93 protein-coding genes and 3 tRNA genes (1 of these 96 cut by a window edge) are annotated in these 114,581 nt (G+C 53.1%); 38 read left to right on the top strand and 58 right to left on the bottom strand.

All coding sequences use genetic code 11. The features are described from left to right. Positions 1 to 2,656: two-component sensor histidine kinase BarA (barA, locus tag FDX22_RS23740; RefSeq protein ID WP_146717877.1), on the top strand; the 2,656-nt coding region annotated here is incomplete at its 5' end. Positions 2,657 to 2,698: 42 nt separating this feature from the next. On the opposite strand, the gene FDX22_RS23735 is transcribed toward barA, so the two are convergent. The 8 genes from FDX22_RS23735 to syd form a co-directional block, all read right to left on the bottom strand. Next, positions 2,699 to 3,841: a glycerate kinase gene (locus FDX22_RS23735; protein ID WP_117343138.1), complete on the bottom strand. Its 1,143-nt coding sequence runs from the start codon at positions 3,839 to 3,841 to the stop codon at positions 2,699 to 2,701. A gap of 78 nt (positions 3,842 to 3,919) precedes the next feature. Then, complete coding sequence (gudD, locus tag FDX22_RS23730) at positions 3,920 to 5,260, bottom strand: glucarate dehydratase (RefSeq protein ID WP_135911480.1); 1,341 nt, start codon at positions 5,258 to 5,260, stop codon at positions 3,920 to 3,922. 21 nt (positions 5,261 to 5,281) lie between these two features. Beyond that, complete coding sequence (locus tag FDX22_RS23725; protein ID WP_146717876.1) at positions 5,282 to 6,622, bottom strand: enolase C-terminal domain-like protein; 1,341 nt, start codon at positions 6,620 to 6,622, stop codon at positions 5,282 to 5,284. 2 nt (positions 6,623 to 6,624) lie between these two features. After that, complete coding sequence (gudP, locus tag FDX22_RS23720; protein WP_096755896.1) at positions 6,625 to 7,977, bottom strand: galactarate/glucarate/glycerate transporter GudP; 1,353 nt, start codon at positions 7,975 to 7,977, stop codon at positions 6,625 to 6,627. A 482-nt stretch (positions 7,978 to 8,459) separates the two neighbouring features. Continuing rightward, a complete protein-coding gene (locus FDX22_RS23715; RefSeq protein WP_096755895.1) occupies positions 8,460 to 8,909 on the bottom strand; it encodes a flavodoxin in 450 nt (149 codons plus the stop codon). 19 nt (positions 8,910 to 8,928) lie between these two features. Next, positions 8,929 to 9,711, bottom strand: a complete 783-nt coding sequence (gene truC, locus FDX22_RS23710; RefSeq protein ID WP_096755894.1) for a tRNA pseudouridine(65) synthase TruC — start codon at positions 9,709 to 9,711, stop codon at positions 8,929 to 8,931. Further along, a complete protein-coding gene (locus FDX22_RS23705; RefSeq protein WP_117343135.1) occupies positions 9,711 to 10,040 on the bottom strand; it encodes a YqcC family protein in 330 nt (109 codons plus the stop codon). Before FDX22_RS23705 ends, truC begins: the two co-directional genes overlap by 1 nt. Positions 10,041 to 10,672: 632 nt before the next feature. After that, complete coding sequence (gene syd, locus FDX22_RS23695) at positions 10,673 to 11,218, bottom strand: SecY-interacting protein (protein ID WP_115257591.1); 546 nt, start codon at positions 11,216 to 11,218, stop codon at positions 10,673 to 10,675. A 68-nt stretch (positions 11,219 to 11,286) separates the two neighbouring features. Between syd and queF the strand changes: the two genes are divergently transcribed. The 5 genes from queF (at position 11,287) to xni (ending at position 17,804) form a co-directional block, all read left to right on the top strand. Continuing rightward, entirely contained in the window at positions 11,287 to 12,135 is an 849-nt protein-coding gene (gene queF, locus FDX22_RS23690; RefSeq protein ID WP_137399896.1) for an NADPH-dependent 7-cyano-7-deazaguanine reductase QueF, read from the top strand. Between the two features lie 113 nt (positions 12,136 to 12,248). Continuing rightward, entirely contained in the window at positions 12,249 to 13,613 is a 1,365-nt protein-coding gene (gene ppnN, locus FDX22_RS23685; protein WP_096755891.1) for a nucleotide 5'-monophosphate nucleosidase PpnN, read from the top strand. Positions 13,614 to 14,174: 561 nt separating this feature from the next. Continuing rightward, the gene (locus tag FDX22_RS23680) at positions 14,175 to 15,464 is read left to right on the top strand and encodes an HAAAP family serine/threonine permease (RefSeq protein WP_096755890.1); all 1,290 of its coding nucleotides are present in this window, start codon (positions 14,175 to 14,177) and stop codon (positions 15,462 to 15,464) included. Positions 15,465 to 15,514: 50 nt separating this feature from the next. After that, a complete protein-coding gene (locus FDX22_RS23675; RefSeq protein WP_146717875.1) occupies positions 15,515 to 16,882 on the top strand; it encodes an L-serine ammonia-lyase in 1,368 nt (455 codons plus the stop codon). Positions 16,883 to 17,048: 166 nt separating this feature from the next. After that, positions 17,049 to 17,804: a flap endonuclease Xni gene (gene xni, locus FDX22_RS23670; RefSeq protein WP_146717874.1), complete on the top strand. Its 756-nt coding sequence runs from the start codon at positions 17,049 to 17,051 to the stop codon at positions 17,802 to 17,804. 91 nt (positions 17,805 to 17,895) lie between these two features. On the opposite strand, the gene fucO is transcribed toward xni, so the two are convergent. The 7 genes from fucO to FDX22_RS23635 form a co-directional block, all read right to left on the bottom strand. Then, positions 17,896 to 19,044: a lactaldehyde reductase gene (gene fucO, locus FDX22_RS23665; protein ID WP_146717873.1), complete on the bottom strand. Its 1,149-nt coding sequence runs from the start codon at positions 19,042 to 19,044 to the stop codon at positions 17,896 to 17,898. A gap of 27 nt (positions 19,045 to 19,071) precedes the next feature. Then, positions 19,072 to 19,719, bottom strand: coding sequence for an L-fuculose-phosphate aldolase (gene fucA, locus FDX22_RS23660; RefSeq protein WP_096755886.1), 648 nt, complete (start codon positions 19,717 to 19,719; stop codon positions 19,072 to 19,074). A gap of 139 nt (positions 19,720 to 19,858) precedes the next feature. Next, positions 19,859 to 20,857, bottom strand: a complete 999-nt coding sequence (locus FDX22_RS23655; RefSeq protein WP_146717872.1) for a LacI family DNA-binding transcriptional regulator — start codon at positions 20,855 to 20,857, stop codon at positions 19,859 to 19,861. 64 nt (positions 20,858 to 20,921) lie between these two features. Further along, on the bottom strand, positions 20,922 to 22,502 hold the full coding sequence (locus FDX22_RS23650; protein WP_146717871.1) for an FGGY-family carbohydrate kinase: 1,581 nt from the start codon (positions 22,500 to 22,502) through the stop codon (positions 20,922 to 20,924). 53 nt (positions 22,503 to 22,555) lie between these two features. Further along, entirely contained in the window at positions 22,556 to 23,506 is a 951-nt protein-coding gene (locus FDX22_RS23645) for an ABC transporter substrate-binding protein (RefSeq protein ID WP_115257587.1), read from the bottom strand. A 73-nt stretch (positions 23,507 to 23,579) separates the two neighbouring features. Then, entirely contained in the window at positions 23,580 to 24,563 is a 984-nt protein-coding gene (locus tag FDX22_RS23640; protein WP_096755882.1) for an ABC transporter permease, read from the bottom strand. A 3-nt stretch (positions 24,564 to 24,566) separates the two neighbouring features. Further along, positions 24,567 to 26,066, bottom strand: a complete 1,500-nt coding sequence (locus FDX22_RS23635; protein WP_115257586.1) for a sugar ABC transporter ATP-binding protein — start codon at positions 26,064 to 26,066, stop codon at positions 24,567 to 24,569. A 464-nt stretch (positions 26,067 to 26,530) separates the two neighbouring features. Between FDX22_RS23635 and fucI the strand changes: the two genes are divergently transcribed. The 4 genes from fucI (at position 26,531) to fucR (ending at position 31,038) form a co-directional block, all read left to right on the top strand. After that, entirely contained in the window at positions 26,531 to 28,306 is a 1,776-nt protein-coding gene (fucI, locus tag FDX22_RS23630; protein WP_115257585.1) for an L-fucose isomerase, read from the top strand. A gap of 97 nt (positions 28,307 to 28,403) precedes the next feature. Next, positions 28,404 to 29,822 carry an L-fuculokinase gene (gene fucK, locus FDX22_RS23625; protein WP_115257584.1) on the top strand — a complete coding sequence of 473 codons (1,419 nt, stop codon included), beginning with the start codon at positions 28,404 to 28,406 and terminating at the stop codon, positions 29,820 to 29,822. 1 nt (position 29,823) lies between these two features. Further along, positions 29,824 to 30,246 carry an L-fucose mutarotase gene (fucU, locus tag FDX22_RS23620; RefSeq protein WP_146717870.1) on the top strand — a complete coding sequence of 141 codons (423 nt, stop codon included), beginning with the start codon at positions 29,824 to 29,826 and terminating at the stop codon, positions 30,244 to 30,246. 57 nt (positions 30,247 to 30,303) lie between these two features. Beyond that, positions 30,304 to 31,038 carry an L-fucose operon activator gene (fucR, locus tag FDX22_RS23615; protein ID WP_096755877.1) on the top strand — a complete coding sequence of 245 codons (735 nt, stop codon included), beginning with the start codon at positions 30,304 to 30,306 and terminating at the stop codon, positions 31,036 to 31,038. Positions 31,039 to 31,065: 27 nt separating this feature from the next. On the opposite strand, the gene rlmM is transcribed toward fucR, so the two are convergent. From rlmM to FDX22_RS23595, 4 genes are all read right to left on the bottom strand, one after another. Then, complete coding sequence (rlmM, locus tag FDX22_RS23610) at positions 31,066 to 32,166, bottom strand: 23S rRNA (cytidine(2498)-2'-O)-methyltransferase RlmM (RefSeq protein WP_096755876.1); 1,101 nt, start codon at positions 32,164 to 32,166, stop codon at positions 31,066 to 31,068. After that, the gene (locus FDX22_RS23605; protein ID WP_096755875.1) at positions 32,159 to 32,554 is read right to left on the bottom strand and encodes a DUF423 domain-containing protein; all 396 of its coding nucleotides are present in this window, start codon (positions 32,552 to 32,554) and stop codon (positions 32,159 to 32,161) included. Before FDX22_RS23605 ends, rlmM begins: the two co-directional genes overlap by 8 nt. Positions 32,555 to 32,572: 18 nt before the next feature. Continuing rightward, positions 32,573 to 33,490: a glycine cleavage system transcriptional regulator GcvA gene (gcvA, locus tag FDX22_RS23600; RefSeq protein ID WP_096755874.1), complete on the bottom strand. Its 918-nt coding sequence runs from the start codon at positions 33,488 to 33,490 to the stop codon at positions 32,573 to 32,575. Between the two features lie 362 nt (positions 33,491 to 33,852). Continuing rightward, a complete protein-coding gene (locus FDX22_RS23595; RefSeq protein ID WP_096755873.1) occupies positions 33,853 to 34,080 on the bottom strand; it encodes a YgdI/YgdR family lipoprotein in 228 nt (75 codons plus the stop codon). Positions 34,081 to 34,272: 192 nt separating this feature from the next. On the opposite strand from FDX22_RS23595, the gene csdA reads away from it, so the two are divergent. Next, entirely contained in the window at positions 34,273 to 35,478 is a 1,206-nt protein-coding gene (csdA, locus tag FDX22_RS23590; protein WP_117343125.1) for a cysteine desulfurase CsdA, read from the top strand. Continuing rightward, the gene (gene csdE / locus FDX22_RS23585; RefSeq protein ID WP_096755871.1) at positions 35,478 to 35,921 is read left to right on the top strand and encodes a cysteine desulfurase sulfur acceptor subunit CsdE; all 444 of its coding nucleotides are present in this window, start codon (positions 35,478 to 35,480) and stop codon (positions 35,919 to 35,921) included. Before csdA ends, csdE begins: the two co-directional genes overlap by 1 nt. Positions 35,922 to 35,989: 68 nt before the next feature. On the opposite strand, the gene tcdA is transcribed toward csdE, so the two are convergent. Together tcdA and mltA are read right to left on the bottom strand one after the other, a co-directional pair. Beyond that, a complete protein-coding gene (gene tcdA, locus FDX22_RS23580; RefSeq protein ID WP_146717869.1) occupies positions 35,990 to 36,796 on the bottom strand; it encodes a tRNA cyclic N6-threonylcarbamoyladenosine(37) synthase TcdA in 807 nt (268 codons plus the stop codon). 130 nt (positions 36,797 to 36,926) lie between these two features. Next, positions 36,927 to 37,997 (bottom strand): murein transglycosylase A, encoded by a 1,071-nt coding sequence (gene mltA / locus FDX22_RS23575; protein WP_255433046.1) that lies wholly within the window; start codon positions 37,995 to 37,997, stop codon positions 36,927 to 36,929. Positions 37,998 to 38,508: 511 nt separating this feature from the next. Between mltA and FDX22_RS23565 the strand changes: the two genes are divergently transcribed. The 3 genes from FDX22_RS23565 to FDX22_RS23555 all read left to right on the top strand — a co-directional run bounded on the left by FDX22_RS23565 (position 38,509) and on the right by FDX22_RS23555 (position 38,838). Then, positions 38,509 to 38,585, top strand: a tRNA-Met gene (locus tag FDX22_RS23565). A gap of 65 nt (positions 38,586 to 38,650) precedes the next feature. Beyond that, positions 38,651 to 38,727 (top strand) — tRNA-Met (locus tag FDX22_RS23560). A 34-nt stretch (positions 38,728 to 38,761) separates the two neighbouring features. Continuing rightward, a tRNA-Met gene (locus tag FDX22_RS23555) sits at positions 38,762 to 38,838 on the top strand. 74 nt (positions 38,839 to 38,912) lie between these two features. On the opposite strand, the gene amiC is transcribed toward FDX22_RS23555, so the two are convergent. Further along, entirely contained in the window at positions 38,913 to 40,166 is a 1,254-nt protein-coding gene (gene amiC, locus FDX22_RS23550) for an N-acetylmuramoyl-L-alanine amidase AmiC (protein WP_096755860.1), read from the bottom strand. 235 nt (positions 40,167 to 40,401) lie between these two features. On the opposite strand from amiC, the gene argA reads away from it, so the two are divergent. Next, entirely contained in the window at positions 40,402 to 41,733 is a 1,332-nt protein-coding gene (gene argA, locus FDX22_RS23545) for an amino-acid N-acetyltransferase (protein ID WP_096755859.1), read from the top strand. 47 nt (positions 41,734 to 41,780) lie between these two features. On the opposite strand, the gene recD is transcribed toward argA, so the two are convergent. The 12 genes from recD to rppH all read right to left on the bottom strand — a co-directional run bounded on the left by recD (position 41,781) and on the right by rppH (position 60,190). After that, positions 41,781 to 43,616 (bottom strand): exodeoxyribonuclease V subunit alpha, encoded by a 1,836-nt coding sequence (gene recD / locus FDX22_RS23540; protein WP_146717867.1) that lies wholly within the window; start codon positions 43,614 to 43,616, stop codon positions 41,781 to 41,783. Next, a complete protein-coding gene (gene recB / locus FDX22_RS23535) occupies positions 43,613 to 47,158 on the bottom strand; it encodes an exodeoxyribonuclease V subunit beta (protein WP_146717866.1) in 3,546 nt (1,181 codons plus the stop codon). Before recB ends, recD begins: the two co-directional genes overlap by 4 nt. After that, positions 47,151 to 50,039: a pitrilysin gene (gene ptrA, locus FDX22_RS23530; protein ID WP_146717865.1), complete on the bottom strand. Its 2,889-nt coding sequence runs from the start codon at positions 50,037 to 50,039 to the stop codon at positions 47,151 to 47,153. The genes recB and ptrA overlap by 8 nt, the downstream gene beginning before the upstream one ends. A gap of 177 nt (positions 50,040 to 50,216) precedes the next feature. Beyond that, complete coding sequence (recC, locus tag FDX22_RS23525; protein WP_146717864.1) at positions 50,217 to 53,585, bottom strand: exodeoxyribonuclease V subunit gamma; 3,369 nt, start codon at positions 53,583 to 53,585, stop codon at positions 50,217 to 50,219. Positions 53,586 to 53,597: 12 nt separating this feature from the next. After that, a complete protein-coding gene (locus FDX22_RS23520; protein ID WP_096755854.1) occupies positions 53,598 to 53,921 on the bottom strand; it encodes a prepilin-type N-terminal cleavage/methylation domain-containing protein in 324 nt (107 codons plus the stop codon). Then, the gene (locus FDX22_RS23515; RefSeq protein WP_146717863.1) at positions 53,906 to 54,313 is read right to left on the bottom strand and encodes a DUF2509 family protein; all 408 of its coding nucleotides are present in this window, start codon (positions 54,311 to 54,313) and stop codon (positions 53,906 to 53,908) included. Before FDX22_RS23515 ends, FDX22_RS23520 begins: the two co-directional genes overlap by 16 nt. Continuing rightward, a complete protein-coding gene (locus tag FDX22_RS23510; RefSeq protein ID WP_146717862.1) occupies positions 54,310 to 54,873 on the bottom strand; it encodes a prepilin peptidase-dependent protein in 564 nt (187 codons plus the stop codon). Before FDX22_RS23510 ends, FDX22_RS23515 begins: the two co-directional genes overlap by 4 nt. Continuing rightward, the gene (locus tag FDX22_RS23505) at positions 54,864 to 55,334 is read right to left on the bottom strand and encodes a prepilin peptidase-dependent protein (protein ID WP_117343821.1); all 471 of its coding nucleotides are present in this window, start codon (positions 55,332 to 55,334) and stop codon (positions 54,864 to 54,866) included. Before FDX22_RS23505 ends, FDX22_RS23510 begins: the two co-directional genes overlap by 10 nt. Positions 55,335 to 55,518: 184 nt before the next feature. Then, a complete protein-coding gene (gene thyA / locus FDX22_RS23500; RefSeq protein ID WP_096755850.1) occupies positions 55,519 to 56,313 on the bottom strand; it encodes a thymidylate synthase in 795 nt (264 codons plus the stop codon). Positions 56,314 to 56,319: 6 nt separating this feature from the next. Continuing rightward, positions 56,320 to 57,195, bottom strand: a complete 876-nt coding sequence (gene lgt, locus FDX22_RS23495) for a prolipoprotein diacylglyceryl transferase (protein WP_115257571.1) — start codon at positions 57,193 to 57,195, stop codon at positions 56,320 to 56,322. Positions 57,196 to 57,400: 205 nt separating this feature from the next. Continuing rightward, the gene (gene ptsP / locus FDX22_RS23490) at positions 57,401 to 59,647 is read right to left on the bottom strand and encodes a phosphoenolpyruvate--protein phosphotransferase (protein ID WP_115257570.1); all 2,247 of its coding nucleotides are present in this window, start codon (positions 59,645 to 59,647) and stop codon (positions 57,401 to 57,403) included. Positions 59,648 to 59,659: 12 nt separating this feature from the next. Further along, a complete protein-coding gene (gene rppH, locus FDX22_RS23485) occupies positions 59,660 to 60,190 on the bottom strand; it encodes an RNA pyrophosphohydrolase (RefSeq protein ID WP_003825602.1) in 531 nt (176 codons plus the stop codon). Positions 60,191 to 60,874: 684 nt separating this feature from the next. Between rppH and mutH the strand changes: the two genes are divergently transcribed. The 4 genes from mutH to FDX22_RS23465 all read left to right on the top strand — a co-directional run bounded on the left by mutH (position 60,875) and on the right by FDX22_RS23465 (position 63,870). Continuing rightward, positions 60,875 to 61,567 (top strand): DNA mismatch repair endonuclease MutH, encoded by a 693-nt coding sequence (gene mutH, locus FDX22_RS23480; protein ID WP_137399912.1) that lies wholly within the window; start codon positions 60,875 to 60,877, stop codon positions 61,565 to 61,567. Between the two features lie 78 nt (positions 61,568 to 61,645). Continuing rightward, on the top strand, positions 61,646 to 62,359 hold the full coding sequence (locus tag FDX22_RS23475) for a TerC family protein (RefSeq protein WP_096755846.1): 714 nt from the start codon (positions 61,646 to 61,648) through the stop codon (positions 62,357 to 62,359). A 144-nt stretch (positions 62,360 to 62,503) separates the two neighbouring features. Continuing rightward, positions 62,504 to 62,722, top strand: coding sequence for a lipoprotein YgdR (gene ygdR, locus FDX22_RS23470; protein WP_000758660.1), 219 nt, complete (start codon positions 62,504 to 62,506; stop codon positions 62,720 to 62,722). A 107-nt stretch (positions 62,723 to 62,829) separates the two neighbouring features. Beyond that, on the top strand, positions 62,830 to 63,870 hold the full coding sequence (locus FDX22_RS23465) for an NADP(H)-dependent aldo-keto reductase (RefSeq protein ID WP_096755845.1): 1,041 nt from the start codon (positions 62,830 to 62,832) through the stop codon (positions 63,868 to 63,870). A gap of 102 nt (positions 63,871 to 63,972) precedes the next feature. Here the strand turns inward: FDX22_RS23465 and lplT are convergent, their stop codons facing one another. After that, positions 63,973 to 65,166, bottom strand: a complete 1,194-nt coding sequence (lplT, locus tag FDX22_RS23460; RefSeq protein WP_096755844.1) for a lysophospholipid transporter LplT — start codon at positions 65,164 to 65,166, stop codon at positions 63,973 to 63,975. After that, on the bottom strand, positions 65,159 to 67,318 hold the full coding sequence (aas, locus tag FDX22_RS23455) for a bifunctional acyl-ACP--phospholipid O-acyltransferase/long-chain-fatty-acid--ACP ligase (protein ID WP_115257566.1): 2,160 nt from the start codon (positions 67,316 to 67,318) through the stop codon (positions 65,159 to 65,161). Before aas ends, lplT begins: the two co-directional genes overlap by 8 nt. A 602-nt stretch (positions 67,319 to 67,920) precedes the next feature. On the opposite strand from aas, the gene galR reads away from it, so the two are divergent. Both galR and FDX22_RS23440 read left to right on the top strand, forming a co-directional pair. After that, on the top strand, positions 67,921 to 68,949 hold the full coding sequence (galR, locus tag FDX22_RS23445) for an HTH-type transcriptional regulator GalR (protein ID WP_117343818.1): 1,029 nt from the start codon (positions 67,921 to 67,923) through the stop codon (positions 68,947 to 68,949). 13 nt (positions 68,950 to 68,962) lie between these two features. Continuing rightward, complete coding sequence (locus FDX22_RS23440; protein ID WP_146717861.1) at positions 68,963 to 69,973, top strand: LacI family DNA-binding transcriptional regulator; 1,011 nt, start codon at positions 68,963 to 68,965, stop codon at positions 69,971 to 69,973. Positions 69,974 to 70,113: 140 nt separating this feature from the next. Here FDX22_RS23440 and lysA read toward each other — a convergent pair whose 3' ends face one another. Further along, positions 70,114 to 71,370, bottom strand: a complete 1,257-nt coding sequence (gene lysA, locus FDX22_RS23435; RefSeq protein ID WP_146717860.1) for a diaminopimelate decarboxylase — start codon at positions 71,368 to 71,370, stop codon at positions 70,114 to 70,116. A gap of 117 nt (positions 71,371 to 71,487) precedes the next feature. Between lysA and FDX22_RS23430 the strand changes: the two genes are divergently transcribed. From FDX22_RS23430 to FDX22_RS23410, 5 genes are all read left to right on the top strand, one after another. Beyond that, the gene (locus tag FDX22_RS23430; RefSeq protein ID WP_146717859.1) at positions 71,488 to 72,411 is read left to right on the top strand and encodes a LysR family transcriptional regulator; all 924 of its coding nucleotides are present in this window, start codon (positions 71,488 to 71,490) and stop codon (positions 72,409 to 72,411) included. A gap of 289 nt (positions 72,412 to 72,700) precedes the next feature. Beyond that, a complete protein-coding gene (locus tag FDX22_RS23425) occupies positions 72,701 to 73,408 on the top strand; it encodes a fimbria/pilus periplasmic chaperone (RefSeq protein ID WP_115257561.1) in 708 nt (235 codons plus the stop codon). Positions 73,409 to 73,438: 30 nt separating this feature from the next. Continuing rightward, a complete protein-coding gene (locus FDX22_RS23420) occupies positions 73,439 to 73,948 on the top strand; it encodes a CS1 type fimbrial major subunit (protein WP_115257560.1) in 510 nt (169 codons plus the stop codon). A gap of 79 nt (positions 73,949 to 74,027) precedes the next feature. Next, on the top strand, positions 74,028 to 76,724 hold the full coding sequence (locus FDX22_RS23415; protein ID WP_146717858.1) for a TcfC E-set like domain-containing protein: 2,697 nt from the start codon (positions 74,028 to 74,030) through the stop codon (positions 76,722 to 76,724). Further along, entirely contained in the window at positions 76,721 to 77,830 is a 1,110-nt protein-coding gene (locus FDX22_RS23410; RefSeq protein WP_370317769.1) for a CfaE/CblD family pilus tip adhesin, read from the top strand. The genes FDX22_RS23415 and FDX22_RS23410 overlap by 4 nt, the downstream gene beginning before the upstream one ends. Positions 77,831 to 77,899: 69 nt before the next feature. Here FDX22_RS23410 and FDX22_RS23405 read toward each other — a convergent pair whose 3' ends face one another. Then, positions 77,900 to 78,592 carry an aspartate/glutamate racemase gene (locus tag FDX22_RS23405; protein WP_146717879.1) on the bottom strand — a complete coding sequence of 231 codons (693 nt, stop codon included), beginning with the start codon at positions 78,590 to 78,592 and terminating at the stop codon, positions 77,900 to 77,902. Positions 78,593 to 78,734: 142 nt separating this feature from the next. Between FDX22_RS23405 and FDX22_RS23400 the strand changes: the two genes are divergently transcribed. The 5 genes from FDX22_RS23400 (at position 78,735) to FDX22_RS23380 (ending at position 83,767) form a co-directional block, all read left to right on the top strand. Continuing rightward, positions 78,735 to 79,061 carry a cupin domain-containing protein gene (locus FDX22_RS23400; protein WP_096755837.1) on the top strand — a complete coding sequence of 109 codons (327 nt, stop codon included), beginning with the start codon at positions 78,735 to 78,737 and terminating at the stop codon, positions 79,059 to 79,061. 480 nt (positions 79,062 to 79,541) lie between these two features. Next, the gene (locus FDX22_RS23395; RefSeq protein ID WP_137363196.1) at positions 79,542 to 80,432 is read left to right on the top strand and encodes a carbohydrate ABC transporter permease; all 891 of its coding nucleotides are present in this window, start codon (positions 79,542 to 79,544) and stop codon (positions 80,430 to 80,432) included. After that, on the top strand, positions 80,425 to 81,327 hold the full coding sequence (locus FDX22_RS23390) for a carbohydrate ABC transporter permease (RefSeq protein ID WP_096755835.1): 903 nt from the start codon (positions 80,425 to 80,427) through the stop codon (positions 81,325 to 81,327). Before FDX22_RS23395 ends, FDX22_RS23390 begins: the two co-directional genes overlap by 8 nt. A 12-nt stretch (positions 81,328 to 81,339) precedes the next feature. Continuing rightward, positions 81,340 to 82,467 (top strand): ABC transporter ATP-binding protein, encoded by a 1,128-nt coding sequence (locus FDX22_RS23385; RefSeq protein WP_096755834.1) that lies wholly within the window; start codon positions 81,340 to 81,342, stop codon positions 82,465 to 82,467. Between the two features lie 13 nt (positions 82,468 to 82,480). Then, positions 82,481 to 83,767, top strand: a complete 1,287-nt coding sequence (locus FDX22_RS23380) for an ABC transporter substrate-binding protein (protein WP_096755833.1) — start codon at positions 82,481 to 82,483, stop codon at positions 83,765 to 83,767. An 86-nt stretch (positions 83,768 to 83,853) separates the two neighbouring features. On the opposite strand, the gene FDX22_RS23375 is transcribed toward FDX22_RS23380, so the two are convergent. From FDX22_RS23375 to kduI, 3 genes are all read right to left on the bottom strand, one after another. Beyond that, a complete protein-coding gene (locus FDX22_RS23375; RefSeq protein ID WP_115257557.1) occupies positions 83,854 to 85,272 on the bottom strand; it encodes a sugar porter family MFS transporter in 1,419 nt (472 codons plus the stop codon). A 314-nt stretch (positions 85,273 to 85,586) separates the two neighbouring features. After that, entirely contained in the window at positions 85,587 to 86,348 is a 762-nt protein-coding gene (gene kduD, locus FDX22_RS23370) for a 2-dehydro-3-deoxy-D-gluconate 5-dehydrogenase KduD (protein ID WP_096755831.1), read from the bottom strand. Positions 86,349 to 86,405: 57 nt separating this feature from the next. Continuing rightward, positions 86,406 to 87,242 (bottom strand): 5-dehydro-4-deoxy-D-glucuronate isomerase, encoded by an 837-nt coding sequence (gene kduI / locus FDX22_RS23365; protein ID WP_096755830.1) that lies wholly within the window; start codon positions 87,240 to 87,242, stop codon positions 86,406 to 86,408. Between the two features lie 459 nt (positions 87,243 to 87,701). On the opposite strand from kduI, the gene FDX22_RS23360 reads away from it, so the two are divergent. Beyond that, positions 87,702 to 88,877 (top strand): oligogalacturonate lyase family protein, encoded by a 1,176-nt coding sequence (locus FDX22_RS23360; protein WP_096755829.1) that lies wholly within the window; start codon positions 87,702 to 87,704, stop codon positions 88,875 to 88,877. 167 nt (positions 88,878 to 89,044) lie between these two features. Here FDX22_RS23360 and FDX22_RS23355 read toward each other — a convergent pair whose 3' ends face one another. The 3 genes from FDX22_RS23355 to FDX22_RS23345 form a co-directional block, all read right to left on the bottom strand. Continuing rightward, positions 89,045 to 89,728: an oligogalacturonate-specific porin KdgM family protein gene (locus FDX22_RS23355; protein ID WP_096755828.1), complete on the bottom strand. Its 684-nt coding sequence runs from the start codon at positions 89,726 to 89,728 to the stop codon at positions 89,045 to 89,047. 474 nt (positions 89,729 to 90,202) lie between these two features. Continuing rightward, positions 90,203 to 91,381 carry an acetyl-CoA C-acetyltransferase gene (locus FDX22_RS23350; protein ID WP_096755827.1) on the bottom strand — a complete coding sequence of 393 codons (1,179 nt, stop codon included), beginning with the start codon at positions 91,379 to 91,381 and terminating at the stop codon, positions 90,203 to 90,205. A gap of 103 nt (positions 91,382 to 91,484) precedes the next feature. Then, complete coding sequence (locus FDX22_RS23345) at positions 91,485 to 92,369, bottom strand: LysR family transcriptional regulator (RefSeq protein WP_117343813.1); 885 nt, start codon at positions 92,367 to 92,369, stop codon at positions 91,485 to 91,487. Between the two features lie 101 nt (positions 92,370 to 92,470). Between FDX22_RS23345 and FDX22_RS23340 the strand changes: the two genes are divergently transcribed. Together FDX22_RS23340 and FDX22_RS23335 are read left to right on the top strand one after the other, a co-directional pair. Further along, on the top strand, positions 92,471 to 92,926 hold the full coding sequence (locus tag FDX22_RS23340; protein ID WP_115257555.1) for a multidrug/biocide efflux PACE transporter: 456 nt from the start codon (positions 92,471 to 92,473) through the stop codon (positions 92,924 to 92,926). A gap of 142 nt (positions 92,927 to 93,068) precedes the next feature. Next, positions 93,069 to 94,298, top strand: a complete 1,230-nt coding sequence (locus FDX22_RS23335; protein ID WP_135911457.1) for an amino acid permease — start codon at positions 93,069 to 93,071, stop codon at positions 94,296 to 94,298. A gap of 52 nt (positions 94,299 to 94,350) precedes the next feature. Here the strand turns inward: FDX22_RS23335 and rcnR are convergent, their stop codons facing one another. Continuing rightward, on the bottom strand, positions 94,351 to 94,623 hold the full coding sequence (gene rcnR / locus FDX22_RS23330) for a Ni(II)/Co(II)-binding transcriptional repressor RcnR (RefSeq protein WP_016154292.1): 273 nt from the start codon (positions 94,621 to 94,623) through the stop codon (positions 94,351 to 94,353). 119 nt (positions 94,624 to 94,742) lie between these two features. Here rcnR and FDX22_RS23325 point away from each other — a divergent pair, with 119 nt between their 5' ends. Then, a complete protein-coding gene (locus FDX22_RS23325) occupies positions 94,743 to 95,642 on the top strand; it encodes a nickel/cobalt efflux protein RcnA (RefSeq protein WP_146717857.1) in 900 nt (299 codons plus the stop codon). Positions 95,643 to 95,693: 51 nt separating this feature from the next. Here FDX22_RS23325 and FDX22_RS23320 read toward each other — a convergent pair whose 3' ends face one another. From FDX22_RS23320 to FDX22_RS23290, 7 genes are all read right to left on the bottom strand, one after another. Then, complete coding sequence (locus FDX22_RS23320; protein WP_146717856.1) at positions 95,694 to 97,076, bottom strand: amidohydrolase family protein; 1,383 nt, start codon at positions 97,074 to 97,076, stop codon at positions 95,694 to 95,696. A 12-nt stretch (positions 97,077 to 97,088) separates the two neighbouring features. Then, positions 97,089 to 98,039, bottom strand: coding sequence for a carbamate kinase family protein (locus FDX22_RS23315; protein WP_115257552.1), 951 nt, complete (start codon positions 98,037 to 98,039; stop codon positions 97,089 to 97,091). Between the two features lie 26 nt (positions 98,040 to 98,065). Continuing rightward, on the bottom strand, positions 98,066 to 99,616 hold the full coding sequence (locus tag FDX22_RS23310) for a xanthine permease (RefSeq protein ID WP_096755820.1): 1,551 nt from the start codon (positions 99,614 to 99,616) through the stop codon (positions 98,066 to 98,068). 117 nt (positions 99,617 to 99,733) lie between these two features. Beyond that, on the bottom strand, positions 99,734 to 101,152 hold the full coding sequence (locus FDX22_RS23305; RefSeq protein WP_146717855.1) for a DUF1116 domain-containing protein: 1,419 nt from the start codon (positions 101,150 to 101,152) through the stop codon (positions 99,734 to 99,736). Then, positions 101,152 to 102,699, bottom strand: a complete 1,548-nt coding sequence (gene fdrA / locus FDX22_RS23300; protein ID WP_146717854.1) for an acyl-CoA synthetase FdrA — start codon at positions 102,697 to 102,699, stop codon at positions 101,152 to 101,154. Before fdrA ends, FDX22_RS23305 begins: the two co-directional genes overlap by 1 nt. Further along, positions 102,677 to 103,576: a DUF2877 domain-containing protein gene (locus tag FDX22_RS23295; RefSeq protein WP_135911452.1), complete on the bottom strand. Its 900-nt coding sequence runs from the start codon at positions 103,574 to 103,576 to the stop codon at positions 102,677 to 102,679. Before FDX22_RS23295 ends, fdrA begins: the two co-directional genes overlap by 23 nt. Positions 103,577 to 103,591: 15 nt before the next feature. Continuing rightward, entirely contained in the window at positions 103,592 to 104,275 is a 684-nt protein-coding gene (locus FDX22_RS23290; RefSeq protein WP_332068170.1) for an ankyrin repeat domain-containing protein, read from the bottom strand. Positions 104,276 to 104,588: 313 nt separating this feature from the next. Between FDX22_RS23290 and FDX22_RS23285 the strand changes: the two genes are divergently transcribed. Beyond that, positions 104,589 to 105,518: a LysR substrate-binding domain-containing protein gene (locus FDX22_RS23285; protein ID WP_096755815.1), complete on the top strand. Its 930-nt coding sequence runs from the start codon at positions 104,589 to 104,591 to the stop codon at positions 105,516 to 105,518. 45 nt (positions 105,519 to 105,563) lie between these two features. On the opposite strand, the gene FDX22_RS23280 is transcribed toward FDX22_RS23285, so the two are convergent. The 6 genes from FDX22_RS23280 to pgaA form a co-directional block, all read right to left on the bottom strand. After that, positions 105,564 to 105,836: a GNAT family N-acetyltransferase gene (locus FDX22_RS23280; RefSeq protein ID WP_096755814.1), complete on the bottom strand. Its 273-nt coding sequence runs from the start codon at positions 105,834 to 105,836 to the stop codon at positions 105,564 to 105,566. Positions 105,837 to 105,847: 11 nt separating this feature from the next. Then, positions 105,848 to 106,078 carry a 4Fe-4S mono-cluster protein YjdI gene (yjdI, locus tag FDX22_RS23275; protein WP_115257549.1) on the bottom strand — a complete coding sequence of 77 codons (231 nt, stop codon included), beginning with the start codon at positions 106,076 to 106,078 and terminating at the stop codon, positions 105,848 to 105,850. 105 nt (positions 106,079 to 106,183) lie between these two features. Beyond that, positions 106,184 to 106,684, bottom strand: a complete 501-nt coding sequence (gene pgaD, locus FDX22_RS23270) for a poly-beta-1,6-N-acetyl-D-glucosamine biosynthesis protein PgaD (protein WP_135911450.1) — start codon at positions 106,682 to 106,684, stop codon at positions 106,184 to 106,186. Further along, positions 106,681 to 108,015, bottom strand: a complete 1,335-nt coding sequence (gene pgaC / locus FDX22_RS23265) for a poly-beta-1,6-N-acetyl-D-glucosamine synthase (RefSeq protein WP_016246533.1) — start codon at positions 108,013 to 108,015, stop codon at positions 106,681 to 106,683. Before pgaC ends, pgaD begins: the two co-directional genes overlap by 4 nt. Then, positions 108,012 to 110,033, bottom strand: coding sequence for a poly-beta-1,6-N-acetyl-D-glucosamine N-deacetylase PgaB (gene pgaB, locus FDX22_RS23260; RefSeq protein ID WP_146717853.1), 2,022 nt, complete (start codon positions 110,031 to 110,033; stop codon positions 108,012 to 108,014). The genes pgaC and pgaB overlap by 4 nt, the downstream gene beginning before the upstream one ends. A gap of 9 nt (positions 110,034 to 110,042) precedes the next feature. Continuing rightward, positions 110,043 to 112,505: a poly-beta-1,6 N-acetyl-D-glucosamine export porin PgaA gene (gene pgaA, locus FDX22_RS23255; protein WP_117343806.1), complete on the bottom strand. Its 2,463-nt coding sequence runs from the start codon at positions 112,503 to 112,505 to the stop codon at positions 110,043 to 110,045. Positions 112,506 to 113,298: 793 nt separating this feature from the next. Here pgaA and FDX22_RS23250 point away from each other — a divergent pair. Next, on the top strand, positions 113,299 to 114,581 hold the start of the coding sequence (locus FDX22_RS23250; protein WP_146717852.1) for an inverse autotransporter beta domain-containing protein. The gene runs 2,260 nt beyond the window's last position; the window shows 1,283 of its 3,543 coding nt (coding positions 1-1,283); its start codon is at positions 113,299 to 113,301; its stop codon lies beyond the right edge, outside the window.

Here is a 114,581-nt window from a genome sequence, read left to right as displayed (position 1 = left end):
TAACGACTTGCAGCGTCAACTGGAAGATGCTGGTGCCAGCATCATTGAGCCACTCGCAGTCTCCAGCGAATATGGCATGAACCTACAAAATCGGGAGTCTATCGGCCAGCTTATTAGCGTGCTGCACCGTCGCCATTCCGAAATTGTGCGGGCGATTTCGGTCTATGATGAAAATAATCGGCTGTTCGTCACGTCAAATTTCCATCTCGATCCATCAGAAATGCAGCTGCCTGCCGGTGCGCCGTTTCCCCGAAAACTGAGCGTCATCCGCCAGGGGGATATCATGATCCTGCGCACCCCAATTATATCGGAAAGTTATTCTCCGGATGAGTCTGCGGTCAGCGACGCGAAAAACACAAAAAATATGCTGGGGTACGTGGCGCTTGAGTTAGATCTTAAATCGGTGCGGCTACAGCAGTACAAAGAAATCTTTATTTCAACCGTGATGATGCTGTTTTGCATCGGTATTGCGTTAATTTTTGGCTGGCGTCTGATGCGCGACGTGACCGGCCCTATCCGCAACATGGTGAATACCGTTGACCGGATACGACGAGGGCAGCTCGACAGTCGAGTAGAAGGCTTCATGCTGGGCGAGCTGGATATGCTGAAAAACGGCATCAACTCGATGGCGATGTCGCTGGCGGCCTACCATGAAGAGATGCAGCACAATATCGATCAGGCCACGTCTGACCTACGCGAAACGCTGGAGCAGATGGAGATCCAGAACGTTGAGCTGGATCTGGCGAAGAAACGCGCCCAGGAAGCGGCGCGTATCAAATCCGAGTTTCTGGCAAACATGTCGCATGAGCTGCGTACGCCGCTCAATGGCGTAATTGGCTTTACCCGCCTGACGCTAAAAACCGAGTTGAACACCACCCAGCGCGATCACCTGAATACCATTGAACGCTCCGCCAACAATTTGCTGGCCATCATCAACGACGTGCTCGACTTCTCCAAACTGGAAGCAGGCAAGTTGATTCTGGAAAGTATCCCATTCCCGCTACGCAGCACGCTGGACGATGTGGTGACGCTGTTGGCGCACTCCTCCCATGATAAAGGGCTGGAGCTAACGCTCAATATCAAGAACGACGTGCCAGACAATGTGATTGGCGATCCACTGCGTTTGCAGCAGGTCATCACCAATCTGGTCGGCAATGCCATCAAATTTACCGAGAGCGGCAATATCGATATTCTGGTGGAGAAACGCGCCCTCAGTAACACCAAAGTGCAGATTGAAGTGCAAATCCGCGATACCGGTATCGGCATTCCGGAACGCGATCAGTCGCGCCTGTTCCAGGCCTTCCGCCAGGCGGATGCCAGTATTTCGCGACGCCACGGCGGCACCGGGCTGGGCCTGGTGATTACGCAAAAACTGGTCAACGAAATGGGTGGGGATATCTCCTTCCACAGTCAGCCCAATCGTGGATCAACCTTCTGGTTCCACATCAGCCTTGACCTCAATCCTAACGTACTCAGTGAACGCTCACCTACCCGCTGTCTGGCCGGGAAACGACTGGCCTACGTAGAACCCAACGCCAATGCGGCACAATGTACGCTGGATATCCTGAGCGAAACGCCGCTGGAGGTGATTTATAGCCCGTCATTCTCCGCGTTGCCGGCAGAACACTACGATATTCTGCTGCTTGGCGTACCGGTGACGCTGCGCGAACCGCTCACCATGCAACATGAACGGCTGGCAAGCGCCCGGGCAATGACCGACTTCTTGTTACTGGCGCTGCCTTGCCATGCGCAGATTAACGCTGAGAAATTAAAACAAGGTGGCGCTGCGGCGTGTCTGTTAAAACCGCTCACGTCAACCCGCCTGCTGCCTGCCCTGACGGAGTATTGTCATCGGAACCAAAGCAACGAGCCGTTGCTGGTCGACGAGAGCAAAATTGCGATGACCGTCATGGCGGTAGATGACAACCCGGCGAATCTCAAACTGATCGGTGCATTACTGGAGGATAAGGTACGCCACGTCGAACTTTGCGACAGCGGGCATCAGGCGGTGGATCGCGCCAAACAGATGCAGTTTGATCTGATTTTGATGGATATTCAGATGCCGGATATGGACGGTATTCGCGCCTGTGAACTAATCCATCAACTCCCTCATCAACAGCAGACGCCGGTGATTGCGGTTACCGCGCACGCCATGGCCGGGCAAAAAGAGAAACTCCTCAGCGCCGGGATGACTGACTATCTGGCAAAACCGATTGAAGAAGAGAAGCTGCACAATCTGCTGCTGCGCTACAAACCTGGTACTGGTACAGCCATCCGGGCTATTGCCACAGAGCCTCTTGAGCCGGTGGTCAACCCGAACACGACGCTCGACTGGCAGCTGGCGTTGCGGCAAGCCGCCGGAAAAAATAATCTGGCGCGCGATATGCTGCAAATGCTGATCGATTTTCTGCCGGAGGTGCGTAATAAAATCGAGGAACAGCTGGTCGGTGAAAACCCGGAAGGGCTGGTCGATTTGATCCACAAACTGCACGGTAGTTGCGGCTACAGCGGCGTTCCACGCATGAAGAACCTGTGCCAGCTCATCGAACAACAACTGCGCAGTGGAACCCAGGAAGAAGATCTAGAGCCTGAGTTTTTAGAGCTGCTTGATGAGATGGACAACGTGGCACGCGAAGCGAAACGGATATTGGGGTGATGTTCGCCGGATGCGGCGTAAACGCCTCATCCGGCCTACAACTCAGCGTAACTGCAGCCCTGCATTGAGGGTTGCAGCCACGTTGCGTGCCGTCATGCGGACATTTTCTTTCGCATTCTTCAGCGCATCTTCCAGCGTACAGATGGTATAAATCACGCTAAAAACAGCATCAATACCGTGGTCATGCACAATGCCCACATCCGGGGTCAGGCTGCCGGCAATACCGATAACCGGTTTGTTATAACGCTTCGCAACGTTCGCTACGCCAACGGGGACTTTGCCATGTATGGTCTGGCTGTCGATACGCCCTTCACCGGTCACCACTAAATCGGCATCTGCGACCCAGGCATCAAGATGTAACGCATCGGTCACGATCTCAATACCGCTACGCAACTGCGCGCCGCAAAATGCATACAGTGCCGCGCCCATGCCCCCGGCGGCACCGCCGCCAGCCAGTTCCAGAACGTTAACGTCCAGATCGCGGGAGATCAGCTGAGCATAATGGGTTAACGCTCGATCCAAACGGGCAACCACTTCTGGCGTGGCCCCTTTTTGCGGGCCGAATACCGCCGACGCGCCCTCTTTACCGGTAAGCCGGTTCGTCACGTCGCAGGCTACTTCGATTTGACACGCGGCAAGGCGCGCATCTAACTGCGAGATATCAATCCTGGCAAGCGCTTCCAGCCCCGCACCACCATGGGCAATATCGTTATTCTGCGCATCCAGTAATCTTGCACCCAGTGCCTGCACCATCCCCGCGCCGCCATCGTTGGTTGCGCTACCGCCAATGCCAATGACGATATGCTCCACGCCCGCGTCCAGCGCGTGACGTATCAGCTCTCCGGTTCCCCTGGAGGTGGTTTTTAGCGGGTCACGTGAATCCACGGGTACCAGCGCCAGCCCGCTGGCTGCAGCCATCTCAATAAATGCCGAGCGCGCATCTCCCGATAAACCATAAAATGCCTGAACACTGCTCCCCAGAGGGCCTGTAACATCAACATGAACAAGGCGTCCTGCGGTTGCGGCAACCATCGCTTCAACCGTTCCCTCACCGCCATCGGCAACCGGGATCTTGACGTAATCCGCATCAGGCCAGATCTCACGAAAACCCTGCTCAATCGCAGTTGCTACCTCAAGCGCACTCAGACTCTCTTTGTAAGAGTCCGGAGCAATGACTATTTTCATAAGCCGTCCTTATGCATGTTGATTATGTTAATCATACACCTGAAGAAGTGCCGGTTCCTGTCAGAACCGGCATAACGCTTAGCGAACCATGCACGGGCGCTTGTTATCAAACGTCCAGTTCGGGATCAGGTATTGCATTCCCATGGCATCATCACGCGCACCCAAGCCGTGTTGCTGATACAGTTCGTGGGCTTTCATTACCTGATCCATATCGATCTCTACGCCCAGACCCGGTTTTGCCGGAACCTGTACCATGCCGCCTTTGATTTCAAACGGCTCCTTGGTCAGGCGCTGATTGCCTTCCTGCCAGATCCAGTGGGTATCGATGGCGGTGACCTTGCCCGGTGCCGCTGCCGCCACATGAGTGAACATCGCCAGCGAGATATCAAAGTGGTTGTTGGAGTGTGAGCCCCAGGTCAGACCGAACTCATGGCACATCTGCGCCACACGCACCGAACCCTGCATGGTCCAGAAATGCGGGTCCGCCAGCGGGATATCAACGGATTGCAGCGACAGCGTATGTCCCATCTGACGCCAGTCAGTAGCAATCATGTTGGTGGCCGTCGGCAGCCCGGTCGCGCGACGGAATTCCGCCATCACTTCACGCCCGGAGAAGCCCTGTTCGGCACCGCACGGATCTTCTGCATAGGCCAGAGAGCCTTTCAGATATTTACCGATGCTAATGGCTTCATTGAGCGACCACGCACCGTTAGGATCCAGCGTCACTCGTGCCTGTGGGAAGCGTTTCGCCAGCGCCACAATCGATTCCGCCTCTTCTTCCCCTGCCAGCACACCGCCTTTCAGTTTAAAGTCGTTGAAACCATATTTCTCATACGCTGCTTCCGCCAGGCGCACCACCGCATCCGGGGTCATTGCTTCTTCATGACGCAGGCGATACCAGTCACATTTTTCATCTGGCTGGCTCTGATACGGCAGCGGCGTCGCTTTACGGTTGCCGACGAAGAACAAATAGCCGAGCATTTCGACTTCGCTACGTTGCTGTCCATCACCCAGCAGAGACGCGACGTTGACGCCCAGATGCTGGCCCAGCAGATCAAGCATTGCCGCTTCAATACCGGTAACCACATGAATAGTGGTACGCAGATCGAAGGTCTGCAAACCGCGCCCGCCGGCATCGCGATCGGCAAACTGGTTACGTACCGCGTTCAGCACGTTTTTATATTCGCCGAGCGTTTTACCCACTACCAGCGGAATCGCATCTTCCAGGGTCTGGCGGATTTTCTCGCCGCCAGGGATTTCGCCGACACCAGTATGACCAGAGTTATCTTTGATAATCACAATATTACGTGTGAAGAACGGGGCATGTGCGCCGCTCAGGTTCATCAGCATACTGTCGTGGCCCGCAACCGGGATCACCTGCATGGCGGTAACAACGGGGGTCGTAAATTGTGTGCTCATAATAAAGTCCTTATTCAAAATCTAGTGGCGGCCGAAAACGGGGCGTTTACGGTCGAAGGTCCATCCAGGGATCAGGTACTGCATCGGACCCGCATCATTACGCGCGCCGCCGGGCAGTCTCTTGTAGGCTTCATGGGCCTTGTTAACCTGTTCCCAGTCCAGCTCCACGCCCAGCCCTGGGGCGTCCGGAACCGCAATTTTTCCGTGCTTAATCTCCAGCGGATTTTTGGTCAGGCGGCAATCGCCCTCCTGCCAGATCCAGTGGGTATCAATCGCCGTCGGCTTGCCGGGCGCAGCAGCGCCCACGTGGGTAAACATCGCCAGCGAAATATCGAAGTGGTTGTTCGAGTGACAGCCCCAGGTCAGCCCCCAGTCATCGCACAACTGTGCCACGCGCACCGCACCAGAAAGCGTCCAGAAGTGCGGATCGGCCAGCGGAATATCGACGGAGTTCAGCATCACCGCGTGGCCCATTTCGCGCCAGTTAGTGGCGATCATGTTGGTCGCCACAGGTAGACCAGTCGCGCGGCGGAATTCTGCCATCACTTCGCGACCCGAGAACCCTTGTTCCGCACCGCACGGATCTTCAGCGTAGGTCAGCACATCGTTCAGCCCTTTGCACAATGAGATAGCTTCATCCAGCAGCCAGGCGCCGTTAGGGTCGACCGTAATACGTGCATCCGGGAAACGTTTTTTCAGCGCACGGGCGGTCTCAATTTCCTGCTCACCGGGTAGCACGCCGCCCTTGAGTTTGAAATCTTTAAAACCGTAGCGGTCCTGCGAGGCCTCCGCCAGGCGCACAACCGCCTCGCTGTTCATCGCTTGCTGATGACGCAGGTGATACCAGTCATGGTTGCCCGGCGTCGTCTCCAGATACGGCAAATCTGTCTTCGTGCGATCGCCTACGTAGAACAGATAGCCCAGCACGGTTACCGCATCGCGCTGCTTGCCCGGCCCTAACAGTTCACAGACCGGCACGTTGAGCGCTTTGCCCAGCAGGTCGAGCAGCGCTGCTTCCAGCGCAGCTACCGCATTAACCCGCAGCTCAAAGGTCCAGGCGCCTTTACCGAAGGTGTCAAAGTCAGCGGCCTGGTTGCCTTTATGCACCTGCTGCACCACTTTGTTCAGACGGGCGACTTCCTGGCCTAATACCATCGGGATGGCGTCAAGGAGCGTCTGATAAATCACTTCACCGCCCGGCGCTTCACCGACGCCGGTATTCCCGGCGTTGTCGGTCAGTACCACGATATTGCGGGTAAAATACGCGTTATGCGCACCACCGATGTTGAGCAGCATGCTGTCATGACCGGCTACCGGAATAACCTTCATGTCGGTGATAACGGGACTCGATTGTGTTGTCATCGTCATTGCCCTGCCACAGGTTTCAGTTCGATACGCTTAATATCGCCCACCAGCACCAGATAGCTCAGCACCGCAATCAGCGCATGCACCCCAACGTAAATCAACGCACCGTTAAACGAACCGGTGGTGCCCACGATGTAGCCAATCGCAATCGGCGTGACGATACCGGAAATATTGCCGAACATGTTGAACAGACCGCCGCTCAGGCCGCTGATCTCTTTCGGCGCAGTATCTGCCATCACTGCCCAGCCGAGCGCACCGATGCCTTTCCCGAAGAAGGCCAGCGCCATAAAGCCAATAATCATCCATTCAACGTCGACGTAGTTACAGAACACCATCACCATCGACAACAGCATACCCATCACGATCGGCGTTTTACGCGCAATATTCAGCGATCCGGTACGACGCATCAGCCAGTCGGAAATAATCCCGCCGAGCACGCCGCCCACAAAGCCGCAGATAGCCGGAACCGACGCCACAAAACCGGCCTTCAGAATCGACATGCCGCGCGCCTGCACCAGGTAAACCGGAAACCAGGTGATAAAGAAGTAGGTCAGCGCGTTAATGCAATACTGGCCGATGTAGATCCCCACCATCATGCGCGAACCAATCAACTGCTTAATTTGTCCCCACTTCACGCTGAACGGGACTTTCGTTTTCGCTGCCGCCTGATCCATGTTGATCAGCGCGCCACCAGCGGCGATGTAATCCAGCTCTTTTTGGTTCACGCCCGGGTGCTGGTTAGGTTCGTGAATTACTTTCAGCCAGACGAAGCTGATAACGATCCCGAGGCCGCCCATAAAGAAGAACACGTGCGACCAGCCCACTTCGTGAGTCAGCCAACCCATGATCGGCGCGAAGATAACGGTGGCAAAGTACTGTGCGGAGTTAAAAATCGACACCGCCGTGCCCCTCTCCTGCGCCGGGAACCACGCCGCCACAATGCGACTATTGCCGGGGAAGGAAGGCGCTTCGGCTAAACCGACAAGGAATCGCAATGTAAACAGCGCGATGATAATGCCAAAGCCGCTGAAGATATCGACGAAGCCTTGTAGCAGGGTAAACAGGGACCAAATAAAGATGGACCAGAAGTAGACACGTTTAGAACCAAAGCGGTCGAGCAACCAGCCGCCGGGGATCTGGCCGATAACATAGGCCCATGAGAATGCAGAGAAAACGTAACCCATACCGACAGCATCGAGGCCAATATCTTTGGCCATCTCCGAACCGGCAATGGATAAGGTGGCGCGGTCGCCATAGTTGAAGGATGTGACGATAAACAGCATCACCACTATCCAGTAGCGAGCATTAGTGCGCTTTTCCGCGCCGCTCGCCGCCTGACTTAATGAACTCATTGTTGCACTCCTGAATTTTCGCGTTTTTATTCGCTCACTCTGAATTGCAAAACCGGTAGGGGTCAGAGGTAACGTTTGGTGTATAGGCAGCTTTTTTGGAGGTTGTTCGCCTTGCATGCTGCATTTTCTTATAACTGGCATGAGGAGTATAAAAAGCAGGCAGGAAACACTCACCGTGCAACAACACAGTATTTCGTCCACACACCAAGCCTGTTTGTGGCAAAAGCCCTGGTGACTGGAAGCAACTTCACGGAAATGAAAACCAGAGGGTTGAATAGGGAAATGTCAGGACGGAAAAGAAAGGAGTGTGAAACGGGTCGCTTGACCCTATGAAAACGCCTGTAAAACCACTTTCAAATGAAGGTTTTTACAGGCATTTGCCCGAAGCTAACACGATTCAGTTCTATTAGGATATGGCCAGGTCGTTCTTTTTGCTTGCTGGCACAAGCAGGACACCCTCCCGGTAGGGGGGAGGGGAAGCCTCAAGACAGGAGAGTTCCCCAATGTTCTACCCAGGGATTGGATTCACTTTCCGGCTCAGGGTGCTCGCTGGCATCAATCAACAACATCTCACCCACGCGCTGCGCGCTTTGTTCCTGCAACAACGCGTCGAACTGTTTTCCGCCGTTGCAGAAGTTAACGTAGCTGCTGTCGCCGAGTGCGATCACGCCATAATGCAGATTTGGCTGAAAACCAAGATTATCTTTGATCCCCTGAAACAGTGGCACAATGCTGTCCGGAAGATCGCCCTGCCCGGTCGTTGAGGTCACCACCAGGACGTATTTGTCTTGATACGCCTGCCAGTCAGCCAGCTCTGGATCTTCAAACACCGTAGCCTTATGGCCCTGTCCGGTAAGGATAGCTTCAGCCTCTTCGGCTACCAACAGCGAGTTTCCGTACATCGTGCCGACAAAAATACCAATTTCCGCCATAACCTTTTTCTCCAGGGACTTAAGAATCTATTTGCTCATCCTGACCTGACCGCTCGCTGAACTCAACCCTTTCATTCTCAGGGAGAAGTCCACGCCAGCCAAACTGCGATAGCGCCTGCATCCAGACGTCATCCAGACCCGCGCGAATCACCAACGGCTCGCCAGTGAACGGATGGGTAAGCGTAAGCTGGCTGGCATGCAACATTAAGCGCTGGCAACCGAAATGCTCCGCCGCACTGCGGTTTTGCCGCAAATCACCGTGCTTACTGTCGCCAATAATAGGATGGCGTAAATGGGACAGATGCCGCCGGAGCTGGTGTTTACGACCGGTTTTAGGCTCAAGCTCTACCAGTCCGTAGCGAGTCGTTGGATAACGCCCGGTGGCCACCGGCATTTCTACCGTTGCCAGTCCGCGATAGTGGGTGACCGCCGGTTGCGGATCTTTATCTTCACGGGAAAATTTGTCGGCAATTTTATCCAACTCTTCCACCAGCGGGTAATCCAGCACCGCGTCATCCATTAACCAACCACGCACAATCGCATGATAACGCTTTTGAATTTGATGCTGTTCAAACTGCTGCGACAGCAAACGCCCGGCTTCGCTGGACAATCCCATCAGCAGCACGCCGGATGTCGGTCGGTCGAGGCGATGCACGGTAAAAACATGCTGACCAATCTGGTCACGCACCGTTTGCATCACGACCACTTTCTCATCGCGGTCGAGCCAGCTGCGGTGAACCAGCCAGCCAGAAGGTTTGTTAACAGCAACCAGCCATTCGTCCTGATAGAGGATCTCAAGCATCAGGATTTATCGCTGGTAAACAGTGCATCCAGCTCCTGTAATGCAACGAGAAGCACTTCACGCTGTGGATGGTCGGCGGTCAGCGCCATTTCGTAATACGGAGCGATGGCAAACGCCTCTGGAAGCGGCTGCGCGTTATCAAGCAGAGCATGCATGCGGGGAATCAATACCCATTGCAGCCATTCAACCGGCTCCATGGTATCCATACAAAAAGGCTGCGTGCTGGTAAATAAATGCGCCTCAGGCTCATCCATTCGCCAGTGATTATGCTTACGCAACAGCGCTTCAAGCGCGTGGAGTTGCTGGCGCACACGGTCATGAGTCGTCATGAAATTAACCTCATTGATGAAAAATCTGGCGCGAAGAATAGCATTTGTGGGCAGGAAATAAAAAAAGGGAGCACTGTAAAAACAGTGCTCCCGGTTCGTTTCGCAGCATTCCAGCTACTTTTAGTGCTCCCTGCTCATCCATGACAACTTTTCCTGTGGTCTTGCGACCTGTTCATCCTGAACGTTTGCATCCTGCTCACATCACCCCGATGTGAAAACTTCATCCTGAAGTGTCCGTGGCCATCCTGACCCGCCGACCATCCTGCCCGGCTCTCATTCTCCTTCCTGGAGGTGTCCTTTAACGCATCCAGCGTTTTCCTCTTTGCTTCGTCCTGAAGCCTATCCTTGTAACACCATCCTGGTGTGTCCTGCAGAAGTGTCATCATCCTGATGTTCACTTCGTTGTGCGACTCCTTGTCGACGTAGATAGAATCGCCTGTTTCGCTTTGTCTTACAAGATACTTACAGACATTCCTTTAAGGTTTTTTTCATATGAAAGCAGAGAATAAAACATCAACTAACTGAATTACATACATTTACTATGAAGGCCCTGCATTAAGCTTTCACTTATTACCTGGCGATCTCCTACAGGGTTTGTAAGAGATCTCTCACACGTATGCGGGCAAAATGGATTACAGAACTGGCTTAAGTTGAGTCAGGAAATCCGCAAGAGAGGCCGCCAGCACCGTACGTTTACGAGTCCCCAGCGTTTCTTTGCACACTTCCCCGGACAGGTTACACACCGAAATGACATCCAGTTCATTTTCCTGTGTCGCAATAAACAGCGTCGGCGAGAGCTTGAGCCGCTTTTGCGTGACCAAATGGCCAATCAGGTTTTCCTGAACGCGCCTGAAGTCATCTTCGCTCCAGGTTTGCAGCAGCGTGAGCTTTTCATCGGCAAACTGCGCGTGCATGTCCCCGGCAAATTGGGTGGTATAAAAAGCGTGAACGGCGGGTTGTACCACAATATCAAAGGCGCGTTCAACCGCGTTTACATTCGTTTCGCCCACAAACGGCTGAGGCTGCCAGTACACGGCATCGCTGGTCGTGGAAATAATGCATGGGGAAGGTACGCCATATAATTCTTCGCTGAGAGGCCAGCTGTTATTTTTCTCATGCCATGCATCGCAATAGCGTGTCGTAAAGGCCGTTAACGCCTGCGCAGTCAATTCGTCCACTGATTTCTCTCTTCACAAAAGCCAGGATACACTTGACGCATAGTGTATCTGGTTTATGACGGTGAAACATGTCTTCTTATGAAAACCATCAGGCGCTTGACGGCCTGACCCTCGGTAAATCAACAGATTACCGGGACAATTACGATGCCAGTTTGCTGCAGGGCGTTCCGCGTAGCCTGAACCGCGACCCGCTGGATTTAAAGGCCGATAGTCTTCCTTTTCATGGCGCCGATATCTGGACGCTGTATGAACTGTCATGGCTAAATGCCAATGGCTTACCGCAGGTTGCCGTCGGGCATGTCGAATTAGACTACACCAGCGTGAATCTGATTGAATCAAAAAGCTTTAAGCTGTATCTGAACAGTTTTAACCAGACCCGCTTTGATTCATGGGATGCCGTTCGCCAAACGCTGGAACACGATTTGCGCGCCTGCGCCGAAGGCGATGTTCACGTGGCGCTGTACCGTATCGACGAGCTGGAAGGGCAGCCGATTGCTCATTTCAATGGCACCTGCATCGATGACCAGGATATTGTCATCGATAACTACCAGTTCACCACAGATTATCTGGAGAACGCCACAAGCGGCGAGAAAGCAGTGGAAGAAACGCTAGTCAGCCATCTGCTGAAATCTAACTGTTTGATCACCCACCAGCCCGACTGGGGTTCTATACAAATTCAGTATCGTGGACGAAAAATCGACAGGGAGCAGCTGCTGCGTTATCTGGTTTCCTTCCGCCATCATAATGAATTCCATGAACAGTGCGTGGAGCGCATTTTCAATGACATACTGCGCTTCTGCCAGCCGGAAAAGCTGAGCGTCTACGCCCGCTACACGCGACGCGGCGGTCTGGACATTAATCCATGGCGAACCAACACCGATTTTGTCCCTGCTATCGGCAGACTAGTGCGTCAGTAACTTTATTTCTCAATTTTGCGTGCCGGATTCCGCGCGCAAGGTTGTGAAAGGTCATAAGCCAGAGCTATTGTAATCAACAGGGAATGACGTGTTGCGTCCCATAAGGAGTTTACTTGATTACACATATTAGCCCGCTTGGCTCAATGGACATGTTGTCGCAGCTGGAAGTCGATATGCTTAAACGCACGGCCAGCAGCGACCTGTATCAACTGTTTCGTAACTGTTCGCTTGCCGTCCTGAACTCCGGCAGTTTGACCGACAACAGCAAAGAGCTGCTGTCTCGTTTTGAAAGTTTCGACATTAACGTGCTGCGCCGTGAACGTGGCGTTAAGCTGGAACTGATTAACCCGCCTGAAGACGCGTTTGTTGATGGACGCATTATTCGTGCGCTGCAGGCCAACCTGTTTGCCGTCCTGCGCGACATTCTTTTCGTTAACGGCCAGATCCATAACGCTGGTCGTTTTCAACGTCTGGATCTCGAAAGCTCGGTTCACATTACCAACCTCGTCTTCTCCATCTTGCGTAACGCCCGGGCACTGCACGTCGATGAAGCACCGAACATGGTCGTCTGCTGGGGCGGTCACTCCATCAACGAAAATGAGTACCTGTATGCTCGTCGCGTCGGTACCCAGTTGGGCCTGCGTGAGCTGAACATCTGTACCGGCTGCGGTCCTGGTGCGATGGAAGCCCCCATGAAAGGCGCGGCGGTGGGCCACGCCCAGCAGCGTTACAAAGACAGCCGTTTTATCGGCATGACTGAACCGTCAATCATTGCCGCCGAACCGCCTAACCCGCTGGTCAACGAACTGATCATCATGCCGGACATTGAAAAACGTCTGGAAGCATTTGTCCGTATTGCCCACGGCATTATCATTTTCCCTGGCGGCGTAGGAACGGCGGAAGAGCTGCTGTACCTGTTAGGTATATTGATGAACCCGGCGAACAAAGATCAGGTTCTGCCACTGATCTTGACGGGACCAAAAGAGAGTGCGGACTACTTCCGCGTGCTGGATGAATTTATCGTACACACGCTGGGTGAAGACGCACGTCGCCACTACCGCATTATCATTGACGATGCTTCAGAAGTCGCTCGCCTGATGAAAAAAGCGATGCCGCTGGTGAAAGAGAATCGCCGCGACACCGGTGATGCCTACAGCTTTAACTGGTCGATTCGCATTTCACCTGATTTGCAGATGCCGTTTGAACCGTCCCATGAAAACATGGCGAACCTGAAGCTGTACCCCGATCAACCGGTTGAAGTACTGGCTGCAGACCTGCGTCGCGCGTTTTCCGGCATCGTCGCGGGTAACGTCAAGGAAGTCGGTATTCACGCTATTGAAGAGTTTGGACCGTACAAGATCCACGGTGACCGAGAGATGATGCGCCGTATGGATGACCTGCTGCAGGGCTTTGTCGCACAGCACCGCATGAAGTTGCCGGGTTCGGCCTACATTCCTTGCTACGAAATCTGCGCCTGATGTTTAACGCCCGGTAGCTGCGGCTACCACGATGACAGATTTGTCCATATCCAAGCCGGTTTTGGCCTCGCAGCCAGCCGGCTTTTTTAGTGATACCAGTCACATAGCTCAACTCCTAACATAAACATCAATAATGTTTCGTCAGAAAACCCTCAATACGCAAACGTTTACCTTTCAAATTCGACCGTGACTTATCGTCATAAATTATCATTAATTGCAAGAATCCACTGAAAATGACAGTTTTTACAGCGCAACACTCGTATCTTCTCGCGTTCTCTTTCACGTCATATGTCGTTAATGCTAGCCTTCGCGCCCGTAAATCCGCTTTGGTTATTTTTTAATAGATTAATGGTCCAAATTTATCCACATAAAAAGTGGATTATTGCATTTGGGATCCCGATCACTGATACATTCATAACTTAAATGTATCTTTCCGCCCGAAAATTATTACGGCGAAAAATTATATAAAAAATCGCTAATCGGAATTCGTTTTACAGTCGGGTCTTTTTTCAGTGGATTGAACCCAAACCTGACTTTTTAAGCTTCCTCCAGGAGAAATAGATGGAAAACACGCAAACCAGCACTATCGTTACGGGCCAGACCCGCAGCGCATGGCGCAAGACTGACACCATGTGGATGCTGGGCCTTTACGGTACGGCAATTGGCGCGGGTGTCTTGTTCCTGCCAATTAACGCCGGTGTTGGCGGTCTAATCCCGCTGATCATCATGGCTATTCTTGCCTTCCCAATGACCTACTTTGCACACCGTGGTCTGACCCGTTTCGTGTTATCCGGTAAAAATCCGGGTGAAGACATCACCGAAGTGGTAGAAGAACACTTTGGTGTTGGCGCAGGTAAACTGATTACGCTGCTCTATTTCTTCGCTATCTACCCAATTCTGTTGGTTTACAGCGTAGCGATTACCAATACCGTCGAGAGCTTCCTGACTCACCAGTTGGCAATTACGCCTCCGCCGCGTGCCATCCTGTCGCTGATCCTGATTATCGGTATGATGACCATCGTGCGCTTCGGTGAGCAGATGATCGTGAAAGCGATGAGCATCCTGGTATTCCCGTTCGTTGCAGCGCTGATGCTGCTGGCGCTGTACCTGATCCCTCAGTGGAGCGGTGCGGTTCTGGAAACCCTGTCCTTTGACTCCGCAGCAACCACTGGCAATGGCCTGTTGTTGACCCTGTGGCTGGCAATTCCGGTAATGGTATTCTCCTTCAACCACTCACCGATCATCTCCTCCTTCGCCGTTGCGAAGCGTGAAGAGTACGGTGATGAAGCAGAGAAGAAATGCTCCAAGATTCTGGCATTCGCTCACATCATGATGGTGCTGACCGTTATGTTCTTCGTCTTCAGCTGCGTGTTTAGCCTGACCCCGGCGGATCTGGCTGCGGCAAAAGAGCAGAACATCTCCATCCTGTCTTACCTGGCGAACCACTTTAACGCACCGATCATTGCCTGGATGGCACCGATTATCGCGATGATCGCTATCACCAAATCCTTCCTCGGCCACTACCTGGGCGCACGTGAAGGCTTCAACGGTATGGTGATTAAGCACCTGCGTGGTAAAGGCAAATCCATCGAAGTCAACAAGCTGAACAAACTCACTGCACTGTTCATGCTGGTTACCACCTGGATCGTGGCAACGCTGAACCCGAGCATCCTCGGTATGATTGAAACCCTGGGTGGCCCAATCATCGCGATGATTCTGTTCCTGATGCCGATGTATGCGATTCAGAAAGTCCCGGCCATGCGTAAGTACAGCGGCCATATCAGCAACGTCTTCGTTGTGATTATGGGTCTGATTGCCATCTCCGCTATTTTCTACTCGCTGTTTAGTTAATCCCCTGCGCCGCCTACGGGCGGCGCATCTCGTTATACAATGGACGCCTCATGATTAGCGTATTCGATATCTTCAAAATCGGCATTGGTCCTTCCAGCTCCCACACTGTGGGTCCAATGAAAGCAGGCAAACAATTCACGGATGACCTGATTGCTCGCGGAATACTCACTGACGTAACCAGCGTCGTGGTTGATGTTTACGGCTCTCTGTCTCTGACGGGGAAAGGCCATCACACTGACATCGCGATTATTATGGGCCTGGCGGGTAATCTGCCTGACACCGTAGACATCGATGCCATCCCGTCCTTTATCCAGGATGTGAATACTCACGGACGTTTGCTGCTGGCAGACGGTCAGCATGAAGTGGAGTTCCCGGTCGATAAGTGCATGAATTTCCATGCGGACAATCTGTCCCTGCACGAAAACGGCATGCGCATTACCGCCCTGGCCGGCGAAAAAGTCCTCTACAGCCAGACTTACTATTCCATTGGCGGTGGTTTCATCGTTGATGAAGAACATTTCGGCCTGCCGAACAGCTCGCCGGTAAACGTGCCCTATCCGTACAAATCCGCCGCCGATCTGCAACGACATTGCCAGGAAACCGGCCTGTCGCTTTCTGGTCTGATGATGCAAAACGAACTGGCCCTGCACAGCAAAGAAGAGCTGGAACAGCACTTTGCTAACGTCTGGGAAGTGATGCGTAGCGGGATTGAACGCGGTATCACCACCGAAGGCGTCTTGCCGGGTAAACTGCGCGTGCCACGTCGTGCCGCAGCGCTGCGTCGCATGCTGGTCAGCAGTGACAAAACCACCACCGACCCAATGGCGGTCGTGGACTGGATTAACATGTTCGCGCTGGCGGTGAACGAAGAGAATGCGGCCGGTGGGCGTGTGGTTACCGCCCCGACCAACGGGGCGTGTGGGATCGTTCCTGCGGTACTGGCTTACTACGACAAGTTTATCCGCGAAGTGAACGCTAACTCGCTGGCACGCTACATGCTGGTCGCGAGTGCGATTGGTTCCCTGTACAAGATGAACGCCTCTATCTCGGGTGCCGAAGTGGGTTGCCAGGGTGAAGTTGGTGTGGCCTGCTCAATGGCGGCAGCGGGTCTGGCGGAACTGCTGGGCGGTAGCCCTACGCAGGTGTGCATCGCGGCAGAAATCGGTATGGAACACAACCTGGGGCTGACATGCGATCCGGTTGCGGGCCAGGTTCAGGTCCCATGTATCGAGCGTAACGCTATTGCCTCAGTCAAAGCGGTTAACGCCGCACGTATGGCGCTGCGCCGTACCAGCGAGCCGCGCGTGTGCCTCGATAAAGTGATCGAGACCATGTACGAGACCGGTAAAGACATGAATGCCAAGTACCGCGAAACCTCTCGTGGTGGCCTGGCGATGAAAGTTGTCACCTGCGATTAAGTCCCAACCCATTGCCGGATGGCGCAAGCTTATCCGGCCTACAGTGCCGTAGTCATTTGTAGGCCGGATAAGGCGTCAGCCGCCATCCGGCAAAATGTTGTTTCAGATCTTCGCCTCCACTCGCCGTGAATGTTACCCTACAGGCTGATTCGTAAGGGAGAACACCGTGGCCGTCCATCTGCTCATTGTCGATGCACTGAACCTCATCCGCCGTATTCACGCTGTTCAGGGATCGCCCTGCGTGGAGACCTGCCAGCACGCGCTCGATTTATTGCTCGTGCACAGCCAGCCTACGCACGCCGTGGCGGTGTTTGATGACGAAGCGCGTAACAGCGGCTGGCGTCACCAACGGCTGCCCGACTATAAAGCTGGTCGCCCACCGATGCCCGACGAACTCCATCAAGAAATGCCCGCCTTACGCGCGGCCTTTGAACAGCGCGGCGTCTGCTGCTGGGTTTCCAGCGGTAATGAGGCCGACGATCTAGCCGCAACGCTGGCGGTGAAAGTCACCCAGGCCGGGCATCAGGCCACCATCGTCTCAACCGATAAAGGTTACTGCCAGTTGCTCTCTCCTGCCCTGCGTATTCGCGACTATTTCCAGAAGCGCTGGCTGGATGCGCCGTTCATCGAAAAAGAGTTTGGCGTACAGCCTCAGCAACTGCCGGATTACTGGGGGCTAGCAGGAATAAGCAGTTCAAAAGTACCTGGTGTCGCCGGTATTGGCCCAAAAAGTGCGACCCAACTGCTCGTGCAGTTTCAGCATCTGGAAGGGATTTACGCCCGGCTTGATGACGTGCCGGAAAAGTGGCGCAAGAAGCTCGAGGCGCACAAAGAAATGGCATTTCTATGCCGCGATATTGCCCGGTTGCAAACGGCCTTACATATCGACGGGAACCTACAGCAGTTACGTCTGGCGCGGTAGTTTTGTTGCCGGATGGCGCTGCGCTTATCCGGCCTACATTTCGTGCAATCCTGTAGGCCAGATAAGGCGTTCACACCGTCATCCAGCACAATTACCAGGCGGTGTGGTACAGCTCAACGATATCGCCGAGGCTCGCTTCACGCGGATTACCACCGGTGCATACGTCATCGAATGCTGCCTGCGCCAGCGCCGGGATATCCTCTTTACACACGCCAACATCACGTAAGTGCAGCGGAATGCCCACATCACGGTTAAGCGCAAACACCGCATCCACGGCGGCTTTACGCGCCTCGTCCAACGTCAATGCTTCCACCTTCACGCCCATTGCCCGGGCGATATCGCGGAATTTGTCCCCGCTATAGTCGGCGTTGTACTGCATCACATGCGGGAGCAGAATGGCGTTGGCGACGCCGTGCGGCGTGTTATAAAACGCACCCAGCGGGTGTGCCATACCATGAACCAGCCCCAGGCCAACGTTGGAAAAGCCCATTCCAGCAACATACTGGCCCAGCGCCATGGCTTCACCGGCCTTGCTGTCACCGGCAACGGATCCACGCAGCGCCCCGGCAATGATCTCAATGGCTTTGATGTGCAGCGCATCCGTCAACGCCCAGGCCGCACGGGTGATGTAACCTTCAATGGCATGGGTCAGCGCATCAACGCCGGTAGCCGCCTTTAACGCCGCGGGCATACCGTCCATCATATCGGCATCGATAAATGCCACCTGCGGAATATCATGCGGATCGACGCAGACAAACTTGCGCCGGTTTTCCTCATCGGTGATCACGTAGTTAATGGTCACTTCTGCCGCCGTCCCTGCCGTCGTCGGGATAGCCATCACCGGTACGCTTGGCTTACGCGTGGGCGATAAGCCTTCAAGGCTGCGCACATCGGCAAACTCAGGGTTATTGTAGATAATACCAATCGCTTTACAGGTATCCTGCGGGGAGCCACCGCCAATGGCAATCAGATAGTCTGCGCCACTTTGCTCAAAGACACCCAGCCCTTCCTGTACCACTGCAATGGTGGGATTGGGGATAACGCCGGAGTAAATCTCCCACGCCAGCCCCGCCGCATCCATCCGCGATGTCACCTTCTCGACCACACCGCACTGTACCAGGTTGGCATCGGTCACAATCAGCGCCTTACGATACCCCCGACGAATAACTTCATCGGTTAACGCCCCAACAGCTCCCCGGCCAAACCATGCCGTTTCATTCAGAATCATTCTGTTCGCCATCGTATTTCTCCTTTTCGCTTTGCGAAATTACTCTTCAATTCGTAATCCGTAGGATTTGAATTTCTCCAGCACGATGGCAATCTCTTCATCATCCAGCACCGGAACAGGATCGACGATCGCTAATGTGCTCAGATAAAGGCGGGCCAGAACTTCCACTTCATGCGCCAGCCACAGTGCTTTTTCCAGGTTCGCCTCGCAGGCAATCAGCCCATGATGCTGCAACAGCGTTGCTTTGCGGTCTTTCAGCGCCACGATCACGTGCTCTGACAGTTCACGTGTACCAAACGTCGCATACGGCGCACACGGAATGGAATTTCCACCGGCAGCAGCAATCATGTAATGGATAGCCGGGATAGGACGGTTGAGAATCGATACCGCGGTGCAATGGATCGCATGATTATGGACAACCGCATTAGCCTCTGGCCGCGTCTGATAGGCTGCAAGGTGAAAACGCCATTCGCTGGACGGTAATTGTCCTTTATCATAATTACCGTCGTTGTCTACATACACGATCATATTTTCCGTGAGTCTTTCGTAAGGAATTCCGCTGGGCGTGATCAGCATTCCATTTTCATAACGTGCACTCACATTTCCCGCCGTTCCCTGATTCAGCCCCAGGCTGGTCATTTCAAGACAGGTTTCAATGATTTCTCGCGACAAACGCATTCTTTCCATCATAATTCTCCGGGTACAGTTTCCCCTCGTCTTGATTGCGAAAAATACAGCCGCAGAGTAAGACGGGTCAGGTTTCAGATATGAGCAGCCACTGAATTTTTATTCAGGTTCAGTTAGCTGATTTATTATTAAAAAAGTATTATTTTTGTCTTACACGCTTAATGAGCTTCATCGGTACTTTTACCGTTTCTTTAATCGGCTGGTCTTCAATCGCACTCATCATCATGTCGAAGGCTTTTTCCGCCCAGACGTTTTCATCCTGCTGCATTGACCAGACATTATTGGCGAGGAATCCCAGCATCGGATGTTCATCGAATGTGCCGATATTAATATCAGGTGGAATAACGCCAAAATGATTGCGAATAGCGACGATGGCGCCTTCCAGCACAGGTAATGACGAGGCGATAAACGCCTGAGGACACCCCTGCTCAGCGATCAGTTTTTCCATTAACCGGTAGCCGCCATCTGGCGTGTTATCCGGGCCTTCACGCACCCAGTCATGATGTAAAATATCATTTTTACTCAATGCGTTAAGATAACCCTGCAAACGATCACCAATACTGGGAAGCCCGGTATCGCCCACCAAAAACCAGATTGGTGATTTTCCGGCATCAAACAAACTTTGCGTTAGCTTTTCGCCCCCTAAACTATTATGACTTTCTACCAGCGCGTTATCGGTGTACTTAAAATCACGGTCAAGTAACACCATCGGTTTTCTAACCTGGCGTAAATGATGCTGCTGGTTTTCGAGCGTTGACGGGACAATAAAAAGTCCGTCAACATTACGTGCAATTAACGCTTTGGTTAATTTATTCTCGTAATCAACATCATCATAAGTACAGCTAATCGTTAACTGATATCCAGAACGACGACAGCGTTGCTCAAGTTTTTCAGCGAGCGTAGCAAAAAAGACGTTGGAAATATTGGGCACAATCAGCCCCAGCGTATCCGTTTTATTCAGTTTAAGGCTGCGCGCTGAATGGTTGATGACATAACCATAACGCTCAACATATTCATTAATGCGCGTTTGGGTTTTAACGCTGATACGATATTGCTCAGCTTTCCCATTCAACACCAGTCGCACGGTTGTCACCGATAAATTCAGATCGCTGGCTATCTGTTCTACTGTTTTAGCCATTATATGCCCCAGTTCACATCCAAAACGTCAATTCACAATCATAAAAGTATTTTAAACATTTGTCTTACAGCATCAGTTGGTTAAGCACCTGCTGCTGCCCCCACATAGTCAGATGCACCTGATATTTGCGGGCATAAAAGTCCTGACGCTTAGGGTTTGTCTTGATAACCTCACCGGGCGTCACCATCGCCTGACAAGCCGCCGGGAAATTTGCCCACGCCCCGCAGGCAACCGCACCGGTAATCGCCGCACCCAGCGTCACCGCATCTTCTTCCTGCATTAAATGGATATCGCATCCGGTCGCATCCGCATACTCACGTAGCCACAGCGGATTGTGCGTTGCTCCTCCGCACAGCGTCAGTCGTGTAATGGTGTGCCCATTTTCGCGCATCACTTCCATAATATGCCGCGTACCGCAGGCAATCGCCTGTAATGTTGCCAGATACAAGCGGGCAACCTGCCGCTCGCCACGTTCAAGGGTCAAGCCACATACGCTGCCGCGAGCATCCGGTCGCGCACGCGGTGAGCGGTTGCCATGATGATCGGCCAACACATGTAAGTTGCGCCCTGGTTCCGCTTCATTTTCCTCCAGTGCAGCCACCCATTCATTGACCAATACTATCGGATGGCAACCCCGCGCTTCGGCCTTACGATACAGGTCCGCACTGACGCCTGACTCCTGAAGCGTCCAGTCGACTAACGCCCCGGCGGCACTTTGCCCGCCTTCGGTCAGCCAGTAGCCGGGTAGCATCGCGGACCAGTATGGTCCCCATACGCCCGGTGTATGAATTTCCTCTTCGCTGCACAGCATATGGCAGTTTGACGTGCCGCTGATCAACGCCAGCGTTCCCACAGGCTGAGCACCGGCCAGCGCCACACCGCCTGCATGCGCATCAATCATCCCGCTGGCAACCACAACATGTGTGGTCAGTCCCAACGCCTGCGCCGCTTCAGGGCTGAGCGTACCAACGGCGGCCCCCGGCGGTAAAATACGCGACGGGATTTTGCTGAGTAAATCTGTTAATTCAACGGCATCGAGCAACGAATGACTAAAACGTTGTTCGTGCGCCAGATAGTTCCATTTACAGGTCAGGGTGCACAGACCCGCTACATCGCTGTCGGTCGCTTTCCAGACCAGGAAGTCCGCCAGATCGTAGAATCGATGCGCACGCTCCCACGTCGCAGGAAAATGATTCTTCAGCCACAGCACTTTAGGCAATTCCATTTCGACGCTGACTTCGCCGCCAACATAGCGCAGGGCGGGATCCTGCGTGGCGTTAATGCGTTTGGTCTCGTCTGCCGCGCGATGATCCATCCACATGATGATGTTATGGTCTGGCGATTCACCGGGTGAAACCGCCAACCCTTGTCCTTGTTCATCGAGAGCAACCAGAGAGCAGGTGGCATCGAATCCCAGTGAACGAATTTCCTCGACGGGAACCCCCGCTGACGACACCGCATCTTTCACCGCATGACACACCTGCTGCCAGATTTCAGCGGATGATTGTTCTACCCGCTGCGGACCGGGTCGAAACTGCGAGATAGGTAATGTCGCAAAGGCCAGTCGCGTACCATTGGCATCAAAGACACCGGCCCTGACGCTGGCGGAACCGACATCCACCCCGAGGAAATATCCACTGCTCATAGTAACTCCCTGACACTGGCTAAAAATGGGGCGAACGTGTCGCCCCAACGGTCTTATTTTTTACCGAATGGATGTAATAATTTGTCGATTTCCGGTGTATCAATGTTCTTCGCATTCACGAATTTAACCGGGATATCAATCTCTTTTGGAACAGCCTGACCCGACACGGCGGCATTCAGCGTTTTGATCCCCTGATAGCCAATCTGGTAAGCATCCTGCACCACAAAGCCCTGGATAACGCCGGATTTCAGGAAGGCAATAATCGCTTCGGTGCTGTCAAAGCCAATCACCTTCACTTTGCCCTTCAGGTTTTGACTATCAATGGCGTTCGCTACACCCAGCGTTGAACCTTCGTTAGTGCCATAGATCCCGGCAATATCCGGGTTGGCCTGAATCATATCGATGGTTTTATCCATCGCTTTTTGCGGATCCCCGTCGCTGTACTGAACTGGCAGCACCTTGATATCCGGATATTTTTCCTTCATGCGGGCAATAAACCCTTCTGAACGCTCGATTGCAGAAGAGGTACCGGCCACGTGCGCAATAATACCGACCTTCCCTTTGCTGCCCACTTCAGCGGCGAGCGCATCGGCGGCTTCTGCGCCGGCTTTACGGTTATTGGTTGCCACAAAGCTGACCGGAATGTCGGAATTCACGCCAGAGTCAAAGGTCACAACCTTAATCCCCCGTGAATTGGCCGTTTCCACCAGCGGTGCGAGGGCATTGGCATCTAACGCCGCCAGCAGCAGTCCGTTAGGCTTTTGCGCCATTGCGTTTTCAACCAACTGAATCTGCTCAGCAATTTGTGTTTCATCCGCCGGCCCTACATAGCTGGTTTTATCACCCAACTCTTTCGCTGCCGCTTCGGTCCCCATTTTTACGGTTTGCCAGAATTCATGCTGGAAACCTTTACTGACCACAGGGAGGTTCATATCTTTAGCCAACGCGCTGGAAGTCATGCAGGCCAGCAGGGATAACGCATAGACAAAATGCCTGGTTTTCATTGTTGTACTCCGTTCTGAGTGAGTCACCCTAAACGTCAGGGTTATGATGCCCCGCAACTTCCGGGAGCGTAAATCAACGAATTTTTTTGCGTAATGTGTCGAGATAAACCGCCGCGATAACCACCACACCCATTGCCACCATCTGCCAGAACTGGGAGACGCCCATCAGGTTGAGGCCATTTTTCAACACGCTCATAATGAATGCGCCGATAATCGTGCCGCCGATGGTGCCAATCCCGCCCATCAGGCTCGTACCACCAATCACCACCGCGGCAATCGCTTCCAGCTCATAACCCACACCAACCGTTGGCTGACCTGAGTTCAGACGCGAAGCAAGAATGACCCCGGCAATCCCGGTTAGCAGACCGCAGAAGGCGTAGACGAAGATTTTGACGCGCTGGACTTTAATTCCGGACAGGTGTGCTGCAACTTCATTGCTGCCCACAGCATAAACATAGCGACCAATCACCGTTTTCTTCAGGATGTACGCAGCGATTAGCGCCACCACCACCAGGTAAAAGACCGGATAAGGCAGCACGTCGAACAGGCGGCCCTGTGCCAGCATTTTGAAGCCTGGGTAGTCAGCAAAGTAAATCGCGCGGCCGTCGGTCATCACCATGTTGATACCCCTGACGGACATCATCAGGCCCAGCGTGGCAATAAAGGGCGGGATGGTCATTTTGGTGACCAACAGCCCGTTGATATAACCGCACAGCCCACCGGCTAACACGCCTGCCAGGATGCAAATCGGCAGAGGCAAACCCAGCGTGGCGCAGATACCGACCGCAACGCCTGAAAACGCCACCACGGAACCGAGAGAAAGGTCGATCCCGGAGGTGATAATGACGAAGGTAACGCCAATCGCCATGATGCCAATGACCGAGGTTTGCAGAGCAATGGTCATAATATTTTCAGTATTAAAGAAAAATGGCGATCCAAAACTGAAAAATATCACCAGAATAATCAAACTGAAAAGCGGCGCGAGGCGCATTAAAAGTTCTTTGTTAATTTTAATTTTTTTATTATTGCTGTCTGAAGAGGTTACAGAGATAGTCATAAATTAATCCTCTAACGTCGCGTATTGCATGATTTTTTCTTGTGTGGCGTCATCAGAAGCTAACTCACCGGTAATACGACCACTACGCATCACTAAAATGCGATCGCACATACCCAGCACTTCCGGTAATTCAGAAGAAATCATGATGATTGATTTCCCTTTTGCCACCAGTCGATTCATCAATTCATAAATTTCAAGTTTGGCCCCCACGTCAATGCCACGCGTAGGCTCATCAAAGATGAGAATATCGGTGTCTTTACACACCCATCTGGCAATAATGATTTTCTGCTGATTACCACCACTTAAATTTAATGCGGCCTGCTCAAGGTGTGGCGTTTTAATTCGCAGGGCTTTCACCTGCTCCTGGCTGGTTTGCTGACAGCGCTTGCTATCAACATTGCCGTAGCGATCGGAATACTCCGGGTAATTCCCCAGCATAATATTGCGCTCAACCGACAGCCCTAATGCCAGTCCTTCTTTTTTTCTGTCCTCTGTTAAATAGCTGATCCCCTGTTTGATTGCGTCAGGGATATCTTTAACCACGGTGACCTTACCGTTTAGCGTAATGGTACCGCTATCGATGGGATCTGCGCCGAAAATGGCACGCGCCAGTTCGGTACGCCCTGCGCCCATCAGACCGGCAAAACCTAAAATCTCCCCCTGATGCAGGGTGAAATCGATGTTGTTCAGTACCCCTTTGCGCGTCAGGCCGCTCACTTCCAGCACCGGTTTGTGCTGAGACAAGGGTTCACGACGCGGATAGATATTCCCGAGGTCACGCCCAACCATCATGGCAATTAAGTCGCTGATTTTTACAGCATCATAATCGACGGTGGCAATAAACTGACCGTCTCGCATCACGGTCGCGCGGTCGGCAATTAACGCCAGCTCTTCCAGACGGTGCGAGATATAGACAATGCCGGTACCCTGCTCTTTCAGCAAACGGGTAACCTGAAATAAACTGTCGATCTCCGTTTCCGTCAGCGCCGCCGTCGGTTCATCCATAATCAGAATTTTGGCATTCACCGATATAGCTTTGGCAATCTCAACCATTTGTTGTTGAGCGACGGTAAGATCGGCAACCAGCGTATCTGGCGCAATATTCAGGTTCAATTTTTGCAAAATATCGATAGCTGCCTGGCGCTGTTGTTTCTCGTCAAGACGCCAGCGGTTATTTTTGCAAAATTCCCTGCCAATAAAGATATTGTCTTCAACCGTTAACTCTGGGAATAAATTAAATTCCTGGTGAATAATCGTGATCCCGGCTTTTTGTGCACTTAACGGATTCGCGAATGAAACAGCTTGATCTTCAAAAATAATATTGCCTTCATCCGGTTGATAAACGCCGGATAAAATTTTCATCAAGGTGGATTTTCCCGCGCCATTTTCGCCAAGCAGCGCATGAACTTCCCCTTTACGTAACGCAAAATCCACATTACTCAACGCTAATACGCCGGGAAAACGTTTCGTAATATGACTCATCTGTAAAAATGTTTCGGACATTGCTGCTTTCCTCAATATACAGAAACTACAGTCGGTAAATCAGGCGAAAACAGCGTTGCCATGGAGCCATCGTCACCGTTAATGCGAATACTTCTTAAAAGCGTAGATACGTTTTTTGATTATTGCTAACTCGAGTTAGCGATTGCCTTTTAAAGCTATTTTAGCTGCAAAAAATAACCAAATCATTTGGTTTAAAACTGTGACACTGGACAGACAATTTATTGTATCTCATTAATTAAAAAGAAAATTAACTTAAATACGTACATTTATTTATTTGACGCAGATCGAATTTTAACCACTTCTCGTGAGGCCTCTCACAGTTCCGCAACAAAAAAGTTGTGCAAAAAACTCGCTGATACCTAAGCTAACTCGAGTTAGCAAAAATAAAAAATTCAGCCAACTGCGACAGTGGTGTCCTCCATCCGCTTTTGCAGCACGGCATAAAGTGAGATGAGGAACCTCGAATGAACAAAATGAGTTTACCGAAAATCGGTATTCGTCCGGTGATTGATGGGCGTCGTATGGGTGTACGCGAGTCGCTCGAAGAACAAACCATGAATATGGCGAAAGCCACTGCTGCGCTTATCAGCGAGAAACTTCGTCACGCCTGCGGCGCGCAGATTGAGTGCGTGATTGCAGACACCTGCATTGCCGGGATGGCTGAATCCGCCGCCTGCGAAGAAAAATTCAGTAGCCAAAATGTCGGCGTGACGATCACCGTGACACCATGCTGGTGCTACGGCAGCGAAACCATCGACATGGACCCAATGCGTCCAAAAGCCATCTGGGGCTTCAACGGCACGGAACGTCCTGGCGCTGTTTATCTGGCTGCAGCGCTGGCAGCGCATAACCAAAAAGGTCTGCCTGCTTTCTCGATTTACGGTCATGACGTGCAGGATGCGGGTGACACCACCATCCCCGCCGATGTTGAAGAAAAACTGCTGCGCTTTAGCCGTGCAGGCCTGGCCGTTGCCAGTATGAAAGGCAAAAGCTATCTGTCCGTGGGCGGCGTTTCAATGGGGATCGCAGGATCCATTGTCGATCATAACTTCTTTGAATCCTGGCTGGGCATGAAGGTTCAGCCGGTTGATATGACCGAGCTGCGTCGTCGTATTGACCAAAAAATCTATGACGAAACCGAGCTGGAGATTGCACTGGCGTGGGCGGACAAAAACTTCCGCTATGGCGAAGATCAGAATGCCCAACAGTACAAACGCAACGAAGAGCAAAGCCGCGCGGTCCTGAAAGAAAGCCTGCTGATGGCAATGTGCATCCGTGACATGATGCAAGGTAACAAGATACTGGCTGAAAAAGGCCTGGTCGAAGAGTCGCTGGGCTTCAACGCCATTGCCGCGGGCTTCCAGGGTCAGCGTCACTGGACCGATCAATACCCGAACGGCGACACCGCCGAAGCCCTGCTGAACAGCTCATTTGACTGGAACGGCGTACGCGAACCGTATGTGGTTGCCACCGAAAACGACAGTCTGAACGGTGTAGCAATGCTGTTTGGCCGCCAGCTTACCGGTACCGCGCAAGTCTTTGCCGATGTACGCACCTACTGGTCACCGGAAGCCGTGCAACGCGTCACCGGCCAGCCGCTGACTGGCCTTGCTGAGCACGGTATTATCCACCTGATCAACTCCGGATCTGCGGCGTTGGACGGCTCCTGCAAACAGCGTGACAGCGATGGCAAACCGACCATGAAACCGCACTGGGAAATCTCCCAGCAAGAGGTGGATGATTGCCTGGCGGCAACCGAATGGTGCCCGGCTATTCATGAATACTTCCGCGGCGGCGGCTACTCCTCTCGCTTCCTGACTGAAGGCGGTGTGCCGTTCACCATGACCCGTATCAATATCATCAAAGGTCTGGGACCGGTGCTGCAGATAGCCGAAGGCTGGAGCGTGGAACTGCCGAAAGACATGCACGACCAGCTCGATGCCCGCACCAACTCCACCTGGCCAACGACCTGGTTTGCTCCGCGCTTAACCGGTAAAGGTCCATTCAGCGACGTTTACTCGGTGATGGCGAACTGGGGTGCGAACCACGGTGTGCTGACTATTGGTCACGTTGGTGCAGACTTTATTACCCTTGCCGCCATGCTGCGTATTCCAGTGTGTATGCACAACGTGGAAGAAGAGAAAATCTATCGCCCTTCAGCCTGGGCTGCACACGGTATGGACAGTGAAGGCCAGGATTATCGCGCCTGCCAGAACTATGGCCCGCTGTATAAACGTTAATGCGACTCTGCCCGGTGGCGCAAGCTTACCGGGCCTACAACTGTAAAATTTGTAGGCCGGATAAGCGCAGCGCCATCCGGCAACATTTGGAGTGGCTATGAAACAAGACGTTATACTGGTCCTCGACTGTGGCGCAACCAACGTGCGGGCCATTGCCGTTGACCGTCAGGGAAAAATCGTTGCCCGCGCCTCCACACCGAACGCCAGTGATATCGCCTCAGAAAACAGTACCTGGCATCAGTGGTCCCTGGATGCCATTCTGCAACGCTTTGCCGACTGCTGCCACCGCCTGTCATCTGAACTGTCTACCCGCCAAATCCGCGGGATTACCGTCACCACGTTTGGCGTAGACGGCGCGCTGGTTGATGAAAATGGCGAACTGCTATATCCGGTAATCAGCTGGAAATGCCCACGCACCGCCGCCGTGATGGCCAATATCAGCCGCCTGATGACACCACAGCAGTTGCAGGACATCTCCGGCGTCGGCGCCTTCAGCTTTAACACCCTGTATAAACTGGTGTGGCTCAAAGAAAACCACCCGCAATTACTGGAACGGGCGCACGCCTGGCTATTTATCTCCTCGCTTCTTAACCATCGCTTAACCGGTGAATACACGACGGATATCACCATGGCAGGCACCAGCCAGCTGCTGGATATCCATCAGCGAGAGTTCAGCCACGACATTTTGCAGGCAGCCGGCATTCCACGCCGACTGTTTCCCCGCCTCGTTGAAGCAGGCGAGCATATTGGGACGTTGCAAAGCACCACGGCAACATTGCTCGGGCTACCGACGGGCATTCCGGTCATTTCCGCCGGGCATGATACACAGTTCGCTCTCTTTGGCGCGGGCGCACAGCCGGACGAACCGGTGCTCTCCTCCGGCACATGGGAAATTTTGATGGTGCGCAGCGCGCAGGTGAATACCCCACTGCTGAGCCAGTATTCCGGCTCCACCTGCGAACTGGACAGCCACGCCGGGCTGTACAATCCCGGTATGCAATGGTTGGCTTCCGGCGTTCTCGAATGGGTACGCAAGCTGCTGTGGACTGCCGATACGCCGTGGCAAACGCTTATCGATGAAGCCAACGCCATTCCGGCTGGGGCTGATGGGGTAAAAATGCAGTGCGATCTGCTCACCGGCGCGAACGCGGGTTGGCAGGGCGTCACGCTCAACAGCACGCGGGGACATTTATACCGTGCGGCACTGGAGGGACTCACCCACCGGCTGCAGCAAAATCTACAGACACTGGAGACCATCGGTCACTTCCAGGCGACAGAGCTGCTGCTGGTTGGTGGGGGAAGTCGTAACGCGCTGTGGAATCAGATTAAAGCCAACGTTCTGGGTATCCCGATCAAAGTGCTGGATGACGCCGAAACCACCGTCGCCGGGGCGGCGATGTTTGCCTGGTCAGGCATTGGGGAATTTACCTCACCGGAGCAGGCTCGCGCCCAGGTGCACTACCAGTACCGTTATTTCTATCCGCAAACTGAACCCGAACTCACAGGAGTCGAGTGACATGCTAAAAACGATTTCCCCTTTAATTTCCCCCGACCTGCTGAAAGTGCTGGCTGAAATGGGTCACGGCGATGAAATTATCTTTTCCGATGCTCATTTTCCCGCGCACAGCATGGGGCCACAGGTGATCCGCGCCGACAGCCTGCGGGTCGACGCCCTGCTACAGGCGATTATTCCGTTGTTTGAACTGGACAGTTACGCTCCGCCGCTGGTGATGATGGCGCCCGTTGAAGGGGATTCACTCGACCCAAGCGTCGAGGCACGGTATCGCGATGCGCTCTCCTTGCCAGCGGGCGGTCCGGGTATCACGCGCATTGATCGCTATGCATTCTACGAGCGGGCGCAAAACGCGTTTGCTGTCGTTATCACCGGCGAGCGGGCAAAGTACGGAAATATTCTTTTGAAAAAAGGCGTAACACCGTAATCTCTGATCGGAGTGCCCGTCAGAGGCGGGCATTCATCCAACGATGAGGATCGGACCATGAAAGCGGCGCGCCAGCAGGCGATAGTAGACTTGCTCATTCACCATCAAAACCTGACCACTGAAGTTTTGGCTTTGCAGCTGAACGTCAGTAAAGAGACTATCCGCCGCGATCTCAGCGAACTACAAACCCAGGGCAAAGTCCTGCGCAGCCACGGATGCGCCAGGGTCATTCAGCGGGAAAATCAAAACAGCGGCGACCCGTTTCACATTCGACGTAACAGCCATCATGCGCATAAAGCCGATGCCGCACGGGAAGCGCTGACATGGATAGAAGAAGGCATGGTGATAGCCCTGGACGCCAGCTCGACCTGCTGGTATCTGGCCCGACAGTTGCCGGATATCAACATCCAGGTATTTACCAACAGTCAGCCCATTTGCCAGGAACTGGCCAAACGTAAACATATTCAGCTCATCTGCTCAGGCGGTAGGCTGGAGCGTAAGGACGGTTGCTACGTGAACCCGTCGCTCATTTCTCAGTTGAAATCCCTCGACATCGACCTGTTTATTTTTTCCTGTGCCGGGATCGATAGCAGCGGCACGCTTTGGGATTCCAACAGCCGCAACGCGGAGTTCAAATCTATTCTGCTTAAGCGTGCATCACAGTCATTGCTGCTTTTCGATAAAAGTAAGTTAGATCGTTCTGGCGAGGCCCGGATCGGGCATCTGGAAGAGGTCACGCATATTATTTCGGGTGAACAGCAGACAGACGGTGCGGTAATCCAGGCCGGATAAACGTATGCGTCATCCGGCCCGGGCGTCTTATCGCTCGTCGCGACGACCACCAACAGCCGCCCACAGACGGCGCACGTGCACAGTCACTTCTTCGCGGTCATGGTACAGCTGACGCGCCTGAATTTGTGCATTGATGTTGTGTTCATCCAACTGCTCCTGAATATATGCCAGGTTTTGCGACACTTCTTCGTAGCGTTTTTTCATCGGCAGTTTGAGATTGAAAATCGTCTCACGACACCAGCCATTGACCAGCCACTGCGCCATCAGCGCGGCAACTTTCGCCGGCTTCTCCACCATATCGCAAACCATCCACGAAATGTTGCTACGATTCGGACGGTACTTAAATCCGTCTTCACGCAGCCAGGTAACCTGTCCGGTATCCATCAGGCTTTGCGCCATCGGACCATTGTCCACGGAGTAAACCCACATGTTGCGTTTGACCAGCTGATAGGTCCAGCCGCCAGGACATGCGCCTAAATCCACCGCATACATGCCGTTTGCCAGACGCTCATCCCACTCATCGGCCGGAATAAAGACATGCAGCGCTTCTTCCAGCTTCAGCGTTGAGCGACTCGGCGCATCGGCCGGGAACTTCAGACGTGGGATCCCCATGTAAAACGGCGAGTTGTTGTCAGGCCAGGAATAACCGGTGTAACAACAGCCCGGCGCAATAAAGAACACGTGGACAACCGGGCGCTTTGGTGTCTCATACTTTGCCAGCACGCCCGCTTCGCGCAGCGCCGCACGTAGCGGTACGGTAAATTTGCGGCAAAACTTCACCAGTTCTTTGCTTTCGTTAGTGTCGGCCACTTCGACACGCAGATCGCCACCCTTCTCCACTACGCCCTGCAACATGCCAACAATCGGCGTAATGCGGTCTTCCGGCGGTAAATATTGCAGCAACTCGCCGACAACAAACATCTGGCGAGCAAAAATCAGCGAGCTAAACGGCAACTCTTTTACGAGCTTTTCAGCATCCCCCTGCTGATAGCACTCAAAAGTCACGTACCCCGCATTGTCTTTCACGCGGGCAAAGCCGAACACTTCCCGGCGTGTTGCTTTATCCGTAATTTCTGCGGCGCACTCTTTCTCAAAACCCGGGCGACACAACAATACAACCTTATTCATGGCTAACGCCCTTACGTTTCAATCGAATAGCACCCACTAACATCAGCGCCCAACCTACCAGGAAGCTGAAACCACCGACCGGGGTAACAAACGCCCACAGGCGTAAATGAGAGAGCGCGAGGCAATACAGGCTACCGCTAAACAGCACGGTGCCTAATGCCATGAACACGCTACTCCAGTAAAACCAAATGCTGATACGTCGCTGCATGGCGACGGCCAGACCAAAAATAGCCAGCGTATGAAACGCCTGATACTCAAGACCGGTCTGGATCCAACCCATTTCAACAACGCCAAGCGTTTTGCTTAGCACGTGAGCCCCAAACGCGCCCAGAGCAACAAAGATAAAGCCACTTATGGCGGCAAAAATCAGCATAAAACGGCTGGTCATGTTAATACCCTACGTAAATTATTGTTCGTAACGAAAGCGGAATTTTTCTTGTTCAGTGGCCGCTTTCGCCAGAATCCACTGACGGAAGGCGGCTATTTTACCCAGTTCTGCCTGACTGTCATGACAAACCAGATAAAACGCGTTTTTGCTGACCAACACATCATTAAACGGGCAAACCAGACGGCCCGCTTCAATTTCTGATTGCGACATCACGTTATTGGCCAGCGCAACACCCTGTCCATGGATGGCAGCCTGTAGCACCATGGCGCTATGGCTGAAGATAGGTCCCTGCTGAACGTTAATATGATTCAACCCAAGCTGGCGCGTATAGGCCTGCCAGTCGCGGCGAGAAGCATCATGCAATAACGTGTGCTTTGCCAGATCCTCTGGCGTCTTCAGCGGTTTATCGCCGGTGAGCAATAAAGGAGAGCAGACCGGCAACAGATATTCTGCGTACAATTTTTCTACGCGCAGGCCAGGCCAGTTGCCGCGACCATAAAAAATCGCCACGTCAACATCGTCAGCCAGTTTATCTTCCTGACGGTCAACCGCCTGGATCCTGACGTCGATTCCCGGATAAGCTGAGTTAAAGCTAGAGAGTCTGGGCACCAGCCATTGAATGGCAAAACTGGGCAATAAACTGACGGTAAGCGCACCTTTTGCACTGCGTGCCTGAAGTTTACGCGTCGCATCGGTTAATTGCGAAAAAATCTCTTTGATGTCGAGAAAGTAGCTTTGGCCTTCTTCCGTCAACAGAAGAGATCGATTGCGTCGACGGAACAGCTTCAGCCCTAGGAAATCCTCGAGTGACTTGATTTGGTGACTTACTGCGGCCTGCGTCACAAAAAGCTCTTCTGCTGCGCGAGTAAAGCTCAAATGACGCGCCGCGGCATCAAAAACACGTAACGCATTTAAGGGTGGTAATCGTTTTGACATGACTTTTAGGCTTTGATGTTAAATGAATTTAACAGTTATCTAACAGGCTGTAACCTATTAGTTTTTTTAATCTGAGCCATTATAAATTGTCCGTTGAGGTTCTACCAGCAAATACCTATAGTGGCGGCACTTCCTGAAGCCGGAACGAAAAGTTTTATCGGAATGCGTGTTCTGGTGGGCTTTTGGCTTACGGTTGTGATGTTGTGTTGTTGTGTTTGCAATTGGTCTGCGATTCAGACCATGGTAGCAAAGCTACCCTTTTTCACTTCCTGTACATTTACCCTGTCTGTCCATAGTGATTAATGTAGCACCGCCAATTTGCGGTGCTTTTTTTTGTCTGCGTTTTATCGATGGCCGAGCGGCTAGTTCTCCAGTTCTACCATCTCTTTCACGTCAGTACGGTTAATCTGCTGTTTGTTGCCGTTAGCGTCCTTGTACGAAATCATTCCCGTTTCATCATCGGTCTTTGGCTTACCATCAGACACGATTGTCCGACCATCGTTGGTGTGCATAACATAGTTCGAACCAGAACAGGCGCTCAGGGCAAAAGTCAGCATACAGGCAGAGATAATGGCGGCAGTCTTTTTCATATTCTTCTCCTTAAAGCGATTTATGCTAGATAAAACGAATTTCATAACAGGCAAAAATCTTCGCCCAACATTATCTAGCATAAGACACTGGTCTGATTTCACCAGGATATCCAGAGGATTCCGATGCTTAGGGTTACCCTTGTGCCAGCGCCCTTTTTGCGCCACGATCGGGGTATTGAACTGAGGAATCCCATGAACGCTTTTAACCCCGCGCAGTTTCGCGCACAGTTTCCCGCACTCAATGATGCTGGCGTCTATCTCGACAGTGCCGCCACGGCGCTCAAGCCGCAGACGGTTATTGAAGCTACGCATCAGTTTTATAGCCTGAGCGCCGGGAACGTCCATCGCAGCCAGTTTGCCGAAGCCCAGCGCCTGACCGCTCGCTATGAGGCAGCACGGGAAAAAGTCGCCCGACTGATCAACGCGCCGGATGACAAAACCATCGTCTGGACCCGCGGCACGACAGAGGCCATCAACATGGTGGCGCAAAGCTACGCGCGCCCACGCTTGCAGCCGGGTGATGAGATCATCGTTAGCGTGGCAGAACATCACGCCAACCTCGTTCCCTGGCTGATGGTCGCCCAGCAAACCGGGGCCAGGGTCGTCAGACTGCCGCTCAACGCGCAGTTACTTCCTGATGTTGAGCGTTTGCCCGAGCTCATCACCCCGCGCAGTCGCATACTGGCGCTGGGACAGATGTCTAACGTCACCGGCGGCTGCCCGGATTTAGCGCGCGCGATTACACTTGCCCACGCGGCAGGAATGGTGGTGATGGTAGACGGCGCCCAGGGTGTGGTGCATTTTCCCGCCGACGTTCAGCAGTTAGATATTGATTTCTATGCCTTCTCGGGCCACAAGCTGTACGGCCCAACCGGCATTGGCGCACTGTACGGTAAGCCTGAGCTACTGGACGCAATGTCACCCTGGCTCGGCGGTGGTAAGATGATTAGCGAGGTCAGCTTTGAGGGGTTCACCACGCAGGCAGCACCGTGGAAGCTGGAAGCGGGTACGCCTAACGTTGCCGGAGTCATCGGCCTGAGCGCGGCGCTGGAATGGCTGGCGGATATCGACATTGTTCAGGCCGAGAGCTGGAGCCGTGGCCTGGCGACGCTGGCGGAAGATGCGTTGGCAAAACGGCCTGGATTCCGCTCCTTCCGCTGTCAGGATTCCAGCTTGTTAGCCTTTGACTTCGCCGGGGTGCACCACAGCGATATGGTCACGCTGCTGGCCGAATATGGCATTGCGTTGCGTGCAGGACAGCACTGCGCACAGCCGCTGTTAGCAGAACTTGGCGTTTCAGGCACCCTGCGCGCCTCATTTGCACCTTATAATAGCCAAAGTGATGTGGATGCGTTGGTCACAGCCGTTGACCGCGCGCTGGAAATATTGGTGGATTAATGACAACTCCTCTGCTCGCCGGACACCCGTTTGGCACAACCGTAACCGAAGAGACATTACGCAATACCTTTCTCCCACTCAACCAATGGGAAGATAAATACCGTCAGTTGATCCTGCTCGGTAAGCAGCTTCCGGCTCTGCCGGATGCGCTGAAGGCACAGGCCAAAGAAATTGCCGGATGCGAAAACCGCGTCTGGCTGGGCTATACCCTGCAGGATAATGGCACCCTGCATTTTTTTGGCGACAGCGAAGGACGTATCGTGCGCGGTCTGCTGGCGGTATTACTCACCGCCGTCGAGGGCAAAACCGCCGCCGAGTTACAGACGCATTCGCCAATGGCGTTCTTTGATGAATTGGGTTTACGCGCGCAGCTTAGCGCCTCGCGCAGCCAGGGGTTGAATGCGCTCATTGGGGCAGTTCAGGATGCCGGATGGCAACGCTGATGCGTCTTATCCGGCCGACAACGCCACACAAACCGTAGGTCGGATAAGTGTAGCGCCATCCGACACAATCAGGGTTGACGTGCGGCTTTCGCCATCATCTTCTTCAGTGCGTGAGACACGGCAACAAAGCCAAAGGTTGCGGTCACCATGGTGGCCGCGCCAAATCCGGATGCACAATCCATACGTTTCGGCCCTTCAGCCGTCGCCTTCATAGCACACACGGAGCCGTCAGCCTGCGGGTACACCAGCGCTTCGGTCGAGAACACGCAGTCCACACCCAGCTTGCCTTTACTGTTCTTCACCACGCCAAAATCGCTTTTTATCCGCTCACGTAACTTCGCCGCCAGCGGATCCTGAATGGTTTTTGCCAGATCAACGACCTGAATCTGCGTGGGGTCGATCTGCCCCCCCGCGCCACCGGTGGTGACCAGCGGAATTTTATTGCGTCGACAGTAAGCAATCAGCGCCGCTTTCGGGCGCACGCTGTCGATAGCGTCAATGACATACGAAAAGCCCGCGTTCATATACTCAGCAACATTATCTGGCGTGACAAAATCGTCAACAACATTAACCCGACACTCTGGGTTAATCTGGCGTATCCGCTCGGCCATCACCTCGGCTTTCGCCTGCCCGACGGTATCTCGCAGGGCATGGATCTGACGGTTAGTATTGGTGACGCACACATCATCCATATCGATGAGCGTAATCGTGCCAATACCCGTACGCGCCAGTGCTTCCGCCGCCCACGAGCCCACGCCACCAATCCCGACCACGCAAACATGCGCCCCGGCAAACAATTGCAGGGCATTTTCACCATACAGACGCGCGGTGCCACCAAAACGCTGACGCCAGGCGTCGCTTATTACCACTGACATAGAACCTCAGATATAGAAAACAAAAAGAGCGGACAATGCCGCCCTGAGTGTCGTTTCATAGCCGGATGGCGCTTCGCTTATCCGGCCTACGCGCTAATTTGTAGGCCTGATAAGGCTAGCCGCCAGGCAACTAGCCGCTAAATACGTTACCCGCGCTGCCGGATGACTTCAGCACCCAGACGCGACCATAGTGATTATACCAACCTGCGCGATGTCCGGCATCGGCACCGATACCCTGGTAGATATCAAAGTGCTGGCCTTTGATAGCGCCACCGACATCCAGTGCCACCATCAAGCGCAGTTCATACTGACCGGTAAATTTGCCGTTATTATCCAGCAGCGGGACTTCTGCCAGTAACGTCGTACCGGCTGGAATAATGCTGCGATCGGAAGCAACCGATGCGCGGCCAATCAGCGGCACTGCGCTGGCACCTTTAACCGGAGCATAAGATTGTGGTTTAAAGAAAACGAACGACGGGTTTTGCTCCAGCAGCTCACGTACTTCGGCTTCGCTGTGCGTTTCGCCCCAGTGGCGGATCGCCTGCATCGACATATCTTCTTTCTTCACTTCGCCACGGTCGATCAGTACTTTACCAATACTGCGGTAGGCATGACCGTTTTTCCCGGCATAGCTAAAGAAGTTAAGCGGGCTGCCATCGCCAAAGTCGATATAGCCGCTGCCCTGCACATCCATAATGAAGTTATCCATCAGGGAGTTGCTGTAGGCCAGAATATAGTTGTCACTCAGCGCCCCGGCGTAGATTTCAGCACGCGTTGGTAAGCGTCCGCGTTTTGGCGGCATGCGGTAGATAGGGTACTGAAATTCCCCCTGACGCGTATGGCGCGCCTGGATGACCGGCGTGTAGTAGCCGGTGAACTGGACGTTACCATAGTTATCCGCCCCTTCCATTTGCCAGGCATCAATACCAAACTGGCGCATACTGCGCGTATCACCGCCCGCGCGTAACCATTCCTGGATAGCGTTGTAGACGTTGCTCTGATTGCCATATAAACGCGGTGAGGAACTGCGGATCTGATTTACCTGCTCGGCAAAATCACCGGCATTGATNACCTGCTCGGCGAAATCACCGGCGTTAATTGGCGCGCCAACCGCATCAGGCTGGTTCACCAGTGAGAAAGGCTGGGTAAATTTCCCGTCTTTATACTGCTGCCCNATCCGCCCCTTCCATTTGCCAGGCATCAATACCAAACTGGCGCATACTGCGCGTATCACCGCCCGCGCGTAACCATTCCTGGATAGCGTTGTAGACGTTGCTCTGATTGCCATATAAACGCGGTGAGGAACTGCGGATCTGATTTACCTGCTCGGCAAAATCACCGGCATTGATCGGTGCGCCAACCGCATCGGGCTGATTCACCAGTGAGAAAGGCTGGGTCAATTTCCCGTCTTTATACTGCTGCCCACGATCGGTGGGTTTAGAGGAACACGCGGCGAGCATCACGACTACCGCCCCCGCCAGAAGATATTTTGCCCAACGTCCTTTCATTGTTCTCGTCTTAAGTTGCCTGAATGCGAGATGAAGATAACAAACCCCTGAACCTAATGAAATGCGAATACATACCTCAAGGCAAATTTTGAACAAAAAATAGACCGAAATGCGTTGTTTTTGTTCATTTTCATCCTAAAACAGTGATCCACGTAAAAAAAGGTTGCATGAAATCGTTAGCAGAGTATAGTGCGCATCCACGGACGCGGGGTGGAGCAGCCTGGTAGCTCGTCGGGCTCATAACCCGAAGGTCGTCAGTTCAAATCTGGCCCCCGCAACCAATTAAAATTTGATGTAAGATTTTTGCGAAGTAGTTCGAATCACAAATACAAAGCAAAAAGACGGACGCGGGGTGGAGCAGCCTGGTAGCTCGTCGGGCTCATAACCCGAAGGTCGTCGGTTCAAATCCGGCCCCCGCAACCAATCAAATTTGATAAAATAGAAAGCAGTACGGTGACGCGGGGTGGAGCAGCCTGGTAGCTCGTCGGGCTCATAACCCGAAGGTCGTCGGTTCAAATCCGGCCCCCGCAACCAATACATTAAGCACCCTGACGGGTGTTTTTTTGTTTCTACGGCCCGTAAAAAAAGCGCTTTTCAGCGCTTTTTTGTTATCCCCTTCTTGCCAGCGTCGCCCCATCGGCAAAATACGCTTTGATCCCTGCCAGAATCGACTCCGCCACTTCCTGCTGGAACGTCGCTGTTTTGAGCTTACGCTCTTCTTCAACGTTACTGATAAATGCCGTTTCCACGAGGATAGACGGAATATCAGGGGCCTTCAGTACCGCAAACCCGGCCTGTTCAACCTGGTTCTTATGCAGATTATTCACCTTACCGAGTTTATTCAGTACCGCTTTACCAAACTTCAGGCTGTCGGCGATAGTCAGTGACTGCACCATATCAAACATAGTGTGGTCGACGTAGCGGTCACCACTCTTGCTGACGCCACCAATAAGATCCGAGGCGTTCTGGGTTTGCGCCAAAAATTTTGCGGCCGTACTGGTCGCGCCTTTGGTGGAGAGTGCGAACACCGACGAACCGCTGGGCTGTCGGCTGGTAAACGCATCGGCGTGAATAGAGACAAACAGATCGGCACGCTGTTTCTGAGCTTTAGCCACGCGCACCTTCAGCGGAATGAAGATATCTTCATTTCGCGTCATAAAGACCTTCATGTTGCCTTCTTTCTCAATCAGCGCGCGCAGACGGCGGGCAATTTGTAGCACCACGTCTTTTTCGCGCGTCTTGTATTTCCCCACGGCACCGGAGTCTTCTCCGCCGTGACCGGGATCGAGCATAATGACAATCGGACGATCGCGCCCCGCTTTACCCGGCTGTGGACCACTTTGCGCAGGCGGCACCTGCTTATCCAGATCGCCCTTGTTGTAATCTTCAAGCAACGCCAGCAGAGGATCCTGTACATCCTGGGCATTGGCCGGATAGAGATCCATCACCAGTCGTTCTTTAAAGCCCGCTACCGGTGCCAGCGCAAAAAGCTGTGGCTTCACATTTTGCTTCAGCTCAAACACCATACGCACGGTCTGCGGGTCAAACTGCCCGACTCTTGCCGACTTGATGTACGGATCGTCCGGGCGGATCTGCGTCCCAATACCCTTAAGCACCGAGTTCAAATTGACGCCTTCAATATCTACCACCACACGCTCAGGATTACTCAGGGCAAACTGTTTGTATTTCAGCAGACGATTGGATTCTACCGTGACGCGGGTATAGCTGGACGCTGGCCATACGCGCACCGCAACGACCTGACTCACGGCAGCCAAACCGACCTGACTGACGCTCAAAAGCCACATAGCACCCGCACCTTTCAGTAAACGGCGGCGACTGATTGCTGAATTGGATCCCGACATGCTTCTCCCGAGCAAAAGAAATCTTTAGTAGAGGTAATACGTAAAACGTCCGAATTGACCGGAAACTTTAACGAATGACGCATAATCTGTCATCTACAAAAGGGTAAACATTCTTTTTATATTCACGGCATTACTGGGGAAAATCTTTAGCAGGAATAAAAATTACGCTTGCGCACAACGCGAAAACAGAATAAAAATACACAAATTACGAATAATCATGCAATAGAGGTGTGCCGTGGTGAAGGAGCGTAGAACCGAGCTGGTACAGGGATTCCGCCATTCTGTTCCCTATATCAATACCCATCGGGGAAAAACGTTTGTCATTATGCTGGGCGGCGAAGCCATCGAGCATGAAAATTTTTCCAGTATCGTCAATGATATTGGACTCCTTCATAGCCTCGGCATTCGCCTGGTTGTGGTGTATGGCGCACGGCCACAGATTGATGCCAATCTTGCTGCGCATCATCATGAGCCGGTGTATCACAAGAATACGCGCGTGACCGACGCCAAAACGCTGGAGCTGGTCAAACAGGCAGCTGGTCTGCTCCAGCTTGATATTACTGCACGCCTGTCGATGAGCCTGAACAATACGCCCTTGCAGGGTGCGCACATCAACGTGGTCAGCGGGAATTTTATTATCTCTCAGCCGTTGGGCGTGGATGACGGCGTCGATTACTGCCACAGCGGGCGCATTCGTCGTATTGATGAAGAGGCGATTCACCGCCAACTGGACAGCGGCGCCATTGTTCTGATGGGACCTGTCGCTGTTTCTGTGACCGGCGAGAGCTTTAACTTGACGTCTGAAGAGGTCGCCACTCAGTTAGCCATCAAACTGAAGGCAGAAAAGATGATCGGCTTTTGCTCCTCGCAAGGGGTCATTAACGATGATGGCGATATTGTGTCCGAACTGTTCCCCAACGAGGCCCAGGCACGCGTTGAGGCCCAGGAAGCAATCGGTGACTACAGCTCCGGTACCGTGCGCTTCCTGCGGGGTGCGGTCAAAGCCTGTCGTAGCGGGGTACGCCGCTGCCACCTGATTAGCTATCAGGAAGACGGCACGCTGTTGCAAGAACTGTTCTCACGTGACGGGATTGGGACGCAAATCGTGATGGAGAGTGCCGAGCAGATCCGTCGCGCAACCATCAATGATATCGGCGGGATCCTGGAGCTGATCCGCCCGCTGGAGCAGCAAGGTATTCTGGTTCGCCGCTCGCGCGAACAACTGGAAATGGAGATCGACAAGTTCACCATTATTCAGCGCGATAACCTGACCATCGCCTGTGCTGCGCTGTACCCTTTCCCGGAAGAACGAATTGGCGAAATGGCCTGCGTGGCGGTGCATCCGGACTATCGTAGTTCATCGCGTGGCGAGGTTTTGCTGGAGCGGATCGCCGTGCAAGCCCGGCAAATGGGGCTCAGCAAGCTGTTCGTGTTGACCACGCGCAGCATTCACTGGTTTCAGGAGCGCGGCTTTACCCCGGTGGATATCGACCTGCTACCGGAAAGCAAGAAAGAGATGTACAACTATCAGCGGCGGTCAAAAGTGCTGATGGCAGATTTGGGATAGTGGTCGTTGCCGGATGTGGCATAGATGCCTTATCCGGCCAACAAAACCTACTCTGTAATGCCGTCATTAAACAGCGCAGACAGCCCGCTGCGACGTTCCGTGCGAATAGCAACAGCCGCAGTTAATATCCGCTCATCGGCGTACAACGACAGGCGGCGGCGCGCGCGGGTAATGGCGGTATATACCAGTTCGCGGGTGACAACGGGCGAGTGCTGGCTAGGCAAAATCAACGCCGCATGATCAAATTCAGACCCTTGCGATTTGTGCACCGTCATCGCCCAGGTGGTTTCATGTTCCGGCAAACGGCTGGGCTGTACCGACTTGATGGACCCATCCGGCAAAGCGAACCATACCCGCAGCCCCTGCCCACGATCGAGCGCAATACCGATATCTCCGTTAAACAGCCCCAGCGAACTGTCATTACGCGCAATCATTACCGGTCGCCCCTCGTACCAGCGGGTATGCGCGGAACGCTGGATTTTACGTTTTTGTACCATCACCTGTTCAAGGCGTTCATTCAGTCCGCTTACGCCGAATGGCCCTTCTCGCAGGGCGCACAGCAGTTGATATTCATTAAATGCCTGAATGACAGCCCCCGGCTCTGCGCCTTCGCGCAACAACGTCAGGTAGCGGCCATATCCGGCTAACGCCTCTTCAAGCATAGCGACATAGTCTTCCCCGCTGCGCAGGGTACGTTTTTCAATATCGCTAAATCCCTGCTGGAATACCGTTTTCAGCGCGGCTTTATCACCGCGATTAATCGCCGACGCCAGCTGGCCGATACCGGAATCACTGCCGAAACGGTAGCTTTTTTGCAGCAGACAGAGGCTGTCCCGCAAAGAGGCGGCCTGGGTGCCCACGCCCGCCGGAATGGTGCTGCCGGTCAACCGACTCAGCTGTTTTGCGCGTTCGGGGGTAAACCCGGCATTCACAAAGGCACAGATATCCCCCAGCACCGCGCCCGCCTCAACGGACGCCAACTGGTCGCGATCGCCAAGAAAAATCACCCGCCCGTGCGGCGGTAGCGCATCAATCAGGCGTGACATCATGGGCAAATCAATCATCGAGGCTTCATCCACCACCAACACATCAAGATGCAGGGGGTTGCCCGCATGATGGCGCAGGCGCTGGCTGCCGGGCTGTGCACCCAACAGCCGATGCAACGTACTGGCATCATCCGGAATGCGTTTCTTTTGCTCATCGGTCAGCGGCAGCTCAAGCAGTGCCGCGCCCAGCGACGCGGTCAGACGCGCCGCCGCTTTTCCCGTTGGTGCCGCCAGGCGAATACGACAGCGCTCGCCGTCGGTCATCTGAATCAATGCCGCCAGCAGCCTCGCAACCGTGGTGGTTTTACCGGTGCCCGGTCCGCCGGAGATCACCGATATACGGCGAGTCAGCGCCACGGCCGCCGCCACTTTTTGCCAGTTAACGCCCTCTTCTGTTCGCGGAAAAAGCGTCTCCAGCGTCTGGGCCAGCCGCGACTCATCGACGTCGATGGCCTGGTTAACTTCACTGAAAAAACGGGCGACCGTACGTTCGTTATTCCACATCCGGTTCAGGTACAGGCGATCGCCGTACAGCACCAACGGAGTGGGACGCTCGCCACGACTCACCGCCACGGAGGCCAGCAGGCATTCAGTCCAGTCTGCAGGCTCACCCGCTTCGCTCAGCCAGGCGCTCAGCAGAGGATGGGCGTCTTCGCTTAAGGATAAACGGGAAAGCGGTAAACAGACGTGTCCCTCACCCGCTTCACGACTGAGTAGCGCCGCTGCCAGCGTGACCGCAGGGTTATCGTTACCGGCAACCGCCAGCGCAAACTGGGCATCCAGCGCCCGGAGCTGCTTTTGCTCTACCGCCTCCAGTAATCGCGTTTGGATTGTCATAACGTCTCCTCCAGTGTCGCACCGGCAAACATCTCGTCCATCAAAGCGACCAATTCTGCGTCAGGTCGGGTCGCGTAAATCCCCTGCTGCGGTTGTTCGCTGTCAACGCCGCGCAGGAAGAGGTAGATGACACCGCCAAAATGACGTTCATAGTCGTAGTCTGCAATGCGATGACGTAAATAGCGGTGCAGTGCCAGGGTATAAAGCTGATATTGCAGATCATAGCGATGCGCCTGCATGGCAGCGGCCATCGCCTGCTGGGTGTACGCCGTACTGTCTTCACCCAGCCAGTTAGACTTGTAGTCGAGCAGGTAATAACGCCCCTGATGACGGAACACCAGGTCGATAAACCCTTTCAGCATGCCGCGTACCTGCATAAAATCCAGCGGAGGACAGCCCGCCGAGAGCGGGTCATACTGACGGATCAACGCATCCAGTTGGCTGGCAATCAGCGGCTGCGAAATCGGCAGATAAAACTCCATCTCCACCTGTTTTTCATGCGCTGAAAGTGCGCTCAGACTCACGCCAGTTTCGTTGAGCGGCGCATGCAAAATGGCCTCCAGCCACGGGGTCAGAACCGGCGCCCAATGTGCGTCATACCCGCCAAGCGCGAGTTGTTCCTGCACCCAAAGCGGGTCCACCGGCTGGGTAAAATCAAGCGCTTCAAACAGGCTATGCAAAAATGTTCCCGGTGACGCCCCACGCGGGAACTGGTGCGGCGTGAGTCCGGATTCCACAATCGCTTCACCGACGCCCGCCGCATCAACGTCCAGCCGGGGGATCAGATCCTGCGCGATACCGTGCCCGCGCTGTTGCAGGCCGGAATAACTGGTAACGCGCCAGTTATCGCCTGGCAGGCGCGGCAGCGTCCGCGCGCTCAACGGCTCGCGGCTTTCTTCAGCAGAAAGCCAGCGTTCGGAGTCCGGTTCATCAGGGACCCGACAGGCAATATCGTCACTACAAAGCGCATCAATGGCGGCGCGCAGTCCGGCAGCGTCCATCGGCTCGCCTTTTTGCAACAGACGGCCCAGCGCGCTTTGATGCACATCGGTGTCACCTTTTTTATCTCCCCGGCGGCGTACCAGCGGCGCAACGCCAAGGCTGCAGTGCCATACCGAACGGGTCAGCGCGACGTAGAGCAGACGCAGGTCTTCCGCCAGACGTTCAACCTCAGCCAGCTCGATGCTCTCATCAGCCTGGCTGAGATCCAGCACCGCTTCAAACGAACGGCGATCGTGATAGAACGCCTGATCCTGCACGCGAAAATGAGTGATGAAAGGCAGCCAGACCAGCGGGTATTCCAGCCCTTTCGATTTGTGAATAGTGACGATTTTGACCAGGTGCTTATCGCTTTCCAGCCTGAGTTGCTGGCTGGATGCATTGCTGTCCGGCTCAAGAATATGCTGGGATAACCAGCGCACCAGCGCATGCTCGCTTTCCAACTGCGAACCGGCTTCCTGTAGCAGCTCGCTGATGTGTAAAATATCAGTCAGGCGACGCTCGCCTCCCGCCGTTGCCAGCAGGTTTTCCGCAATCTGACGCGCCGACATCAGCGCGCGAAGCATCGGCATCACGCCGCGCTTGTGCCAGAGCTGACGGTAGCCGTCAAACTCCTCGACTACCGCATCCCAGGCATGCTCATCATTATTGAGCGTTTCGATATCCTGCGCATTCAGCCCCATCATCGACGTTGCCAGTGCGCTACGCAGCGTATTTTCACGCTCCGGCGTCATCACCGCCTGCAATACCCACAGCAGTTCCTGCGCTTCGAGGGTATCAAAGACGCTGTCACGGTTGGAAAGATAGACCGACGGGATCGCCAGTTGCGTCAGCGCATCGCGGATGAGCGCTGCCTCCTGGCGACTGCGCACCAGCACGCTGATATCCGACGCGCGTACCGGTCGTGATGTTTTAGCGCTCGTCAGAAGCGCCTTGCCCGCGTGTCCGGCTTTCAGCCAGTCACGAATTTGCGTTGCACAAACCCGGGCCATGTAATTCTGATAGTCACCGACACCGCAACTTTCCCCGTCCATCAACCACATGTTGATCGCTGGCTGTGTTTCACCGTTCAGGACAAACCGCAACGACTGATTTTTTTCGGCGGATTTCACCGGACTAAAGGGGATCTCGCGGAACATAAAGGCGTCGGTCATCTGGCTAAACAGCGTATTCACACCATTAACCATGCCAGGCGCCGAGCGCCAGTTGGTGTCGAGCGTGTAGTGCGCGCTCACTTCGCTGCGCGCCTTCATATAGGTAAAAATATCCGCGCCGCGAAACGCGTAAATCGCCTGTTTCGGGTCGCCAATCAGCAGCAGGGCCGTATCCGGCTGATGCTGCCAGATACGGCGGAAAATGCGATATTGCTGCGGATCGGTGTCCTGGAATTCATCAATCATTGCCACCGGAAAACGGCTACGGATGGCTGTCGCCAGTGCGTCGCCGCTTTCACTGCGCAGCGCCGCATCGAGGCGACTGAGCATATCGTCAAAACCCAGCTCACCGCGTCGACGTTTTTCTGCAGCCACCGTTTCGCGGATCTCCGCCAGTGCCCGTGTGATCACCAAGTCGCGAATAGTCAGCGGCTCAGCGAGCAGTTCATCAATGGCAACAAAAAGCGGATGCTGTGGCGTGATGCCGCCCGCTTTGGTACGTTCTTCCAGAAAACGCTGGGAGAATTTTTCCAGGGCATCCGGCAACTGATAACTTTGCGTTTCTTCCTGCGCCCAGGCGCTTATCTTCTCAATCCACTTACCCTGATTACCCCGGTTAAATTTACGTCTGTCGATCCCCGAGGCTTCCAGCAATCCGTCCAGCTCATCAACCGAATCGCACCATTGCTGCTTGATTTGGTTGATGCGTGCGAGGATTTTTTCGTGTCGGGATGCCAGCGTTTCATCTGCTGACGGCGGCGCTTTAATGACCGGCGCTTCCCCTTGCAAGTAGCGATCGATATCCCTCAACAGCGCCTGCGGCCCTTTCCACGTTTCAAAAACCACCTGCGCAATATCGCGAGACAGCGGGTAGCAATGCCGACGCCAAAAGTCCGCGCAGGCCTGATAACGCAGCAGTGATTCATCTTCAATCAGCTGTTGTTCAAACAACATGCCGGACTCAAAGGCATTGAGACTGAGCATGCGCTGACAAAAACCGTGGATGGTAAACACCGCCGCTTCATCCATCTGTCGTTCAGCCAGCAGCAGCCACTGCGCGGCCTGCTTTTTATCGGCAATTTCATCTAACAGACGGACGTACAGCGGGTTTTCGGTGGTTTCACGCAGGCAGGCAATGCGCAGTTCATGGATGTTGCTACGAATACGTCCACGCAGTTCTTCAGTGGCCGCCTCCGTAAAGGTGACCACTAATAGCTCTTCGACGGTCAGCGGACGGGGAAAGGCGGCAGAGCCGCCCAGTCCAAGCAGTAAACGTAAATACAGGGCGGCGATGGTAAAGGTTTTACCGGTGCCTGCGGAGGCTTCAATCAAACGCTCGCCCGTCAGGGGCAAGCGGAGAGGATCAAGGGACTCAGCGGCATCATTCATTCTTTTCACTCATCAGGGGTAAGGTTTGCTGCAACGCGCTGACGGTCTGCCACACTTTCCAGCCTTCCGGGTGCACATAGTCTGCTTTCCCGTTCTGACTGCCGGAAACCTGTGACAGTATCGCCATGCCTTGCGGCTCAACCACCGCCTGATGGAAGAAATCGGCAAGCTTTTGCGGCGTCAGCAGTTTAATCTGAGCCACGATTTTATCACGTGAATCGAAGCGCATATTACCCCGATCGAAATCTTTGCTTAACTGCGAAGCTTCTGCCCCTAACGTTTGCGGCGCCTGCAGCATTTGCGCAATGATAGCCTGCTGAATTTGCGCGAACTCATCGGCTTTCATCGCCCGCAGCTTCGCTTCCGCCGTGGGGAAAAATGCTTTGTAGCGGTCCCACAGATAAGACGGCTGCTTGTCACTGCTTTGCAGCAGGAAGCCCATCCCCCACTGACGGCCTACGCTCATCGGGAAGGCAAATACGGCATATCCCAACTGCTCTTCGGTACGCAGCTGATTGTAGAACCACGGCTGCACAATCTGTCCTAACATGGCGCTGTAGGCTGAGCTGGTGTATTCATCGTAGCCGGTGGGGACAAATACCGCCGCCAGCGCGGAGTCTGTACTGCTGCCCGCTTTTTCAAAGATAACGGACTGCTTTTTGTCCACCACCACATCTTTGTTACGACACCACTCCGAGCCGTTAGCACCCAGCTGTTTCTGGATGTCCCGCGCCATGGTCTTCGCCTGCGCCTCGCTCATATTACCAATCACGAGGAATTCAGGTCGCGCCCCGGCTTTTAACGTGTCACGGTAGGTCATCACCTCATTTAAGGTAATAGAAGGCAGCAACTTACGGCGCTCATCACGCGAGAAGTACGGCACCTGAGAAAGCATCTGTACCGGCATAATCGCCTGGTCGTAGGCCTTGCCTTTTTCCGCAGAGTCCATCATCTGCGCGTACCAGGATTTCGCCTGTTCCAGTTGTTCCTCCGTAGAGGTATAGCTGAAATAACCGCTCAGCAGCGCCTGAAAAAGCTGCGGTAAACGTTGCGTATAACCGTTAGCGTTGAGCATCAAACCGTTGTTGGCGTTGGTCGAGAAGCCAATACCGCCCACCGCAGCCTGATTACTCAACTGGTCAAGCGCAATGCCTGCCAGGTAATCGTTAAGCGCGAATAACACCTGGTTTTTGGCACTGTCCATCGCCTTCGGGTTACGCAGGATCACGCTGACGTCGGCTTTCGGCTCAGTGGCAAAATACTGGCTCGGCGCATAGACCACGCGTAAATCCGGCTCATCGGCAATCAGATCCGGACGCGCATATTTTTTATCCGCTTTAATCAGCGTGAAATTGTCAGGAATATAGGGGTTTAACTCCGGCAAAGACAGCGCAATGCCCTGCGCTTTTTGCTGCCAGTCAGCGAAGGTTTTATCGCTTATTTTATCGACCTGATAAGGCGCATCAACAAAGTATGCGGTTTTGTTGTGCGGCTCTTTTGGACTGATGTACCAAATACGCGCGTTCTGCGGCGTCATCATCGCCAGACGCTGCTGCACGGCTTTCGCATCGTACTGGTCGGCAATATTTACCGCATCCAGCGTATGTTCTACCGGAACGCGGATCATGGTATCTGCCAGCCATTCCACATAGTCCATATCACGGGTGATGGACGGATAGCGGAAGTCGAGATCCAGCACGTGCGCCAGTTCGTCGAAATAACGTTTATCGACGCCTTTATCGCGTAACAGGTTGAGATAGCTAAAGATGGCCGCGACCACTTCATCGCGATTCGCCAGGCCTTTGTCGGTTAAGGTCGCGGAAATGGCTAATACACCGCTGTTACCGTTGACCACCGGGTCAGAGTCCGCACGGATGCCTTCCACTAATCCCTGCTTTTGCAGCCAGTCAGACAAGGTACCTGGGCTGCGGTTGCCAATCAGGTACGTCACCAGCTCATCGGTTTTACTGCGAAACTGTGCGCTATTGTTATCAATACGAAACTCAATGCGCAGCACTTTACGCGGCATCGCCGGGACATAGTGGATTATGATGCCCTTTTGCGCGTCGGTAACTACCGGGACGGTGATTTCCGGCTTTTCGATATTTTTGTTCGGCACCCGTCCGAAGGTATCAGCGGCTATCCGCGCCAGTTCTGGCAGCGGTTTATTGCTGTAAATTACCGCCTTCATCACGTTTGCCGAGTAGTACTTTTCATGAAACGTCTGTAAAGCCTGCAGCACCGGATTACCCGGCTTGTCGCTCAGCGTTTGCAGGTTACCGCCGGAGAAGCGCGAGCCCGGGTGCGCCGGGTTGATGGTCTCGGCACTCACCTGCGCCATACGCATACCGTCACGGGTACGCGCCAGCGTCAGCTCAGAGTTAACGGCATTACGCTCGCGATCGGCATATTTTTTATCCAGCAACGGTTCGGCAATGGCATCCGCCAGACGATCCACCGCCCCGAGCAGCGCGTCGTTTTCAACTTCAAGATAGAAAGCCGTGCGATAAGGCGCCGTGCTGGCATTGTGGCTGCCGCCGTGCATTTTAAGGAATTCCGCTAAGCTATCCGGCTGCGGGTATTTTTTCGAGCCCATCAGGCACATGTGTTCGAGGTAATGCGCCAGCCCCTGATGATCGTCGGGATCTTCCAGAGACCCAACGGGCACCACCAGTGCGGAAAGGGATTTCACGGCCTGGGGATCGGATACCAGCAACACGACCATGCCGTTGTCCAGGCGCACGGCCTGATACTGGCGGGTATCTTTATCGCTTTTACGGATGGTTTCAGCTAAGGGCTGCCAACCGCTATCTGCCTGACTTACGGGCGCCCAAAGGGCGACGAACAACAGTATTGCGCAAAACCAGGTGCTGCGGGGCATTCACAAACCTCATCATTAACGTATTCACCTGTTCACAGCAAACCACGCAGAAAGGCGGGGTCTGAACAGGGCAAGACTTTGTGCTGAACGAGTCAGCATCTTATGTGTAAGAATCAGTCCGTGACAGAAAGCGCATCATAGAGGAAGCCATCGAATTGCGCAATTTTTATACAATCATCATGACTGATTAAAGCGAAATAACGGTAACAAAAAGCGCTGAGACTGCGCCACGATGGCCTCCAGCGTATCCGGCTCCAGCTGACGCCACAGGCGTTGATACCAGATATCGTCACCCTCACCGCGTACCATCATGTTGCCTTCATAGGCCTGCAAAAACTTACTACGCGCTTTTTGCCGCGTGTCGTCATCCTCTAACATGGCATCATTTGCGGCGTCATAACAGGTTTTTATCCATGCCCCACCGCTTTCCGGTAGCACCAGCAACGGCGATGACATGCCCTCGCGATACCCGTCAACAAGCTGCGCCAGGTAGCGCATTGCCTGCTCGGCATCCAGTGGAGGAAAACGCCACTCTGCATCTTTACGCAGGAACAGCCGGCTCTCACCCGTTCCACCACTGGCACAATAGACAAGATGTTCCAGCCAAAGTTGCACGCCCTGAGAAACGCTTAACAAAGATGGGCGCCAGCGCAACAAACCGTCCTGCTGAACCTGCGGTAGCCACCCGGTGATTTGCACGCCGTTGCAGTTGAGATCGATCTCCATACTCTGACCCGGCTGGCGACAAGCGATAATACGCTCGGCCAGCGACTGCATTTCCTGGCGCTGGGCATCCCATAGGATTTCGCCAAATGCCCCGAAAGGCAGCGAGCCTGCCGCACGGAAGTGACGGAACAAACGCTCCGCATCATGCTGTTCAACCAGCGTGTTAAGCAGTTGCTGATTAAGCTGATAGCGGGTTAATCCTTCAAGGATAAAGGGTTCTGTCTCCGGTATATCACTCTCTTCAGAGCGGAAGTTCACCTGTAGCCGCATCTGGAAAAAAGCCCGCACCGGGTGTGCCCAAAATCTCTGCAGCGTCTCTAGTGTCAGGATTTCAGGCATGACATATGGCAGTGGTTGCACAAAATCAGTGTGTGCTTTGCCTGTCAGGCTCGCCGCGGGCAGCCACTCCCGGGCATAACTTTGCTGCTCTCCCGGCAGATAGTTTTGTGCGTCAAAAGGCATGCGGGTATGCAAACGGGTTATGTGCGCTTTTACCCGGGCCTCGCTTTCATCACAGGTGAGCGCTTCATCACCCGGCAAATAGTGGCTTTGCCCAATATAGTCCAGCAACTCTTGTACCAGCACCGACGGAAAGCGTTCGCTGTTGTCCTGGATTGAACGACCAATGTAGCTGATGTAGAGCGTTTGCTGCGCCGAAATCAGGGCTTCCAGAAACAGATAGCGGTCATCATCACGGCGGCTTCGGTCACCACGCATCGGCTTTTGGCTCATCAGATCGAAACCCAGAGGCGCAAGCTGGCGCGGATAAACGCCGTCGTTCATGCCCAGCAGACACACTACCTTGAAAGGAATCGATCGCATCGGCATCAGGGTACAGATATTGACCGGACCTGCGAGGAAGCGCTGGCTAATGCGTTCCTGATCGAGCCGTTGTGCCAGCTCATCCCGTAACAGCGAAAGCGGCACGGCCTCGCCGTATTTAGCCCCCAGACCTTCAGCGATAATGGCCTGCCACTGATCTTTAATCAGCGTCATTGCCGCTTCGGTATCCACATCCGGCAGGAAGAAATCATTAAGCATGTCGTTGCAAACAGGCAACCACTCTTCCAGTGGACGTTCCTGCGCCAGACCCCGACGCCAGAGATTCAGTTTCATCAACAGCGAAGCCAGATGCCCCACCAGTTCGGCGATCAAACCGCTGGACTCATCATACGGCAGTACGGATTGCCACTCCCCCTGCGTACTTTCCATCGCATAGCCCAACAGCATTCGCGTCAAACCAAATTGCCAGGTGTGTTGGCCTGTCGGCGGCAGTTCCAGTTCGCGCACGTTGTCATCGTCAATGCCCCAGCGAATGCCTGACTCATTCACCCATAAGCGGAGATAGCGCAGCCCTTCTTCGTTGATGTTGAAGCGCGCCGCCAGCACGGGAACATCGAGTAACGCCAGCACATCCTCGGAGACAAAGCGGCTGTCCGGCAGCGACAGCAGGCTAATAAACGCCTGTAAAACCGGATGGGACTGGCGCGCACGACGGTCAGAAATGGCATACGGTAAATAGCGATCGGCCGGCGCGCTGCCAAAAACAGCCTGAATAAAGGGGCTATAGCTGTCGATATCCGCCACCATGACGATGATATCGCGCGGCGTCAGCGTTGGGTCCGCCGCCAGCATCGCCAGCAGGCGGTCATGAAGAATTTCCACCTCACGCTGTGGGCTGTGGCAGACATGAAACGTTACGCTGGTGTCATTCGGATCAAGTAAGCGCTTATTATCGCTGCGCGAATACTCCTCCAGATTAACGCCCGCCACGGCCCGGCTTTCCAGTTCAAGGATATCCGACTGAATGTTATGCAAAAGATTGTCAGGCGTGATATCCACAAACGCATCCAGCTCCTGGCTGTTTTCCAGTTCGGAAAGCAGGTAAATATAGTCCCGCCCCAGTTTGCCCCACGAGGCCAGAAGCGGGTTACTGACATCCTGTTCGCCGTCGCTGTTAAACAACTCTTCAGCATTCTGGCTATCACGAAACAGCGGCAGATGACGTTCTTCAAAGCTATGCCGACGCTGACGTGCCAGCAGCTTTGTCAGATACGCGGGGTCTTTAATATCACCCCAGTAGTAACGACATGGATTGGTAAACAGCAGATGAATTTCAATATGCTTCCCCAGCGCCTGCAGGGCCTGAAGATACACGGGCGGCAGTGCGGAAATGCCGCAAATAAAGACGCGAGCGGGCAGTCCCTGCGGACAGCTTGAGGCATTTTCCAGGGTCTGAATAAATCGCTGATATAAATTGGCGCGGTGCCAGCGCTCTTGCCCCAACTCTGCGGTGTATTCCACCAACGCTTTCCACAACGGTGCCTGCCAGGCCTGAGACTCCCCCAATCCTTCAACCTGTTTCCCCAACTCCCACTGCGTCAACCAGTCAGGGCGGTAGACTAAGTACTGGTCAAACAGGTCAGCGGCACGTGAGGAGAGCTGAAACAGCTTACGCTTGTCGGTATCGTCTGTCAGATACTGGCGCAGCAACGTGAACGCCTCGTCATCCAACAACTGCGGCAGCAGCGTCATCAGCTTCCAGCTCATACTCTGCTTGCTGAACGCACTTTCTTTTGGGATATCAGGCAGTACCCGCACAAACATATCCCAGATAAAACTCGCAGGTAGCGGGAAGTCAATATTGGCGGCAATGCCGAACTTCTGTGCCAGGGTCATTTGTAGCCATTGCGCCATGCCGGTACTTTGAACCAGGATCATTTCAGGTTCAAAGGGATCGATGAGCCGGTCGCGCTCAACGATATATTCCATTAACGCTTCCAGCACATCCAGACGATTGGAGTGGTAGACCCTTAACATAGCGGCTCCTGACTACTGACTGTTTGGGCAGTGCAGACGCGTCATTTGACCTTGCCTGCCCAAGGGTGAAGAAAGTTTGACGTTGATGCTGACACATCCCGCCCGCGTTGTCTGCATTCGGTTTACCTGCCAGTTTAACGGCGACGGAAATGCCGTCATTTGGGTTTGCATCCACGCATGGCGCCACAGCTGCTGGTACTGACTTCTGATGAGGAAACTGTTCATTAATACCCTTTGATACCCCGACAATGCGGTCACAATCATGACCATAAGCACCATTGCCAGCATCACTTCTGGCAGGCTAAAACCGCGTTGCCGGTTCAGGGTAGCAGGCACAGAGCAGCCTCTCTTAGCGGGCAGAAATCGCTCCAGCCATGTGCGGAAAATACAATATTGCCATCGATAACCTCGCCCTGCCGCCATAGTGACATCCCTTCATAGTCGGTAATAAGCAACACGTTATTCTCGCCATGTAATCGCAGGCATACGGCTGCATTCGCGGTTGAATCTCGCCGGCATTGCACGGCCGGTTGCCGTTGCCAGGACTGCATACGTCCCCATTCCATGGCGGATTGCACCACAGCCTGGTGCTGCAAAGCCTGACTTTCCGTGGCAACGCGCGAAGCAAAACTGGCTTCCTGTTGGCTAAGCCCCTGGAGCAGCAGACCGCCGAGCAGCAGAAGCAAAAGCACCATCGCCAGGGACGATACGCCGCGTTCCCGGTTCACAGGTTAAACCCCGTCACGCTATAGCGCGCTTCAATAACCTTTTGTGGCGCACTTTTGCTGGCTCCGCGCAGACGCAAGGTCAGGATGGGCGCAAATCCGCTGATGTTCTGGCGTTCAACCTGAAATGTCTCAATCAGAACAGTGCCAGGATCGGTCATTTTATCCCAGCCCTTTCCATCGCAGGATGTCGCACCACGCAAGGTTTCCAGCACCTGGTCTTGTAAACGAAAACCTATCTGGTCCGCGTCTTTAGCTGGGGTTGTCTCCCAAATGCCGTTACCGTTAGCGTCCCAACGCGCAATTACGCAATCACCGTGTCCCGATATCACCAGCCCTTCACCGCTACAGTTTCCGTGACAGTACCCTGCCCGCTGGAGATGTTTAGCCACCGTATAGGCTCGCTGCCAGAGTTCATCTTCAAGGGCTAACTGGCGCGTGTTGAGCAATATATCGTGCTGAAGCGTCGGTAAAAAGCGCGCAGCCCCCAGTAGCAAAACGCTGCTGATAGCCATTGCGATCAGCACCTCCAGCAATGAAAAACCGCGTTCGTTTACCGACATACATCTGCCTCATCACGCTCACAAAGCCGAATTCGCCCCCAGTTCGATATCACCACCCACCGTTCACCCGCGGCATTTTTTAGGCCAATATGTCCAGCCCATGCGGTGTTGCGCAGGCCAAAAAAGGCCAGCGACGGCGTGATGTCTGCCATCTCAACATCATCCCAGCGCGGGATTAACACCAACGCAGAAGCGGGCTTACAGGTATTTTGAGCCGCAGCAGAGCTGACCAGACACCATGACGTTCCCTCTCTGATAACGCCGATGACATGGTCACGGTTATGCCAGTTGGCATCCTCGCGCAGTTGCAGCAGGTAGTCCTGCACCTGAACGACGGTTTGCCACAATCGTTGCTGTTGCTGCCAGCGTTGCCAGCCATATAGCCCTGACGCGCTTAGCGTCACGATGATGAGCATTGCCACCAGCGTTTCAATTAGCGTATAGCCCTGTTGTTTTTTCATGCCGCCAGTATGGCGATAAGGAAAATAATCACGAGTGGGGAATTCGGGTTGTTCGGCGAGCTTCGGGGAATATTTGCTTCGTTTCAGCGCATTGCAAAATTTCAGGAATCAGCGTCGAAAAACTGAAATCAGGGCAAAAAAAACCGACGCGCGAGGGCGTCGGTCGTGGCAGGGTAGCGGTCGATTAGATAGCAACCGGCGCTTTAATACCAGGGTGCGGATCGTAACCTTCAATCTCGAAATCATCGAAACGATAGTCGAAGATAGAGTCAGGCTTACGCTTGATGACCAGCTTCGGCAAGGCACGCGGTTCGCGGCTGAGCTGCAGGTGCGTTTGCTCCATGTGGTTGCTGTACAGGTGCGTATCGCCGCCGGTCCAGACAAAATCACCGACTTCCAGATTGCACTGCTGCGCCATCATATGGACCAGCAAAGCATAGCTGGCAATGTTAAACGGCAGGCCGAGGAACACATCGCACGAACGCTGATACAGCTGACAGGAGAGCTTGCCGTCTGCCACATAGAACTGGAAGAACGCATGGCACGGCGCCAGCGCCATCTTATCCAGTTCGCCTACGTTCCACGCAGAAACGATAATACGGCGAGAGTCCGGATCATTCTTCAGCTGGTTAAGCACCGTGGTGATCTGATCAATATGGCGGCCATCTGGCGTTGGCCACGCGCGCCACTGTTTACCATAGACCGGGCCCAGATTGCCGTTTTCATCTGCCCACTCATCCCAGATAGAAACGTTGTTTTCGTGCAGGTAGGCCACGTTAGTGTCGCCCTGCAAAAACCACAGCAGTTCATGAATGATAGAGCGCAAATGGCAGCGTTTAGTGGTAACCAGCGGGAATCCTTCCTGCAGATTAAAACGCATCTGATGACCAAAAATGGAAAGCGTTCCGGTTCCGGTACGGTCGTTTTTCTGTGTGCCTTCATCCAGCACTTTTTGCATCAGTTCTAAATACTGTTTCATGATTCCTCAGGAAGCGTGTTGCTGTGGGCTGCGGCGGTACGCCCAAACCATCATAATGATACCGGCGACAATCATCGGGATAGACAGGATCTGCCCCATGCTGATGTACTGTACCCATTCGCCGGTAAACTGCTGATCCGGCTGGCGGAAAAATTCAACGATGATACGAAATGCGCCGTAGCCAATCAGGAACAGACCGGAGACCGAGCCCATCGGACGCGGTTTACGAATGAACAGGTTAAGAATGATAAACAGCACCACGCCTTCCAACGCCATCTCATAAAGCTGAGACGCGTGACGAGGCAGCGAACCGTAGGTATCGAAAATAGATTGCCACTGCGGGTTGGTTTGCAGCAGTAAGATGTCTTCGGTACGCGAGCCCGGGAACAACATGCTATATGAGAAGTTCGGGTCAACGCGTCCCCACAGTTCGCCGTTGATAAAGTTGCCCAGTCGGCCCGCACCCAGACCAAACGGAATCAAAGGAGCAATGAAGTCAGAGACCTGGAAGAACGAACGCTTGGTGCGTTTGGCGAAGATAATCATCACCAGGATCACACCGATGAGACCACCGTGGAATGACATTCCGCCATCCCAGACGCGGAACAGATACAGCGGATTATCAAGGAACAGCGGGAAGTTGTAGAACAGTACGTAACCGATACGCCCACCGAGGAACACCCCGAGGAAGCCTGCATAGAGTAAGTTTTCAACTTCGTTTTTGGTCCAGCCACTTCCTGGGCGATTAGCGCGGCGCGTCGCCAGCCACATCGCGAAAATAAACCCCACCAAATACATCATGCCGTACCAGTGAAGTGCGACGGGTCCAATTGAGAAAATGACCGGATCGAATTCCGGAAAATGCAGATAGCTACTGGTCATCTGTCACCACAAGTTCTTGTTATTTCGCTGAAATCAGACAGCAATTGATAAGCGCGCCTGTATGATACAGGCGCTCCGAAGGTGCGAATGATAGCACAAGGGGATCACCACGCATGCCGGGAAGATGTAAAAGATCTGTATAGTTAAGCCAGACACCAACAGGGATGCCAGATGAAACAGTGATGATCAGGCCGACAATTCAGACTTACAGCCCCCCGCGAATCAAACCGCCCATACCGCGGCGTTCCATAAATGCCGCCACCTGATGGCGCACTTCCGTCGCCAGTTGCGCTTCCAGGCTGCGCTGTGCCAGCGTTTGCGCTTCATCAAAATCGATGTGGCGCAGCAGATATTTCACTCGTGCCACAGAACGACCGTTCATTGATAAGTGGCGAAAACCCAGACCGATTAAAATGGTCACACACATTGGGTCACCCGCCATTTCGCCGCACAGGCGTAAATCGATGCCGCTTCTCTCGGCTTCCTGGGCAATCATCGCCAACGCACGTAACATCCCAGGATGCAGGCTGTCATAAATGCTGGCGACCCGCGTATTGTTACGATCGACTGCCAGAATATATTGGGTCAGATCGTTGGTACCCACCGAGATAAAATCGACCCTGTTCGCCAGATGCGGCAGCATAAAGACCATCGACGGGACTTCCAGCATGATGCCGATACGCGGTTTCGGGATCGCGTAGCCGATCATCTCTTCCACTTCGCGCCCGGCGCGCTCAATCAAGCGCCGCGCTTCGTCGACTTCATCAATACTGGTGACCATCGGCAGCAAAATACTCAGGTTGCCGGTTGCCGCGTTGGCTCGCAGCATTGCGCGGACCTGGATCAAAAAGATCTCCGGCTGATCGAGCGTAATGCGGATCCCGCGCCAGCCAAGGCACGGATTCTCTTCACTGATGGGCATGTAAGGCAGTTGCTTATCAGCCCCGACGTCCAGCGTACGCAGAGTCACCGGCTTGTCGTTAAACATTTGCAGCATGCCCTGATACTGGGCAACCTGTTCTTCTTCTGACGGAAACCCGCTTTGTAGCATGAACGGAATTTCGGTGCGATACAGCCCGATGCCGTCGATCCGGCTTCCCAGTTTTTGCTCGTGTTCCGGACTCAGCCCGGCGTTGAGCATCACCTTAACGCGCTCGCCGCTTTTCAACTGGGCTGGCTGGTTAACGTCATCTTCTGCCAGGCGACTGAGTTCAATCTCTTCACTGATAAGTCGCTGATATTCCTGAATCAAAACCGGTTCAGGATCAACCAGCAGCTCGCCGCGATAACCGTCCACCACCAGCGTACGGCGGTGGAGTACCGACGGCTGGATGTCGGCCCCCATCACAGTCGGAATACCCAGCGCGCGCACCATAATTGCCGCATGGGAGTTGGCAGCGCCGTCTCTGACCACCACACCAACTAGTCGGTCCTGCGGAAGCTCTGCCAGCGTGGTCGCGGAAAGCTCATCTGCCACCAACACGAAACGTTCCGGCCAGGCATTTGGCCCCTGAATCGAATCGTCAAGATGGAACAGCAGACGCTGGCCGAGCGCACGTAAATCCCCGGCCCGCTCTTTGAGATAGTTATCACTGAGGGCGGCAAACTGTTCAGCGAACTTCTCGATAATCGTTTTAACCGCCCACTCCGCCACCGAACCGTTGTCCACTTCTGCAAACAGCTCGCGGCGCAGACGGGTGTCGGAAAGCAGGTGCGAGTAAAGATCGAAGATCGCCGCCGTCTCTTTTTGTGCTCCCGCCGTAAAGCGCTTACTGTAGCGGCGGAATTCATTGGCGGCTTCTTCCAGCGCCTCAGTCAGTCGTTCGCGTTCTAGTACCGGATCCAGGGTTGACGCCTGATACACCTGCTCCATCAGCGGCAGCGTGGCATCCTGCCAGCCTTCGGCAATCGCCACGCCGGGTGCGGCAGGCAACGCACGAATGCGCGTTTGCCGGTATTGACCAAACAACGCGGTGAGCTGCGACTGAGAAAGAATGGCGGCCATTTGCGTGGCGAGCGTCACCAGGAATGACTCTTCGCTTTCATCGTACTGGCGCAGTTCACGCTGCTGGACCACCAGCACACCCAATAGCTGGCGGCGCTGAATGATCGGCACGCCTAAGAAGGCGCGGAATCGCTCTTCTTTTACTGAAGGGATGTATTTGAAGCTGGGGTGTTTTTGCGCATCGGCGAGGTTAATTGGTTCCGCCAGCCTGCCAACCAGGCCAACGATACCTTCATCAAACGCAAGCGCAACGGTGCGACCGCGTGGTTTTTTGAGTCCCCGGGTCGCCATCAGGTAATAACAACGTCGGTCGTGATCGGCCAGATAAACCGAACAGACCTCTGTATCCATCGCAAGACAGATGTCGGTAACCAGAATATTCAGCGCCTCATTAAGACGCGGAGCACTGGCCACCTTTTCGACTATTTCGCGCAGGCGGGTGAGCATAATTTGCGTAGCTTAACCTCTTTTACGTCTGTACGCAGGTGCGCTTTGCGGCTTTGGGGTACTCTCCTGAAGCGCCATCACAACACTTGCGAATTCTTTCATCACCCTGCGATAGACATCGCGTTTAAATGACACTACCTGTCGAACCGGATACCAGTAACTCACCCAACGCCAGCCATCGAACTCGGGCGTGCTGCTGGTTTGCATATTGATCTCAGCATCGCTGCTTACCAATTGCAGAAGGAACCATTTTTGTTTCTGGCCGATACAAACCGGCTTCGTGTCCCAACGCACCAAACGTTTCGGTAACTTGTAACGCAACCAGTTACGAGTAGAAGCCAGGATCCGCACATCTTTACGACTGAGGCCCACTTCTTCAAACAGTTCCCGGTACATCGCCTGCTCTGCTGTCTCTCCCGCGTTTATCCCACCTTGCGGGAATTGCCAGGAGTGCTGACCAAATCGCCGGGCCCACATGACCTGCCCCTGGCGGTTACAAATTACTATTCCTACATTCGGGCGGTAGCCATCGTCATCAATCACCGGACTACCTCAACATAAACCTTATATATAAACGATTGTTTCACACTCCTGAGAGGCGGTAAACCACTGTGTTAAGCACACGAGACTCTAATAACAATTGAATAACTCACAGCAAAGGACTGAGTTATAAACAGAGGTAGGCTGAGTTAGGCGATTTTATTCACCTTTTCTGTGGATATAGTTGTGAAGAAGTACGGAATTACTATGGGAAAACCCGGAACAGTCTGAATATGACCTTTGTCACATATAAAAATTAGTCGTCTATATTCATTGAGTTAAAAGCAAATACCGTCACCCAACACACAGAAATGTGATGTATATCACGCATACGATCCTCGAGCTGATGAAAGATCAACCAGCGTTGGTTTTATCCACAGATTGTGCCAATAAGTTAGGCACAATTTGTGTGAAAATTCGATTTTCGTCGCACGTCAAGGCTGTAAATTGAAACAGTAGTGGGGGTTTTTCACAGTTATCCCATCTTTCTGTGGATAACATGGTGTAAGATCCTGTTCATTGTCAGTGACCAGAATTGGAAAACCTCATCGGTTGTTGCGCAACTCTTGATTATGAAATTTAAAAATCAATATAAATCATATAATTGAGTAAAGCTTGTGGAAAAAGATAAACTCTGTCCACTCGGTATAAAATCATTGCTCATTTTTTCGCCTAAGGGTTAACTCAATGTCAGAACTCCAGCCACTGCTTTCTCCCCCTGAATCCGAAGCCCTGCTGCTTGCCCAGGCACGGCGGCTTTCGGGCTACACGTTAGGGGAGCTGGCGGCAATGGCGGGGATTGTAACCCCCAACGATTTGAAACGGGACAAAGGCTGGATCGGCGTACTGCTGGAGATCTGGCTCGGCGCCAGCGCGGGCAGCAAGCCGGAGCAGGATTTTGCGGCGCTAGGCGTAGAGCTGAAAACGATCCCTGTGGACAGTCTTGGCAGACCGCTGGAAACCACCTTCGTTTGCGTAGCACCATTAACCGGCAATACCGGCGTAACATGGGAAACCAGCCATGTCCGCCATAAACTTAAACGTGTGCTGTGGGTACCGGTGGAAGGGGAACGCAGCATCCCGTTAGCCCAACGTCGCGTAGGATCCCCGCTGTTATGGAGTCCGAATGAAGAAGAAGACCGGCAATTACGCCTGGACTGGGAAGAATTGATGGACATGATTGTGCTGGGCCGCGTCGAACGCATCACCGCCCGCCATGGGGAAGTGTTACAGCTACGCCCAAAAGCCGCCAATGCGAAAGCGCTAACCGAAGCCATTGGCGCGAATGGTGAGCCAATTCTGACCCTGCCACGCGGTTTTTATCTAAAAAAGAACTTCACGCGCGCACTGCTGGAGCGTCATTTTTTATTCCAGACGTAATAGGCACAGCCCGGCCTTTCGCCCGCCGCGTTACGCGCCTATAATTAGCGCTTCTTTTTTTTGGCAGGACTTTGTTCGATGTTATTTGCATGGATAACCGATCCTAACGCCTGGCTGGCGCTCGGTACGCTGACGCTGCTGGAGATCGTTCTAGGGATCGACAATATTATTTTCCTTTCTTTGGTCGTTGCTAAACTCCCGACCGCACAACGCAGTCATGCCCGACGTATCGGGCTGGCGGCAGCGATGATCATGCGTCTGGCACTACTGGCGTCTATCGCCTGGGTCACGCGTCTGACCAACCCGCTGTTTGAGGTGTTTGGCGAGGCGATCTCAGCGCGTGACCTGATCCTTCTGCTTGGTGGATTGTTCCTGATCTGGAAAGCCAGTAAGGAGATTCATGAGTCTATAGAAGGTGAAGAAGAAGGGCTGAAAACGCGCGTATCCTCGTTCCTCGGGGCAATTGTGCAGATCATGTTGTTAGACATTATCTTCAGCCTGGACTCCGTCATCACCGCAGTAGGCTTGTCCGATCATCTGTTTATCATGATGGCGGCGGTAGTTATTGCCGTCGGCGTGATGATGTTTGCGGCACGCCCGATTGGTGAATTTGTGGATCGCCATCCCTCGGTAAAAATGCTGGCACTCTCTTTCCTGATCCTGGTCGGCTTCACGCTGATTCTGGAAAGTTTCGATGTGCATGTGCCGAAAGGGTACATTTATTTCGCCATGTTCTTCTCTATCGGTGTAGAGACCCTGAACCTGTTGCGCAATAAAAAGAACCCGCTCTGACCCCATCAGTCGCTCCCCCGCAAGGGGAGCGACGACCCACATCACCTTTTCTTCTCACAGATTAAGATTTTACTGCTTTCGCCCGGCATAACTTCGCGTTATTACTAAACTAGTGTCAGACGCAGGCCACGTGAGGATAAATAGATGAAAAAATGGGCAGTTTTAATTTCCGCGGTAGGATTGGCTTTCGCCGTTTCTGGATGCAGCAGTGATTATGTGATGGCGACCAAAGATGGTCGGATGATCCTGACCGACGGTAAACCCGAAATTGATGATGATACCGGTCTGGTGAGCTATCACGACCAGCAAGGCAATGCGATGCAGATTAACCGCGACGACGTATCTCAAATCATTGAGCGTTGATGGTTGAGGTCAGCCTCGCTGCTGGCCTTAACAATTTTGCTTCCCTTTTTCCCTTCCCTCAGCCATTTTTATAATCCTTATGTTGTGATTATAAAAAGGAAACGGCTATGCAATATCACCGTATACCCCACAGCTCGCTGGAAGTCAGTACACTGGGGCTGGGCACAATGACGTTTGGTGAACAAAACAGCGAAGCCGACGCACACGCACAGCTTGACTATGCCGTAGCACAAGGCATCAATTTAATCGACGTTGCCGAGATGTATCCGGTCCCGCCACGCCCGGAAACCCAGGGCCTCACGGAAACCTACGTCGGCAACTGGCTCGCTAAACACGGCAGCCGTGAAAAACTGATCGTCGCCTCGAAGGTCAGCGGGCCGTCGCGTAATAATGACAGCGGCATTCGCCCGAATCAGGCGCTGGATCGTAAAAACATTCGCCAGGCACTGAACGACAGCCTCAAACGCCTGCAAACCGATTATCTGGACCTGTATCAGGTTCACTGGCCACAGCGCCCAACCAACTGCTTTGGCAAGCTGGGCTACAGCTGGACAGACTCCGCTCCGGTAGTCACTCTGCTTGAAACGTTGGAAGCGCTAACAGAATTTCAGCGCGCCGGGAAAATTCGCTATATCGGCGTGTCCAACGAAACCGCATTTGGCGTCATGCGCTATTTACACCTGGCGGACAAACACGACCTGCCGCGCATTGTCACTATCCAGAACCCCTACAGCCTGCTGAACCGTAGCTTTGAAGTGGGATTAGCGGAAGTCAGCCAGTACGAAGGCATTGAACTGCTGGCCTACTCGTGCCTGGGCTTTGGCACATTAACCGGTAAGTACCTGAACGGCGCGCAGCCTGCCGGCGCACGCCATACGCTGTTTAGTCGCTTCACGCGCTACAGCGGCGAACAGACGCAAAAAGCCGTCGCCGCCTACGTAGATATCGCCAAACGCCATAACCTGGACCCGGCGCAGATGGCACTGGCCTTTGTGCGTCGCCAGCCGTTTGTCGCCAGCACCCTGCTGGGGGCGACAACAATGGAGCAGCTAAAAACCAATGTCGAAAGTTTGCATCTGACGCTAAGCGAAGAGGTACTGGCAGAGATTGAAGCGGTGCATCAGGTTTATACCTATCCTGCACCGTAACGTGTAGTGCCTGATGGCGTTACGCTTATCAGGCCTACAAAAACAAGCCGTACTGTAGGCCGGATAAGGCAACGCCGCCATCCGGCAACAGCACGTAACAGGCTAATGGCGACGTTGCCAGATCCACAGCGCCGTAATCGCCAGCGCGAACAGCCCGCCAAAGCCAATTCCGATAGCAACTGCCGGAATGCCCACCAGCACCGCCAGCGAGTAAATACCGAGCATCAGCAGCATGGCGCTGTTTTCACCCAGATTTTGCACCGCGATGGCATTACCCGCGCCGACGCTTTTTTTGCCTCGCTCTTGTAGGAGCGCATTCAGCGGCACAACAAAGAAACCGCCCAGCACACCAATAAGCATCAGCAGCCCATAGGACGGCAACAGCGCATGCTGCAGAGATAAGAACAGTACGCCGACGCCAATCAGGATCCCCGCTGGCATGCAGCGAGACACTGTCTCCAGCGTGACCAGCTTCGCCGCAGCACCCGCGCCAACAACAATCCCAATTGCCACCATCGCGTTGAGATAGGTCGGTGTGGCGTTATCGGTAATACCCAACGCTACCGGCACCCACAGTACCAGCAGAAAACGCAGCGTCACCCCCGCGCCCCAAAACAGACTGGTTCCCACCAACGAGAAACGCGTTTCACCGTTGCGCCACAACGAAGACGCCGCGCAGAAGAAGCTGCGCGTCATTTTCCCCAGATGCCACGACTGACCAGGACGCGCGGCAGCAAGCTTCGGGATTGACAGGTTAGCCACCACCGCACCCGCATAGGCCAGCGCGCAAACCGAGAGCGCGGCTATCACATGCCAGTCGGCAAGCACACCGCCAGCCACCGAGCCCAGCAGAATAGCAGCGATGGTTGAGGCTTCCATCAGACCGTTAGCTTTCACTAGTTTATCGCCGGTGGTCAGTTCCCCGAGAATGCCATACTTGGCCGGTGAATACGCCGCCGCGCCAACGCCCACTAGCGTGTACCCCAGAAAAGGGTTAACACCGAAGCAAATACTTGCCGCCCCCAGCAGTTTGAGACCGTTGGCGAACATCATCACTCTGCCTTTGGCAAAGCTGTCCGCCACCTGCCCGACAAAAGGGGCAAAAAGAATGTAAGCACCCACAAACACCATTTGCAGGATCGGCTGGCTCCAGTCCGGATAGAATTGCTCTTTCAGCAACGCCAGGGTGGCAAACAGCAGCGCGTTATCGCCAAACGCCGACAGAAACTGCGCGGCGATAACGGACATCATCCCTTTGGACCAGATTGAAGTGTTAGTGTGTACTGACTCACGCATGTTGTTGTTCCGGTTCATCAACCCAGCTTTTCAGCGTTACAAAGTCCGGCTTACCGCTGCCGAGGAGAGGGAGTTGCTTCAGGTGGCGAATATCACGCGGCACGGCGAGCTCAGGGATGCCGTGGGCCCGCGCATGCTGCAGCAGTTTTTCACGCGTCAGCTCGCTGTCTGTGGTGAACAACACCAGCGCCTCACCTTTGCTGGCATCACTCTTGATAGCCGTGGCGTGCATTTTGTCAGCAGAGACCGCCAGCGCCAGCTGCTCCACCATTTCCAGCGATACCATCTCACCAGCAATTTTCGCAAAGCGCTTGGCGCGCCCCTGAATCTGCACAAAGCCGTTCTCGTCAAAACGCACAATGTCACCGGTGTCATACCAGCCGCGCTCAACCTCGCCCTGTGCATTTTCTGCCGTCGGCACTTCCAGTACACCCGGGTTTTCAACGCGCAAATAGCCGCTCATAATGTTCGGACCTTTCAACTGCAAACGTCCGCCGTCTTCAATGCCTGGAACCGCCAGCAGTCGGGCATCCATACCGGGCAGAATACGCCCTACCGTGCCTGATTTTGCCGCCATCGGCACGTTAATCGACACCACCGGCGCACATTCCGTCACGCCATAACCTTCAAGCACACGCAACCCAAACTTCTCCTGCCACAGTTGCTTTGTGGTGTCCTGCAGCTTTTCAGCTCCCGCTACCACGTAGCGCAGGCGGTGGAAATCATAAGGATGGGCAAAGCGCGCGTAGTTGCCGAGGAACGTCGAGGTGCCAAACAACACGGTGCAGTTTCGGTCATACACCAGCTCCGGCACAATGCGATAATGCAGCGGGCTGGGATAGAGAAAGACTTCGGCACCGGTCAGGAGCGGCGTAAACAGCCCCACCGTCAGGCCAAAAGAGTGGAACAACGGCAGCGCCGACATAAAGCGATCGTCGGCGGTGAAGTCGGCAATGGTTTTAATTTGCTCGACGTTCGCCAGAATGCTTTTGTGGCTGTGCACCACACCTTTCGGATGGCCCTCAGAGCCGGAGGTAAAGAGGATCACCGCAGCTTCTTCAGGCTGCTGCTTCACCTGAGCCAGGTGCGGCATCAGCAGATGAGAGAAAATCCACACTTTATCGTTAAAGGTAACATCGGCTTTTAAATCTTCCAGGTACACCCAGCGCACCTGGGTAAGCTGTTCCGGCAGATGCCAGAGTTTGCCTTTGTCGAGAAACTGGCGGGAGGTAAAAATCGTTTTGATTTCGGAGGCGGTAATAGCGCTGGTCAGCCCTTTTACGCCCGCCGTGTAGTTCATCATGGCCGGAATACGTCGACGGGCAATAGCGCCAAAAATCACAGCCGCGCTAATCCCCGCATTGGGGAGCATCAGACCAATCTTCTCACCTTCTACGCTGTATTTTTCCAGAATACGGGCAACAAACAGCGTTTTGGTCAGCAGTTTGCGATAGCTGTCCGGGGTAAAGTTAACGTCTTCAATGCAGTTTTTTCCTGCGCCAAAGCGGTACTTCGCCGCCAGCAGAGACTCATACAACGTTTCACGCGGTCGTACGGCCATGCGCGCTTCCATCATAATCTGGTGCAGCATTTCACCGGCCATCTTGCGGCGATCGCGGGCGCGCGGCGCTTCTGGCATCGGTAACTGCGTAGGCGGCAGGATATGTAGCTGAATCCGTGGGAAGAAACGTCGTTTAACTAAACCTTTCAGGCGGCTAAAGTAGCTCAGCTCAGCGCCCTCAATGCGCACTGGCACCACCGTCGCGCCCGATTTCGCCGCGACAAATCCGGCACCGTCATAGATTTTCATCAATGAGCCGGTGGTCGAAATACGGCCTTCCGGGAAAATAACCACCGGACGTCCCTGCTCAACCAGGCGAACCAGATGCTTAATTGACATCGGTTTAGTGGGGTCTAGCGGCACGAAATCAATCAGCGGGGTGAGCCAGCGCATGTACCATTGCTGGCTGATCGAGGTATAAACCGCAAAGACCGGGCGAATCGGCAAAAACAGCGCCAGCAGCATACCGTCGATAAAAGAGACATGATTGGGAGTGATTAAGACGCGCTCTCCCCGTAGTGCACTGACATCGCCCGTAAGGCGAACGCGGAAAAGCACGCGAAACACATTGCGAAAAAACCCTAATAGCATTTCAACTCCCTGTACCATCAATTATCTAAAGATGAATGGTGGCAGATTATACGAGTTGTGGGGGAGGCGCGACAGGTAAATGGAGTCCGAAAAAAGAGGCGAAAAAAAACCTGCGCATCCGCGCAGGTTGGTGCAAGAGACAGGTACGAAATGCGTACCGAATAATCTCACCAATCAATACCTCTGGGATCTTGATTGTGGTCGCCACCGGGCCGATACGCCAGTCCGAAAACGCAAAGGAATGAACCCAAGTGCAACCAGTTGTGTAAATTATCGCTTACTGTTACAGATGCGCGTAAAGGCAAAAAAAAACCTGCGCATCTGCGCAGGTTGGTGTAAATCTTGTGATCAACCCGAAAGCTGATTTCACCTATCAATACCTCTGGGATCCCAACTCTAGCAATCCTGTCTTTCTCCTCGCCAGCGAACAATCGCAACAGGTCATCGCAAAGTGTAAGCAAAGATTTTCATTCTCTCTTTCTGTCTTACTTCACTCGTGTGCGCTCACATTTGCGCAGTCCTGATGGGCAATCTGCTTGAACAACCAGCCATTTTCCGTAACACTGACGGAATGTAAGCGTTTACCCACAACAGGTACTATCATGGCGACTATAAAGGACGTAGCCCAACTCGCTGGTGTATCAGTCGCCACCGTTTCTCGCGTGATCAATCATTCCCCTAAAGCCAGCGAAGCCTCCCGCCTGGCTGTGATGAGTGCAATGGAATCACTCAACTACCACCCTAATGCCAATGCGCGTGCGCTGGCACAGCAATCCACCGAGACCGTCGGTCTGGTGGTGGGTGATGTGTCCGATCCATTCTTCGGGGCAATGGTTAAAGCTGTCGAGCAGGTGGCCTATAACACGGGTAATTTTTTACTGATTGGTAACGGCTACCATAACGAGCAGAAAGAACGTCAGGCGATTGAGCAACTTATTCGCCACCGCTGCGCGGCTCTGGTGGTTCACGCAAAAATTATCCCGGACGCGGAGCTGGCGTCATTAATGAAACAAATCCCCGGCATGGTGCTTATCAATCGCATCCTGCCTGGCTTCGAACAGCGCTGCGTTGCGCTTGATGACCGTTACGGCGCATGGCTGGCAACCCGCCACCTCATCCAGCAGGGCCATACACGCATCGGCTACCTGTGCTCTAACCACAGTATTTCTGATGCAGAAGATCGTCTGCAGGGCTATTACGATGCGCTGGCAGAAAGCAACATCCCGATCAACGATCGGCTGGTGACCTTCGGTGAACCGGACGAAAGCGGCGGCGAACAGGCGATGACGGAACTGCTGGGACGTGGCAAGAACTTCACCGCTGTCGCCTGCTATAACGACTCAATGGCGGCAGGTGCTATGGGTGTATTAAATGATAATGGCATCGATGTACCGGGCGAAATATCACTGATCGGTTTTGATGATGTGCTGGTTTCCCGCTACGTGCGTCCACGGCTGACGACGGTACGCTACCCAATAGTAACGATGGCAACCCAGGCCGCCGAACTGGCGCTGGCGTTGGCCGACAACCTTCCGGCACCGGAAATAACGCATGTATTCAACCCTACGCTGGTCCGTCGACATTCCGTTTCGACGCTGACAGAATCAGGGAATTCTTCGTCAAAGGATTAATCAGGATAGCGTCATGACAACGATGTTGGATGTTTCTCGTCATGCTGGCGTATCAAAAGCGACCGTTTCGCGTGTGCTGAACGGAACGGGTCAAGTCAAAGAAAGCACGCGCCAGAAAGTCTTTAATGCCATGCAGGCCTTAGACTACCGCCCTAATTTTTTGGCGCGTTCGCTGGCAAATCGCACCAGTAACAGCATTGGCCTGGTGGTTTCCACATTCGATGGCTTCTATTTTGGCCGTCTGCTGCAACAGGCTTCACGCCAAACCGAATCCCACGGCAAACAGCTGATCGTGACCGACGGCCACGATACGCCGGAGCGCGAACAGGAAGCGGTACAAATGCTGGCTGACCGCCAGTGCGACGCCATTATTCTTTACACCCGCTATATGAGCGAAAAAGCGATTATGTCGCTGATGCATAGCATTAATATGCCACTGCTGGTCATTAATCGCGATGTCAGCCAGGCCCGCGACCGGGCAATTTTCTTTGAACAAGAAAATGCGGCCTATCAAGCGGTAAGTTACCTGATTTCACAAGGCCATAGCGATATTGCCTGCATCACCGTCCCGCACCATACCCCGACCGGTAAGTCACGCCTGATGGGATATCGTAAGGCGCTGGAAAAGTATGGTATTCCCTGGGATCCCGCGAAAGTTAAATACGGTGATTCTACGATGATGAAAGGCTTCGAGGCCTGCCGTGAATTGCTGGAGGAAGGGGTGATTTTCAGCGCCCTCTTTGCCTGTAACGATGATATGGCATTAGGTGCCTCAAAAGCATTACATCAGGCCGGGCTGAAGATCCCGCAGGATGTATCGCTGTTTGGTTTTGATGATGCCCCCAGCGCCAAATGGCTGGAGCCGGGGCTGTCGACCGTCTATCTGCCGATTGATAGCATGATCACCACGGCCATCGACCAGGCCGTCCGCCTGGCGAACGGTGAGAACGTTGAACCTATCCCGCCATTTACCGGCACGCTGGTATTGCGGGATTCGGTCACAACCGGGCCGTTTTACGAATAGTGCCGGGATACATTCGTGCATATTTGTAGGCCTGATAAGCGTAGCGCCATCAGGCATCACCGCGCACATTGCCGGATGGCGGCTACCGCCTTATCCGGCCTACACCCGGCCAAGCGCAGCGCCGCCGGGAATCCCATCTCTCAAATAAGTTCCAGCGCTAACAGCTCATCAATGGTCTGGCGACGACGAATCAGTCGCGCCACGCCGTTATCAAACAGCACTTCCGGTAGCAGCGGTCGGCTGTTGTAATTCGACGACATCGACGCGCCGTACGCCCCGGTATCGTGTAGCACCAGATAATCGCCCGGTACAACCGCTGGCAGCAGACGCGTTTCGACTTTGCCGCCCTCCTGCTGGGTAAATACATCACCGGATTCACATAGCGGCCCGGCAACCACTGTGTCAATCTGCGCGGCCTGCTCTAACGAACGACCATCACCCGCCAGCGCCGAAATGTGGTGATAGCTGCCGTACATCGCCGGACGCATAAGATCGTTAAAGCCGGCGTCGATCAATACAAAGTGGCGGCTACCCATCTCTTTAACGCTGCGTACTTGCGCCACCAGCACACCCGCTTCGGCCACCAGAAAACGCCCAGGCTCGATCTCAAGTTTCACCGGATGCCCCAGATGTTTAGCAATTTGCTCACGCGCGGCGTTCCACAGACCAAAGTAGTGATCGGTATTGATCGACTCTTCCCCTTCACGATACGGGATCGATAAGCCACCACCCGCCGAGATCGCGTCAAGATCCTGACCAAACTCCACCACTTGACGCACCATTGCGCCGCACACTTGCTCCAGATGACCGTAATCCACGCCAGAACCAATATGCATATGAATGCCGACCAGCTTCAACTGATAGCGCTGGATCACTTCCAGTGCCGCCGGAAGATCGCTATACCAAATCCCGTGCTTGCTATTTTCACCGCCGGTATTGGTTTTCTGGCTGTGCCCATGACCAAAACCAGGGTTAACACGCAGCCACACGCGGTGACCCGGCGACAGCTGGCCCAGTTGCTCAAGCATATCCACCGAACCGGCATTCACCGGGATCTGCAGCTCGTGCACCCGCGCCAGCGTCGCGCCATCAATCATATCTGCGGTAAAGACAATCTCATCGTTACCCGGCACGAAACCCGCCGCCAGCGCACGTTCAATCTCGCCTAATGAGACGGAATCCACCTTCACGCCCTGCTCGCGCATCAGGCGCAGGATATGAATATTTGAGCACGCCTTCTGGGCAAATCGCACCACGTCAAACTGGCCGAGTTTAGCAATCTGCGCGCGGATGATTTGCGCATCATAAACCCACACCGGACAGCCAAATTCGGCGGGCAGGCGCAGCAGGTTATCAGCGGTCAGGTCAGTATCGGTATTGTTGAGTGGGCGTGGCATAGCAAACTCCGGTATCTGTTTTTTATGATTACGCCACAGCCTGAAGACAATAAAAAATATCGTTTTATCGTGAGTCTATGCAAAAATGATATGGACCAGTTGATTCGAGGAATGCCCATGCCTGCCGTTAACCTGCGCCATATCGAAATCTTTCACGCCATCATGACGGCGGGCAACCTGACGGAAGCCGCACGGATGCTGAATACCTCGCAGCCGACCGTCAGCCGCGAGCTGGCGCGATTCGAGCAGGTACTGGGATTGAAGCTGTTTGAGCGCAGCCGTGGACGTCTACATCCAACGGTGCAAGGACTGCGGTTATTCGAAGAAGTACAGCGTTCCTGGTACGGCCTGGACCGGATTGTGAGCGCCGCTGAAAGCCTGCGCGAGTTCCGCCAGGGGGAGTTATCAATTGTCTGTCTGCCGGTCTTTTCACAATCCTTTTTGCCCTCGCTGCTGCAACCGTTTCTGGCACGCTATCCACAGGTCAATATTCAGATTGTGCCGCAGGAGTCTCCGCTGCTGGAGGAGTGGCTGTCGGCACAGCGTCATGATTTAGGGATAACGGAAACAGTCCATACCCCCGCCGGGACCGAGCGCACGGAGTTACTCTCACTTGACGAAGTTTGCGTATTGCCGCAAGGGCATCCGCTGGCTGAAAAAACGGTCTTAACACCGCAAGATTTTCAGGGCGAAAACTATATTAGTCTGTCCCGCACCGACAGCTACCGCCAACTGCTGGATACCCTGTTTAACGAGCACCAGGTCAAACGCCGGATGGTGATTGAAACCCATAGCGCCGCCTCTATTTGCGCGATGGTACGCGCTGGCGTGGGGATCTCTGTTGTGAATCCGCTGACGGCGATGGACTATGCCAGCAGTGGGATCGTTATCCGCCGATTTAGCGTTTCGGTGCCGTTTACCGTCAGTCTGGTACATCCTTTACATCGCCCTTCATCAGCACTGGTTGATACTTTTAGCAGTCATTTAATACATCAAACACCTAATATCATTGAATCTTATAAATGCTGGCTAAATTCATAAAATCCCAAAAAAACCATGTAGCACAAATAGCTAAAGAAGTGTTTTTTATTTATAACATAATGAAACCAATAAATAAGATATTATATAACATTGAAATCCATTCACGCAAAATATGATTTAATCTTTCCTTAATATACTTTTTAGGAAAACACACTTTATTGCGAATCGTAAAAAGTATAATTTTACCTCATTCCATAACACTTTCTTACTTTAAATATTAAACCATAACTAGCGCATTACTTATTCAACAGGATGCTGAATAACAGAATGACTAACAGGGAATTATAACATGACACTAAAGTTAAACCTGTGTGCTATTTCACTAGCATGTTTGGCCCCGCTCTGCCACGCAAATATGTCCGTCTATCCCATGTCAGTTGATATGAACGATCAAGGCGAAAGCAGCGTGCGTGTTATTTCTCGCTCCAGCGATGTGCAATATATTAAGACGTCAATTCTTAATATTACCGGTATCGGCACAACCCAAGAAAAAGAAACTGAAATTAAAAATGGCGATCCTACCGCGATTGTCGTTATGCCTCCCAAATTCGCCCTCCCCGCTGGCGCCACTAAAATGGTACGACTGGTCGCAATGGAGCCGGTAAAGGAAGAGACAACTTACCGTGTGAAGTTCGAGGCAGTACCGCAGCTTGATGACCCGCTTGAAGGGACTCAAAATACCAAGTCGCAATTAACCATTAATCTTATCTGGGGTGTACTCGTCAGCGTCCCACCAGAAAACCCGCAGCTAAAAATCAACCTGCTTGCCGATGGAAAAATAACAAACACCGGTAACCAGCGTTTTAAAATATTAAAAATAGGATTGTGTAAAAAATCACAATCAGACAAAGACTGTGCATGGCAGGATGTTGGTAATAATATTTACCCACGCGCTAGCTATGTACCTAAAAACATATTGAATTACGACCGGGTCGTTGTTCAGTATTGGAACTGGATTGACAAGTCAAAGCACTCGCAGGACTTCCCAATTCATTAATCAGTAGTTTATTACATGGAATATAAGTAAATGAAATCAGTTATCTCTAAATCCTTACTCGCTTTGGCAATGGTTTCTGTAATGGGTTCTGCAATGGCAGTACAGAAAGATATTACCGTTACTGCAACCGTTGATGCCGCGCTGGATATGACTCAGGTTGATAACTCTGCGCTGCCAAAAAACGTTGATATGCAGTATATCCCAGGCACCGGTCTGGTTCCTTACCAGCTGCAGACCAAAATCTGGGCAAATGACGTGACTAAAGATGTCATGATGCAGTTGACCAGCGATGCCGTTCTGGTTAACAGCCTGGGTGGTGACACCGTTCCGATGACCGTTTCCTGGGGCGGCGAAGCGCTGTCTACTACTGCGGTAACTCTGGCAGCAAAAGAACTGTTCCCGAATGCTGATACCGCACTGAAAACAGGTTCTGTAGCTAAAGCCCTGCAGATCGCACAGACCACGCAGGAACCTCTGACTACCGGTACCTATCAGGGTATTGTCAGCATCTATCTGTACCAGAACGCCGGCACTATCTAATTTTTACTGCAATAAACCCAATGAACCGAAGAAAAGTCTTCGGTTCATTTTTTACTATATCAAGGAAGATGATTGAGTAATGAAAAAATCAATTCTTGGGCTATTAATCTTTTCCATACTCAATGTCGCTCATGCACGTACAGACTCAATTCCACCAGGATTTGAAGCCATCGTGCAGGGCCAGCAGGAATATATTGACGTCTATCTTGCAGGACGCAATCTGGGTAAGTTTTACGCCACCGTGAACCTTGATACCGTTAAGTTTGAACAGCCCCAAAAGATTATCACCGCAATGGCCCTGGGTAACGATCAAGATCGTATCAAAACCGTTGTAGCAAAACTCAGCCAGCCTCTTGAACGTCACGGTGAACTTGCCTGTTCGACGGTAAACAGCGGCGCTGGTTGCGGTTATCTCACCACTAACGACGTCGCACTGATTTATAATGACGAGCAGAACGCCGTCAATCTCTTCTTAAATAAAGAGTGGTATCCCGACAGCACCCAAACCGCTCTCTATCTGAAAGCGAGCCAGGATGATGATATCGTTAACGCGTTCATCCATCAGCAGGATATTAACGTCGCCATCCAGGACGATTTTAAATCGGCATATCTGCAAGGTACGGGCGCATTAGGCATCACCGATAACAGCTACATTGGCGGTTACTGGAGCCTGAATGGCAACGAGAGCGATGGTGAAACCGAGACTGATGTTGACGTCAGCGAACTGTACTATCGCTATGATCTCATGAGCCGCTTTTACGTTCAGGGCGGGCGAATGGATAGCCGCAGCCTGTTTAATCTTGATGGCGGTAACTTTAATTTCACCTTCCTGCCGCTTGACGCCTTTGACGGGGTTCGCGCAGGATCGACCTTGAGCTATCTCAACCGCGAACAGGCGGGCCAGGGCACACCGGTCAACGTATTGCTTTCGCGCAGCTCACGCGTTGATGCCTATCGCGATAACCAACTGCTCGGTTCGTTTTACTTAAACGGCGGCAATCAGTCACTCGACACCAGCTCGTTCCCGTCAGGGAGCTACACCCTTCAGCTGAAAATTTATGAAAGCAATCAGCTTGCCCGTACTGAAGTGGTTCCTTTTACCAAAACGGGGAGCATAACGGACGGCCATGCCCAGTGGTTTATCCAGGCGGGTAAACTGGCGGATGACTCCAGTTCATCAACAAGCTATAGCGATGACGGTTCCACCTCTGCCCAGGCTGGCGTGCGGCTTCCGGTAACGGCACAAAGCGAGCTGATGCTCGGCGTGGCCTCGGTAGACAATAACTTTTCTGCGGAAGTTAACGGTCATATCACCCCGGCACTGGGTGCTTTGGGTGATATGGATCTGCAAACCGGCTTTTTCTATAACGACCAGGGTGGCCGCGGTAACATGCAGCAGCTCAACTGGCGGGTGGAGAACTTGCCCTCACTGAACTTGTACCGAAAAGATACTAGCGGCGGTCAGTGTTCCGGCGATACTGATTCTGAAGATTACGATCTCAACTGTTTTGAAAGCATCAGCGCAGGTCTATCACAAAACATATTAAGCTGGAGCCTTTCCTTAAACTGGAACCGCACTCGCAACCATGCGGACTATCGCACGCGCTGGGACAACGACGAAGACTTTAGTGATAACTATTTCAACCAGGCAAGCGCTAATTCCACCTCAGATACTATCCAGTTTAGCGCCTCACGCTCTTTCAGCCTGACTAGCTGGATCCTGAACACCAACCTCGGCGTATTTACGCGTAACAACAACGACAGCACCGGCAACGATAACGGTGCCTACTTTATGTTTACCTTCAGTGAGATGCCGCGCCAGGATAATAACGCGCGCAGCCGTAGCACCACCATCGGTGCCGATTATCGCACTAGTAAAAACAGTAGCGACCAGACATCCTGGAATCTGTCACGCACCTGGTATGACGATAACGTCAACCATAAAGAAGTGGGTGTGAGCCTTGGCGGTATTAATACTGATACCCTCGACAGCGGCGTCAACGGTCGTATTGATGGTCTGTATGGCAACCTCAGCGCCTATCTCACCGACAGCTACGACACGCAGGACCGCGATCACAGTACCGCCTTTACCGGCAGCTACAGCTCCACGCTTGCCGTCAGCCGCCACGGGGTGCAGGTTGGCCGCGCGGGTAACGGTGACCCATCGGCAGCCGTGCTAATCGCGGTGAAAAAAATGGACGACACCGATGCCGATGATTTGTCCGTGGATGCCACCACAAATGGCAGTAAAGCCAGCCTGACCGGCGATGAATCGGTCCTGTTCCCTTACACCGGTTATGAAATGGGTTACGTCGACGTCAACGACAGCGCACGTAAAAACCAGACCGGTACCACCAACCTGATTACCGGTTCAGGTAAACAGAGCCTGATGTTGCTGCCAGGTAAACTGCGCTATCGCGAGGTGTCCGCTACCTTTAACTACAACTATATTGGCCGACTGCTGCTGCCGGAAGCGCTGAAAAAATATCCAGTCATTGGGGTAAACAGTGCGATGTTGCTGATGGCAGATGACGGTGGGTTCACGCTGGAAATGCAGAGCTCTTCACGCGATCTGTACGTATTGGCTGGTCAGTCATTCCTGAAATGCCCACTGAAGGTACTGAAGAAACGCGCCAGCATTCGCTTTGCCGGAGATATTCAATGCTCTGTGGTGACCTACGATCAGTTGCCTTCGCCAATTCAGGTACAGGCACAGCTTAAGCAATCACAGCGCAGACAAGCGCTAGAAACCGCACAAAGGGAGAGTGTGCAATGATGAAAATCACGATGTTATTAATCCTGTGCGGCGCACTCATTAGCGGTTCTGCCAGCGCCGATACCTATACCGGGCCAACCCCTAATGTAACAGCCACACAAGATTATGTTCTCCCTTCAGGGGCACCAGCAGATTATTACCTTTGGAAAGACGATTACATTGGTGCCTATGGGTATAGCTTATCATTCGGTACCTATACATGCGCATATGCAGATATTCAGCAAACATGTACCCACCAGAGCAACTCATCGACTATCAGCATAATAGTCAAAGAAAAGCGTAGCGGAATGAGCCATGTTTTAAAATTGCAGGCTTATCTACAAGGACTGATTTACGATACAACAGACCCAAGTCAGTCATTTACGTGTGGGGGTCACAGACCACTCAATTTCGGATACCAAGCAACTTGTAGTTCAATTAGTGCAAACTCCAGAACATTGACGGTCTGGATACCCCAGGACGAGATGAATAGCTTACCCATTGGCGGCGTGTGGGAAGGCCAGCTTAAAGTTGGTTTTAACAAAGCTGGTACCGTTGTGAATTACTCTGCTGACATAGTTTTGAAAGGCAAAGCCACCGGTAAACAGGATATCTACTTCCCGGAATTTAACGGTGCCAACCCACTGGTACAACTCGACCTGCACCCGACCGGATCGGTCACCAGCAATAGCTATGTTGAAGATGTCACGACGCTCGATATGTGTCTGTACGACGGCTTCAACTCCAACAGTGACAGCATGGAGCTGTCATTTAGAGATGAAGGCAAAACGGCGGCGGCTCGGAAAGACGGCTATTTCTCCATCTATAACACCGCCACGGGCGGAACAGATGAAGCCGAACGAGTCGATTACCGCGTGGAAATGTTCGATCCTCACAGCAAAGGCTGGAGAACGGTTAAAAACAACGATTCCTTCACTCTACAAGCCGGAGAAAACGGTCAGGATCAAGTACGTCCGGTACGACTACCGTCGATTACCTATCCTGTCCTTTGCTCCCCTGCACCGCTGCGGCTGATTGTGGATAAATTCCGCGTCACCGACAAAGCCGCCGGATACTATAAAGGCGTACTGACCGTGGAATTTAGCCCCAGCCTGAACAGCATCTAACAACGCGCTTATCCGGCCTGCCCCATAATGTAGGCCGGATAAGTGCAAGCGCCATCCGGCACCCCAGCATTAAGAAAGCATAAACTCCACCGCATCCGCCGCATGAATCGCCGCCGTATCAAACACCGGTAGTGGGCTTAATTCTGCTGGCACTAGCAGACCAATCTCGGTACAACCAAAAATCACCCCTTGCGCTCCCTGGCTCGCCAGTTCACCTATCACACACAGGTAATAATCACGCGACGCATCGCTGAACTCGCCAAGGCATAGCTCTTCAAAAATTATCCGGTTAATTTTCAGGCGTACGTCTTGTTCGGGAATCAAGGTGCTAATACCAAATTCATCCTGTAGGCGTCCACGGTAAAAATCCTGCTCCATGGTATAGCGCGTACCCAGCAGCGCCACGTTGTTCATATTCAGTTGACTGATGGCACGCCCCGTCGCATCGGCAATATGCAGGAACGGTACGTCACACGCCGTTTCAATCGCTTCGGCGACCTTGTGCATGGTGTTAGTACACAGCACGATGCCTTCAGCACCCGCCTGCTGTAACCCGACCGCCGCACGCGCCAGAATTTCTCCCGCCTGCTGCCAGTCCCCGCGCGACTGGCAGGCTTCAATCTCATGAAAATCCACGCTGTGCAGTAGGATCTGCGCCGAATGCAGGCCACCCAATCGCTGTTTTACGCCTTCGTTAATCAAGCGATAATAAGGAATGGTCGATTCCCAGCTCATACCACCTAACAGACCGATCGTTTTCATCATTTTCCCCGCGTTCGTTACCGTCATGCCAGTGAAGCAAAGATGTGATCAACTTTCCACATCTGTGAGCAAGCGTTTCTTTTTTACTCTTTCTGATATAAATTTAATGAAACATTGTTTCAACATACTACAGGACTGCCGGATGTTTATTTTTCATAAAGAAACCACCCTTGAAGATTTGGGCAATGGCGTGAGCCGCCGCATTCTGGCTCACGATGGCAAAATGATGGCCGTTGAAGTCAACTTTGAACAAGGCGCAGTTGGCCCAATGCACTGCCACCCGCACGAGCAGCTAACCTACGTGCTGTCAGGTGAATTTGAATTTACCATTGGCGAAGAAAAGCATGTCGTGCGCGCCGGTGACACGTTATATAAACAGCCCAATATTATGCACGGCTGCGTGTGTTTAAAGCCGGGAACATTACTGGATACCTTCACACCGGTACGTGAAGACTTCCTGAAAAAATAATGTCCCCTTTTATTTCAAGCCTTCCTTAGTGGAAGGCTTTTTTATGCCCGCAATAGCATTGTTAGCATGTTAATAATATAACTTTCATTACTTTAACCCGCCCAAAAAGCTGCCATACATGTCGTCATAACCCATAGAAATCCGGCAGGAATTTTTAAAATATGACGCGCACCTCACCTATTTGAAACGCCGTTTCGACTTTGATCACATTTCCATCATTATGTGAATGACGTAGAAACAAATCGCAATAAAATAAATTAAAACGACGTTTTACAAATCAAGAACGGCGGTTCATTCATGTTGATCGTTAGGATGACAACCGGTTAATGACAACATTAAAAGCATTGTATATCAATCATTAACAGGGAGTATTGGTATCGCAAACAGACACAGAACGCCGACACACCGGGCATCCAGAGAGTATGTCCGGTTCGTTACAACCGAATCCGTATTAAACCATTACTCGCCAGGTAGGTATGTATGAATGAAAACAGAATGCTGGGATTGGCGTGGATATCACCCTATATCATAGGGTTGATAATCTTTACCGCCTTCCCATTCGTTTCATCTTTCTTCCTCAGTTTTACTGAGTATGACTTGATGAGTCCGCCGGTGTTTAACGGCATCGAGAACTATCGCTACATGCTGACAGAAGATGCTCTCTTCTGGAAATCCATGGGCGTGACGTTCGCCTACGTATTTTTGACAATCCCATTGAAACTGGCATTTGCATTAGGGATTGCGTTTGTTCTTAACTTTAAATTACGCGGTATCGGCTTCTTCCGTACGGCTTACTATATTCCGTCCATCCTCGGTAGCTCCGTGGCTATCGCCGTGCTGTGGCGTGCGCTGTTTGCCATCGACGGTCTGCTGAACAGCTTTATCGGTGTATTAGGCTTTGACCCGGTTAACTGGCTGGGTGAACCCTCGCTGGCACTGATGTCCGTGACCCTGCTGCGCGTCTGGCAGTTTGGCTCCGCGATGGTTATCTTCCTCGCGGCGTTGCAAAACGTCCCGCAGTCTCAGTACGAAGCGGCAATGATCGATGGCGCATCCAAATGGCAGATGTTTATGAAAGTCACCGTGCCGTTGATTACGCCGGTTATCTTCTTCAACTTCATCATGCAGACCACACAGGCATTCCAGGAGTTTACTGGCCCGTACGTGATAACCGGCGGCGGACCAACCTACTCCACCTACCTGTTCTCCCTGTACATCTACGACACGGCCTTCAAGTACTTTGACATGGGCTACGGCGCGGCGCTGGCCTGGGTATTGTTCCTGGTTGTTGCGATCTTTGCGGCCATTGCCTTCAAGTCTTCGAAATACTGGGTGTTCTATTCCGCCGATAAGGGAGGCAAAAATGGCTGATATCCAACAAATCTCTGAAGCTCAGAGCATCGCTGAGCGTGAAGTTGCCCGCACCCTGCGTCGGGAAAAAATTAACGCGGCCATCCGCTACGTGATCCTGCTGTTGGTAGGGCTGCTGATGCTGTACCCGCTGGTGTGGATGTTCTCGGCCTCGTTCAAACCGAACCACGAGATCTTCACCACCCTGAGCCTGTGGCCTGCAAACGCCACCTGGGATGGCTTCGTCAACGGCTGGAAAACCGGTACCGAATACACCTTCGGCCATTACATGCTGAACACCTTTAAGTATGTGATTCCGAAAGTCATCCTGACCATTATCTCTTCCACCATCGTGGCATACGGCTTTGCCCGCTTCGAGATCCCATGGAAGAAATTCTGGTTCGCCACGCTCATCACCACCATGCTGCTGCCAAGCACCGTCTTGCTGATCCCGCAGTACCTGATGTTCCGTGAAATGGGCATGCTGAACAGCTATATGCCGCTGTACCTGCCGCTGGCCTTCGCCACGCAAGGGTTCTTTGTCTTCATGCTGATTCAGTTCCTGCGCGGCGTACCGCGTGACATGGAAGAAGCGGCGCAGATTGACGGCTGTAACTCCTTCCAGGTGCTGTGGTACGTGGTGGTGCCGATTCTGAAACCGGCCATCATCTCTGTCGCTCTGTTCCAGTTCATGTGGTCAATGAACGACTTTATCGGGCCGCTGATTTATGTCTACAGCGTGGATAAATACCCGATTGCACTGGCGCTGAAAATGTCCATCGACGTTACCGAAGGTGCGCCGTGGAACGAAATTCTGGCAATGGCGAGTATCTCCATTCTGCCATCCATCATTGTGTTCTTCCTGGCACAACGCTACTTCGTACAGGGCGTTACCAGCAGCGGAATTAAAGGTTAAGAGGGAAATATCATGGCTGAAGTGATTTTTAATAAACTGGAAAAAGTGTACTCCAACGGCTTCAAAGCGGTACATGGTATCGACCTGAAAATTGCAGAAGGGGAATTCATGGTGATTGTCGGGCCATCCGGCTGCGCCAAGTCCACCACCCTGCGTATGCTGGCCGGTCTGGAAACCATCAGCGGCGGCGAAGTGCGTATCGGCGAGAAGATTGTGAACAATCTGGCACCGAAGGAGCGCGGGATTGCGATGGTATTCCAGAACTATGCGCTGTACCCGCACATGACGGTGCGTGAGAACCTGGCGTTCGGCCTGAAGCTAAGCAAAATGCCGAAGGCACAGATTGATGCCCAGGTAAACGAAGCAGCGAAGATCCTCGAACTGGAAGAACTGCTGGAGCGCCTGCCTCGCCAGCTCTCCGGTGGTCAGGCACAGCGTGTGGCCGTTGGCCGTGCGATTGTGAAGAAACCGGACGTGTTTCTGTTCGACGAACCGCTGTCCAACCTTGATGCCAAACTGCGTGCCTCAATGCGTATCCGTATTTCCGACCTGCACAAGCAGTTGAAGAAATCCGGCAAGCCGGCCACCACCGTGTACGTGACCCACGATCAGACCGAAGCGATGACCATGGGTGACCGCATCTGCGTGATGAAACTGGGTCACATCATGCAGGTTGATACCCCGGATAACCTGTACCACAAGCCGAAAAATATGTTCGTGGCTGGCTTTATCGGCGCACCGGAGATGAACATTCGCCCCTGCAAGTTGGTGGAACAAGAGGGACGTCTGCACATTGCCATCGGCAATGAAACCATGCCGTTGAACGACGAAAAGCAGGAGAAAGTCTCTTCTTATGTCGGTCAGGATGTCTTCTACGGCATCCGTCCGGAATTCGTCGACGTCGCCGAAGAGCCTTTTGCCGAAGGCAACTGTAGTGGCGAAATGGTACGCGTGGAAAACATGGGCCATGAATTCTTTGTTTACCTGAAAGTGGCAGATTACGAACTGACTGCTCGCATCCCTTCAGATAAAGCTAAGCCAATGATTGATAAAGGTCTTAACCGCAAGGTGCATTTCAAGTTCGATATAAATAAATGTCATCTCTTTGACGCAAAAACTGAAAAGAACATCTCTCTCTAATGGAGTTATAAAAATGAAAAAAGTGCTTTTAAGCGCCGCTATCTCCGCCACTCTGGGCCTGACCGCGCTGCCTTCTATGGCAAAGGATGTTGATTTACGTATGTCCTGGTGGGGGGGCAATGGCCGCCACCAGGTCACGCTGAAAGCGTTAGAAGAGTTTCACAAGCTGAACCCGGATATCACCGTCAAAGCCGAATATACCGGCTGGGATGGTCACTTATCCCGCCTGACCACGCAGATTGCGGGCGGTACCGAGCCGGATGTGATGCAAACCAACTGGAACTGGCTGCCGATTTTCTCGAAAAATGGCGACGGTTTTTACGACTTGAACAAAATGAAGGACGTGATCGACTTAAGCCAGTTCGATCCAAAAGAACTGCAGTCCACTACCGTTAACGGCAAGCTGAACGGGATCCCCATTTCCGTCACCGCGCGCGTGTTCTACTTTAACGATGAAACCTGGAAAAAAGCGGGCGTTGAATACCCGAAAACCTGGGATGAGTTGATGGCTGCGGGCAAAACGTTCGAAAGCAAGCTCGGCAAACAGTACTACCCGGTGGTACTGGAGCATCAGGACACGCTGGCGCTGCTGAACTCGTACATGATCCAGAAGTACAACATTCCAGCCGTAGATGAAAAGACCAAGAAATTCTCCTACTCCAAAGAGCAGTGGGTTGAGTTCTTCCAGACCTATAAAAAGCTGGTTGATAGCCACGTAATGCCAGACACCAAATACTATGCGTCGTTTGGTAAGAGCAACATGTATGAAATGAAGCCGTGGATCCAGGGCGAATGGGGTGGAACCTACATGTGGAACTCCACCATTAACAAGTATTCAGATAACCTGAAGCCACCGGCGAAGCTGGATCTGGGTAGCTACCCGATGATGGAAGGTGCCACGGACGCAGGGCTGTTCTTTAAACCTGCGCAGATGCTGTCTATTGGCAAATCCACGAAAAATCCGGAAGCCGCCGCGAAAGTGATTAACTTCCTGCTGAACAGCAAAGAAGGTGTCGAAACGCTGGGTCTGGAGCGCGGCGTGCCGCTGAGTAAAGCAGCCGTTGAAATCCTGACGCAAAACGGCACCATCAAAGAAAACGATCCGTCCGTCGCTGGGTTACGTCTGGCGCAGTCGCTGCCAACCAAACTCACCGTGTCGCCATACTTTGATGACCCGCAGATCGTGGCGCAGTTCGGTACGTCACTGCAGTACATCGACTACGGTCAGAAAACCGTGGAAGAAGCTGCTGCAGACTTCCAGCGTCAGGCTGAACGTATCCTGAAACGCGCGATGCGCTAAATAAAAAGCCGGGTGGCGGCTTCGCCCTACCCGGCCAATGCGAACCTGTCGGCCCGGTAAGCGAAATCCGCCACCGGGCATTAACATTACACGCCGATGTTCCGCAACTTCTCTCCCGCCATCAGTTTGCGTTCGATATGTTCCAGGGTGACGTTTTTGGTTTCAGGAATAAGCCAGAACGTAATACCAATGAATACGACATTCAGCGCGGTATAAAGCCAGAATGTACCGGCCGCGCCAATACTGTCGAGCAGCGTCAGGAACGTTGCCCCGATGATCATATTCGACACCCAGTTGGTGGTGGTGGAACAAGTGATACCAAAGTCACGGCATTTCAGCGGCTGAATTTCCGAGCACAGGATCCACACCACCGGTGCGGCGCTCATCGCATAGCCGGCGATACACATCATGGTCATGCCGACGGACAGCCACGATAACCCGCGGGATGCCGTGCCGTTATCAAACTGCATCAGGCAGTAGCCCAGCACCAATGTTCCCAGCGCCATCACGGTAAAACCAATTTTCAGCGCCGGTTTACGCCCGGCTTTATCGACGGTAAAGACGGCGATAAACGTAGCAAACATAAAGGTTAAGCCAACCACCAGGGTGGCAATCATCTGCTGTTCTGTGGTGGTAAAGCCCGCCATCTTAAAAATCCGCGGCGCGTAGTACATGATGATGTTCATCCCGGTGAACTGCTGCATCGCCTGCAGCAACATACCGAGGAAAACCGCACGACGCACGTTACTGTTGATCTTAAACAGCGCCCATCCGCCCTGCTTTAGCTTCAGGCTTTCGCGGATGTCATTCAGTTCATCGCGGGCTTTTTCCGAGGTATCTCGCAGCATACGCAGCACTTCTTCAGCTTCAATATGACGCCCTTTTTGTGCCAGCCAGCGCGGGCTGTTCGGTAAAAACACCACCAGAACAATCAGCACCACCGCAGGCAGGGCCAGCACGCCGAGCATAGCCCGCCAGTTGCCGGTGTAGCTGAACGCCGTATCGGATAAAAAGGCCAGCACAATGCCCAGCGTGACCATCAGCTGGTACATGCTGATCATTTTTCCGCGCACGTTTTCACTGGCCATTTCTGAGAGATAAAGCGGCGCGGTATAGGAAGCAATCCCGACGGCAACCCCCAGTACTACCCGGGCGGCGATCAGAAGCTCAACGCTTGTCGCGAATGCCGATCCCAACGATCCGAGAACAAAGAGGATTGCCCCGACCATCAGACTGTATTTTCGTCCGAGGCGGAAAGAGAGCCAGCCATTGAACAGTGCGCCAATTGCCGCACCCAGCATCATGCTGCTGACTACCCACTCCTGCAAACGACTGCTTAGCGCAAAGTGTTCAGTGATAAACGGCAGCGAACCCGCGATCACCCCAATATCCAGACCAAATAATAATCCTGCGACAGCAGCGGAAACTGAGACAAACAGATTCATACGTCGCGTGTCGCGCATTGCGCGCGGTGCTAAAGCAGCATCATGATTAATTGAGACCATTTTTTCCTGCCAGAAACAGAGTAAGACATAAAACTGAAAATAAGGGATCCCTTGCCAGGGGCGTCAGGCTGGAAACGGCATAGTTATGGATAAAATAGCTAGCCCATACCGTTATGTGATGGACATTACAATTTTAAAATTTATAGATAATTACTCAATAAAATTTAATACACTGATATTAAAGAGTATTAAATATTACCGTTTCATACATATGAAATTATTTATGGATTAATTTATAACCATAATATGGATTAAAATAACTTAAAACCAAAAAAAACCTGCCGTTGGCAGGTTTTTTAATACTGGAGAGGGAATTAACGCGCCAGCCAGCCGCCGTCTACTGCAACGGTATAACCATTGATGTAGTCAGATGCGCTGGAGGCCAGGAATACGATTGGCCCCTTCAGATCGTCAGGCAGACCCCAACGGCCTGCCGGGATACGATCGAGGATTTCTGCGCTACGCTGCTCATCAGCACGCAGCTGTTGCGTGTTGTTGGTCGCCATGTAGCCCGGTGCAATCGCATTGACGTTGATGTTGTGTTTTGCCCACTCGTTCGCCATCAGGCGGGTTACGCCCATCACGCCGCTTTTTGATGCGGTGTAAGACGGCACGCGGATGCCACCCTGGAAGGAGAGCATAGAGGCTATGTTAATAATTTTCCCGCCGTTGCCCTGCGCGATGAAGTGCTTCGCCGCCGCCTGGGACATAAAGAATACGCTCTTAATGTTCAGGTTCATGACGTCGTCCCAGTCTTTTTCGCTGAAATCGATCGCATCATCACGACGAATAAGACCCGCATTGTTCACCAGAATATCGATATGGCCGAATTCTGCCACCGCGCGCTCCAGCAGTGCCGGAATACCGTCAATCTGACGCAGGTCGGCAGTCAGGCTTAAAAAGCGACGGCCCAGGGCAGTAACACGTTCGATAGTTTCTGTCGGCTCAACAATGTTGATACCCACGATATCGCAGCCCGCTTCCGCCAGACCCAGCGCCATACCCTGGCCCAGACCGGTGTCACAACCTGTCACAACGGCGACTTTACCTTCAAGAGAGAATGCATTCAAAATCATTGTTAATCCTTATTTTTTATAGTGCCCATCACCGACAGGCTGAGTGGCCGCCCGCGACTAGCGCAGATCTTTTACTGCAACGTGATCCATGTCATCAAAGACCTGGTTTTCGCCGACCATACCCCAAATAAACGTATAGGCTTTTGTGCCCACGCCAGAGTGGATAGACCAGCTTGGAGAAATAACAGCCTGCTCGTTGTGCATCACAATATGGCGCGTTTCCTGAGGCTGCCCCATCATGTGGAATACACAGGTGTCTTCTTCCATATTGAAGTAGAAATAGACTTCCATGCGGCGTTCATGGGTATGGCACGGCATGGTATTCCACAGGTTACCCGGCGCCAGTTCAGTCAGACCCATGCTCAACTGGCATGTTTCCAGAACATCCGGCACAAAGTATTTGTTGATGGTACGGCGGTTACTGGTGAGATCATCGCCCAGCGTCACCGGCGCAACGTCTGCTGGCGTGACTTTTTTGGTTGGGTACGCGGTGTGTGCCGGTGCACAGTTGTAGTAAAACTTCGCCGGAGTTGCCGCATCAAGGCTGGCAAACACCACTTCTTTGGCACCTTTACCGACATACAGCGCGTCGCGGTGACCGATTTCATAGCATTGACCATCGACGGTAATCGTGCCCGGACCACCGATGTTGATCACGCCCAGCTCACGGCGTTCGAGGAAATACGTTACGCCCAGCTGTTTGCCAACTTCACCACCAACGGAAACGGTTTTGGCCACCGGCATAATCCCGCCGACAATAATACGGTCGATGTGGCTGTAAACCATGGTGTATTCGTCTGCGACAAATACCTGTTCTACCAAAAATTCGTTACGCAGCGCCTGGGTGTCCAGGGTTTTAGCATGCGCACTGTGGATACTTTGTCTTACGTCCACATTTACCTCCAGTGATAAATTGACCGTGAATACGTTATCGGATAGCGAAACGTCGTTCCGTTTTTCCTAATGCGTTAATGATATCTCTCCCGGAACGCGTTTTCAATTACAACTAAAACGATGTTTCACTTTTTCTGCATCTTATTATCAAAAGTGTAGTTGCGATCACGCTAGCGACGGAAAATCGGCAGATAACAAAAAACAACTGGATTTAAAAACCATATAAAACAGATAGATGTAAAATAATAAGAAATGATAACTCCATGGAGGTAGAGATAAAGCATTCAACAACCTCTCGCCGCAGAAATGCTTTCTTATGCTTTTTGTTACAAATTGCGTCATCAATCACACATGATGAAACACTGTTTTGATAAATTATCACTTGGTTTTTAAATTCATCATAAATCTGGGTGCTGACGCAGATTGCTGAAATCCTGCGTACGGTAAAAGGAGTGCATTATGGCTAAAGGCATGCGGGTCAAGCTGAACTATGAGATCAGCCGCGATCCGGATACAGGCGTGGAAGTCACCCGACTGACCCCACCGGAAGTAACCTGTCATCGAAACTATTTCTATCAGAAATGCTTCTTTAATGATGGCAGTCACCTGCTGTTCGCCGGTGAGTTTGATGGTCACTGGAACTACTATTTACTGGATCTTGCCAAAGCCGAAGCCGTTCAGTTGACCGAAGGCGCAGGTGATAATACCTTCGGCGGTTTTTTATCGCCGGACGACAGCGCCCTCTACTATGTCAAAAACGACCGCACCCTACTGGAAGTGAATCTCAAGACGTTGGCAGAACGCGAAGTGTACCGCGTGTCTGATGACTGGGTGGGCTACGGTACCTGGGTTGCCAACAGCGACTGTACAAAACTGGTCGGTATCGAAATTGCTAAAAGCGACTGGACACCGTTAAACAGCTGGCAGCTGTTCCATGACTTCTTCCATAAAGGCCCGCACTGCCGACTGCTGCGCGTCGATTTACGTACCGGCGACAGCGCGGTGATTCACGAAGAGAAAAACTGGCTGGGTCATCCGATTTACCGTCCGTTCGACGATAACACCGTCGCTTTCTGCCATGAAGGTCCGCACGATCTGGTCGATGCACGAATGTGGCTGGTCAATGAAGACGGCAGTAACGTGCGTAAAGTTAAAGATCATGCGCAGGGTGAAAGTTGCACCCATGAATTTTGGGTCCCGAACGGCTCGGCGCTGGTCTATGTCTCGTACCTGAAAGGTCAGCAAGGACGCACCATCTCCAGCTACAATCCTGATACCGGCGTTAATGAAGCCGTAATGTTAATGCCTGCCTGCTCGCATTTAATGAGCAATTTTGATGGTACATTGCTGGTCGGCGATGGTTCAGGTACACCGGTAGACGTGAAGGATACTGGCGGTTACACCATCGATAACGACCCTTATCTGTATGGATTTGATGTAGCGAAGAAAAGCTGTTTCCGCATCGCACGCCACGATACTTCCTGGGCTACCGTGGCAAACAGCCGTCAGGTCACCCACCCGCATCCGTCGTTTACACCAGACGATCGCGCGGTACTTTTTAGCTCAGACAAAGATGGCAAACCGGCGTTGTACATTGCCAAACTGCCCGAGCAGCCAGAACTGTTTCAACTGTAGTCCCCGAAATGATTGTGCCCTGTTTTTAATTTAATGTTTCTGTAACTGGCCTTGCCCTCCTCGCGGAGGGCTTTTTTTATTAATAGAAAAGCTCAAGACTATAAATAATAAGCAGCAGAAAACCCCGGCCAACATCTCCGGGGTATTTCGCCAGCTATTGATGGTATTTAGAAAGAATAGGCGACGCCCATACGGAAACGAGTTTGACGCTCATCCGTTGTTTTCACACCCACGTTCCCGACTTCAACATACGGTGCCCAGTTTTTATCCCACTTATAGGCTAACTTGGCATTATATTCATTGGAGTAGGTTTTATTATTATTACGCGCGACACCTTCGGTGCTTTTGGCGTAAACATAGTTCAGCTCAGTACGCCAGTCACCCAGCACAAAACCAACCCACGCATCCCCACGGTTTACCTTATCATCTTCTTTATTGGAGCTTGAAGGATAGCGTGTATATTCATAACGATAGCGGGTAGCTACATAGAAACCATTCTCAAAACTGTACTGCAGGTGCAGGTTCGGTTTGTAGATGGTGCGGCTGTCATTACTTTCAAGTGTCAGACCTGGCGTTACCGCAATATTGCTGGTTGCTTTCCAACGCCAGTTAATTGAGTCTTCATGACCGTTACCCACTACATCAGCAAAAGGCTGGTCAGCTTTATCACCGCCCGATTTCCATTTTGCTTCAACGGTAAAACCTAAACCATTTTCAAAACGATGCGACACCGACACGCGATCAGCATTAGACCCGCTATCAATATATTCATGTCGTAAGTCAACGGTGACAGCCTGCGCTGCAAATGACGCACCAATTAAAGACGCAAGCACCAGAGTGTTCTTAAACATATGCTACCCTCAAATTAAAATGATGTTCCTTTTTTATGGAATTGCATTTTATTTTTTTAACACCACTATTTTAGTGATCATGATCGTAATTATTTGTTTCAAAAAAAATGGACAACAACAGCGTGATGAATATCAAACAAAAATCATCTAAAAACCCGAAAACAAAGATCATGATCACGGTTCATTTTATTTAAAATGAATGGCAGAAGTATTAATCACAACAATTTGCATTAAAAACAATGAGATACAACAAAACACGCAGTTAATAACGCAAGTTATATTACCTGTGATAATTATACACTTTTATATTATTAATTAAGTTATAAGCGAAAAGGGTAAATCAGAGGAAGGATTTTGCTTCAGAGTTTTTCTGAATAGATTTTACTTATTTCAAAATATAACAGGTGAGCGCTGTCACATTTGCATGGACAGCGCGGCAGGAAGGCGTATTTGAGAGGATTAATTTAGAGCGGATCAGTCACGTTCGATGGCCAGCGCCACACCCTGACCGCCGCCGATGCACAGCGTTGCCAGACCTTTATGCGCCCGGCGTTTCACCATTTCATGGACCAGTGAAACCAGAATACGGCAGCCGGACGCCCCAATCGGATGACCGAGCGCAATGGCCCCACCGTTCACATTCACCCGGCGTTCATCCCACTCCAGCATTTTGCCGACAGAAAGCGCCTGCGCGGCAAACGCTTCGTTGGCTTCGATAAGATCAACATCCGCCAATTGCCAGCCAACTCGTTCCAGGCAACGTCGCGTCGCGTACACCGGCGCAATGCCCATCAACGCAGGATCAACCCCGACGCTGGCAAAGGCACGAATGCGCGCCAGCACGGGTAAGTTCAGCTCTTGGGCCTTGGCTTCGCTCATCATCATCACGGCAGCAGCACCATCGTTTATTGATGACGCGTTACCCGCCGTAACGGACCCCAAACGATCAAAGGTAGGATCCAGACGCGCCAGCCCTTCTGCGCTGGCATCGGTTCTCGGCTGTTCATCGGTATCCACCACTATCGATTGCCCGTTACGCTGAGTGACCACGGGCACAATTTCATCTTTAAACCGCCCAGCATCGATCGCCATACGCGCTTTGTGTTGCGAGTGAAGCGCGTAGGCATCCTGTAATTCACGGCTGATACCGTATTCCCGCGCCAGGTTTTCCGCGGTAACGCCCATGTGATAATCGTTGAAAGCATCCCACAAGCCGTCGTGCACCAGGCTATCGACCAGTTGACTATTACCGAGTTGCGCCCCGGTGCGACTGTCGGTCAGGACATGTGGGGCGCGGCTCATATTCTCTTGTCCACCGGCAATCACAATGTCGGCTTCACCGCACTGGATAGCCTGCGTCGCCAGATGCAACGCCTTCAGGCCCGAGCCACAAACGTCGTTAATGGTGATGGCGGAAACGGTGTTGGGGAGTCCTCCGTTAATGGCAGACTGGCGTGCCGGATTTTGCCCTGCCCCCGCCGTGAGGACCTGACCGAGGATCACTTCATCAATAGAGTGAACATCCACCCCGGTGCGTTCCATTAACGCCCTGACCACCATACTGCCTAACTCAACGGCAGAGTGGCGTGCCAGCGTACCCTGGAAACAGCCAATCGGTGTCCTCAACGCCCCCACTATCACAACCTCTTTCATCACTACCTCAGCGCAAAATGACAGCGCAATAGTAGATGATTGTTAAGAATAGTTATCTTAGTTGTTTAAAAAATGGTGAGTTTTATCACAAAGGAAATGTGTATCATTTATCTATCATCGAAACGCCACCCTGTTGTAAGTGATCGCGTAGCCAGCTTCCCGCCACGCCAGGCGGCGATTTCTTGTTCCACAGCAGGTCGATAGAAATAGCCTTTGGCCAGCCAGGCACTTTCAGCTGTACCAGCTGTTTTTCCGCAGCAAACTCCTCCACCAGCGCACAAGGCAGCGCACACCAGCCAAATCCCTGCACCGCCATACTGAGCAACAATAAATAGTTAGGCGCTGACCACACCGGACCGCGCGCCACGTTAGTGCCGCTTTCCAGATAGGTATTTAGCCGCAGCTCGCGCCAGGTACGCAGTTGCTCCCACTGCAGTTTTTCCTGCGCCGCCAGCGGGTGCGAAACCGCCACGTACAATCCCATCAAGGTTTGCATCGGCAGGCGTGTGACACCCATGTCCGTGGGGTAATCCTCGCGCGCTTCAAGGAGACCAACCTGCGCACGTCCCTTTTGCAGCAGATCGATTACGTCCTCATCTTCGCCAATCAGACATTCAAACTCGGTGTGCGGAAACAGTCGGTCAAACTGCACCATCAAATCTTCCAACACATCCGGATGCAGGGTGTCCGAAAGCACAAAAGTCAGACGTGCTTCCGTTGCACCCGACAGCGAAATCGCCGCCTCGTCCAGCCGCTCGCTGGCCGACAGAATCGCCTGCACATAGCCAAGAATCCGCTTACCTTGCTCGGTGAGCGTGGGTTGACGTGAAGAGCGGTCAAACAACGCAAAGCCGAGATCGGCTTCCAGATTGGCTATCGCCGTGCTGATGGTGGACTGACTTTTGCGTAACCGCCGCGCCGCCGCAGAAAATGAGCCGCAGGAGACGGTCTCAACAAATGCCGTTAATGCTTCAGGAGAGTAGCGCATAAACTATCTACTTTATCGATGGATCCTATCTTTTAGATATCACATAAAACGATAAAATTACCACTATTCCGTTATCCGGGCATCAAAGAAGGTTTCAGATTATGCAACACGATACAGTCCAACGCCGTTCGTTAATGGAACGTATTTTTCACGCCGTCTGTTTTGAGGGTATTGCCACCGCCGTTCTCGCGCCAACCGCCGCGTGGTTGATGCAGCGCTCAGTGCTGGAAATGGGCGGATTGACCATACTTCTGGCGACCACGGCGATGATCTGGAATATCATTTATAACGCCCTGTTTGACCGCTTATGGCCGACTCACCTGGTAAAACGTACGGCTAAGGTCCGCGCATTTCACGCGTTAGGTTTTGAAAGTGGGTTTATTGTGATTGGGGTGAGCATTATGGCGTATGTGCTGAACGTCAGCCTGCTGCAAGCATTCACCCTGGAAATTGGTTTCTTCCTGTTCTTCCTGCCGTACACCATGTTTTATAACTGGGCGTATGACACATTACGCGAGCGCGTAATGAAACGTCGCCAGCAGCGCGTTACTGCCTGATAATCCAATGAATAGTCGGAATTATCTCCATTCCGGCTATTCATCCCTTCTCCCGCCCACATGCTCACACCTCCCCCAGCCCCGCTCATTTGTGGTAAATTGCGCTTCTTTTTGTTTATTTTATAGTTGATACGTTCAAATAATGTCGAAAATTTGGTCAAAAGAAGAGACTCTCTGGAGCTTCGCGTTATACGGGACTGCCGTCGGCGCAGGAACCCTTTTCCTCCCCATACAGCTGGGTTCTGCTGGCGCGGTGGTGCTGTTTATCACCGCACTCGTCGCCTGGCCTTTAACCTACTGGCCGCATAAAGCGCTGTGCCAGTTTATTCTGTCATCCAAAACCTCAGCGGGTGAAGGGATCACTGGCGCAGTCACCCACTATTACGGCAAAAAGATAGGCAGCCTGATTACCACCCTCTATTTTGTGGCCTTCTTTGTAGTGGTGCTGATCTACGCCGTGGCGATCACCAACTCACTCACCGAACAGCTGGCAAAACATATCGAGATCGATCTCCGCGTACGTATGCTGGTCAGTCTCGGCGTAGTGCTGGTGCTGAATTTGATTTTTCTGATGGGTCGCCAGGCCACCATTCGGGTGATGGGTTTTCTGGTATTCCCGCTGATCGCTTACTTTTTGTTTCTGTCGCTCTACCTGACCGGAAGCTGGCAGCCAACGTTACTCACCGGCCAGATGTCGTTTGATCAGCACACGCTGCATCAGGTCTGGATATCGATTCCCGTGATGGTTTTCGCTTTTAGCCATACGCCGATTATCTCCACGTTTGCTATCGACAGACGTGAGAAATACGGCGAGCAGGCCATGGGTAAATGCAAAAAAATCATGAAAGTCGCCTACGTTATCATCTGCCTGAGCGTGCTGTTTTTCGTCTTCAGCTGTCTGATGTCGATTCCGGTAAATTACATTGAAGATGCGAAGCACGAGGGTGTGACCATTCTGTCCGCGCTGTCGATGATGCCCAACGCGCCCGCATGGCTGTCGATTTCCGGGATCATCGTCGCCGTAGTGGCGATGTCAAAATCGTTCCTCGGCACCTACTTTGGCGTGATTGAAGGGGCGACAGAGTTGGTCAAAACGTCGCTGCACCAGGTCGGTGTGAAGAAAAGCCGGGCCTTTAACCGCGCCCTGTCTATTATGCTGGTCTCCACCATCACGTTTATCATTTGCTGCATTAATCCAAATGCAATTTCAATGATTTACGCGATTAGCGGGCCGCTGATCGCCATGATTTTGTTCATCATGCCGACGTTGTCTACCTATCTGATCCCGGCCCTGAAGCCGTACCGCTCGGTGGGCAATCTGATCACCCTGATTGTCGGTCTGCTGTGCGTATCTGTGATGTTTTTTGGCTAGAACGTGTTGTTTAACGGCTCATTCCACTATGTGGATGAGCCATTAAACTGAATTATTTGATGTAGGAGTCCAGCACCTTCAGCACCACATCCAAATCCTCTTCACGCTTGATTTCATCACCCTGATGCACGATATGCTCGGTCAGATGACCTTTAATCACTTCACGCATTAATCCATTTACCGCGCCGCGAATTGCCGCAATCTGCTGTAAAACGGCGGCGCATTCATGCGGTTCATCAAGCATAGTTTTCAGCGCGGCTACCTGCCCCTGAATCTTACTCGCGCGGGCTTTGAGCTTTTGTTTGTCGCGGATCGTATGTGACATCGTCCTGTCCCCGTTGCATAAATCATGACGTACTATACCGTGCCGATCTACTGGGGGGTAGTATTCGGTACTGGGGGGGAGTAGAATCTGACGAAACAAGCCAACTAAGAATCATTCTCATGGGTGAATTTTCGACGCTTCTTCAGCAGGGCAACGCCTGGTTCTTTATTCCCAGTGCGATTTTATTGGGCGTGCTGCACGGCCTGGAGCCGGGGCATTCCAAGACCATGATGGCGGCCTTTATCATCGCCATTAAAGGCACCATCAAACAGGCGGTCATGCTGGGACTGGCGGCGACGCTGTCGCACACCGCCGTGGTGTGGTTGATTGCGCTGGGTGGGATGTATATCAGCAAAGCCTTCACCGCCCAGGCGGTCGAACCCTGGTTACAGTTTGTCTCGGCGATTATTATTCTGAGTACCGCATTGTGGATGTTCTGGCGCACATGGCGCGGGGAGCAGAACTGGCTGGCCGACGCGCATCACGACCACGGGCACGATCATCACCATCACCATGATCACCACCATGACCATGACCATGACCACCATCATCATGCTCACCACGACGCTCATCATCATGATCATCACCACGAACACGATCATGCCGCGCTGGCAGGCTTTGCTGAAGATTCAAAAGAGTATCAGGATGCCCACGAACGGGCGCATGCCACGGATATCCAGCGCCGCTTTGCGGGTAAAGAGGTTACCAACGGGCAAATTTTGTTGTTTGGCTTGACCGGCGGGCTGATCCCGTGCCCTGCCGCCATCACCGTATTGCTGATTTGCATCCAGCTCAAAGCTTTTACGCTGGGGGCCACCATGGTGTTGTGCTTTAGCGTCGGTCTGGCAATAACGCTGGTTACGGTGGGTGTAGGCGCGGCCATCAGCGTGCAGCAGGCAGCCAAACGCTGGAGCGGATTTAACACGCTGGCGCGCAAAGCCCCCTATTTTTCCAGTGTGTTGATTGCTATGGTCGGCGTATATATGGGCATTCATGGTTATATGGGGATCGTGGGGTAACACGAGTCACAATAGCGCGCAGCGACCTTTGCCGCTGCGCGTGAAACCTGACTAGCTCGCCACATTCCCCCACACCAGTTGGCCTTTATGGAAGGTTGCGGTACGGGGAGAAATTCGAGCGACAGCCTCGGCAGAACAGGAGGCATCCACCAACACAAAGCTGGCCTCATCCTGTGCTTTTGGCCATACGCGTTCGCCTTTATCGTTGAGCGGCAGCACATCGCCGGTAGCAAGGAACAGCGCCCGCGACAGGTTGAGTTCGTTAGGGCGAATATAAAGCTGCGCGTACAGATTGGCCTTTTCCAGCATGTCCCCCAGCCCGTACGGCGACCAGTGGTCGATCACGCTGTCGGTGCCGGTAATCACCACCACGCCTTTGTCGCGTAGCTGTTTCAGTGGCATGTGCATCGTGCCAATCGGCACCGTCGAGGCAATGGTAATTTGCTGCGCCACCAGGCGGGTCGCCAGTTCATCCACCTGCTGCTCGTTCAGCGTAGACAGCGCAAACGCATGGCTGATGGTCAGCTTGCCCTTCAACTGCGGGGTTTTCTCTACCGTTTCCACCATGTAATTCACCGCCGCCACGCCTGCCGGGCTGGTTTCATGCAGATGGATATCCACGCCTTTATCGTAATCGAGCGCAATCTGGAACATGGTATCGAGGGATTTCTCCATCGCCCCGTCCACGCTGGTTGGGTCCAGCCCACCTACGTACTGCGCCCCCGCCTGCATCGCTTCACGCATCAGCGGTTCAGACTTCGATAACAGCAGGCCATGCTGCGGAAATGCCACGATCTCACAGGCAAAACCCGGCTGACGACGCGCCAGCACCGCCTGTAGATTCTCCAGATTTTTCAGCCCGGAAACCGGCTCAATATTGCAGTGGCTGCGGGCAATCGAGGTACCTTTTGATTGCAGCAGGTCGATAAGCTTTTCCGCACGCTCTTGCGTATACGGCTGCAGTTCAGGCAGCAGCTTTTGCTCCAGGCGAATCATATCCTGAATAGTGGTGCCCGCCGGGCGGTTGAGTGAGCGCCATGGACCGCCATAAAAGGTTTTATCCAGATGGATGTGCATGTCGCGCATGGCGGGCAGCATCAGCTTTCCGCCTGCATCGTAGTGCGGCAGCGTGACATCCGGATGCTGCTTATTCTCACGCAGCGCAACAATTTTCCCGTCCTGAATCTCTACGGTTTGCAGTGCGGTACGGGTATGCACCACCACGGCGTTTTCGTAATCAAATCCCGCTTCCAGCAGGACGTTATCCAGGTAGTAGTGTTTATCGTTAATCGTCATCGTGTTCTTCGCGCAACGGGTTGTCCCGACAGGATCCGCAGCATACGCGACCGGAGCGACCGTGCCAAATAGCGCGGCAGCGGTGACCATTTTTCCGCTCTGGCTTAAAAACTCACGGCGGCTGTTACTTTCCTTCATTCGCATCTCCTTTCAGGAATGGACAATATGGGTGCCTGTTTCACCGCGCAGCGCGGCGGGCAGGCATTCCGGCGTGGTGATGATCACCCGTTTGCCGCCACGGGCGAGAAACGTCAGGCTGGCAACGATTTTGGGTAACATGCTGCCCGGCGGGAAATGCCCTTCCTGCATGTAGCGGGTCATTGTTGCAATATCCACGGTGTCCAGCGCCTGCTGCTCAGGCTTGCCAAAATGAATACACACTTTCTCAACGCCGGTGGTGATCACCAGCACGTCGGCGCGGATCTCCTGCGCCAGCAGCGCGGTGGAGAGATCTTTATCAATCACCGCATCTACGCTCTGGTAATCCCCCTGATCGCTACGTACCACCGGGATCCCACCGCCGCCCGCGCCAATAACCACAAAGCCTTGCTGGGTCAGTGCTTTAATCGCCTCGGCTTCGACGATGCGCTTCGGCTCCGGCGAAGCGACGACCCGACGGTAGCCGCGCCCGGAATCCTCAACAAAGCGCCAGCCCGGATTGGCCAGCTGTAGCGCATCACGCTGAGCGTCGCTAAAAAACGCGCCGATCGGTTTGGTGGGGTTGGCAAATCCCGGATCGTTTTTGTCGACCTCCACCTGCGTGACCACAGTGACCGCCTTTTGTTCGCCACGCCGCGCCAGACGGTTATTCAGCGCCTGTTGGATCAGATAACCAATGCCACCCTGGGTATCGGCGACGCAGTTTGCCAGCGGCGTCAGCGGCAAGCCTTCACGCTCGTGGGCAATCTCTGCGCGCCGCAGATCGAGTCCCACCTGCGGCCCGTTGCCGTGCGTCAGCACAATGTTGTAGTCCGATGCCAACATCTCCAGCACCGTATCGGCAACGGCTTTTACGGCTTCAGCCTGGTGCTCAATCGACTGGCTGGCGTTATCTTTGATAATGCTGTTGCCGCCAATGGCAACGACCACAAGTTCTTTCATAGCGTCATCTTCCACAGCAAAGCGATTCAGGAGGTTTTGGTCGGTTGCTGCTCAAGGGCAGTCACCGCTTCACGGCTGTCGAGCACATGCTTTATCACGAACATCCCGCCCATCATCAGGTAGGCCATGACAAACATCAGCGAACTGCCTTCAGCAAACCCAACGGCCGGGGAGTGGATCACGCCAAACAGCGACAGCAGCGCCCCACCGGCGGCGGCAATCGCCCCACGTAATGGTTTGTTGATAATGGCGAAGATGGCGATACAGCCCCACAGCATACTGGCCAGCGGCGCGCCGCTACCGAGGTGCACCAACCCGTCGTAGTACACGCCTTTACTGTGCAGCAGGTCGGTTCCGAGTTTAGCCGCTGACGTTCCCGCCGCCCCCATCACGCTGTTCACAATGGTTAATGCCCAGTTGGCAATCCACGGGAACAGACAGATGAAGATGACGGGCACCTCAACTTTGGGCGTTTCTCGCACCACCTGGTTAGCGGTTACCACGCCGATAAACACCAGTATCGGCACGATCGCGGTCATCGGAATAATGGCGAGCATAAACGCCCCCAGACCGAACAGCGGCACCAGGAACATGGTGATCCCCGACGCGAGGGTATAGCCGATACTGGCCCCCATCGCTTTCCAGCCCGCGTGTCCGACATACACGGTAACCGGGAACGGATTACCCAACATGCAGCCCAGCATTGATGCAAAGCCGTTCGCCATCATGACTTTACGGGTGTTGTACTCATCGCCTGCGGCGTGCGCACTTTCAATGTTCTCAAGGTCAAAAATGTAGTTCGCCAGTCCCAGAGGAACCGCAGAAGCCAGATACGGCAGTGCGTGCGGCAAGCCTTGCAGGAAGCTGTCGACGTGAATTTCCGGCGGATTGAAGCCAAAGGAAGACATCGACGCTTTGATCGCTTCCGGGCTTTGCAGGCCGGAGATCCACGCCAATGCCGTACCGGCGATCAGCAGCAGCAGGCCGGTAGGGATACGGGCAAAAATCGGCTTCTTACCGAACCAGTTAATGAAGATCAGCAGCAGCACGATGAACGATACGGTTGGCGCTTCAAACGCCTGCAGCATCGGGTTCATCGCCAGCAGCAGCAGACCCAGGCCGGATAAACAAGAGAGCAGCACTGTGCGTGGGATCATCTTGCGGATGGTCTCACCAAGGAACGAGCCACCAACCAGGATCAACGCTTCGACAAAACACCACACCAGCGCGATTTGGATAGCAAAGTTGGCATCTTTGGTTTGCTGATACACCGGCATCAGCACCAGGAAGGTGACGGTGAAAATTGACGGGGCGCTCGGCCCGGAAGGCAGCGCCGTCACATCTTTACGTCCGGTCTGTTTTGCCATCTGCAGGCCAAACCAGGCGTAGCAGACGCTGGCCACCAGCACCGCCAGACCAAAGGCAGGCGCAATACGGCCGTAGACAATTTCGGTAGGAATCCCGACGACAAAGATGAGCAACCCCATCATTGTCAGCAGGTTAGTCAGGTTGTTGGTCATCAGCCCAAAGTAAGCCGCCCAGTCACCCCGTTTCCATTCTAGTTTTGTGCTGTTCATGGAATATCCTTTACAGGTTAAGCATCGTTTGCGATCGCGGGGATCGCCCAGCCCTGCAGGTAAGCAACGTTATTCGCTTCACGACCAGGGGCTAACGGCATTAGCCCCTGGTTATCGTTATTGGCAGTAGCGATCGCACCAGCTGAGAATTGCCTTTTCAAAGCAGGCAAACGGCGGATGGACAATTCCCGCGCCGATCATGCCGATCCCCGCATCTTTGTGGGCAATCGCGGTGTTGATCACTGGCAGAATGCCGGTGCTGCCAACGCGCGTAATGTCGATAGCGGTGGGTACGCCCATAAAACCGAGCAGCGGAATAGTGACGTTCGGGTTTTCGCCAAGGGTGATTTCACGCATCTGGCGAGAGAAGTCGACCGCTTCCTCAACCGTACCGCCGACCAGCGCCACGATGGCTGGCGCCGTCGCCATGGCAAAACCGCCAATGCCGTAGGTTTCGGTAATCGCACTGTCGCCGATATCACGCCCGGAATCTTCCGGCTTATAGCCCGCAAACATCGGGCCAATCACCTGCTGAGCCGGGCCGGTAAACCACTGGCCTGGTAACCCACTGACGCGCAGACCAAACTCAACGCCGTTGCGCGCCATCGTCGTCACCACGGTGCTGTATTCAATACCGTGCGCAGCATCCATCGCGGCTTTGCACATCGCCATCCACGTCGGTCCGGAGAAATAGTCGCTGCTAAGGACAAACTCAAAGACCTCGCGCTGCTGCGCCACCGGATAGCCGGTCTGAATAATCCATGGGGTCAGCGCCTGAATCAGCAGCGCCGTCCCGGCATTATTGCGGTTGTGGCATTCATCGCCCATATGCAGCGCCTGCGCCAGCATCAGGCGCAGATCAATTTCCCCCGCCAACTTCATGGCGTCGCGCAGCATCGGTCCCAGCACGTCGCGCATCCAGTTCAGGCGATCGATAACGCTCTGATCGTTCGCCCCCATACGCAGGATCTTCGCCATTTGCTCGCTCATATTGGTATATGCGCGGTTGCCGTAGGTTTTGTTTTCCACAATGTGCATGAACATTGAGGCCGACGTGACGCCCGCCATCGATCCGACGCAGTCGTGCTCGTGGCACGGCGAGAAGATGATTTCACCGGAGGCGGCAAGCTCGGCGGCGGCATCGAGGTCTTTCGCCAGTCCTTCAAACACCAGCGCCCCAGTCACGGCCCCTTTCATCGCGCCGCACATGTTTTGCCAACGGGTCGGCGGCCCAGCGTGCAGGATGGTGTTGCGGGTCATGCCCGGTACCACGTTGATGGCCTGATCAAAACCAATCAGCACCGGGTGCGACTGGATAATACGTTCCAGCGCCTGCTGGTTTGCGGCAGCAATTTTGTCTGCCAGCGGCGAATCGGCAATCTCGTCCAGCGCGGCAACCACCTGCATATTGCCCTGGCCCGGCGGCGTCCAGTCGAGCTGGGTCACCGGTACATTTTGCTTTTTCAGGTCATCACTGAACATCGCGATGCCGACGTTAATCACGTTCAGCGGCTGGGTAAACAGCGTCTGGCTCATCAGGCTTCCTCCCCTTTACAGATAAATTCACGCGCCAGCAATCCGGTGTTGGTGCTGCTGCTCGCCCAGATAACCCCGGCATCGGTCAGCATCTGGCACTGTTTTTCCAGTGATGGCGTATCCTGGTCGGTTCCCAGTACATAACCGAGGATCTCCAGAGGACGTCCGTCTGCGGCAGCGATCGCTTTCGCCTCAGCGATCGCCTCAATCATCACGCCCACCGGATCTTCATGCGATCCAAAGCCGAGGACGAAATCCATCACGATCACGCCGACTTCAGGATCCCGCGCTTCCTGCAATAAACGGCTGATGCGGTTGGTCGGGTCGATCATCGGGTGCGGCTTGCCGTTGGTGAAGTCGTCATCACCAAAATCGAGGAAGGTATGCGCCACGCTGCGGTTAATATCCGGCAGGTGGAACGCCGGGTCCGGGTGAATGTTGCTGTACACCTCGGCATGTTTTTCCATCGCGGCAAACATCGCCTCATCGCACAGCGTGCCGCCACAGAACAGCCCACGGATATATTTTTGCTGCGGTGTCAGACGGGCGCGCACTTCTTCAATCAGCGGCCAGTTGAGCGGATGCAGATCCAGACTCTCTTTTTTCACGCCGCTGAGCAGGACCGCGCGCAGCGCCGCATCTTTGGTGCCTCGGGCAAACTGCAATCCGTCTTCATCCGCCAGTGCGGCGTCACGTCCGAGGAAGCACACCACCACCGGTTTGTGACAAGCGCGCGCGCGATCCAGCACTTTTCGGGCCACCGCAGGCGCAGGCGGTTTGGAGATCAGCGCAATAATCTCGGTTTGCGGATCGGCCTCCAGCATGGCAATCGCGTCGAGCATCATCAGGCCGCCAATCTTTTCGCTCAGGTCACGTCCACCGGTGCCAATCAGCTGGGAAATACCGCCGCCAAATTCATGAATACGTACGCTGAGTTCCTGGCTACCGGTGCCGGATGCGCCGACAATGCCGATATTGCCGCGACGCACTGCGTTACCAAAACACAGCGCCGCACCGTTAATAATGGCGGTTCCGCAGTCCGGCCCCATCATCAACAGCCCTTTTTCGTGCGCCAGCTGTTTCAGCGCCAGCTCATCGTCGAGGGACACGTTGTCAGAGAACAACATCACGTTGAGGTTATTTTGCAGCGCCTGACGTGCTTCACGGGCCGCGAACAGGCCGTTGACCGAAATCACCGCCAGGTTGCTGTCGGGAACGTGCTTCTTCGCACTGGCAAGCGTGGCATAGCGTGCTTCGTGCTGGCCGCCCTGCTCCTTGTGCGTGAACAGCTCATCGATAGCCACCAGCGTTTGCGCGTTCGCCGCCTCGCTCGCACCCTTGATGACAATCATCAGATCGCCACTCTTCGCCTCTTCCAGTTCAGGCGTCAGCAGGCCGAGATTCTTCAGCACGCCTTTGTTCATTTCCGTTGCCATCGCCACAAACGCCTGCTCCACGCCATCGAGCTTGTTAGCGCGCGTTGAGATAGACATCAGTGACACAGAATCAAAATACGTGTTCTTTTTAACAACTATCCTGATCGACATAATTCCCTCCGGACCGATGGCTCAGGGTGCAGGCGTCCGCCATGCCATACAGCATGTCGCAGCCAGAACTTGAGCCGATATTTTTAATGTCAGTAATAAATGGCGTAGCAACGTGGTGTTGCCGCGTAATAATATGGGTTACCAGTCGTGCAACGCTTTCCCGATAACGCTGATGAAAAGCCTCTTCCAGCGTTATTTTACTGAGCAGCGTCGTGTTATTCCCGGCAATCCGTAATGCTGCTAAAAAATCGTGCTGATATTTTTTTAACGGGTGACCGTTAATAAATAAAACCGTACTCAGACCAACTAAATAATCATCGGATGATGGCGTTAAGCCAATTCCCAGACCGATTAACTGGCCAACTGCGAAAGAAATATTTTCGCCATTATTCAGGGCGGCGATTAATGCCCGGCGGCGGTTCTGTAATTCACGGGCGATTTCCTGATAAAACGGGTTATCGCCCTGGTACAAAAATAATGTGTCGCGGTGATTCAGCTGTTGGCGGATAACCTCTGCCCAGCAACGCCAGGAAATTGCTGCGAAGCGGTCTGCATCTGGCGACCAACTCGGCATTTGCCAGGTCTGGCACCCGGAGGTTGCTATCCATTTATCCGTGCCAACGGCTATTCCCGTCTCGGTAAAACTCACCGGCTCGCCGGGATGAAACAGATCTTCACAATGCGTCAGCGCCAGCCGACAACTGTTAGGCGCGTTATCGCCGCTCTCGCTCAGTAAGGTGAACAAGCGCTGCAGCTCGGGTATGAACAGGTTTACCGCGCGGGAAAAAACCTGTTCTACACGCCCCGTTCCCCGAAATTCAAGAAACGCGCCGTCGGCGGTTAGCGCCGTTACGCATCGCCGTGATGGCGTGGCGATAGTGGCGCTCCTCGGTCAAGCTCCGGCGGCAATCAGCAGCTCGGCAATTTGGTGATACCCTTTCTCCCGCGCCAGTTCCAGCGGGGTTTTGCCGTACTTGTCCGTCATGTGCGGATTCGCACCATTGTCGAGCAGCAGCTTGACGATTTCCTGCTGCTTTGCGCCGCCGTCGTTGAGTACGATGGCTTCCAGCAGCGGCGTCCAGCCGACAAAGTTGGTGTGGTTAACGTTGATGTCGGTACGCAGCAGCAGTTCACGCACGATCTCCACGTGGCCTTTTTCGCTGGCAGGCGTAATGCCAACGCCGCCAAAACGGCTGAGAACATTGAGATCAGGGTTAGCCGGTAACACCAAACGCAGCAGCGTTAAATCATTGGTCAGGCAGCTAATCAGGAAGGGATTAAAACAGGTTTGATCTTGTTTATTAATATCGGCGCCAGCCTCAATCAATAAAGACACGCAGTCATAATGTTTATTCAGGCTGGCAATAATGATGGCGGTACGTCCCTGGCGATTGGTCGCATTAATATCCACATTTTTTGCCAGACAGGATGTTAATCCCTGCGCATTGCCCTGCTCTGCCGCCAGCAGAAATTCAGTAATAAGTTCTTTCTCTGACATAATCCTTCTCCTGCAGTTTTTAAGGCTTTTTAAAATTCCGATAACCTGAGAATAGCAACAGAGAGATGGGAATAACATCCGCTTAAATTTCATTCATCGTTAGCGAGTCGATTATTGAATAGTATTTAATAATGAGAGCAAAAACGTGCTGTAGTGCAATCTTTCTCTTATGACCGCTGCTCTTTTAGACATTATTCAGTCATCCGGGAAATAAAGCGGGATGCTGCACGGATAGCGGCCTGCAACTAAAAGACAGAAGTGTGATTGCCTTCAAATCAAATGTGAACCTAGTGTTAAATTCTGTTCAAAACTGGTTGCTCTGCATAAGGATTACAAATACATTCAACAATCATCGTATGGCAGGGAGTAGACGAGCCCGAGGGGAGAGAGGATGAATTCAATTTTTACCGAGGAGAACCTGCTGGCGTTCACCATGGCTGCGCGCTACAGCAGTTTTAGCAAGGCCGCCGAAGAGCTGGGTTTAACCACCTCCGCCATCAGCTACACCATCAAGCGAATGGAAACGGGGCTCGACGTGGTGCTGTTTACCCGCAATACCCGCAGCATTGAGCTAACCGAGTCCGGGCGTTATTTCTTCCGCAAGGCGACCGACCTGCTAAACGACTTCCACGCCATCAAGCGCAGTATTGATACCATCGCTCAGGGTATTGAGGCGCGGGTGCGCATCTGCATTAACCAGTTGCTCTACACCCCGCAGCATACCGCGCGGCTGTTGCAGGCCCTCAAAAAGCAGTTTCCAACCTGCCAGATAACCGTGACCACCGAAGTGTATAACGGCGTCTGGGATTCCATAATTAATAACCAGGCCAACATCGCCATTGGCGCGCCGGACACATTACTGGACGGCGGCGGAATTGATTACACCGAGATAGGGGCGATCCGTTGGTCGTTTGCCATTGCCCCGGATCACCCGCTGGCGTTTATGCCTGAACCTATTTCAGAAAGTCAGCTACGGTTGTACCCAAACATCATGGTCGAAGACACCGCGCATACCATTAACAAGAAGGTCGGCTGGCTGCTGCACGGGCAGGAGTCCATTCTGGTCCCCGATTTTAATACCAAATGTCAGTGCCAGATCCTCGGCGAAGGTATTGGCTTTTTGCCGGACTACATGGTGCGTGAGGCAATGGAGAAGTCGCTGCTGGTGACGCGTCAGATCCATAATCCGCGTCAGGATTCACGCATGCTGCTGGCAACCCAACACTCGGCAACCGGCCGGGTCACTCAGTGGATTAAAAAGGAGTTTGGCCCACACGGGGTTCTGACGGGGATTTATCAGGATCTGCTGCATCGGGAATGAGATGCCGGATGACGGCGGCGCCGATCCGGCCTACAACTGCGCATATCAGGCGCGGATATCGTCATACTCGCGGGTTTTATCAAACTCATGTTTGGCAAATGGACACAGTGGAATAACCTTGCGGTTTTCGGCGCGCATTTTCTCCACCACCTTTGCCACCAGCAGTTTACCCACGCCCTGACCTTTCAGACTCGGGTCGACATCAGTATGTTCAATAATGCTCAGATGCTCGCCAGTCGGCACAAAGACGATTTCAGCGACCTGGTTGCCCTGCGCATCATTCACATAAAATTTGTTATGGCCTGCAAGAATTTCCATGGTTCCCTCACTTATTTCTGACGGTATTTCAGCGCACCGCTTGGGCAGGTATCGATAACCCTGATAACCGTGGCAACATCAACTTCATCAGGAATAATCCACGGTTTACGCTTGAGGTTGAACAGCTTCGCGCTGCCGCGCACACAGTTCCCCGAGTGCTGGCACATTGTCGTATTGAAATAGACGTCGATCTTCTCACCGGTATAGGCCCGGTAGCCTGCATCCAGTAGTTCCTTATCCATGACATTGCCTCAGTTATTTTTATTGTACCGAGTCTAATCATAGTCCGATGCAGGGTTGAAGGATGTAACAGGCGGCACAAATTGTCTCATGCCGCCTGAGGGTCATTATTTTGCGTCTTCAGACTCGAGCGTTCTTTCCGACAGCATCGTCAGCATGGCCGGCGTGGGCGGTGGCAACCGGTTATCGGCAATGTGCTTGTCCACATCGACGTGACTGATTTCACCATTCTCATGGTGATGCACCGTCAGCACCCTGGCTTTGTTGAGCTCTGTTACCAGTTCCGGGGTAATACGCATGCTTTCTGCCAGCTCATGATGTTCAAGCCCAGGTCTGCGGTTGCGTCGTTCCACCCGAAAACGGTACTGGTTGTACTTCGCCCAGCCAATCAGCACCAGTCCGTTGATTAAGGCGACCAGCATGTAAAAAGTCACCGTATCCAGGGTGGTGAAAAACGGCCGCACGCCCATATACGGTGAGTGCGCCAGTGCGGTAATCAGCCCTTTATAAATCAGGTACAGAAACCCAACCCAGGCAATCAGCGTCAACAGCACGTCAATTATGCGTGGCAGGAGACGCCGCTCGGTAAAGATCAGTGGCTGGTTCATGGTTCGATCCTCCCTATTCCACGGTCAGGGCTCACCCAGCGCGCGCGCCCGCGTTTGCGTTTGAGCATCACTTTGGGGAACGCCACCAGCGTGGTAAACAGGCTCAGCATCCAGTACACCACCGGGAACCAGATAATCCAGAACAACGAGGCGCCAATGCCTTTTTCATAGCGTCGTTCGATCATCAGGCTCACGGCAAACTGCAGTAAACAGACCACGCCGAGGATGAGTCCGGTAAAGGCTGGCGGGAACAGATGCTGCACATATAACGAGTCAGGCATCGGCATGATCAGCCCTAACACGAACAACAGGATGCTGACCGCATAGGCAAACGACCAGGCGGTCGAAAAACAGAACTCGAGGAACAGCGGCCACATGCGGCGGAATTCCCACGACCACAGGCGGCGCATGTTAACAATAAACACCTCAGCCCCACCCTGCGCCCAGCGCAGACGCTGTTTCCACAACCCTTTTAAGGTTTCAGGCATCAGGATCCAGCACAGCGCCCGCGGTTCAAAGAATACCGACCAGTGGCGCAACTGCAGCTTCCAACTGATGTCGATATCTTCGGTGATCATGTCGGGACTCCAGTATCCCACCTCAGCCAGCGCACGACGGCGAAACGCCGCAATCACGCCGGAGACGGTAAAGATCTGCCCATAGACTCGCTGGGTACGCTTGATAAGACCAATGATTGACGAAAACTCGCCGACCTGCACGCGGCCGATCAACGTGGAACGGGTACGGATACGCGGGTTCCCGGTTACCGCCCCCACACGCGGGAACTGGATCAGCGGGGCCACAATATAGGCCACCGCATCGCGATCCAGTAGCGCATCACCGTCGATGCACACCAGATAATCGCTACGCGCAGCGGCTGCACCGGTCTTGAGCGCCAGCGCTTTACCCTGGTTTTCAGCTAAATGAATCACCCGCAGGCTGGGGTACTCAATTGCCAACTGTTCCAGCACGTCGTGCGTGTCGTCCGTTGAACCGTCGTTAATGGCAATAACTTCAATGTTCTTATAGCGCTGTGCCATCGCGGCACTGATGGTTTCGCGGGCGTTGATCCCTTCGTTAAAGCAGGGGATCAAAATCGAAACCAGCGGATTTCCTTCCAGCGTCGGTGGCGGCGTGTCGTCTCCCCATTTCCAGTGGCGCTCACGGTAAAACCAGAAGTACACCCCACCGCTTATCCACAAAGCAGACATGAACAAGGGCCAGAAGAAGACAAAGTTCAGCATCACTTCACCCGTAAAGATGACAGCCACGCCAAACGGCAGGCTGAACATCAGGCAAAGTATCAGGAAAGCAATAATGCGATCGGTCATTTTTGCGGGTACCAGTATGATGAGAACGTCGAGCGAATCTCTGACATCTCGGGTTTGTCGCTGATGAAATCATCCGGGTAATAACCGTAGTTACCTGCACCGCTTAATTTAAGCTGGCGCATCCATTCGGCTATCTGTTTACCGCTGATTTCGGCCTGTTCGCCGGATTTACGCCAGTCGCGTGCCTGCAGCTCAAACACGGTCTTATCCAGCGCGCCTGGGGTCTGCGCAACGGCATTCACCAATCTGTCGAGCCAGGCATTGGCATCATTGGCTGGAATATTCTCCATCAATGGCATCGCCATCGGTGCAGTCCAGTCATAGGTATTGAGGAAGTCATTCAGGTTTTGTGCAAACCAGGCTTCACTTTCTGGCTCCAGTACCGGCATGGCGTAAATATTGCGCGCCGTTTGTACCTGCGGGCCACGAATATTACGCACCGAACGCGTCAGTTGCTGGGTAAAGTCGATCAGCATCTTACTTTTCAGGCGAGTCCAGCGCTCAAACGCCTGCGGATCGTTACGGATTTTCTCAATGCTGTCCGGAAGGCCCGCAGCGCGGTAGGCGGCTAACGCATCCGGCGAGGCATCTTCGAAGTCCGTCAGGAATGCATCATCATGGAACAATATGCCTTTGAAGCTGGCGTGCTTCGCCAGGTCTTCATAGATCTCGGTAATGCGCTGACGCGCTTCGCTACTCCAGGGAGACAGACGCACATACTGTTCGTGGTTAATCGCACTGCGTCCGGTTTTCGGATCCCATGCGGTGACACGCGGAATAGACGCATCGAGATCGAACGCCAGCACCGGCATCCAGGCATAAACCGTCACGCCAGCACGCGTTTGTAATTGCCAGGAGATGTAGTTAAAGAGATCGGCACGCATCGGCAGCCAACGGTTAGGGAAATAGAGTTCGCGAATATTCCCGTCGCCTTTGGGGTCGGCATACGCCTGCAGGAAGACATGTGAAATGCGCATGTCGTAAACACGCTGGATCAGCTTATCGATGTTTCTCTTCTGCTGGGCAGGATCTTTGTCATACACGTAATCCAGATCGACATGCATCACGCGCATGGTCTGCGGTTCACGTACCTGAGCGACCTGACTGGCAAAACGCTTAAGAGAAGGGTTATCTGAGATCAGTACACGCGGAATATCATCAAGGAACGCCGCATTCGCCAACCCTTCGTTGAGCGTAAACGCCATTTTATAGCCGTGCTCTTTGGCCAAATTCAACGTCGTACCGTTAGCAGCACCGTACGGCCACACCCACGCACGTGGCGATTTCCCGGTTACAGACTTAATTTTGTTGGTGATCAACGAGATATCGGTATTAATGCGGCGAGTGTACTGCTCATCCGTTTCATACGTACCGGTTTTCTTGTCATACAGACGGTTCGCCACCGCCGGTTCTTTACTGCCCTGCGGGTTCGCCTCTGCGCCGAAGTGTGAGTTCCAGGTATGCGCCCCGACTTCCACCAGCGGCGATTTGCCCATTTCCTCAACCATCTTCCAGGTAGCGAACTTGTCTCGGGCCGTCATCAGGCCACCAAAATCCACTTTTTTGTTGGCAGGGGCATCCACCCAGCTTCCCACCGGCGCCCATAGCGCAGGCCAGTTGTAGGCTTTTAGCAGCGGCCAGACGCGGGTATAAAAGCTGCTATAGCCGTCATCAAAGGTAAGTAAGACGGCTTTTTCAGGCAGCACGATTTTGCCGTCATGGGCATCGAGAATTTGCTGCACGCTGATCGGGTTATAGCCGTTGTCACGCAGCCAGCCGATCTGATCGCTCAGCGCACTGGTACGTACAGAAAGATAGCGTTGGTCCGCTGCGCCATCCTCAACATCGTGATAACCCAACACCAGGAAACTATTTTTTGGCCACGGATGGTCCGCCGTCAGCTCGGTTCTCTCTCCTGGAGGAACATAGCGAGGCGTCGTATTGTGCGCGCTACTACACGCGGTGATCATCAACCAGCCAGCGATGAGTGCGCTAAGCCACAGGCATCTTTTCAGCATGTTCTATCCTTAAAACCTAACATTCAAATCGAAAGCGAGGGAGATATTCCGCTCACGTTTACCGTCGTAGGGGCGTTTATCCCACATCAGCATCACCCCGCCATCCACAACGTTATTCCATTTAAGCCGCTGTCCGTAACCTAACTGAACTATTGCACCGCCATCTTCGCCTTGCTGCCAGTAGTTACCCACACCGCCCACGCCTTGCTGGGTCCAGACCGTGTCATAGTGTCGGTAAAGGACCTGCTCCGCGCTCAAGCCAGGTACCACAGAGAAATCGCTTTTGGGGTTGTAATACGGCACATTTTCTTTGGTGTTGGTACTGCCACCGATACCCGGCGTGAAGTCCAGCGTAAAGCGCGGCGTCGTCCACAGGCGCTCTTTTCCACTCAGCCCGTACTCAATGCGATCGTTACCATCCGAGAAATGTGATGCGGCAAACGACAACTGATATTCTCGTCTTTCGTTTTGATACCAGCGGACAAACATATCTCCACCGTTGGCGTACACGCCGCTACGCAATGCGCGTAGGGGCGTATTACGTGAAAGACGCTCCGCCGAACCGCCGACGCGCCAGTTATCGTTGAAATCATGCCAGCCAGAAAGACGGCCACCTATTTTCTGACCATCGCCATAATTACGACCTGAAACTTCCATTTCAGCCCAGTAGTCACGGGAGGTCCATTCCGCACCGGCCGCCAGATCGCGGCTAATGCCCTTACCTTCTTCAAATTCACCAGTAGCGAAGTTGAATCCAGTAAACAGTCGCCAGTTGTCATTGATCGGTGGGCTGTAAATGGCGGTATTGATATTGAAGTCATTCTTACCGCTGACCGGGCTATCAGAGGAGATCCCCTGCGTGCCGCTGATCCGCAGTTCAGACATTTTATGCACATCGCGAATGCGCGCGAGACGCAGCGTTGCCTCATCATCCGGGCTACGAGCGATGACATCATCAGTCAGTTCATCGGCCTGCTTCCATTCCTGGAGATCCAGCGCCACATAAGCCTGCTGACGCTCCAGTTCCAGGTTGCTTGGCTCGATCACTTCCGCAAGCTTCAGTTCTTTTTCGGCGGCATGCGGCAAACCGCGGGCTTCGAGTACGGAAGAATAGAGGATACGTAGCCCCTGGTTACCCGAGCCAGTACGCGCCAGATGTTCCGTCAGCTTTTCGGCTTCGGGCAGCTCATTAGCGGCAATGTGATATTGCGCGAGTAGCGTCTGACCAAGCAGCCAGTTATCGTTAGGCTGCGGCGTAGGCGAACCATAGATCCGTCGCAGGTACGGGCTGTCTTTGATTAACGCATCGACCTGTTTTTTGGCATCAACAAAGTTTTCATTATCGATATGCGCGTAGAACAGATCCTGTTGATCTTCAGGGCTAAGCGGCGTAACGGGTATCGGCCCGTTCGGATAGTAGATGCTCATCAGCATCGCTTCGGTTTTTTCCGGCTGACGTTCACTTAACCACGCGGAAGCCACCCAACGTTTTGCATAGTTGGGGACTTCGCCTTCGGCTGACAGTGATTCGTATTCGGTAATAACGTCAGCGGTACGCTTGCGGACCAGCAAGGCCCCCATACGGTCTATTCTCGCACGACGCACATCGCCCTGGGCTGCGGGATCATCTTTCCAGGCAGCAAGCAGTTGGTCATAGCGAGCAAGGGCTTTGTCCGCCACGATAAAACGTTCTTCTTCATTGCGCGCGGTCGTATACGAAGAGCGCACCTTTTCGGCTGCGGCATCAAGCGCAAGGCGACGCTTCACGGGATCGGATGTGGGAACCTCTTCCGCCAGTCCCAACGCAGGTTCGGCTATGCGGTTGGCTGCCAGCGCGGACAACAGCGTTGATTTTGCATTTTTGTTACCCGGATCAACGTCAACCGCCTGACTGGCGACAAGCAATGCATCCCAGTTTTTATTCTGCGAATGGTACACGTAGGCAAGCAGGGCATCGGAATCGGCTCCCGGATGCGCTCGCGCCCATTTATTCGCCTCGGTCAGGGCTTGTTGATTGTAACGGGCATCGGCCAGCGTCATTATCCAGCCGGTACGAACATCCGCGTTATCAGGCTCTTCCTGCAACACGCTTTCCCAGATAGCTAAGGAATCATTCCAGCTTTTCTGATTGCGATACGCACGCGCAGCGGCAACTTTACCGCGCGCAGGCACATCCATCTTCCCGCGATACTGCTGCCAGATAGCAATTGTTGTTTTGTCGTTGTTATCAACCCAACTGGAGACTTGCAGCCAGTCGGCAACCTGATTGGGCGTGAGCGCGCTTTTCTTTCCCTGATCTTCAAGGTAGCGCAATAGTGGCGCGCTATTACCCCCTCGCGCTTCAATAATCAACGCATCATAATCTGATACTGCCGCAGAGATTTGTAGGGGGAAAAGAACGCTGGCCGTAAATAAACAGCTTACAGACTTAAAGCGTGTAATGAATTTGGCATGTCGACGCATACTGAACATATCTTCCCTTATATCTTACACCAGAGTAAAAATAAGCGTTATCAATAGGTTATCGTCACTCCCTGACGGTTGCCGACCATGTAAAAAAACAGTGCCGCTTATTTAGCAATGTGGTTGTAACCCATTTAATTCTTTCGTCTTATTGACGACCAGCACCTCATCCACTAGTACAAGGAGGAGATCAAAAACTCATGAATTTTAACACTACGCGAACACGGTTGCTACGCGATAGGAAAACTCTTAAGCAAAAAAAGTATTTTAGACCATGTTCTCCTAATACTCCTGGGATTGAACACTGCGTTTCGGTTAATTTTGGCGGCAAAACCATGCCATTGCGGATAATATTTCAAAAAAATATAAGAACGTTACGTAACTGTTTGCCTGTTAACTAACTTGGGCGGTAGACAGAGAGATCTCTGAGATGTCTCTACCGGTCAGCATGCACATCCTACGAATGCGCCGACGTCGGTCAGGTCAACGCGGCGTATTATGAATGACGGTAGAATACGAACAGGCAGATTAATTTCCTGATAATTTTTATTTGCAGTGTACGCTCATGGTTAAAATACAGACACCAATATTAAACTCACCACTATAAAAAGAAAAGTATTTTTACAGCATCCGTTATTTAAACGTTCGACATCATAGCCAACCCAGATCCGCATAATGTAAAAATATCCAGTTAACTGCGCGATGAACAGCTCTTGAATTTTTCCACTAAATACATATATTACGCATCCCGTTCAGTACATGGAATAACCTTTAATTTTTTTAATTGATATTGGAGTTACGAATGTCAAATAAGAAAATTTCGCGGAACAATGGGGCAACAGGCTCCGTTAATAAGGTTGTCGCATGGTCAACAATCGCTTTACAGGCTCTGTATCCAGCCCTTCTCAGCTTCACGCCGACCATCAGCCATGCTTCAGCCGTTAAGGCATCGCAGGCCGCAGCTGAGCAGCAAGAACTGCGCGGCCTGTCTTCCCTCGCCGCACAGGCTGGCAGAAGCATTGAAAACGGCCATGCGGGCAGTTTTGCTGCCAATACCGTCTCGGCACAGGCAACGAAGGAGGTGGTAGAATGGCTGCAGCAATACGGTAATGCGCGTATTCAACTCAACGTCGATGACGCATTCTCGTTGAAAGATTCTGCGTTCGATTTCCTTTATCCGTGGGTTGATACAAAGCAGCATGTTTTATTTAGCCAGACATCGCTTCACCGTACCGATGACAGAACCCAAACCAATATCGGCATGGGTTATCGCTACTTCACGCCGGATAATTCAATGCTGGGCGCGAACTTATTTTATGACTACGATTTAAGTCGGCATCACGCACGTATGGGTGCAGGCGTTGAGTACTGGCGAGATTATTTACATGCAGGCGCGAATGCTTATTTAAGATTGTCAAAATGGAAGGATTCCCACGATCTGGGCGATTATCAGGAACGTCCGGCTGATGGCTGGGATATCTATACCAAAGGTTGGTTGCCGTCATATCCGCAACTGGGTGCATCGCTTAAATATGAAAAGTATTACGGCAAGAATGTCGGCCTCTTTGGCAGCGATCATCTGCAGGAAAATCCATACGCCTTTACGGGCGGGATCAGCTACACGCCGGTTCCGCTGGTTACGCTTTCTGCTGAACACAAGCAGGGGCAGAGTAATACTCATGATTCACGCTTCGGCATTGAAATTAACTATCGCCCCGGCATCCCGCTGGCGAAGCAACTGGACGGCGATAACGTTGCGGTGATGCGCGAAGTTCAGCACGGGCGCTACGATTTTGTCGAACGTAATAACAACATTGTTCTGGAATACCGCAAAAAATCGGTTCTGAAGATCCGCCTGCCTGAAAGCGTGCAGGGGGAAGGTGGCTCCGTTATTCCGGTGACTATTTCGCTGGATAAATCCCAATGGGGCATTCAGTCGGTAGAGTGGAACGATAGCGCATTTACCGCCGCTGGCGGGCGTATTTCCGGTAGCGGCACGTCATGGCAACTGACGTTGCCAGCGTATACACCAGGCGGTACCAATCACTGGCAGATCGGCGCAACGGCGCGAGATGTTAAAGGAAA

The sequence above is a fragment of the Citrobacter sp. TBCS-14 genome, assembly GCF_005280805.1.
Lineage (GTDB): Bacteria > Pseudomonadota > Gammaproteobacteria > Enterobacterales > Enterobacteriaceae > Citrobacter > Citrobacter gillenii.
This window is presented reverse-complemented; position numbering and strand designations above follow the sequence as displayed.

Excerpts from the sequence above, each read along its gene's own strand:
- lgt (WP_115257571.1), bottom strand. The coding sequence starts at position 57,195 with ATGACCAGTAGCTATCTGCATTTTCCGGAATTCGATCCGGTCATTTTC.
- pgaA (WP_117343806.1), bottom strand. The coding sequence starts at position 112,505 with ATGTTCAGTATGCGTCGACATGCCAAATTCATTACACGCTTTAAGTCT.
- FDX22_RS23320 (WP_146717856.1), bottom strand. The coding sequence starts at position 97,076 with ATGAAGGAAAGTAACAGCCGCCGTGAGTTTTTAAGCCAGAGCGGAAAA.
- FDX22_RS23325 (WP_146717857.1), top strand. The coding sequence starts at position 94,743 with ATGGGTGAATTTTCGACGCTTCTTCAGCAGGGCAACGCCTGGTTCTTT.
- FDX22_RS23645 (WP_115257587.1), bottom strand. The coding sequence starts at position 23,506 with ATGAAAACCAGGCATTTTGTCTATGCGTTATCCCTGCTGGCCTGCATG.
- FDX22_RS23290 (WP_332068170.1), bottom strand. The coding sequence starts at position 104,275 with ATGTTATTCCCATCTCTCTGTTGCTATTCTCAGGTTATCGGAATTTTA.
- FDX22_RS23425 (WP_115257561.1), top strand. The coding sequence starts at position 72,701 with ATGACACTAAAGTTAAACCTGTGTGCTATTTCACTAGCATGTTTGGCC.
- FDX22_RS23430 (WP_146717859.1), top strand. The coding sequence starts at position 71,488 with ATGCCTGCCGTTAACCTGCGCCATATCGAAATCTTTCACGCCATCATG.
- FDX22_RS23385 (WP_096755834.1), top strand. The coding sequence starts at position 81,340 with ATGGCTGAAGTGATTTTTAATAAACTGGAAAAAGTGTACTCCAACGGC.
- ptsP (WP_115257570.1), bottom strand. The coding sequence starts at position 59,647 with ATGCTCACCCGCCTGCGCGAAATAGTCGAAAAGGTGGCCAGTGCTCCG.
- csdE (WP_096755871.1), top strand. The coding sequence starts at position 35,478 with ATGACAACTCCTCTGCTCGCCGGACACCCGTTTGGCACAACCGTAACC.
- FDX22_RS23640 (WP_096755882.1), bottom strand. The coding sequence starts at position 24,563 with ATGACTATCTCTGTAACCTCTTCAGACAGCAATAATAAAAAAATTAAA.
- FDX22_RS23355 (WP_096755828.1), bottom strand. The coding sequence starts at position 89,728 with ATGTTTAAGAACACTCTGGTGCTTGCGTCTTTAATTGGTGCGTCATTT.
- recC (WP_146717864.1), bottom strand. The coding sequence starts at position 53,585 with ATGTTAAGGGTCTACCACTCCAATCGTCTGGATGTGCTGGAAGCGTTA.
- csdA (WP_117343125.1), top strand. The coding sequence starts at position 34,273 with ATGAACGCTTTTAACCCCGCGCAGTTTCGCGCACAGTTTCCCGCACTC.
- lplT (WP_096755844.1), bottom strand. The coding sequence starts at position 65,166 with ATGCGTGAGTCAGTACACACTAACACTTCAATCTGGTCCAAAGGGATG.
- mutH (WP_137399912.1), top strand. The coding sequence starts at position 60,875 with ATGTCAGAACTCCAGCCACTGCTTTCTCCCCCTGAATCCGAAGCCCTG.
- fucR (WP_096755877.1), top strand. The coding sequence starts at position 30,304 with ATGAAAGCGGCGCGCCAGCAGGCGATAGTAGACTTGCTCATTCACCAT.
- FDX22_RS23510 (WP_146717862.1), bottom strand. The coding sequence starts at position 54,873 with ATGTCGGTAAACGAACGCGGTTTTTCATTGCTGGAGGTGCTGATCGCA.
- aas (WP_115257566.1), bottom strand. The coding sequence starts at position 67,318 with ATGCTATTAGGGTTTTTTCGCAATGTGTTTCGCGTGCTTTTCCGCGTT.
- FDX22_RS23310 (WP_096755820.1), bottom strand. The coding sequence starts at position 99,616 with ATGAACAGCACAAAACTAGAATGGAAACGGGGTGACTGGGCGGCTTAC.
- fucA (WP_096755886.1), bottom strand. The coding sequence starts at position 19,719 with ATGGAAAGAATGCGTTTGTCGCGAGAAATCATTGAAACCTGTCTTGAA.
- fucO (WP_146717873.1), bottom strand. The coding sequence starts at position 19,044 with ATGGCGAACAGAATGATTCTGAATGAAACGGCATGGTTTGGCCGGGGA.
- FDX22_RS23650 (WP_146717871.1), bottom strand. The coding sequence starts at position 22,502 with ATGAGCAGTGGATATTTCCTCGGGGTGGATGTCGGTTCCGCCAGCGTC.
- recB (WP_146717866.1), bottom strand. The coding sequence starts at position 47,158 with ATGAATGATGCCGCTGAGTCCCTTGATCCTCTCCGCTTGCCCCTGACG.
- kduD (WP_096755831.1), bottom strand. The coding sequence starts at position 86,348 with ATGATTTTGAATGCATTCTCTCTTGAAGGTAAAGTCGCCGTTGTGACA.
- FDX22_RS23285 (WP_096755815.1), top strand. The coding sequence starts at position 104,589 with ATGAATTCAATTTTTACCGAGGAGAACCTGCTGGCGTTCACCATGGCT.
- FDX22_RS23675 (WP_146717875.1), top strand. The coding sequence starts at position 15,515 with ATGATTAGCGTATTCGATATCTTCAAAATCGGCATTGGTCCTTCCAGC.
- truC (WP_096755894.1), bottom strand. The coding sequence starts at position 9,711 with ATGCTTGAGATCCTCTATCAGGACGAATGGCTGGTTGCTGTTAACAAA.
- FDX22_RS23380 (WP_096755833.1), top strand. The coding sequence starts at position 82,481 with ATGAAAAAAGTGCTTTTAAGCGCCGCTATCTCCGCCACTCTGGGCCTG.
- FDX22_RS23715 (WP_096755895.1), bottom strand. The coding sequence starts at position 8,909 with ATGGCGGAAATTGGTATTTTTGTCGGCACGATGTACGGAAACTCGCTG.
- FDX22_RS23305 (WP_146717855.1), bottom strand. The coding sequence starts at position 101,152 with ATGAGCCAGACGCTGTTTACCCAGCCGCTGAACGTGATTAACGTCGGC.
- FDX22_RS23725 (WP_146717876.1), bottom strand. The coding sequence starts at position 6,622 with ATGACAACACAATCGAGTCCCGTTATCACCGACATGAAGGTTATTCCG.
- FDX22_RS23440 (WP_146717861.1), top strand. The coding sequence starts at position 68,963 with ATGACAACGATGTTGGATGTTTCTCGTCATGCTGGCGTATCAAAAGCG.
- FDX22_RS23400 (WP_096755837.1), top strand. The coding sequence starts at position 78,735 with ATGTTTATTTTTCATAAAGAAACCACCCTTGAAGATTTGGGCAATGGC.
- ygdR (WP_000758660.1), top strand. The coding sequence starts at position 62,504 with ATGAAAAAATGGGCAGTTTTAATTTCCGCGGTAGGATTGGCTTTCGCC.
- FDX22_RS23375 (WP_115257557.1), bottom strand. The coding sequence starts at position 85,272 with ATGGTCTCAATTAATCATGATGCTGCTTTAGCACCGCGCGCAATGCGC.
- amiC (WP_096755860.1), bottom strand. The coding sequence starts at position 40,166 with ATGTCGGGATCCAATTCAGCAATCAGTCGCCGCCGTTTACTGAAAGGT.
- lysA (WP_146717860.1), bottom strand. The coding sequence starts at position 71,370 with ATGCCACGCCCACTCAACAATACCGATACTGACCTGACCGCTGATAAC.
- FDX22_RS23705 (WP_117343135.1), bottom strand. The coding sequence starts at position 10,040 with ATGACGACTCATGACCGTGTGCGCCAGCAACTCCACGCGCTTGAAGCG.
- FDX22_RS23390 (WP_096755835.1), top strand. The coding sequence starts at position 80,425 with ATGGCTGATATCCAACAAATCTCTGAAGCTCAGAGCATCGCTGAGCGT.
- rcnR (WP_016154292.1), bottom strand. The coding sequence starts at position 94,623 with ATGTCACATACGATCCGCGACAAACAAAAGCTCAAAGCCCGCGCGAGT.
- FDX22_RS23415 (WP_146717858.1), top strand. The coding sequence starts at position 74,028 with ATGAAAAAATCAATTCTTGGGCTATTAATCTTTTCCATACTCAATGTC.
- FDX22_RS23655 (WP_146717872.1), bottom strand. The coding sequence starts at position 20,857 with ATGGCTAAAACAGTAGAACAGATAGCCAGCGATCTGAATTTATCGGTG.
- FDX22_RS23635 (WP_115257586.1), bottom strand. The coding sequence starts at position 26,066 with ATGTCCGAAACATTTTTACAGATGAGTCATATTACGAAACGTTTTCCC.
- FDX22_RS23345 (WP_117343813.1), bottom strand. The coding sequence starts at position 92,369 with ATGCGCTACTCTCCTGAAGCATTAACGGCATTTGTTGAGACCGTCTCC.
- FDX22_RS23350 (WP_096755827.1), bottom strand. The coding sequence starts at position 91,381 with ATGAAAGAGGTTGTGATAGTGGGGGCGTTGAGGACACCGATTGGCTGT.
- FDX22_RS23420 (WP_115257560.1), top strand. The coding sequence starts at position 73,439 with ATGAAATCAGTTATCTCTAAATCCTTACTCGCTTTGGCAATGGTTTCT.
- FDX22_RS23340 (WP_115257555.1), top strand. The coding sequence starts at position 92,471 with ATGCAACACGATACAGTCCAACGCCGTTCGTTAATGGAACGTATTTTT.
- FDX22_RS23605 (WP_096755875.1), bottom strand. The coding sequence starts at position 32,554 with ATGACCAGCCGTTTTATGCTGATTTTTGCCGCCATAAGTGGCTTTATC.
- ptrA (WP_146717865.1), bottom strand. The coding sequence starts at position 50,039 with ATGCCCCGCAGCACCTGGTTTTGCGCAATACTGTTGTTCGTCGCCCTT.
- queF (WP_137399896.1), top strand. The coding sequence starts at position 11,287 with ATGTCTTCTTATGAAAACCATCAGGCGCTTGACGGCCTGACCCTCGGT.
- fucK (WP_115257584.1), top strand. The coding sequence starts at position 28,404 with ATGAAACAAGACGTTATACTGGTCCTCGACTGTGGCGCAACCAACGTG.
- tcdA (WP_146717869.1), bottom strand. The coding sequence starts at position 36,796 with ATGTCAGTGGTAATAAGCGACGCCTGGCGTCAGCGTTTTGGTGGCACC.
- FDX22_RS23465 (WP_096755845.1), top strand. The coding sequence starts at position 62,830 with ATGCAATATCACCGTATACCCCACAGCTCGCTGGAAGTCAGTACACTG.
- FDX22_RS23335 (WP_135911457.1), top strand. The coding sequence starts at position 93,069 with ATGTCGAAAATTTGGTCAAAAGAAGAGACTCTCTGGAGCTTCGCGTTA.
- FDX22_RS23505 (WP_117343821.1), bottom strand. The coding sequence starts at position 55,334 with ATGAAAAAACAACAGGGCTATACGCTAATTGAAACGCTGGTGGCAATG.
- pgaD (WP_135911450.1), bottom strand. The coding sequence starts at position 106,684 with ATGAACCAGCCACTGATCTTTACCGAGCGGCGTCTCCTGCCACGCATA.
- yjdI (WP_115257549.1), bottom strand. The coding sequence starts at position 106,078 with ATGGATAAGGAACTACTGGATGCAGGCTACCGGGCCTATACCGGTGAG.
- FDX22_RS23395 (WP_137363196.1), top strand. The coding sequence starts at position 79,542 with ATGAATGAAAACAGAATGCTGGGATTGGCGTGGATATCACCCTATATC.
- fdrA (WP_146717854.1), bottom strand. The coding sequence starts at position 102,699 with ATGTCGATCAGGATAGTTGTTAAAAAGAACACGTATTTTGATTCTGTG.
- FDX22_RS23475 (WP_096755846.1), top strand. The coding sequence starts at position 61,646 with ATGTTATTTGCATGGATAACCGATCCTAACGCCTGGCTGGCGCTCGGT.
- FDX22_RS23735 (WP_117343138.1), bottom strand. The coding sequence starts at position 3,841 with ATGAAAATAGTCATTGCTCCGGACTCTTACAAAGAGAGTCTGAGTGCG.
- gudP (WP_096755896.1), bottom strand. The coding sequence starts at position 7,977 with ATGAGTTCATTAAGTCAGGCGGCGAGCGGCGCGGAAAAGCGCACTAAT.
- FDX22_RS23360 (WP_096755829.1), top strand. The coding sequence starts at position 87,702 with ATGGCTAAAGGCATGCGGGTCAAGCTGAACTATGAGATCAGCCGCGAT.
- gcvA (WP_096755874.1), bottom strand. The coding sequence starts at position 33,490 with ATGTCAAAACGATTACCACCCTTAAATGCGTTACGTGTTTTTGATGCC.
- fucI (WP_115257585.1), top strand. The coding sequence starts at position 26,531 with ATGAACAAAATGAGTTTACCGAAAATCGGTATTCGTCCGGTGATTGAT.
- FDX22_RS23680 (WP_096755890.1), top strand. The coding sequence starts at position 14,175 with ATGGAAAACACGCAAACCAGCACTATCGTTACGGGCCAGACCCGCAGC.
- recD (WP_146717867.1), bottom strand. The coding sequence starts at position 43,616 with ATGACAATCCAAACGCGATTACTGGAGGCGGTAGAGCAAAAGCAGCTC.
- FDX22_RS23280 (WP_096755814.1), bottom strand. The coding sequence starts at position 105,836 with ATGGAAATTCTTGCAGGCCATAACAAATTTTATGTGAATGATGCGCAG.
- gudD (WP_135911480.1), bottom strand. The coding sequence starts at position 5,260 with ATGAGCACACAATTTACGACCCCCGTTGTTACCGCCATGCAGGTGATC.
- thyA (WP_096755850.1), bottom strand. The coding sequence starts at position 56,313 with ATGAAACAGTATTTAGAACTGATGCAAAAAGTGCTGGATGAAGGCACA.
- FDX22_RS23315 (WP_115257552.1), bottom strand. The coding sequence starts at position 98,039 with ATGAAAGAACTTGTGGTCGTTGCCATTGGCGGCAACAGCATTATCAAA.
- galR (WP_117343818.1), top strand. The coding sequence starts at position 67,921 with ATGGCGACTATAAAGGACGTAGCCCAACTCGCTGGTGTATCAGTCGCC.
- FDX22_RS23410 (WP_370317769.1), top strand. The coding sequence starts at position 76,721 with ATGATGAAAATCACGATGTTATTAATCCTGTGCGGCGCACTCATTAGC.
- pgaC (WP_016246533.1), bottom strand. The coding sequence starts at position 108,015 with ATGACCGATCGCATTATTGCTTTCCTGATACTTTGCCTGATGTTCAGC.
- FDX22_RS23405 (WP_146717879.1), bottom strand. The coding sequence starts at position 78,592 with ATGAAAACGATCGGTCTGTTAGGTGGTATGAGCTGGGAATCGACCATT.
- fucU (WP_146717870.1), top strand. The coding sequence starts at position 29,824 with ATGCTAAAAACGATTTCCCCTTTAATTTCCCCCGACCTGCTGAAAGTG.
- rlmM (WP_096755876.1), bottom strand. The coding sequence starts at position 32,166 with ATGAATAAGGTTGTATTGTTGTGTCGCCCGGGTTTTGAGAAAGAGTGC.
- pgaB (WP_146717853.1), bottom strand. The coding sequence starts at position 110,033 with ATGCTGAAAAGATGCCTGTGGCTTAGCGCACTCATCGCTGGCTGGTTG.
- FDX22_RS23595 (WP_096755873.1), bottom strand. The coding sequence starts at position 34,080 with ATGAAAAAGACTGCCGCCATTATCTCTGCCTGTATGCTGACTTTTGCC.